Annotated in this window: 111 protein-coding genes, 1 tRNA gene and 28 pseudogenes (2 of these 140 running past the window's edge); 108 read left to right on the forward strand and 32 right to left on the reverse strand. The window is 67.5% G+C overall.

From position 1 onward, the window contains the following. From valS to ACHMWU_RS01130, 3 genes and pseudogenes are all read right to left on the reverse strand, one after another. Window positions 1-1,113 (reverse strand): annotated as a pseudogene (valS, locus tag ACHMWU_RS01120) (valine--tRNA ligase); it reaches 1,509 nt to the left of the window's first position. A gap of 11 nt (window positions 1,114-1,124) precedes the next feature. After that, a complete protein-coding gene (locus tag ACHMWU_RS01125; protein ID WP_396041815.1) occupies window positions 1,125-2,126 on the reverse strand; it encodes an MMPL family transporter in 1,002 nt (333 codons plus the stop codon). An 81-nt stretch (window positions 2,127-2,207) separates the two neighbouring features. Continuing rightward, a pseudogene (locus tag ACHMWU_RS01130) lies at window positions 2,208-3,172 on the reverse strand (MMPL family transporter); the annotation flags it as partial. 522 nt (window positions 3,173-3,694) lie between these two features. Between ACHMWU_RS01130 and ACHMWU_RS01135 the strand changes: the two are divergent. The 5 genes and pseudogenes from ACHMWU_RS01135 to ACHMWU_RS01155 all read left to right on the forward strand — a co-directional run. After that, on the forward strand, window positions 3,695-5,032 hold the full coding sequence (locus ACHMWU_RS01135; RefSeq protein WP_396041291.1) for a bifunctional folylpolyglutamate synthase/dihydrofolate synthase: 1,338 nt from the start codon (window positions 3,695-3,697) through the stop codon (window positions 5,030-5,032). 22 nt (window positions 5,033-5,054) lie between these two features. After that, window positions 5,055-5,390 (forward strand): DUF4233 domain-containing protein, encoded by a 336-nt coding sequence (locus tag ACHMWU_RS01140; RefSeq protein ID WP_396041816.1) that lies wholly within the window; start codon window positions 5,055-5,057, stop codon window positions 5,388-5,390. A gap of 41 nt (window positions 5,391-5,431) precedes the next feature. After that, window positions 5,432-5,845 carry a hypothetical protein gene (locus tag ACHMWU_RS01145; RefSeq protein ID WP_396041292.1) on the forward strand — a complete coding sequence of 138 codons (414 nt, stop codon included), beginning with the start codon at window positions 5,432-5,434 and terminating at the stop codon, window positions 5,843-5,845. After that, complete coding sequence (locus ACHMWU_RS01150; protein WP_396041294.1) at window positions 5,835-6,080, forward strand: hypothetical protein; 246 nt, start codon at window positions 5,835-5,837, stop codon at window positions 6,078-6,080. The genes ACHMWU_RS01145 and ACHMWU_RS01150 overlap by 11 nt, the downstream gene beginning before the upstream one ends. After that, window positions 6,020-6,205, forward strand: a pseudogene (locus ACHMWU_RS01155) (hypothetical protein); the annotation flags it as partial. The gene ACHMWU_RS01150 and the pseudogene ACHMWU_RS01155, both read left to right, overlap by 61 nt. Before the next feature lie 112 nt (window positions 6,206-6,317). On the opposite strand, the gene ACHMWU_RS01160 reads toward ACHMWU_RS01155, so the two are convergent. The 3 genes from ACHMWU_RS01160 to ACHMWU_RS01170 form a co-directional block, all read right to left on the reverse strand. Beyond that, entirely contained in the window at window positions 6,318-6,875 is a 558-nt protein-coding gene (locus ACHMWU_RS01160) for a hypothetical protein (protein ID WP_396041861.1), read from the reverse strand. An 82-nt stretch (window positions 6,876-6,957) separates the two neighbouring features. Then, window positions 6,958-7,464, reverse strand: coding sequence for a hypothetical protein (locus ACHMWU_RS01165; protein ID WP_396041295.1), 507 nt, complete (start codon window positions 7,462-7,464; stop codon window positions 6,958-6,960). A 35-nt stretch (window positions 7,465-7,499) separates the two neighbouring features. Further along, a complete protein-coding gene (locus ACHMWU_RS01170; protein ID WP_396041297.1) occupies window positions 7,500-8,129 on the reverse strand; it encodes a glycosyltransferase family 2 protein in 630 nt (209 codons plus the stop codon). On the opposite strand from ACHMWU_RS01170, the pseudogene ndk reads away from it, so the two are divergent. The 3 genes and pseudogenes from ndk to ACHMWU_RS01185 all read left to right on the forward strand — a co-directional run bounded on the left by ndk (window position 8,121) and on the right by ACHMWU_RS01185 (window position 11,237). Continuing rightward, window positions 8,121-8,529 (forward strand): annotated as a pseudogene (ndk, locus tag ACHMWU_RS01175) (nucleoside-diphosphate kinase). The gene ACHMWU_RS01170 and the pseudogene ndk sit on opposite strands and share 9 nt — an antisense overlap. Before the next feature lie 716 nt (window positions 8,530-9,245). Beyond that, complete coding sequence (locus ACHMWU_RS01180) at window positions 9,246-10,502, forward strand: DUF6077 domain-containing protein (RefSeq protein ID WP_396041299.1); 1,257 nt, start codon at window positions 9,246-9,248, stop codon at window positions 10,500-10,502. Window positions 10,503-10,676: 174 nt separating this feature from the next. Beyond that, entirely contained in the window at window positions 10,677-11,237 is a 561-nt protein-coding gene (locus tag ACHMWU_RS01185) for a hypothetical protein (protein WP_396041301.1), read from the forward strand. A 72-nt stretch (window positions 11,238-11,309) separates the two neighbouring features. On the opposite strand, the gene ACHMWU_RS01190 is transcribed toward ACHMWU_RS01185, so the two are convergent. After that, entirely contained in the window at window positions 11,310-11,516 is a 207-nt protein-coding gene (locus ACHMWU_RS01190) for a hypothetical protein (RefSeq protein ID WP_396041862.1), read from the reverse strand. Between ACHMWU_RS01190 and ACHMWU_RS01195 the strand changes: the two genes are divergently transcribed. The 11 genes and pseudogenes from ACHMWU_RS01195 (at window position 11,451) to ACHMWU_RS01245 (ending at window position 21,273) form a co-directional block, all read left to right on the forward strand. Continuing rightward, the gene (locus tag ACHMWU_RS01195; protein ID WP_396041303.1) at window positions 11,451-11,726 is read left to right on the forward strand and encodes a hypothetical protein; all 276 of its coding nucleotides are present in this window, start codon (window positions 11,451-11,453) and stop codon (window positions 11,724-11,726) included. The genes ACHMWU_RS01190 and ACHMWU_RS01195 overlap by 66 nt on opposite strands. A gap of 312 nt (window positions 11,727-12,038) precedes the next feature. Further along, complete coding sequence (locus tag ACHMWU_RS01200; RefSeq protein WP_396041304.1) at window positions 12,039-12,401, forward strand: DUF2304 domain-containing protein; 363 nt, start codon at window positions 12,039-12,041, stop codon at window positions 12,399-12,401. 14 nt (window positions 12,402-12,415) lie between these two features. Continuing rightward, the gene (locus ACHMWU_RS01205; RefSeq protein ID WP_396041306.1) at window positions 12,416-12,577 is read left to right on the forward strand and encodes a hypothetical protein; all 162 of its coding nucleotides are present in this window, start codon (window positions 12,416-12,418) and stop codon (window positions 12,575-12,577) included. Beyond that, window positions 12,574-12,807 carry a GtrA family protein gene (locus ACHMWU_RS01210; protein ID WP_396041307.1) on the forward strand — a complete coding sequence of 78 codons (234 nt, stop codon included), beginning with the start codon at window positions 12,574-12,576 and terminating at the stop codon, window positions 12,805-12,807. Before ACHMWU_RS01205 ends, ACHMWU_RS01210 begins: the two co-directional genes overlap by 4 nt. 92 nt (window positions 12,808-12,899) lie before the next feature. Then, a complete protein-coding gene (locus ACHMWU_RS01215; protein WP_396041309.1) occupies window positions 12,900-13,628 on the forward strand; it encodes a class I SAM-dependent methyltransferase in 729 nt (242 codons plus the stop codon). Window positions 13,629-14,081: 453 nt separating this feature from the next. Further along, the gene (locus ACHMWU_RS01220; RefSeq protein WP_396041311.1) at window positions 14,082-14,699 is read left to right on the forward strand and encodes a hypothetical protein; all 618 of its coding nucleotides are present in this window, start codon (window positions 14,082-14,084) and stop codon (window positions 14,697-14,699) included. Beyond that, window positions 14,665-15,369, forward strand: a pseudogene (locus ACHMWU_RS01225) (rhamnan synthesis F family protein); the annotation flags it as partial. The gene ACHMWU_RS01220 and the pseudogene ACHMWU_RS01225, both read left to right, overlap by 35 nt. Before the next feature lie 134 nt (window positions 15,370-15,503). Continuing rightward, window positions 15,504-16,739: a CDP-glycerol glycerophosphotransferase family protein gene (locus tag ACHMWU_RS01230; RefSeq protein ID WP_396041817.1), complete on the forward strand. Its 1,236-nt coding sequence runs from the start codon at window positions 15,504-15,506 to the stop codon at window positions 16,737-16,739. A 283-nt stretch (window positions 16,740-17,022) separates the two neighbouring features. Further along, entirely contained in the window at window positions 17,023-18,546 is a 1,524-nt protein-coding gene (locus ACHMWU_RS01235; protein WP_396041313.1) for a rhamnan synthesis F family protein, read from the forward strand. 346 nt (window positions 18,547-18,892) lie between these two features. Next, window positions 18,893-19,308 (forward strand): annotated as a pseudogene (locus ACHMWU_RS01240) (CDP-glycerol glycerophosphotransferase family protein). A gap of 36 nt (window positions 19,309-19,344) precedes the next feature. After that, window positions 19,345-21,273, forward strand: a pseudogene (locus ACHMWU_RS01245) (TIGR03960 family B12-binding radical SAM protein). Between the two features lie 402 nt (window positions 21,274-21,675). On the opposite strand, the gene ACHMWU_RS01250 reads toward ACHMWU_RS01245, so the two are convergent. Then, entirely contained in the window at window positions 21,676-22,761 is a 1,086-nt protein-coding gene (locus ACHMWU_RS01250; protein ID WP_396041315.1) for a CynX/NimT family MFS transporter, read from the reverse strand. Window positions 22,762-22,812: 51 nt separating this feature from the next. Here ACHMWU_RS01250 and ACHMWU_RS01255 point away from each other — a divergent pair, with 51 nt between their 5' ends. From ACHMWU_RS01255 to ACHMWU_RS01360, 22 genes and pseudogenes are all read left to right on the forward strand, one after another. After that, the gene (locus ACHMWU_RS01255) at window positions 22,813-23,568 is read left to right on the forward strand and encodes a TIGR03936 family radical SAM-associated protein (protein ID WP_396041317.1); all 756 of its coding nucleotides are present in this window, start codon (window positions 22,813-22,815) and stop codon (window positions 23,566-23,568) included. Between the two features lie 167 nt (window positions 23,569-23,735). Next, window positions 23,736-26,325, forward strand: a pseudogene (locus tag ACHMWU_RS01260) (Rne/Rng family ribonuclease). Between the two features lie 93 nt (window positions 26,326-26,418). Then, window positions 26,419-26,724 carry a 50S ribosomal protein L21 gene (rplU, locus tag ACHMWU_RS01265; protein WP_396041319.1) on the forward strand — a complete coding sequence of 102 codons (306 nt, stop codon included), beginning with the start codon at window positions 26,419-26,421 and terminating at the stop codon, window positions 26,722-26,724. Window positions 26,725-26,736: 12 nt separating this feature from the next. After that, window positions 26,737-26,998: pseudogene (gene rpmA / locus ACHMWU_RS01270) on the forward strand (50S ribosomal protein L27). 149 nt (window positions 26,999-27,147) lie between these two features. Continuing rightward, window positions 27,148-28,426 (forward strand): annotated as a pseudogene (gene obgE, locus ACHMWU_RS01275) (GTPase ObgE). A 10-nt stretch (window positions 28,427-28,436) separates the two neighbouring features. Beyond that, the gene (locus tag ACHMWU_RS01280; protein WP_396041321.1) at window positions 28,437-28,697 is read left to right on the forward strand and encodes a hypothetical protein; all 261 of its coding nucleotides are present in this window, start codon (window positions 28,437-28,439) and stop codon (window positions 28,695-28,697) included. Next, window positions 28,694-29,783 (forward strand): annotated as a pseudogene (gene proB / locus ACHMWU_RS01285) (glutamate 5-kinase). The gene ACHMWU_RS01280 and the pseudogene proB overlap by 4 nt, the downstream one beginning before the upstream one ends. 42 nt (window positions 29,784-29,825) lie before the next feature. Continuing rightward, window positions 29,826-31,436, forward strand: a complete 1,611-nt coding sequence (locus ACHMWU_RS01290) for a LuxR C-terminal-related transcriptional regulator (protein ID WP_396041323.1) — start codon at window positions 29,826-29,828, stop codon at window positions 31,434-31,436. A 24-nt stretch (window positions 31,437-31,460) separates the two neighbouring features. After that, window positions 31,461-32,709: pseudogene (locus ACHMWU_RS01295) on the forward strand (glutamate-5-semialdehyde dehydrogenase). Window positions 32,710-32,732: 23 nt separating this feature from the next. Further along, window positions 32,733-32,885 (forward strand): hypothetical protein, encoded by a 153-nt coding sequence (locus tag ACHMWU_RS01300; RefSeq protein ID WP_396041325.1) that lies wholly within the window; start codon window positions 32,733-32,735, stop codon window positions 32,883-32,885. A 5-nt stretch (window positions 32,886-32,890) separates the two neighbouring features. After that, window positions 32,891-33,552: pseudogene (nadD, locus tag ACHMWU_RS01305) on the forward strand (nicotinate-nucleotide adenylyltransferase). Beyond that, window positions 33,539-33,893 (forward strand): annotated as a pseudogene (rsfS, locus tag ACHMWU_RS01310) (ribosome silencing factor). Before nadD ends, rsfS begins: the two co-directional pseudogenes overlap by 14 nt. Continuing rightward, window positions 33,890-34,492, forward strand: coding sequence for a histidine phosphatase family protein (locus ACHMWU_RS01315; protein ID WP_396041327.1), 603 nt, complete (start codon window positions 33,890-33,892; stop codon window positions 34,490-34,492). The pseudogene rsfS and the gene ACHMWU_RS01315 overlap by 4 nt, the downstream one beginning before the upstream one ends. A 116-nt stretch (window positions 34,493-34,608) precedes the next feature. Beyond that, window positions 34,609-34,684, forward strand: a tRNA-Ala gene (locus tag ACHMWU_RS01320). 269 nt (window positions 34,685-34,953) lie between these two features. After that, entirely contained in the window at window positions 34,954-35,586 is a 633-nt protein-coding gene (locus tag ACHMWU_RS01325) for a DUF5819 family protein (protein ID WP_396041329.1), read from the forward strand. Beyond that, complete coding sequence (locus ACHMWU_RS01330; protein WP_396041331.1) at window positions 35,583-36,509, forward strand: HTTM domain-containing protein; 927 nt, start codon at window positions 35,583-35,585, stop codon at window positions 36,507-36,509. Before ACHMWU_RS01325 ends, ACHMWU_RS01330 begins: the two co-directional genes overlap by 4 nt. A gap of 277 nt (window positions 36,510-36,786) precedes the next feature. After that, window positions 36,787-37,506, forward strand: coding sequence for a choice-of-anchor G family protein (locus ACHMWU_RS01335; protein ID WP_396041333.1), 720 nt, complete (start codon window positions 36,787-36,789; stop codon window positions 37,504-37,506). 40 nt (window positions 37,507-37,546) lie between these two features. Continuing rightward, complete coding sequence (locus ACHMWU_RS01340; RefSeq protein ID WP_396041335.1) at window positions 37,547-38,062, forward strand: hypothetical protein; 516 nt, start codon at window positions 37,547-37,549, stop codon at window positions 38,060-38,062. Window positions 38,063-38,096: 34 nt separating this feature from the next. After that, entirely contained in the window at window positions 38,097-38,402 is a 306-nt protein-coding gene (locus ACHMWU_RS01345) for a hypothetical protein (protein ID WP_396041337.1), read from the forward strand. A 77-nt stretch (window positions 38,403-38,479) separates the two neighbouring features. Beyond that, window positions 38,480-39,103 (forward strand): DUF5819 family protein, encoded by a 624-nt coding sequence (locus tag ACHMWU_RS01350; protein WP_396041339.1) that lies wholly within the window; start codon window positions 38,480-38,482, stop codon window positions 39,101-39,103. A 148-nt stretch (window positions 39,104-39,251) separates the two neighbouring features. After that, window positions 39,252-40,373, forward strand: coding sequence for an HTTM domain-containing protein (locus tag ACHMWU_RS01355; RefSeq protein WP_396041341.1), 1,122 nt, complete (start codon window positions 39,252-39,254; stop codon window positions 40,371-40,373). A gap of 2 nt (window positions 40,374-40,375) precedes the next feature. Further along, window positions 40,376-40,750: a hypothetical protein gene (locus ACHMWU_RS01360; protein ID WP_396041343.1), complete on the forward strand. Its 375-nt coding sequence runs from the start codon at window positions 40,376-40,378 to the stop codon at window positions 40,748-40,750. 226 nt (window positions 40,751-40,976) lie between these two features. On the opposite strand, the gene ACHMWU_RS01365 is transcribed toward ACHMWU_RS01360, so the two are convergent. The 3 genes and pseudogenes from ACHMWU_RS01365 to ACHMWU_RS01375 form a co-directional block, all read right to left on the reverse strand. Then, entirely contained in the window at window positions 40,977-41,177 is a 201-nt protein-coding gene (locus ACHMWU_RS01365) for a hypothetical protein (RefSeq protein ID WP_396041345.1), read from the reverse strand. Window positions 41,178-41,392: 215 nt separating this feature from the next. Beyond that, entirely contained in the window at window positions 41,393-41,992 is a 600-nt protein-coding gene (locus tag ACHMWU_RS01370; protein ID WP_396041347.1) for a hypothetical protein, read from the reverse strand. Window positions 41,993-42,153: 161 nt separating this feature from the next. After that, window positions 42,154-44,075, reverse strand: a pseudogene (locus ACHMWU_RS01375) (M13 family metallopeptidase). Between the two features lie 49 nt (window positions 44,076-44,124). Here ACHMWU_RS01375 and ACHMWU_RS01380 point away from each other — a divergent pair. The 5 genes and pseudogenes from ACHMWU_RS01380 to ACHMWU_RS01400 form a co-directional block, all read left to right on the forward strand. Beyond that, window positions 44,125-44,775: pseudogene (locus ACHMWU_RS01380) on the forward strand (siderophore-interacting protein); the annotation flags it as partial. A 46-nt stretch (window positions 44,776-44,821) separates the two neighbouring features. Further along, the gene (locus tag ACHMWU_RS01385; protein WP_396041818.1) at window positions 44,822-44,968 is read left to right on the forward strand and encodes a hypothetical protein; all 147 of its coding nucleotides are present in this window, start codon (window positions 44,822-44,824) and stop codon (window positions 44,966-44,968) included. Window positions 44,969-44,994: 26 nt separating this feature from the next. Further along, on the forward strand, window positions 44,995-45,732 hold the full coding sequence (locus ACHMWU_RS01390; RefSeq protein WP_396041349.1) for a 2-C-methyl-D-erythritol 4-phosphate cytidylyltransferase: 738 nt from the start codon (window positions 44,995-44,997) through the stop codon (window positions 45,730-45,732). 38 nt (window positions 45,733-45,770) lie between these two features. Further along, window positions 45,771-45,923 carry a hypothetical protein gene (locus ACHMWU_RS01395; protein ID WP_396041351.1) on the forward strand — a complete coding sequence of 51 codons (153 nt, stop codon included), beginning with the start codon at window positions 45,771-45,773 and terminating at the stop codon, window positions 45,921-45,923. A 171-nt stretch (window positions 45,924-46,094) separates the two neighbouring features. Then, window positions 46,095-46,415 carry an SDR family oxidoreductase gene (locus tag ACHMWU_RS01400; protein ID WP_396041819.1) on the forward strand — a complete coding sequence of 107 codons (321 nt, stop codon included), beginning with the start codon at window positions 46,095-46,097 and terminating at the stop codon, window positions 46,413-46,415. 75 nt (window positions 46,416-46,490) lie between these two features. Here the strand turns inward: ACHMWU_RS01400 and ACHMWU_RS01405 are convergent, their stop codons facing one another. The 10 genes and pseudogenes from ACHMWU_RS01405 to ACHMWU_RS01450 form a co-directional block, all read right to left on the reverse strand. After that, the gene (locus ACHMWU_RS01405) at window positions 46,491-47,543 is read right to left on the reverse strand and encodes a hypothetical protein (protein ID WP_396041353.1); all 1,053 of its coding nucleotides are present in this window, start codon (window positions 47,541-47,543) and stop codon (window positions 46,491-46,493) included. A 219-nt stretch (window positions 47,544-47,762) separates the two neighbouring features. Further along, window positions 47,763-48,317 carry a phosphatase PAP2 family protein gene (locus tag ACHMWU_RS01410; protein ID WP_396041355.1) on the reverse strand — a complete coding sequence of 185 codons (555 nt, stop codon included), beginning with the start codon at window positions 48,315-48,317 and terminating at the stop codon, window positions 47,763-47,765. Then, the gene (locus ACHMWU_RS01415; protein WP_396041356.1) at window positions 48,275-48,730 is read right to left on the reverse strand and encodes a hypothetical protein; all 456 of its coding nucleotides are present in this window, start codon (window positions 48,728-48,730) and stop codon (window positions 48,275-48,277) included. Before ACHMWU_RS01415 ends, ACHMWU_RS01410 begins: the two co-directional genes overlap by 43 nt. Further along, a complete protein-coding gene (locus ACHMWU_RS01420; RefSeq protein WP_396041357.1) occupies window positions 48,727-49,143 on the reverse strand; it encodes a hypothetical protein in 417 nt (138 codons plus the stop codon). Before ACHMWU_RS01420 ends, ACHMWU_RS01415 begins: the two co-directional genes overlap by 4 nt. After that, window positions 49,103-49,963, reverse strand: a complete 861-nt coding sequence (locus ACHMWU_RS01425) for a hypothetical protein (RefSeq protein WP_396041358.1) — start codon at window positions 49,961-49,963, stop codon at window positions 49,103-49,105. Before ACHMWU_RS01425 ends, ACHMWU_RS01420 begins: the two co-directional genes overlap by 41 nt. 246 nt (window positions 49,964-50,209) lie before the next feature. Then, window positions 50,210-51,418, reverse strand: a complete 1,209-nt coding sequence (locus ACHMWU_RS01430) for a CDP-glycerol glycerophosphotransferase family protein (RefSeq protein ID WP_396041359.1) — start codon at window positions 51,416-51,418, stop codon at window positions 50,210-50,212. Continuing rightward, window positions 51,408-52,584 (reverse strand): annotated as a pseudogene (glf, locus tag ACHMWU_RS01435) (UDP-galactopyranose mutase). The gene ACHMWU_RS01430 and the pseudogene glf overlap by 11 nt, the downstream one beginning before the upstream one ends. Continuing rightward, window positions 52,581-52,733, reverse strand: a complete 153-nt coding sequence (locus tag ACHMWU_RS01440; protein ID WP_396041360.1) for a hypothetical protein — start codon at window positions 52,731-52,733, stop codon at window positions 52,581-52,583. Before ACHMWU_RS01440 ends, glf begins: the two are co-directional and overlap by 4 nt. A 14-nt stretch (window positions 52,734-52,747) precedes the next feature. Further along, window positions 52,748-52,969 (reverse strand): hypothetical protein, encoded by a 222-nt coding sequence (locus tag ACHMWU_RS01445; RefSeq protein ID WP_396041361.1) that lies wholly within the window; start codon window positions 52,967-52,969, stop codon window positions 52,748-52,750. Beyond that, the gene (locus ACHMWU_RS01450) at window positions 52,912-53,469 is read right to left on the reverse strand and encodes a glycosyltransferase (RefSeq protein WP_396041362.1); all 558 of its coding nucleotides are present in this window, start codon (window positions 53,467-53,469) and stop codon (window positions 52,912-52,914) included. The genes ACHMWU_RS01445 and ACHMWU_RS01450 overlap by 58 nt, the downstream gene beginning before the upstream one ends. 253 nt (window positions 53,470-53,722) lie before the next feature. Here ACHMWU_RS01450 and ACHMWU_RS01455 point away from each other — a divergent pair, with 253 nt between their 5' ends. Next, entirely contained in the window at window positions 53,723-54,136 is a 414-nt protein-coding gene (locus ACHMWU_RS01455; RefSeq protein ID WP_396041363.1) for a hypothetical protein, read from the forward strand. On the opposite strand, the gene ACHMWU_RS01460 is transcribed toward ACHMWU_RS01455, so the two are convergent. After that, complete coding sequence (locus tag ACHMWU_RS01460; protein WP_396041364.1) at window positions 54,123-55,931, reverse strand: CDP-glycerol glycerophosphotransferase family protein; 1,809 nt, start codon at window positions 55,929-55,931, stop codon at window positions 54,123-54,125. The two genes, ACHMWU_RS01455 and ACHMWU_RS01460, sit on opposite strands and share 14 nt — an antisense overlap. A 53-nt stretch (window positions 55,932-55,984) precedes the next feature. On the opposite strand from ACHMWU_RS01460, the gene ACHMWU_RS01465 reads away from it, so the two are divergent. From ACHMWU_RS01465 to ACHMWU_RS01510, 10 genes are all read left to right on the forward strand, one after another. Next, window positions 55,985-57,340 (forward strand): TrkH family potassium uptake protein, encoded by a 1,356-nt coding sequence (locus ACHMWU_RS01465; RefSeq protein ID WP_396041365.1) that lies wholly within the window; start codon window positions 55,985-55,987, stop codon window positions 57,338-57,340. After that, the gene (locus ACHMWU_RS01470) at window positions 57,333-58,007 is read left to right on the forward strand and encodes a potassium channel family protein (protein ID WP_396041366.1); all 675 of its coding nucleotides are present in this window, start codon (window positions 57,333-57,335) and stop codon (window positions 58,005-58,007) included. The genes ACHMWU_RS01465 and ACHMWU_RS01470 overlap by 8 nt, the downstream gene beginning before the upstream one ends. Before the next feature lie 106 nt (window positions 58,008-58,113). After that, complete coding sequence (locus tag ACHMWU_RS01475) at window positions 58,114-58,605, forward strand: Dps family protein (protein WP_396041367.1); 492 nt, start codon at window positions 58,114-58,116, stop codon at window positions 58,603-58,605. Between the two features lie 58 nt (window positions 58,606-58,663). Beyond that, window positions 58,664-59,023: an SIP domain-containing protein gene (locus tag ACHMWU_RS01480; protein ID WP_396041368.1), complete on the forward strand. Its 360-nt coding sequence runs from the start codon at window positions 58,664-58,666 to the stop codon at window positions 59,021-59,023. A gap of 118 nt (window positions 59,024-59,141) precedes the next feature. Continuing rightward, the gene (locus ACHMWU_RS01485) at window positions 59,142-60,839 is read left to right on the forward strand and encodes a sodium:solute symporter family protein (RefSeq protein ID WP_396041369.1); all 1,698 of its coding nucleotides are present in this window, start codon (window positions 59,142-59,144) and stop codon (window positions 60,837-60,839) included. A 59-nt stretch (window positions 60,840-60,898) separates the two neighbouring features. Then, window positions 60,899-61,126 carry a hypothetical protein gene (locus tag ACHMWU_RS01490; RefSeq protein WP_396041370.1) on the forward strand — a complete coding sequence of 76 codons (228 nt, stop codon included), beginning with the start codon at window positions 60,899-60,901 and terminating at the stop codon, window positions 61,124-61,126. After that, complete coding sequence (locus ACHMWU_RS01495) at window positions 61,123-62,148, forward strand: class I tRNA ligase family protein (protein WP_396041371.1); 1,026 nt, start codon at window positions 61,123-61,125, stop codon at window positions 62,146-62,148. The genes ACHMWU_RS01490 and ACHMWU_RS01495 overlap by 4 nt, the downstream gene beginning before the upstream one ends. Further along, window positions 62,040-62,921: a hypothetical protein gene (locus ACHMWU_RS01500; protein ID WP_396041372.1), complete on the forward strand. Its 882-nt coding sequence runs from the start codon at window positions 62,040-62,042 to the stop codon at window positions 62,919-62,921. The genes ACHMWU_RS01495 and ACHMWU_RS01500 overlap by 109 nt, the downstream gene beginning before the upstream one ends. Before the next feature lie 132 nt (window positions 62,922-63,053). After that, window positions 63,054-63,542 (forward strand): hypothetical protein, encoded by a 489-nt coding sequence (locus ACHMWU_RS01505; RefSeq protein ID WP_396041373.1) that lies wholly within the window; start codon window positions 63,054-63,056, stop codon window positions 63,540-63,542. Continuing rightward, a complete protein-coding gene (locus tag ACHMWU_RS01510) occupies window positions 63,539-63,709 on the forward strand; it encodes a hypothetical protein (protein ID WP_396041374.1) in 171 nt (56 codons plus the stop codon). Before ACHMWU_RS01505 ends, ACHMWU_RS01510 begins: the two co-directional genes overlap by 4 nt. Here the strand turns inward: ACHMWU_RS01510 and ACHMWU_RS01515 are convergent. Further along, window positions 63,704-63,961: a hypothetical protein gene (locus ACHMWU_RS01515; RefSeq protein WP_396041375.1), complete on the reverse strand. Its 258-nt coding sequence runs from the start codon at window positions 63,959-63,961 to the stop codon at window positions 63,704-63,706. The two genes, ACHMWU_RS01510 and ACHMWU_RS01515, sit on opposite strands and share 6 nt — an antisense overlap. 35 nt (window positions 63,962-63,996) lie before the next feature. On the opposite strand from ACHMWU_RS01515, the pseudogene ACHMWU_RS01520 reads away from it, so the two are divergent. The 12 genes and pseudogenes from ACHMWU_RS01520 to ACHMWU_RS01575 form a co-directional block, all read left to right on the forward strand. Beyond that, window positions 63,997-64,197: pseudogene (locus ACHMWU_RS01520) on the forward strand (DegV family protein); the annotation flags it as partial. 76 nt (window positions 64,198-64,273) lie between these two features. Beyond that, window positions 64,274-64,912, forward strand: coding sequence for a DegV family protein (locus ACHMWU_RS01525; protein WP_396041376.1), 639 nt, complete (start codon window positions 64,274-64,276; stop codon window positions 64,910-64,912). A gap of 31 nt (window positions 64,913-64,943) precedes the next feature. After that, window positions 64,944-65,693, forward strand: coding sequence for a helix-hairpin-helix domain-containing protein (locus ACHMWU_RS01530; RefSeq protein ID WP_396041377.1), 750 nt, complete (start codon window positions 64,944-64,946; stop codon window positions 65,691-65,693). 14 nt (window positions 65,694-65,707) lie between these two features. Further along, on the forward strand, window positions 65,708-66,244 hold the full coding sequence (locus tag ACHMWU_RS01535; protein WP_396041378.1) for a hypothetical protein: 537 nt from the start codon (window positions 65,708-65,710) through the stop codon (window positions 66,242-66,244). A 16-nt stretch (window positions 66,245-66,260) separates the two neighbouring features. Next, window positions 66,261-67,841: a ComEC/Rec2 family competence protein gene (locus ACHMWU_RS01540; protein WP_396041379.1), complete on the forward strand. Its 1,581-nt coding sequence runs from the start codon at window positions 66,261-66,263 to the stop codon at window positions 67,839-67,841. 105 nt (window positions 67,842-67,946) lie between these two features. Then, window positions 67,947-68,396 carry an exonuclease SbcCD subunit D gene (locus ACHMWU_RS01545; RefSeq protein WP_396041380.1) on the forward strand — a complete coding sequence of 150 codons (450 nt, stop codon included), beginning with the start codon at window positions 67,947-67,949 and terminating at the stop codon, window positions 68,394-68,396. After that, window positions 68,299-69,114 carry an exonuclease SbcCD subunit D gene (locus ACHMWU_RS01550; protein ID WP_396041381.1) on the forward strand — a complete coding sequence of 272 codons (816 nt, stop codon included), beginning with the start codon at window positions 68,299-68,301 and terminating at the stop codon, window positions 69,112-69,114. The genes ACHMWU_RS01545 and ACHMWU_RS01550 overlap by 98 nt, the downstream gene beginning before the upstream one ends. Then, window positions 69,111-69,686 (forward strand): AAA family ATPase, encoded by a 576-nt coding sequence (locus ACHMWU_RS01555; protein ID WP_396041382.1) that lies wholly within the window; start codon window positions 69,111-69,113, stop codon window positions 69,684-69,686. The genes ACHMWU_RS01550 and ACHMWU_RS01555 overlap by 4 nt, the downstream gene beginning before the upstream one ends. After that, entirely contained in the window at window positions 69,584-71,860 is a 2,277-nt protein-coding gene (locus ACHMWU_RS01560; protein WP_396041383.1) for a hypothetical protein, read from the forward strand. The genes ACHMWU_RS01555 and ACHMWU_RS01560 overlap by 103 nt, the downstream gene beginning before the upstream one ends. Continuing rightward, window positions 71,748-72,083 (forward strand): SbcC/MukB-like Walker B domain-containing protein, encoded by a 336-nt coding sequence (locus ACHMWU_RS01565; RefSeq protein ID WP_396041384.1) that lies wholly within the window; start codon window positions 71,748-71,750, stop codon window positions 72,081-72,083. Before ACHMWU_RS01560 ends, ACHMWU_RS01565 begins: the two co-directional genes overlap by 113 nt. A 9-nt stretch (window positions 72,084-72,092) precedes the next feature. After that, window positions 72,093-73,064 (forward strand): DNA polymerase III subunit delta, encoded by a 972-nt coding sequence (holA, locus tag ACHMWU_RS01570; RefSeq protein ID WP_396041385.1) that lies wholly within the window; start codon window positions 72,093-72,095, stop codon window positions 73,062-73,064. Continuing rightward, on the forward strand, window positions 73,064-74,209 hold the full coding sequence (locus ACHMWU_RS01575; RefSeq protein ID WP_396041386.1) for a heparan-alpha-glucosaminide N-acetyltransferase domain-containing protein: 1,146 nt from the start codon (window positions 73,064-73,066) through the stop codon (window positions 74,207-74,209). The genes holA and ACHMWU_RS01575 overlap by 1 nt, the downstream gene beginning before the upstream one ends. A 48-nt stretch (window positions 74,210-74,257) precedes the next feature. Here the strand turns inward: ACHMWU_RS01575 and rpsT are convergent, their stop codons facing one another. After that, window positions 74,258-74,518: a 30S ribosomal protein S20 gene (gene rpsT / locus ACHMWU_RS01580; RefSeq protein ID WP_396041387.1), complete on the reverse strand. Its 261-nt coding sequence runs from the start codon at window positions 74,516-74,518 to the stop codon at window positions 74,258-74,260. A 215-nt stretch (window positions 74,519-74,733) separates the two neighbouring features. On the opposite strand from rpsT, the gene ACHMWU_RS01585 reads away from it, so the two are divergent. The 11 genes and pseudogenes from ACHMWU_RS01585 (at window position 74,734) to hemW (ending at window position 86,005) form a co-directional block, all read left to right on the forward strand. After that, entirely contained in the window at window positions 74,734-76,170 is a 1,437-nt protein-coding gene (locus tag ACHMWU_RS01585) for an integrin alpha (RefSeq protein WP_396041388.1), read from the forward strand. Then, window positions 76,100-77,500, forward strand: a complete 1,401-nt coding sequence (locus ACHMWU_RS01590) for an Ig-like domain repeat protein (protein ID WP_396041389.1) — start codon at window positions 76,100-76,102, stop codon at window positions 77,498-77,500. The genes ACHMWU_RS01585 and ACHMWU_RS01590 overlap by 71 nt, the downstream gene beginning before the upstream one ends. Next, window positions 77,497-78,225 (forward strand): hypothetical protein, encoded by a 729-nt coding sequence (locus ACHMWU_RS01595; RefSeq protein WP_396041390.1) that lies wholly within the window; start codon window positions 77,497-77,499, stop codon window positions 78,223-78,225. Before ACHMWU_RS01590 ends, ACHMWU_RS01595 begins: the two co-directional genes overlap by 4 nt. A gap of 1 nt (window position 78,226) precedes the next feature. Then, window positions 78,227-79,042, forward strand: coding sequence for a hypothetical protein (locus tag ACHMWU_RS01600; RefSeq protein WP_396041391.1), 816 nt, complete (start codon window positions 78,227-78,229; stop codon window positions 79,040-79,042). A gap of 184 nt (window positions 79,043-79,226) precedes the next feature. Next, window positions 79,227-81,074: pseudogene (lepA, locus tag ACHMWU_RS01605) on the forward strand (translation elongation factor 4). 147 nt (window positions 81,075-81,221) lie between these two features. After that, on the forward strand, window positions 81,222-82,238 hold the full coding sequence (locus ACHMWU_RS01610; protein ID WP_396041392.1) for a hypothetical protein: 1,017 nt from the start codon (window positions 81,222-81,224) through the stop codon (window positions 82,236-82,238). A 108-nt stretch (window positions 82,239-82,346) separates the two neighbouring features. Next, a complete protein-coding gene (locus ACHMWU_RS01615) occupies window positions 82,347-82,748 on the forward strand; it encodes an MOSC domain-containing protein (protein WP_396041393.1) in 402 nt (133 codons plus the stop codon). 411 nt (window positions 82,749-83,159) lie between these two features. Beyond that, window positions 83,160-84,107 (forward strand): AMP-binding protein, encoded by a 948-nt coding sequence (locus ACHMWU_RS01620; protein ID WP_396041394.1) that lies wholly within the window; start codon window positions 83,160-83,162, stop codon window positions 84,105-84,107. Beyond that, a complete protein-coding gene (locus ACHMWU_RS01625) occupies window positions 84,032-84,235 on the forward strand; it encodes an AMP-binding protein (protein WP_396041395.1) in 204 nt (67 codons plus the stop codon). The genes ACHMWU_RS01620 and ACHMWU_RS01625 overlap by 76 nt, the downstream gene beginning before the upstream one ends. Then, window positions 84,192-84,794 (forward strand): hypothetical protein, encoded by a 603-nt coding sequence (locus ACHMWU_RS01630; RefSeq protein ID WP_396041396.1) that lies wholly within the window; start codon window positions 84,192-84,194, stop codon window positions 84,792-84,794. The genes ACHMWU_RS01625 and ACHMWU_RS01630 overlap by 44 nt, the downstream gene beginning before the upstream one ends. Before the next feature lie 242 nt (window positions 84,795-85,036). Next, window positions 85,037-86,005 (forward strand): radical SAM family heme chaperone HemW, encoded by a 969-nt coding sequence (hemW, locus tag ACHMWU_RS01635; protein ID WP_396041820.1) that lies wholly within the window; start codon window positions 85,037-85,039, stop codon window positions 86,003-86,005. 112 nt (window positions 86,006-86,117) lie between these two features. Here the strand turns inward: hemW and ACHMWU_RS01640 are convergent, their stop codons facing one another. Together ACHMWU_RS01640 and ACHMWU_RS01645 are read right to left on the reverse strand one after the other, a co-directional pair. Further along, window positions 86,118-86,963: a DUF3097 domain-containing protein gene (locus ACHMWU_RS01640; protein WP_396041397.1), complete on the reverse strand. Its 846-nt coding sequence runs from the start codon at window positions 86,961-86,963 to the stop codon at window positions 86,118-86,120. A gap of 11 nt (window positions 86,964-86,974) precedes the next feature. Beyond that, the gene (locus tag ACHMWU_RS01645; RefSeq protein WP_396041398.1) at window positions 86,975-87,418 is read right to left on the reverse strand and encodes a hypothetical protein; all 444 of its coding nucleotides are present in this window, start codon (window positions 87,416-87,418) and stop codon (window positions 86,975-86,977) included. A gap of 75 nt (window positions 87,419-87,493) precedes the next feature. Here ACHMWU_RS01645 and hrcA point away from each other — a divergent pair. The 3 genes and pseudogenes from hrcA to ACHMWU_RS01660 all read left to right on the forward strand — a co-directional run bounded on the left by hrcA (window position 87,494) and on the right by ACHMWU_RS01660 (window position 90,021). Continuing rightward, window positions 87,494-88,512, forward strand: a pseudogene (gene hrcA, locus ACHMWU_RS01650) (heat-inducible transcriptional repressor HrcA). A 17-nt stretch (window positions 88,513-88,529) separates the two neighbouring features. Next, a pseudogene (dnaJ, locus tag ACHMWU_RS01655) lies at window positions 88,530-89,675 on the forward strand (molecular chaperone DnaJ). Window positions 89,676-89,694: 19 nt separating this feature from the next. After that, window positions 89,695-90,021, forward strand: a complete 327-nt coding sequence (locus ACHMWU_RS01660) for an HIT domain-containing protein (RefSeq protein WP_396041399.1) — start codon at window positions 89,695-89,697, stop codon at window positions 90,019-90,021. Window positions 90,022-90,030: 9 nt separating this feature from the next. Here ACHMWU_RS01660 and ACHMWU_RS01665 read toward each other — a convergent pair whose 3' ends face one another. After that, a complete protein-coding gene (locus ACHMWU_RS01665; RefSeq protein WP_396041400.1) occupies window positions 90,031-90,489 on the reverse strand; it encodes a hypothetical protein in 459 nt (152 codons plus the stop codon). Between the two features lie 467 nt (window positions 90,490-90,956). On the opposite strand from ACHMWU_RS01665, the gene ACHMWU_RS01670 reads away from it, so the two are divergent. The 10 genes and pseudogenes from ACHMWU_RS01670 (at window position 90,957) to ACHMWU_RS01715 (ending at window position 96,523) form a co-directional block, all read left to right on the forward strand. Continuing rightward, window positions 90,957-91,325 carry an RrF2 family transcriptional regulator gene (locus ACHMWU_RS01670; protein ID WP_396041401.1) on the forward strand — a complete coding sequence of 123 codons (369 nt, stop codon included), beginning with the start codon at window positions 90,957-90,959 and terminating at the stop codon, window positions 91,323-91,325. 55 nt (window positions 91,326-91,380) lie between these two features. Continuing rightward, a pseudogene (locus ACHMWU_RS01675) lies at window positions 91,381-92,357 on the forward strand (PhoH family protein); the annotation flags it as partial. A 49-nt stretch (window positions 92,358-92,406) separates the two neighbouring features. Then, window positions 92,407-92,848, forward strand: a pseudogene (ybeY, locus tag ACHMWU_RS01680) (rRNA maturation RNase YbeY); the annotation flags it as partial. Window positions 92,849-93,184: 336 nt separating this feature from the next. Next, a pseudogene (locus ACHMWU_RS01685) lies at window positions 93,185-93,385 on the forward strand (CNNM domain-containing protein); the annotation flags it as partial. A 113-nt stretch (window positions 93,386-93,498) separates the two neighbouring features. Beyond that, window positions 93,499-93,600: pseudogene (locus ACHMWU_RS01690) on the forward strand (hypothetical protein); the annotation flags it as partial. A gap of 162 nt (window positions 93,601-93,762) precedes the next feature. Beyond that, window positions 93,763-94,191, forward strand: a complete 429-nt coding sequence (locus ACHMWU_RS01695; RefSeq protein WP_396041821.1) for a transporter associated domain-containing protein — start codon at window positions 93,763-93,765, stop codon at window positions 94,189-94,191. A gap of 68 nt (window positions 94,192-94,259) precedes the next feature. Further along, window positions 94,260-94,514, forward strand: coding sequence for a cytidine deaminase (locus tag ACHMWU_RS01700; RefSeq protein ID WP_396041402.1), 255 nt, complete (start codon window positions 94,260-94,262; stop codon window positions 94,512-94,514). Continuing rightward, window positions 94,511-95,456: pseudogene (gene era / locus ACHMWU_RS01705) on the forward strand (GTPase Era). Before ACHMWU_RS01700 ends, era begins: the two are co-directional and overlap by 4 nt. A gap of 45 nt (window positions 95,457-95,501) precedes the next feature. Then, window positions 95,502-95,738: a hypothetical protein gene (locus ACHMWU_RS01710; protein WP_396041403.1), complete on the forward strand. Its 237-nt coding sequence runs from the start codon at window positions 95,502-95,504 to the stop codon at window positions 95,736-95,738. Next, a complete protein-coding gene (locus tag ACHMWU_RS01715) occupies window positions 95,717-96,523 on the forward strand; it encodes a PHP domain-containing protein (protein WP_396041404.1) in 807 nt (268 codons plus the stop codon). The genes ACHMWU_RS01710 and ACHMWU_RS01715 overlap by 22 nt, the downstream gene beginning before the upstream one ends. Before the next feature lie 81 nt (window positions 96,524-96,604). Here ACHMWU_RS01715 and ACHMWU_RS01720 read toward each other — a convergent pair whose 3' ends face one another. From ACHMWU_RS01720 to ACHMWU_RS01735, 4 genes are read right to left on the reverse strand one after another with little or no spacing between them, the layout of a single operon-like run. Continuing rightward, entirely contained in the window at window positions 96,605-97,033 is a 429-nt protein-coding gene (locus ACHMWU_RS01720) for a hypothetical protein (protein ID WP_396041405.1), read from the reverse strand. Beyond that, window positions 96,975-97,319, reverse strand: a complete 345-nt coding sequence (locus tag ACHMWU_RS01725) for a hypothetical protein (RefSeq protein ID WP_396041406.1) — start codon at window positions 97,317-97,319, stop codon at window positions 96,975-96,977. The genes ACHMWU_RS01720 and ACHMWU_RS01725 overlap by 59 nt, the downstream gene beginning before the upstream one ends. A gap of 41 nt (window positions 97,320-97,360) precedes the next feature. After that, complete coding sequence (locus ACHMWU_RS01730) at window positions 97,361-97,792, reverse strand: hypothetical protein (RefSeq protein WP_396041407.1); 432 nt, start codon at window positions 97,790-97,792, stop codon at window positions 97,361-97,363. An 18-nt stretch (window positions 97,793-97,810) separates the two neighbouring features. Then, window positions 97,811-98,296 carry a flavodoxin family protein gene (locus tag ACHMWU_RS01735; protein WP_396041408.1) on the reverse strand — a complete coding sequence of 162 codons (486 nt, stop codon included), beginning with the start codon at window positions 98,294-98,296 and terminating at the stop codon, window positions 97,811-97,813. 117 nt (window positions 98,297-98,413) lie between these two features. On the opposite strand from ACHMWU_RS01735, the gene ACHMWU_RS01740 reads away from it, so the two are divergent. The 5 genes from ACHMWU_RS01740 to ACHMWU_RS01760 are packed head-to-tail and all read left to right on the forward strand — an operon-like array spanning window position 98,414 to window position 102,819. Beyond that, window positions 98,414-99,352 (forward strand): AAA family ATPase, encoded by a 939-nt coding sequence (locus ACHMWU_RS01740; protein ID WP_396041409.1) that lies wholly within the window; start codon window positions 98,414-98,416, stop codon window positions 99,350-99,352. A 1-nt stretch (window position 99,353) separates the two neighbouring features. Beyond that, window positions 99,354-100,061 carry a hypothetical protein gene (locus tag ACHMWU_RS01745; protein WP_396041863.1) on the forward strand — a complete coding sequence of 236 codons (708 nt, stop codon included), beginning with the start codon at window positions 99,354-99,356 and terminating at the stop codon, window positions 100,059-100,061. Further along, window positions 100,025-100,606, forward strand: coding sequence for a DUF58 domain-containing protein (locus tag ACHMWU_RS01750; RefSeq protein WP_396041822.1), 582 nt, complete (start codon window positions 100,025-100,027; stop codon window positions 100,604-100,606). Before ACHMWU_RS01745 ends, ACHMWU_RS01750 begins: the two co-directional genes overlap by 37 nt. Then, the gene (locus ACHMWU_RS01755) at window positions 100,593-101,870 is read left to right on the forward strand and encodes a DUF3488 domain-containing protein (RefSeq protein WP_396041410.1); all 1,278 of its coding nucleotides are present in this window, start codon (window positions 100,593-100,595) and stop codon (window positions 101,868-101,870) included. The genes ACHMWU_RS01750 and ACHMWU_RS01755 overlap by 14 nt, the downstream gene beginning before the upstream one ends. Window positions 101,871-101,883: 13 nt before the next feature. Continuing rightward, the gene (locus tag ACHMWU_RS01760) at window positions 101,884-102,819 is read left to right on the forward strand and encodes a DUF4129 domain-containing transglutaminase family protein (protein WP_396041823.1); all 936 of its coding nucleotides are present in this window, start codon (window positions 101,884-101,886) and stop codon (window positions 102,817-102,819) included. A gap of 11 nt (window positions 102,820-102,830) precedes the next feature. On the opposite strand, the gene ACHMWU_RS01765 is transcribed toward ACHMWU_RS01760, so the two are convergent. Beyond that, the gene (locus tag ACHMWU_RS01765; protein WP_396041411.1) at window positions 102,831-103,784 is read right to left on the reverse strand and encodes a glutathione S-transferase family protein; all 954 of its coding nucleotides are present in this window, start codon (window positions 103,782-103,784) and stop codon (window positions 102,831-102,833) included. Window positions 103,785-103,935: 151 nt separating this feature from the next. Between ACHMWU_RS01765 and leuA the strand changes: the two are divergent. The 10 genes and pseudogenes from leuA to ACHMWU_RS01815 all read left to right on the forward strand — a co-directional run. Continuing rightward, window positions 103,936-105,676: pseudogene (leuA, locus tag ACHMWU_RS01770) on the forward strand (2-isopropylmalate synthase). Window positions 105,677-105,846: 170 nt separating this feature from the next. Next, window positions 105,847-106,266, forward strand: coding sequence for a hypothetical protein (locus ACHMWU_RS01775; protein ID WP_396041412.1), 420 nt, complete (start codon window positions 105,847-105,849; stop codon window positions 106,264-106,266). Continuing rightward, window positions 106,235-106,384: a hypothetical protein gene (locus ACHMWU_RS01780; RefSeq protein WP_396041413.1), complete on the forward strand. Its 150-nt coding sequence runs from the start codon at window positions 106,235-106,237 to the stop codon at window positions 106,382-106,384. Before ACHMWU_RS01775 ends, ACHMWU_RS01780 begins: the two co-directional genes overlap by 32 nt. Next, window positions 106,377-107,588, forward strand: a complete 1,212-nt coding sequence (locus tag ACHMWU_RS01785; protein ID WP_396041414.1) for a carboxypeptidase regulatory-like domain-containing protein — start codon at window positions 106,377-106,379, stop codon at window positions 107,586-107,588. The genes ACHMWU_RS01780 and ACHMWU_RS01785 overlap by 8 nt, the downstream gene beginning before the upstream one ends. Window positions 107,589-107,906: 318 nt before the next feature. Then, window positions 107,907-108,530, forward strand: a complete 624-nt coding sequence (locus ACHMWU_RS01790) for a saccharopine dehydrogenase family protein (protein WP_396041415.1) — start codon at window positions 107,907-107,909, stop codon at window positions 108,528-108,530. Beyond that, entirely contained in the window at window positions 108,527-108,670 is a 144-nt protein-coding gene (locus ACHMWU_RS01795) for a hypothetical protein (RefSeq protein WP_396041416.1), read from the forward strand. Before ACHMWU_RS01790 ends, ACHMWU_RS01795 begins: the two co-directional genes overlap by 4 nt. Before the next feature lie 14 nt (window positions 108,671-108,684). Next, a complete protein-coding gene (locus tag ACHMWU_RS01800; protein ID WP_396041417.1) occupies window positions 108,685-108,990 on the forward strand; it encodes a hypothetical protein in 306 nt (101 codons plus the stop codon). Further along, window positions 108,990-109,325 (forward strand): aldehyde dehydrogenase family protein, encoded by a 336-nt coding sequence (locus ACHMWU_RS01805; protein WP_396041418.1) that lies wholly within the window; start codon window positions 108,990-108,992, stop codon window positions 109,323-109,325. The genes ACHMWU_RS01800 and ACHMWU_RS01805 overlap by 1 nt, the downstream gene beginning before the upstream one ends. After that, window positions 109,232-110,497: an aldehyde dehydrogenase family protein gene (locus ACHMWU_RS01810; RefSeq protein WP_396041419.1), complete on the forward strand. Its 1,266-nt coding sequence runs from the start codon at window positions 109,232-109,234 to the stop codon at window positions 110,495-110,497. Before ACHMWU_RS01805 ends, ACHMWU_RS01810 begins: the two co-directional genes overlap by 94 nt. Next, window positions 110,494-111,480 (forward strand): annotated as a pseudogene (locus ACHMWU_RS01815) (VOC family protein) (it continues 146 nt past the right edge of the window). Before ACHMWU_RS01810 ends, ACHMWU_RS01815 begins: the two are co-directional and overlap by 4 nt.

Genomic DNA, 111,480 nt, shown 5'->3' on the forward strand with positions numbered 1-111,480 from the left:
GCCCTCGACGACCAGCTCGCGGGCCGAGAACGTGGTCTTGCCGGCCAACGAGGTGTAGAGCTCGCGGCCCTCGTCGCTCGTGATCCACTCGGGGACGTCGGGCAGGATACGTCCGTCGCGGCCGATGATGGTGCGGTTGGGCAGCTGCAGCTCACGCCACCAGATGACGTCGGTCAGGTCGCCGAACGTGCAGCACATCACGATGCCTGATCCCTTGTCGGGCTCGGCAGCGGTGTGCGCGACGACCGGCACCTCGACGCCGAACAGCGGTGAGGTCACGGTCGTGCCGAACAGCGGCTGGTACCGCTCGTCGTCGGGATGCGCGATCAGCGCGACACAGGCGCCGATCAGCGGGGCGGGTCGTCTCGATATAGACGGGGGAGCCTTCGGCTCCGGGGGTTTCAAGGGTTGGGGTGAAGGCCACCCGGTGGTAGGCGCCGGGGTACTCGCGCGCCTCGAGCTCGGCCTGGGCGACTGCTGTCTGGAAGGTGACGTCCCACAGGGTCGGAGCATCTTGCTGGTACGCCTCACCACGAGCGAGGTTGCGCAGGAAGGCGCGCTGCGAGACAGCACGCGAGCTGTCGCCGATCGTGGTGTAGGTCTGGCTCCAGTCCACGCTGAGGCCCAGCGTGCGCCACAGCTGTTCGAAGACCTTCTCGTCCTCCTGGACGAGGCGTTGCACAGCTCGATGAAGTTCTGGCGGCTGATCGGGATCTGCCGCTTGGGGTCGGGCTTCTCGGGCGGCGTGAAGTCGGCGTCGTACGGAAGCGAGGGATCGCACCGGACGCCGAAGTAGTTCTGCACCCGGCGCTCGGTCGGCAGGCCGTTGTCGTCCCACCCCATGGGGTAGAAGACTTCTTTGCCCTGCATGCGCTGGTAGCGCGCGATCAGGTCGGTGTGGGTGTAGGAGAACACGTGGCCCACGTGCAGCGAGCCCGAGACGGTCGGCGGCGGGGTGTCGATCGAGAACACCTGGTCGCGGGTCTTGCTGCGGTCGAAGCTGTAGGTGCCCTGCTGGGCCCACTCCTTCGACCAGGTGGCCTCGAGTCCTTCGAGAACGGGCTTCTCGGGAACGCCGGCCGTACCGCTGGTCTTGTCGAGTTCGCTAGTCACGACAGGCAAGTCTAGGTGTCGCTGGAGTACGTCAGGCTCTTGGCCCGCGCTGGCGTCTCGTCATCGGGCACGTCGTGCTTCTGAGCCAGCTGGCTGGGCCACCAGATGTGGCGGCCGATGTCGAGGTTGAGCGCCGTCACGAGGACCGATCGCACGATGATCGTGTCGAGCAGCACCCCCAGAGCCACGGCGAAGCCGAGCTCGGCCAGGAACACGATCGGCAGGGTCGCGAGGGCCGTGAACGTGCCGGCCAGGACGAAGCCGGCGGACGTGATGACGCCACCGGTCGCGGCCAGGCCGATCAGGGCACCACGGCGGGTGCCGAACCGGATGGACTCTTCGCGGACCCGGGTCATCAAGAAGATGTTGTAGTCGATGCCGAGCGCGACGAGGAACACGAAGGCGAACAACGGGAACGACGAGTCGGCGCCCTCGAAGCCGAACACGTGGCGGAACACCAGGGCGCTGATGCCGATCGCCGCTGCGAACGAGACCACCACGGTGATCAGGAGGATCACGGGCGCCGCGATCGACCGCAGCAGCAGGGCCAGGACGAGCAGGACCACGACCAGGATGATCGGGATGATCAGCTGGTTGTCGGCGCTGGAAGCGGCTTGGACGTCTTTGTTGACCGCAGTGTTGCCGCCGACAAGCGCATCGGCACCATCGACCGCGTGGACCGCGTCGCGGACGCGGTCGATCGTGGCGAAGGCGTCCTTGGAGTCAGGGGCCGACGTCAATGTGCCTTCGAGATAGGCGACAGGACTGGCGGCCGGGCTCTTGACCTCGACGGTGTCGGCGTCGATGCCGTCGGTGCCGGCGAAGGCGGTCTTGACCGCCTCGGCCGAGGGGCCGTTGGCGACGACGATGACGGGGGAGCCGGCACCGCCGGGGAAGTGCTCGGCGAGCTTTTGCTCGGCCAGGACGGACGGCTGCTCCTTGGTGAAGCTCTGCTCGTTGGTGAGCCCGTCGGCGTCGAGCTGGACGATGCCGAACGAGAACGCGATCAGCACCAGGGTCGTGACGATCCAGACGGCCCTCGGTGCCTTCTTGATGCGTCGGCCGACCTTGGCCCAGAATCCGGTCTCGGTGCGCAAGGGGTCGCCGAACCGGGGGATGAAGGGCCAGAAGATCCACCGGCCGACGATGACCAGCAGGGCCGGCAGCATCACGAGCATGACCAGTAAGGCGCAGGCGATGCCGGCGGCACCGACCGGACCGAGGCTGCTGGTGGAGTTCATCTGCGCGAACAGCAGGCACAGCAGGCCGATGATGACCGTGGCACCGCTGGCGAGGACGGCTGGTGCCGCACGGTGCAGAGCGTGCGCCATGGCCTCGTGCCGGTCTTCGTAGTTGTGCAGCCTTCGCGGTAGCGGGCCACGATCAGCAGGGCGTAGTCGACGCCTGCCCCCAGCACCAGGACGCTCAGGATGCCTGCGCTCTGACCGTTGACGGTCAGGTCGGCGTGCTTGGCGAGCAGGTAGACGACGCCCTGGGCGATGCCGACCGCCCCGACCCCGCAGAACAGGAACAGCAGGGCGAGCTGCAGGCTGCGATACGTGATCAGCAGGATGACGAACACGATCGCCACGGCGGCGAGCAGCAGGATGCCGTCGATACCGGCGAAGGCCTCGGCCTGGTCGGCTCCGAGCGCCGCCGGACCCGCCAGGCTCACGGTCAGACCGTTGGCGTCCTTGTCGGCGATGGCCCGGATGTCGTCGACCCGGTCGGGAAGGGCTTCCCAGCCGTCGTCGCTCATCCGGATCGTCGCGATGGTCTGCAGAGCCTTGCCGTCCTCGGACGGGATGGGGCCTGCGACATTGCCGTTGACGGTCTCGACCTGGCCGATCGCGGCGGTGTCGGCCTTGGCCTTGGCGAGGTCGGCTGGCGTGATGCCGCTCTCGCGGGTGTAGAGCACGACGGCGGCGATGTCGTCGGGATTGGTGAACTGCTCAGCCAGGTTGATGACCTTGGTCGACTCGGCGTCGCTGGGCAGCCACGAGGCGATGTCGTTGTCCTGCACGCTCGTGAGCTTGGAGCCGAACGAGCCCATGATCATGATGGCGAGCAGCGAGACCGCGAGCACGACCCACTTGACCCCAGTGATGGGTGATCCAACCAGCGATGCTGCGGTTCATGGGGGCCTCCTCGTGACGCGCCCGTGGCAAAAGGTGCCAGCCGTCCCATCATGGCGGAAGATCCCGACAATTTGAACGGTCATTGCAGCCTGATCGTGGGCAGGGCATCAGGACAGGCCGCCGGTATCGGGCAGTACGCCATCGTCGCAGCTCCGACTCCGCGGTGCCGGGGTCGTTCTTGCCGGCACCGTCTCGCTGCTGTCTCCTTCGTGGTCTGGATCTGTACCCGACTCGGGTCCCGGCTGGCGTGCAGCACGAGGTCGCTCACGTCGAGCCGATGAACTGGCAGGACGTGCCGCATCAGCGGTGCAGCCACGAACGCCGTGAGCAATCGAATGATGACTGCGTCTCGACACGCGGCTGACTCAAGCATGGACGACCCTCTCGTACGGGGGCGCAGGCACACGTGCCCGCCGTGTGGACGTGCTGCGATACTTGACGCAATGAACCCCAGCTACGCCGAGGTCGAGCAGCTGCTGCTCGGCCGGTGGCCTGAAACCCGCCTCGACCCGTCGCTCGACCGGATCGCCGCGATCTGCCGTCTGCTGGGCGATCCCCAGAAGGCCTACCCGGTCGTGCACCTGACCGGCACGAACGGCAAGACCTCGACGAGCAGGATGATCGACACCTTGCTGCGGGCGCTCGACCTGCGGACCGGGCGGTTCACGAGCCCGCACCTGCAGTCGATGACCGAGCGCATCTGTATCGATGGCGCGCCGCTCAGCGAACCGCTGTTCGTCGAGGCGTTCGCCGACGTCGCGGCCTACGCGCAGATCGTCGACGACTCGTCCGAGCATCCACTGTCGTACTTCGAGATGATCGTCGCGATGGCTTTCGCGGCCTTCGCCGACGCCCCGATCGACGTCGCCGTCGTCGAGGTCGGCATGGGCGGCTCCTGGGACGCGACGAACGTCGCCGACGGCCAGGTCGCCGTGATCACCCCGATCGGCGTCGACCACGCGGCCTATCTCGGCGACCGCCCCGAGATCATCGCGGTCGAGAAGGCCGGCATCATCAAGCCCGGCTCGCACGTGATCATCGCCGACCAGTCGCCCGAGGTCATGGACGTGCTGATCCAGCGGGCGCTCGAGGTGGGGTCGATCGCGCTGCGCGAGGGCGTCGACTTCGGCGTCAACGACCGGGTCACTGCGCTCGGCGGCCAGCAGGTCAGCCTGCAGGGCCTGGCCGGCGCCTACGACGAGATATTCCTGCCGCTGCACGGGGCACACCAGGCCCACAACGCCGCCTACGCGCTGGCTGCGGTCGAGGCCTTCACAGGTGGCAGCAAGCCGACCCCCGACCTGGTCAGGAGCGCGTTCTCGCAGGTCACGTCGCCCGGACGGCTCGAAGTCGTCCGCCGCAGCCCGACGGTCCTGCTCGACGCGGCGCACAACCCGCACGGGGCTGAAGCCACGATCCAGGCTGTGCAGGACGCGTTCTCCTTCAGCCCACTGATCGGTGTCGTCGGCGCGATGGCCGACAAGGACGTCGAGGAGATGTTGCGCGTCTTCGAGCCCGTCATGGCCGAGATCGTCTGCACCCAGAACAGCACGCCTCGCTCGATGCCCGCCGCCGAGCTGGCAGAGCTGGCGCGAGACATCTTCGGCGACGAACGGGTCAGCGTGGCCGACCGTCTTGACGATGCGCTCGAACGCGCTGTCGCGATGGCCGACGGCGGCGAGGGCGGCGACGACTCGATCGGCAGCGGCGGCGTGCTCGTGACCGGATCGGTCGTCACGGTCGGTGAGGCTCGCACCCTGCTCGGTGGTGCCGTCACATGAGAGGACTCGTCCTGTGAGAGGAATGTGCGCGGCCATGCTGACGCTCGAGGCCATCGTGCTCGGGTTGTCTGCTCCGGTCATGATCTCGGTCGAAGACGTCGACAAGGTCGCCGCGTTGACGATCGGGCTGGGCCTCGCGGTGCTGTGCATCCTGGTCGCCGGGTCGTTGCGTCGTCCGCAGGCCTATCTCGTGGGCCATGCGATCCAGGTCGCGGCGATCGCGATGGGATTCTTGGTGCCGATCATGTTCTTCGTGGGCGCGATGTTCGCGGCCCTGTGGTTCGGGGCGTTCTACCTGGGTCGCAAGATCGAGGACGACAAGGCCCGTTGGGCGCGCGAAGCAGCCGAGGGTCAGTGACGGCCGGGCCGGGGGCCGTCGATCGTCGCAAGCGGCAGGTCGTGGTCTATCCCGCGTGGTCGGAGAATCCGTACCTCACGCTCATCTACCTGGCCACTATCGCGCGAGGACATCCCTTCCGCGGAACCGTGGGTCTCGACAAGCTGATCGATCACCTGGGCACCTGCGGCCCGGACGACGTGCTGCACCTGCACTGGACTGCGCCGGTCTGCCAGGCCGTGGCCGACGCGGCAGAGGCGCGGCGACGTCTGGATCGGTTCGTGGCGGCCGTCGAGGAGTTCCGTGCCGCGGGCGGTCGCCTGCTGTGGACGATCCACAACCGCCTGCCGCACGATGTGCACCACCCCGAGCTGGAGGTCGAGCTGCAGGGTTTCCTCGCCCGAGCAGCCGACCGGGTCCACGTGATGTCTCCGAGCACCGTCGGCCGTGAGCGATGCTCGCACCGTGGACCCTGACCAGGTCGTCATGGTGCCGCACCCGAGCTATCAGGGTCTGTACGCCGACCGGCTGGGCGATCGCGAGCGCGCCAGGGAGGCACTTGGCGTCCCTCCCGATCGCCGGGCCGTGCTGTTCTTCGGCCAGCTGCGCCTTACAAGGGGCTGCAGCACCTGTTCGACGCGCTGGCCTCCATGGTCGAGGACGATCAGGAGGTTCCCGTGCTGCTGCTGGCTGGCCGGCCAGTCGGGATGAGCCTCGACGAGATCACAGCGGCGCTCCCGACAGGGATCGAGGTCGTGCGCGATCACCGGCACATCCCCGACTCCGAGGTGGCCAGCTGGTTCTCCGCAGCCGATCTCGCCGTGTTCCCCTACACGGCGATCCTCAACTCCGGCAGCATCCACCTCGCGGCGACGATGGGCGTGCCGGTGGTGGCGCCAGGAGAGACCACCTGCGGGAACAGTTCGTGGGCGAGGAGTGGATCCGGTTCTACGAGCCGACCAGGCCAGCAGAGGGGATCGCGGCGATCTTGCGGGACCCGGCATCGTATGACGCGCCGAAGGTCCAGATGCGAAGGTTCTCCGACCGGCTCGCTCCGTGGCGGGTGTCGCGCCAGATGGCCGATCTCATCGACTCCCTGTCACTCTTTTCTGCTTCCACGCCGGTCTTCAGGGCGATGATCATCTCGCCCCCGGACTGGTCACGTCCGATCAGCACGAGAGCGGCACGTCCGCCTGTCAACGCACGTGATGGGACACGCGCCTTCCACGGTCGTGTGGTGCCACCAGCGGCGGCTCGTCCGCTGGTGAGCCGGGCCCGGCCGACCTTGCGCAGACCGAGGTGATCGGTCACGGTCGCGATGGAGTCGATCGTGACCGGCTCGGGGGAATCGACAGTGCCCGACAGGTGCTCGTAGAACCTGGAGGCCTTCTGGTCGTCGAGGGTTGCCCTGGTGTGACGATGGCGTTGGAGACGGTCCGCTGCGGCCCTGTCTCCATCGTGCAGGGAGGTGAGGGCGAGTCCGAGCCTCAGGTTCAGTGATGCCATGGGCCCGGACGTCGTGAGGGTGCTGCGGGGGAGCTCGTCCAGCAGGCGAGCCAGGTCGTCGGTCGGCAGCCAGGCGCGCGGGCTACGCGCCAGGAGGGACTTGCGCAGCCCGCGTCGTATCCAGATGTCGGCGATCTCCTGATGAGAGATCAGGCGGTGGCCCTCGTCGGGACGGCCGCAGCACGTCGCTCCATGACGCGAGCCAGCTGCGGTCCGGCCTGGGTGGGGTCGGGGCTGTCAGCTGCAGTGCTCGTGCTGCCAAGGGCACCTCGCCCAGCTCGCACAGCGCAAGGATGAGGCGGCGTCGGCGACTGTTGATCGCGGGTATGTCGGACGAGTCGATCAGCGTGACCAGGGTGCGCAGCCGATCGGCGACCTCGGGATCGTCGGGTCCGTGCTCGAGATGCTCCTCAACCTGCTCCCAGGCAGGAGCGTCCGTGATCATCAGGGCATGGCGACGCCGAACCGCCTGGGTGCTGAAGCGCTCGAGCGCCTCAGCGCTCACGATCTCTTGCCCGAGATGATGTAGAAGTCGGGCTGTCGTGGAGGCCTGCGGAAGCTCCCTGTGCAGGTGGACGATGTCCGGCACGAGACGTATGTCGTGGGCAAGTCCGAACGCCCGTGTCATCGGCACCAGGTCGCTGGCGACGGACGCCTCCGGGAAGACCAAGCGATGCTGGTGCCAGAAGGCGGTCCGGAAGGCCTTGCCCCAGGTCGTTCGCAGCTGCAGGAGCGCCACGGTGCCTGACAGCGTGGTCGCACCGCTGGTCGTGCTGAACAGCGGCGATCCGGCATGCGGGTGGCGCGTACCTCCCGGCTGAACGTCAGGAAGTCGCCCACGACGATGTCGGGGAGTCTGTTGTGGCAGCCATCAGGGCGTCGAACCCGATGTTCGGCGACGAGGTCGGAGCCGTCGCAGAACACGAGGTAGCGGCCGCGTGCGACGGACACCCCGACGTCGCGGGCGCGTGAGCCGCTCATGCGCTTCGCGAGGACGACTCGAACACGCAGATCTGCGTCGGCGAGCTCGGCCACGATCTCGGGGGTCTCGTCCTGCGAGTCCGCGTCGACGACGACCAGCTCGAAGTCGGTGTGGCTCTGCGCCAAGACCGACTCCAAGGTCTCGCGGATCCATGGACCGGCGTCACGGCTCGTCACGATGACGCTGGCTGTGGGAGAACCGGGCGTGACAGCACGCCAGAAGGCTACTGTCCGGCGCGCAGCCTGCCCAGATAGGGTCGCACCATGGCACAACGCTCTTTGGTCCTGATCAAGCCCGATGCAGTACGACGTGGACTCGTGGGGCAGGTGCTGTCCCGGTTCGAGTCGAAGGGACTGACGCTCGTCGCGCTGGAGCAGCGGACGATCGACGCGGGTCAGGCTGATGCCCACTACGCCGAGCACGTCGAGCAGCCGTGGTACCCGCCGTTGCGCGAGTTCGCGATCTCCGGGCCGTTGGTGGCCCTGGTGCTCGAAGGTGACGAAGCGATCTCGGTCGTCCGCCTGCTGATCGGTTCGACCGATGGACGGCAGGCCGCGCCCGGCACGATCCGCGGAGACCTGTCGTTGTCCAACCGCGAGAACCTCGTCCACGCGTCCGATTCTGAAGAAGTCCGCCGCCCGCGAGATGGCCCTGTGGTTCCCGAACCTCTGAGTTCTCAGGCGTAGGTCGGCATGCGCAGGTGATGGACGACATCGTGGAAGAGCCGCGTACGTCCTCTGGAAGCCAGATCACCTGATTGGACATCGAGGCCATGTCGACGTCCTCCTGCATCGTCACCGCGTCGAGCACCTGGCGGGGGCGGCCCGGACGGGCGTCCTCCAGCTCGACCAGCGAGATGCGCATCGTGACGCCGAAGGGATTGGGATTGACCAGCCCGATTCCCCAGAAGTCGGCCGGTTCAGCAGTCGCCTTCTGGTCCATGTCGATCATGACCGACTTGACGTCCTGCTCGAGCGCGGGATGGTCGACCTCCTCGACGGCGGAGAGCTCGACGGCGACGCCCTGCACCTGATCGGCCCCTTGGCCGTCGAACCTCAAGACGTCACGCAACGTGCCGCCAGCGGGTAGAAGTGCCGAACCCACGTGCGAACCGCAGACTCCTCGAGTCGTGACGTGCGGCAGCACGCTGCCGTAGGCGTTGTAGGTCGTGAACCGAAGGGTCGGCTGCACCGAGACCTCGGTGTTGTTGGTGATCGTCAAGGTCTGGTCCAGGCTGCCGTCAGGCGCCACCGGTACGTACTTCACGGTGAACGGCTGACTCTTGCGTTGGCGTCGTCTCACAGCACGAGCCTAGCGCTGGGGGTCACAGTGCGATCGTCGGCCGAACGGCGGTGGCGGGACCTCTCTCGCGCTAGGGTGATGGCGATATGAAGTCCTCCGCCAGGCCAGGTTGGCCGACCTTCCTGGACGGTGCATTCGACGGTGCCGTGCTGGCCTTCGCTGCCTGGACGGTGTTCTACCAGTTCGCCTTGGCGTATCAGTTCTCGATGCTCTGGGCTGCGTGGCCGTGGATGATCCTGGCCGCCTGCTCAGTCGTCGCCGGTGGGGCGCATGCGCTTCGCAGAGCCCAGCCCGACGTCGAGGCCGGGAGGTCGACCGTCGGCAGCCTCCACCGGGCAGAGAGCTTCATTGGGTCCCTTGCGATCGGTGCTCTCGCTTTACTGGTCCTCCTGGTGGCCGGGCGGGAGCGGTGGGGAGTGTGGCCGGTCGCCATCACGGCGATCGGGCTGCTGGTGCTACAGCTGGTGCCGTGGATCAAGGAGCGGTTGACCGATCGTGCGGACAGAACGGCTCCGTCTGCCGGGTCGACGAGTCGGCCGGACGCCGTAGGCCAGGGTGCCCACGTCATAGCTCTGGGTGCGAGCCTCGGCTTCGGCGTGCTGGGGATGTTCCTGCTGCGACCTGATGCTGATGACACCTTCTACGTCAACCGGGCCACCTGGGTGGCCGAGCACGGAACGGCTGCGACGAACGACACCATGTTCGGGCCCAACAACCTGCCCCCCTCGTACAGCGGCGGGCTGCTGACCCCGTCGATCGAGTCGCTGCAGGGTGTTGTAGCGCATGCGCTTCACATCCAGGCCGCGAGCCTCTGCTACCTGCTTGCGGTCCCAGTGCTCGGCACGATGGCTGGGTGGACCACCTGGCGACTGGTCCGTGCCTGGGCCACCCGACGCCACGTGTGGGTCATGGTGGCCGCCATGGCCTTCCTCGTCGCGAGTGGAGACAGCGTCGTCGGTGGGTACTCGCTCGGCCGGATCTGGCAGGGCAAGGCGACGGCCTACGTGATCCTGATACCGCTGGTCTGGCTGCTGCTCAGCCGAACCGTCGATCGCGCGCGACGGACAGAGCTCCGTCATGCTCGCCGCGGCGGGGGTAGCCTTCGTCGGTCTCACGACCACGTCGGCGCTGCTGGCTCCCGTCATCACCGGAGCTGCACTGGTCGCAGCGGCCATCCTGCGCTCGCGGTCCTTGGCGCTCGCGCGCGCTGGTCTTCCTGGCCGGCCCGCTGGCCAACGGCCTGGCCCAGGCCTTCGGTCCGGCCGCCATCGGCGGAGGAGGCGACAACACGATCAGCGATCCGCAGGGCGCCTTCGCCATCGCGTTCGGCGTCAGTGCCGTGATGATCCTGTTCGCAGTCGTGTCCATGGTCGTCGTGCCGAGGTCGGTACCCGGGCCGTCAGGAGTGCTGCTCGCCTGCGGCGCGGTAGCCACGATGGTGGCGCTCCTGCCCGGAGTCTTCGCTGGCAGATGCCGTCACGGGTGCTGGGGCGGTGGCGTGGCGTCTCGTGATTTCCATGCCGCTGTGGGTTCTGGTCGGGCTCGTCGTGACCTTGCCACCACCCGCGGCGGCAGACGCGGCGAGTCAGCGCCACAGATCAGCCCTGCCGGGAGCAGCTGCCGGCGCCGTGACGGCGGCTGTGATCATCGTTCCCTTGGTCTTCGGAACTCTGCTGTGGAACGCCACGGGAGCCTCGCTGACGTCGCGTCCCACCTGGAAGGTCAACCAAGAGGCATTGGCAGACGTCCGGGCTGCGCAGGATGTCGACGTGCCTCCGGGGCTCTGGTTGCTGCCGCCCCCGCACATGGAAGTTCTCGCGATCTCGACCGTGGGACCCTTCGCGGTCGTCCCACGGCACTACTACCTGCCCGGGCTGGTGGCGTCCGATCAGGAGCGCGCAGACCGCACGGTGCTGTTCAACCTGGTGTCGGGCCTGGAGCCGGTGGAGGTGCGGGAGGTCGCAGATGCGCTCGACCGACTGCGACGTGTCGTTGGCGTGCGTCTCCGACGCTGCCGAGGTGGGACCTCGCGTCCTGCGGCGAGCCACGGGCAGAGCTGCGGCCAGTGGCTCACCTGAACTGCAGCGTGCGGTGAAGGAGCCTCACGCCTCTCGGGTCTCCCGTAGACTGCCGCGCATGCCCACACCAGATCAGCCGATTCGGGTCCTCGTGGTCGTGCCAGCCTGGAACGAGCAGGAGACCGTCGCAGCGACGATCTCTGGCTGATCAAGACGCAGCCGGACGTCGATGTCCTGGTCGTCGACGACGGCTCTGGTGATCGCACGGCCGAGGTGGCGCGTGGCGCCGGCGCCCTGGTGTGCCAGCTTGCCGTACAACCTCGGTGTGGGCGGGGCCATGCGAGCTGGATACCGCTACGGCCTGCGCGGTGGATACACATCGTCGTGCAGCTGAATGCCGATGGTCAGCACGATCCGAGCTACCTTCCCGAGCTGGTGGCAGGACTCGAGCACGCCGACGTCGTGGTCGGCGCCCGTTTCGCGGGCGTCGGCGACTACCAGGTTGGTCTGTTCCGGGACTTGCGATGCGTCTACTGGCCACGACCCTGAGCCGGCTGGCGGGCACACGTCTGACGGACGTCACGAGCGGGTTCCGCGCTGTCAACCGGCGAGCTCTGGGGGTCTTCGCGGCTCACTATCCAGCTGAGTACCTGGGGGACACGGTCGAGTCACTGGTCATCGCGTTGCGAAGCGGCTGCAGGGTCGCCCAGGTGCCGGTGGCCATGCGTGAACGCGCCGGTGGAACCGCGAGCCAGACGGCTTGCGCGCGATGCTCTATCTCGCCCGGGCCGTCGTCGCCCTCGGACTCGCGCTGGTACGTCGTTGGCCGTCGACGCTCGAGACCCATGTGAAGGAACAACGATGAACGCTCCTGTAGTCCTGGGCCTGCTCGGGTCGATCGGGACGTTGATCTTCCTGTTCGAGCTGTTGCGACGCCGTCATCTGCGCGAGAAGTATGCGGTGCTGTGGATCACCGTCTCCGTCACGGCTCTCGTCCTGGCGGCGGTCCCCGGCCTGTTGAAGGGGCTGTCGGATCTTCTGGGCGTGGAGGTTCCCTCGAACCTGGTGTTCTTCCTCGCACTGCTGCTCCTGCTGCTGGCGACCATCCAGCACAGCTTCGAGGTGGGGCGGCTGGAGGAGAGGACGCGCACGCTCGCAGAGGAGATCGCCTTGCTGAGACTTGATCTCGAGCAGCGCACGAACACCCGCCAGCCGCCCGAGTGAGACTCTGGGAATCCGTGCAGCGACGGGTACAGGCGATGCCGTCGGCCGTGAAGTACCTGGTCGTGGGGGCAGCCAGCTATGCGGTCGACCTGTGCGTGCTGATGATCGCCTGGAAGGTGCTCGGTCTGCCGCTGTGGGTCGCCACCGCTGTGGCTTCTGGTCCAGCTTCTCAGTGAACTTCCTGCTGAGCCGGTACTGGACGTTCGAGGTGGCACACGTCTCGTCAGGTGCGCAGCTGAGACGCTACGGTCTGCTCGTCGCCGTGAACTACGTCGTCACGGTCGGTGCGGTGACCGGTCTGCACCACGTGGGCCTCGACGTCTTCCAGGCCCGGACCTTGACGCTGGTCGCGCTGACAGCTTCGACCTACTTCCTCTACCGAAACTGGGTCTTCGCGTCTCGTTGAAGCTCCCGAGTCGGTCTTGCGATCGGCTTCGTCGCCCCCTGGCCCACTAGAATCCAGCAGGTATCTGCACCCCGACGCTGAGGACCTTTCTTGTGGATGATCTCGAAGGTGATTTCGAGAACCGCGAAGACGTGCTGCGGCTGTGGTACGACCGGTACTACTCGACCACGTCTGCGACTGCGAACGGCTCGATGTTCGAGAAGTACATGCACCGAGCCATGGAAGCACGGTTGGGCCCGGGGGACACCTTCGATCGGGTCCTCGAGGTCGGGGGAAACAGGGGCGAGCACGTCCCATACGTCCGACATGCGTTCACGCAGTACGTCTTGTCAGACCTGTTCATGCCCGATGTCCCCGACTCGATCGATCCAAGGGTCACCGCCGAAGCAGCTGACGTGCAGGACCTGCCGTACGAGGACGGCGAGTTCGATCGTCTGGTCGCGACCTGTCTGCTGCATCATGTGCCCGATCCATTTGCCGCCCTGAGGGAGATGCGACGTGTGGTCAGGCCCGGCGGAAACATCACGATCCTGCTTCCCACCGATCCGGGGCTGGGCTACCGCACGGCGCAGAGGGTCACATCGGGGCGCTCGGCGCGCAACAAGGGGATAGGTGACTTCTTCAAGCTGGTCCACGCCGTGGACCACCTGAACCACTTCGACTCGATCAGCCGGCAGATCGACTACGTCTTCAAGCTGCGACGGAGTCGACACCGATTGGCGGCCACTGCGTCTGCCGTCGTGGAACGTCAACCTGTTCACCGTGAAGCAGATTCGCCGGAGCGGCGGAGAGCTCGAGCGCGCGACAAGGCGACAGCGTAAGCGGGACGGCATGTCTTGATCTGGCGGTCCACTTCTGGTGGATGTGTGCTGGCCCTGTAAGGTTCATCCGTCCGGAACCGGACGTTCTCCATGTTCTCGAGGTCATGGCGAATCAGGAAGGCTTTGAAGAATGGCGGATGTGCCGGCGGAGATCGCCAAGCCAAGGAACAGCTGTCGCTGTACCAGCGTGAGCGCCCCAGGTTCGGCGACAGCAGGAGGAGTCGGCCGCCACCGCCAACACCAACACCCAGGCGGCCGCGAAGCTTCCGTCGGCTGGCCACTGCGCTCGACAAGCGGCTGACAGCTGGTGAAGCTGTGTCGGGCCGCCGTGGATGGATCAAACGACGTCTGATCTCCACGATGCCCAAGCCGGAGGAGGACGCTGCGCTCGAAGTGCTTCGATCGTCCAAGCCATGAACGGCGCGTGGTACTTGACCCCGATATCCCGAGGTCGTGTCGACCGGGCTGAGCCCGGCACTGCACTACCTGCGCGTGGGGGCGGCAGACGCGAAGGATCCCGGCCCGGCATTCAGCACGCGCAAGTACCTCGGACCAGAACCCTGGTCTTCCAGCAGGGACCAACCCGCTGGTCCACTTCCACGCGAGTCATCCCGGTACCGTGTCGTGACGAACGGTCCTGACCCTCAGAGCATCCTCGACGAGCTGGCACTCCTCTCGGACGAGCAGCGGCTGCGCCGAGAGATCGACCTCGTGGCCGATCTGGTCGACCTGCCGTACTACGCCGTCACCGTGCCCGACGTCCTGGAAGATGATCTCGACCCGGTCGAGCACTTCTGTCGTGAAGGATGGCGAGAGCTTCGCAAGCCGCGGCAGGACTTCGATGTCTGGTGGTACTGGACCAATCACATGGATCCGTCCGACGACACGATCAACCCCTTGGTGCACTATGCGCTGATCGGTCAGGCGCAAGGGCTGTCGACCCGACCTCTCTCCACCGACGCGCGACCTGGGCACCGGCTCCCCGCTGATCGGCCCATCCGGCGAGCCTGCTTGTTCGCGGGTTACGACGTCGACGGTGTCGTCGATCCTTCGGTCATCGAGCGTTGGTGACAAGCTGAGTCGCCACAGCGAGGTCTTCTACCTGTTCGACGGCTACCTGCCTGCCAGCGAGCTGGCCAAGCTGGACGGCATCACCCAAGGCGCATGGGCCATCCGGCACGCGGCCTACGACTTCGGCTCCTACTCGATGCTCGCCAGCCACCTGGTCGGCTGGGATCGGCTTGCCCAGTACGACGAAGTCGTCTTCGTCAACGACAGCTGCTTCCTGGTTCGTCCGCTCGACGAGGTCTTCGCCACGATGAACCAGCGTGAGTGCGACTGGTGGGGCATGCAGGCGACCAACGGGATGGCCGATGCAGTCAGTCGACTCGACAGCCGTCTCGATTCTCCGGTCCCGATCGAGCAGATTCGCGCCGAGATGCTTGAGTCATTCGAGCTCGAGTCGACCTACACCTTCCACGTCGGCTCGTACTTCCTGGCGTTCCGTCGCCCGGTCATCGAGAGCCAAGACTTTCGCCGGCTCATCGACTCCGTGGTGCAGCAACCCAGCAAGCGCCTCGTCGTCCTGAAGTACGAGGTGGGACTCACCCACCAGCTGATCGGTCATGGGTTCGGCTTCGACACCTACATGGACATGCTGTACCCGTTCCACCCGATGTTCTCGCAGTGGTACTTCACGATGCTCGAGCGCGGGTTCCCCCTGCTGAAGCGTTACTTGATCTACCGGAACCACTACGACGTGCCCGGCCTGGCGCACTGGCAGGAACGCGTCCTGGAGTCAGCGCCAGACGCGAATGTCAAGCAGTTCGAGCAGACGCTGCTCCGGTCGGCCCCACATCACGGCTGCAGCGGAGCATGGCGATCACCCAGGCGGACGACGGCACGGTCGACGTGCCCGAGATCGTGCAAGGAGCCGACTTCAAGCGGCTCAACCGACGATCCAAGAAGCGGCCAGACTGGTGGGTCTTCGCGGTCGATCGACAGACGCATCTGCTCCCCGACAACAGCCGTGCGATCTTCGAAGCAGTCAAGGATGATCCTGAGATCACCAAGATCGTGCTCACGCGTTCGCGCCGGATCGAGCTCGCCGGCACCAACGTGGTCACGGAGTCGCTGCTCAGCCCGGCCGGACAACAGCGTCTCGTCCAGTCAGGCACGGTCTTCGTCGAGTCCAATCCGCGACGTACCCTGGCCGCGCCGATCGTGGCGAAGCGTCAACGCGTCGTGCTGGTTCGCAAAGGTCTGCAGCTCGAGAAGACAGGTCGTGCCATGAACGACCCGGTCGTTCCTGAGGGGCCGTCCGAGCCTGACGACCTCGCGCCGCGGATCCACCGCGTGCCCGCCCCGGCGGTCACGGGCCTCCTGGCTGCCTCTGACGTCGACCAGCTCGCAGTCCTGGCCACCCACTGGCCGGCCACCTACGAGAATGTCTGGCGCACAGGAATACCTGCGCACGACTTCCTCACCGGAGACGAGCAGACGCTGCCAGTCGACCTGCGAGCGCAGCTGGAAGCCCTGCGGCGCGAGCTCGGTGGGCGACGGCTTCTGTTGTTCTCGCCTGCCTTGCGCCGGACCGGGACTGATCCGGCGCCTTATGAGTTCTCCGAGTCAGAGCTGGGGGCGTTGACAGCGTGGTGCGATGAGCACGACTACGTGCTCGGACTCCGCGAGCACACCAACGACCTCCGACGTGCCTATGCCGCGCGTCTGGAGTCAGCGACCATCGACCTGTCCCACCGTCGGTTCCCGTCGCTGCACGTCGTGATGAGGGCGGCGGACGGGATGCTGACGGACTACTCCGGTGACGCGCTCGACTTCGCCTGCACGGGCAAGCCGGTCGTGAGCTTTGCGCACGATCTCGATCACTGGCGTGATCGCTTGCTGTACGACCTCGATCACTTCTTCCCCGGACGGGTGTGTGCCGCATTCGACGAGCTCGAGTCGGCACTCGACGTGTTCGTCGGCGGCACCTCGGTCCCGCACGCGGAGCGAGTACGAGACATGCTGGTCGACCACCGTGACGGCCGTAACACTGAGCGTGTCCTAGCCAGGCTCATGGCACCGGCTGAAGTCGCGGGGGAGCGGAGATGACACTCGAAGAGTTCTGGACGTCCTGGACGGCATTCGTCGATCGATGGAGCCGGGTCGAGGCCGGCGACGAGGCGCTCCTGCGAGAGGCGTTGGATCACGGACTCCCCACGCCGGTCGCGGACGACGCTCCCGCCGACGTCGCCGAGACCGACCTGCTGGCCTGCGAGATCGCACTGGTGCGCCTGGCTGACGTGCTGGACGAGGACCTGTACCGATCCTCCACCCAGGGTCCAGGCAGCCAGAGGATCCTGTTGAGGACTTCTGCCGTGAGGGCTGGCGAAATGTGCGCAATCCTCATCGCGCCTTCGACGTCTGGTGGTACTGGAACGAGTACCTCGATCCGTCCGACGAACGGCTCAACCCGTTCGTGCACTACTTGCTCGAAGGACGGCGGCGCGGTCTGGCTGGGCTGCCTGAGAAGACTCATGCCGAGCCTCCCATCGAGCCACGCAGGTCTCGCAACCGCGTCGAGCCTGCCTGTTTGCTGGCTATGACATCGACGGGATCATTGATCCTTACGTCGTTGCGTACGTGCGGGAGCTGGCAGCCGGTTCGCCGACGTCTTCTACCTCGCAGCGTGCCGTATGGGCGAAGGCGGCTCGCCAAGCTTGAGGGCATCGTCGCAGGTGCCTGGGCCGTCCCGCACGATCGATACGATTTCGGCTCCTACTCGATGCTGGCCGAGGAGCTGGTCGGGTGGGAGGCACTCGAGCAGTACGACGAAGTCCTGCTGGTCAATGACAGCAGCTACCTCCTTCGACCGCTCGACGACGTCTTTGCTGCCATGGCGCAAAGGCCCTGCGACTGGTGGGGGCTGCAGATCACGTCTCGTTGGTTCGACGGAGACGGTCCAGATCGTCGCCCGAGGCCGATCGAGCAGGTGAGGCATGAGTTCCCGGCCACCGTGATGCACCCCGACGAGTCGCCGCACATAGGCTCGTACTTCCTGGCGCTGCGCAAGCCAGTGATCGATGATGCTGGTTTCCGCAAGCGTCTGGATGCGGTGACGAGCCAGAGAACCAAGATCCGCATCATCTACAAGTACGAGACAGGGACGACCCAGTACCTCACTGGCCAGGGGTTCGGCTTCGACACCTATCTCGATGGGCTGTATCCATATCACCCGATGTACAGCGCTGACACCTTTGACCGGATCAGCGAAGGGTTCCCACTCCTGAAACGACAGCTGCTGTCAGAGAACCCGTACGACGTGCCGGATCTTCGGAACTGGAAGACGCGCATCGTGGAGTCCGTGCCCGACGCAGACGTCGACATGATGGAGCACAACCTGCTCCGCGTGGTCCCCGACAACAGGCTCGCACGCAGCTTTGCGATCGTGACTCGGCCTGACGGCACGATCGACCGACCCGAGAGGTTGAATCGGAAGCGCTTCAGGATCGCCGACCGCAAGACGCCCAAGTTCGACCACTGGTGGGCGTTCCCGGTCTGCGCCTACGACCACACCTTTGCCGGGAACGAGCGTGCCGTCTTCGAGGAGGTGCGAGACGATCCGTCGATCAAGAAGATCATCCTGACGCGCTCACGCCGGGTCGAGGTGACGGGCGAGAACGTCGTCATCGTGCCGATCGACAGCCCAGAAGGTGACTTCCACCTGCTTCGCTCGGGCCAGGTCTTCGTCAAGCACGGGCCGAGCGTGAACTTGTCGCGACGGATCGACCCCAAGACGCACAACGTCGTCAACCTGTGGCACGGAATTCCTCTCAAGCGCTTCGGTCTGGCCTCCGCGCACTTCGAGTCCACCAACCGCGATGCCATGATCCGCAACCACGGCGGATCCGTGCCGTGATCACGTCGAGCCGCATGGACCGGCTCGCCATGTCGGCGGCCTTCTTCCGGCCTCTTTTCCTGACATGTGGCCCACCGGATTGCCGCGCAACGACTTCATCCTGCGCGACGAGGGACCAGCTACCCTCCGATCTGCGCGCGTCGATCGAGCAGCTTCGTGACGAGCTGGACGGGCGTCGACTCGTCATGTTCCTGCCGACATTCCGTGATGGACAGGGCGAGTCGCAGTACCAGTTCAGTGAGACCGAGCTGCAGTGGCTGGCCGACTGGGGCGGCAGCGTCATGGCGCGGTCCTCGGGGTGCGCGAACACATGGCCGACAAGGCGCGGACCTACTCCAAGGCGTTGATGCCGCTGGGTGCCATCGACTTGTCGTCGCGTCGCTTCCCCGACCTGGAGATCCTGTACCGGCTCGCTGACGCATTGGTCAGCGACTACTCCAGCTGTCTCGTCGACTTCCTCATGACCGGCAAGCCGGTAGTGAGCTCGGCCTACGACTACGAGCGCTACAGCGGTGAGGAGCGGGGCCTGTTCTAAGGCTGGACCGAGTTCTCCCCGGACCTGTGTGCCGGTCGTTCGAGCGGCTGGCGTCCGCGTTGGACGTCGTGTTCGATCCCAGGACTCCGGAGCAGGACGAGGAGTACGACTGGAAACGCCGCATCTTCTTCGACCACCTGGACGATCAGGCTTCGTGGCGGGTCGTCCAACGCGTTGAAGGGCCTGTATCTCGACGCGGAGTGACGACCGGCCTCAGGGTGCGCTGATTTCGACTTCATCCGGGGGACGCCTACCCTTGACCTATGCCCGTCGAGTCTGTCTTCCCACGCCTTGAGCCACTCCTGCCCTCGATCGGGAAGCCGATCCAGTACGTCGGCGGCGAGCTGGACGCCACGAGCAAGGAATGGGACACAGCCGAGGTTCGGTGGGCCTTGATGTATCCCGACGCCTACGAGGTCGGTCTGCCCAACCAGGGCGTCCGCGGTCCGTACGAGGTGCTCAACGAGCGAGACTGGATCCTGGCTGAGCGCACGTATGCGGTGTTCAGGCGACATGGAGAAGGTCATGCGCGCTCATGACATCCACAGTTCACGGTCGATGCGCACCGTCCCGTCAAGGCCTTCGACCTGCTCGGCATGTCCTTCTCGACCGAGCTGGGCTACACCAACTTCCTCAACGCTCTCGACCTGGCCGGTATCGCGTTGCATGCGGTCGACCGCGGCGACGACGGCCCGATCGTGCTCGCCGGCGGACGCTCCGCATTCAACCCTGAACCGATCGCCGACTTCCTCGATGCGGCCGTCCTCGGCGACGGTGAAGAGATCGTGCTTGCGATCAGCGAGGTCGTCCGTGAGTGGAAGGCCGAGGGCCGACCGGGTGGCCGCGACGGGGTGCTGCTGCGGGCTGGCCAAGTCTGGTGGCGTCTACGTCCCGAAGTTCTATGACGTGACCTACCTGCCCGATGGTCGGATCCAACGCGTCGTGCCCAACCGCCCTGGCGTCCATGGCGCATCGCCAGCGCACCCTGATGGACCTCGACTCGTGGCCGTACCCCAAGAATCCTCTGGTGCCGCTGGCTGAGACGGTCCATGAACGGTTCAGCGTCAGATCTTCCGTGGCTGCACGCGGGGATGCCGGTTCTGCCAGGCCGGCATGATCGCTCGCCGGTGCGCGAGCGATGATCGAGGGCATCGGGCAGATGGTGCAGAACGGGCTGGAGAAGACCGGCTTCCAAGAGGTCGGTCTGCTCAGCCTGTCGAGTGCCGACCACACGGAGATCGGTGAAGTCGCCAAGCAGCTGGGCGACCGCTATGAGGGCACCAACACCTCGCTGTCGCTGCCGTCGACGCGGGTCGACGCCTTCAACATCACGCTGGCCAACGAGTTCAGCCGCAACGGCCGTCGTTCGGGGCTGACGTTCGCTCCTGAGGGCGGCAGCGACCGGATGCGCAAGGTCATCAACAAGATGGTCAGCGAGGACGACCTGATCCAGACCGTTGCAGCGGCCTACTGGCACGGCTGGCGTCGGGTGAAGCTCTACTTCATGTGCGGCCTGCCGACCGAGACCGACGAAGACGTCATGCAGATGGGCGAGCTGGCCAAGCGCGTCATCCAGACCGGACGCGAGGCATCAGGTCGCAACGACATCCGCTGCACCGTGTCGATCGGCGGGTTCGTGCCCAAGCCGCACACCCCGTTCCAGTGGGCCTGGCGAGCCGACCACGAGACGACCGACAAGCAGCTGCGAAGCTGCGCGACGCGGTCAGGCCGGCACAAGCGCTACGGGCAAGGCGATCGGCTTTCGCTATCACGACGGCAAGCCGGCATCATCGAAGGACTCCTGTCGCGCGGCGACCGGCGGGTGGGCCGCATCATCGAGGCGGTCTGGCGCGACGGCGGACAGTTCGACGGCTGGAGCGAGCACTTCTCGTTCGACAGGTGGACCCAGATGGCCGAGCAGGCCTTCGGCCGATGAACCGGTCAACGTCGACTGGTACACGGTCCACGAGCGGGAGTATGCCGAGGTGCTCCAGTGGGATCGCCTCGACGCCGGGCTCGATCGCGACTGGTTGTGGGAGGACTGGCAGGACTCGCTGAACCCCGACGGGGCCCTCGAGGTCGAGGACTGCCGCTGGACGCCGTGCTTCGACTGCGGTGTGTGCCCCAGATGGACCTGGAGATCCAGATCGGCCCGACCGGGAAGAACGCTGCTTCCGCTGACTGTCGTCTGAGGTAGCCGTCGGCAGAATCGGGCGTTGGCCCGATGTGCGACGGCTACCTCAGGGGACGAACGTGAGTGATGTCGATAGGAGGACGTCGTGATAACGACTTCGCCATCCAGGTCGAGAACCAACAGCACGAGCGCCGAGCTCGCCGCCCGTGCTTGAGCACCGTCGAGAAGCGGCCGAGCGTGAGGTGCAGGAGAGCAGTGGGAGCCGCCTGGCCGTCATGGCTCGGCGGGCCCGTCAGGCTCGCGCACGCCGCGTCACCAGTGGGCTGCAGGCCAGCTGCTGACGGTCAGTCGCGGCGCCTGAGCGGTCCTCGAGCATCACGGGCCGCGACGATAGTGCCGAACACCGCGATGAGGCCTGCCAGGACGATCAGCGCGATCAACGGCGCGTCCCACGATCCGGTCAGGTCGTGCAGCGCGCCGACACCGAATGGGCCGATCCCGGCCAGCAGGTAGCCGATGCCCTGAGCCGCGATCGACGGGTCGCGGTGCCGGCGGTCGTGCGGGTGCGGCGGGCAATCATCGTCAGCGTCCAGGTGAAGGCGCCGCCTCCAGGCCGAGCAGACCTGCCCACAGCCATGGCACGGTCGGGGGCCAGCAGGACGCCGAACCAGCCGCCGGCTGTCACCGCAGCGAATCCCCACGGCAGGTATGGCGTGTATCGCCGGCTGCGCGGATCAGCCAGGGCGGTGCCAGGGTCAACGGGATTCCCACACCGCTGATCAAGCCCAGCAACGCGCCGGCATAGCCCTCGCTGATGCCGGCGTCGTCGGGGTCTCGGGGAACCAGCCGAACTGGGCGTACGCGCAGCCGACTGCGTGCCGAACAGCAGCAGCATGGCCCACGCGACCCGGGAGCGCATGACGTCGCGCAGCGGCAGACGGTCGTGCTCGACGGGTGCGGCGTGGACGTCGCCGCGCAGCGTCGGCGACCACGGGACGAGGGCGATCGCGGCGAGCGCGGCCCACGCGGCAAGTCCGCCACGCCAGCCACCCAAGGCGTGGGACAGCGGGACCGTCGCGATCGAGGACAGCGAGGCGCCGGCCATCAGGAGACTCGCCGTACGGCGAGCTGACGAGCGGGATGCGATGGGGAAGTGGGCCTTGACCAGAGGCGGCAGGATCACGTTGCCGACGGCGGCGCCCGCGAGCGCGATCGTGCTGCACAGCAGGAACAGGACCTGGTTGTCGACCAACGACCTCGAGACGAGGCCGATCGCGATCATCGCCAGCAGGAGCGCTGCCGAGAGGTGCAGCCCCAGTCGTCCGCACGACCCCTGCGGAGCCCACCCGAAGACGGCGAAGCAGACGACGGGCAAGGTCGTCAGGACGCCGCCCACCGTGGCGGTCATCGCGAGGTCGTCGCGCACCGACTCCAGGACTACGCCGATGCTGCCGACGGCCACACGGAGATTGGCGGCGAGCAGGACGATGGCGACGGCGACGAGCCACCTGCCGCCGCGGGTGGGAGCAGGGGCTGAGGGAGTCACCGGTTCATTGTTCACCCTGGCTCCACGGGTAACCTCGACAGGTGACGACTCTTGAGGGGAACACCCAATCCCGAAGCCCCGAACCCGCAGCTCCCGATCGTGCAGAAGCTGCGCATCCGGTATGCCAAGCGCGGGCGGCTCCGGTTCACGAGCCACCGCGACTTCGCCCGCGCGTTCGAACGCGCGGTGCGTCGCGCGGCGATTCCGATCGCCTTCTCCTCGGGATTCACCCCGCACCCCAAGATCTCGTACGCCAACGCCTCGCCCACGGGCGCCGCGAGCGAGGCCGAGTACCTCGAGATCGGGCTGGTCCGGCCCCAGGACCCCGCCGTCGTCAAGGAGCTGCTCGATTCTGCGCTGCCGCCAGGTATCGACATCGTCGACGTCGTCGTGGCCAAGCCAGGAGCCCTGGCCGACCGGCTCGAGGCCAGCTCCTGGGAGATCGCGCTGCCCGGTGTGACCGTCGAGCATGCGCAGTCAGCCGTCGAAGGATTCCTGTCGGCCGACGAGGTCCTGATCGAACGGATGATGAAGCGCGGGTTGCGCACGCTCGACTGCCGGGCGGCTGTCTTGGCGCTCTCCGCGCGTTCCGACGAGACCTCGGTGGGTCCGTGTGCGATACTGGCCGTGGTGGTACGACACGACACACCGTCGATACGACCAGACGACGTTCTTGCCGGACTCCGTTCCAGCGGGGGCCTCACGACCGAGCAGACGCCTATCGCGACTCGCTTGGCCCAGGGTCCTCTCGACACGGAAGATGGCACGGTAGGCGATCCACTTGCCTTCGACCGCGACGCATCCTGATCGGATGTCGACCGCGGCGGTGGGTGCGGGAGCTGATGTGACAAACCGAAGGTCGCCGTCACCCCCCGGCGCGTGGCGCAGGGGTTGACCGAAGCTTCAGGTCCGCAGTGCCGGACCGTATACGTGCCCAGCACCCGATCTGATCGGAGCCGGGCGAAGGAGAGCGCATGCTCGACGACAACGAGACACCCACAGAAGTTGACACCCCGGCCCCGGCAACCCGGCGCCGAGCCGCTGGTCGGCCGGCAGGCCCGCCCGCGGCGGTGAGCTTCTCGGCTCCCGTGGCCCCGGCGGCTCCTGTGACGCCCAAGAAGGTCGAGCCGCAGCAGGCCGAGCCAGTGGCCGAGACCTCCGACGAGGTCGTCGCCGACGAGCCGCAGATCCGCAAGGCGCCTGCCCGCAAGTCGCGGCGTGCTCCGGCCAAGAAGGCCGTCAAGGTCGACGACGACGCGCTGGAGGCCGAGGACGACGAAGAGGTCGCCGAGTCGACCGACGAGTCGAGCGAGACCCCAGCCGGCCCGGCACTCGCCCCGGCCTTCACCGCCGCAGCGATGTTCCAGGCTCCCGAGCCGGTCCTGGCGCCGCCGCGTCCGCAGGTGATCGAGCCCGAGGACGAGGTCGACAGCGCCGCTGACTCCGATGACTCCGACGACGAGGACGACGATCCCAACGCGCCTCGCCGCCGTCGTCGCAGCCGCGGTGGTCGCCGCCGGCGCAAGGGCGACACCGACGCCGACGAGTCGGCCGAGCCCGACGAGGCGGGCGACGTCGAGGACGACGGCCAGGGTGGCACCCGTCGCCGTCGCCGACGGGCCCGTGCCGGCGAAGGTGCCGACGTCCAGCCTGACGATCCCGAGAACACTGTGGTGCGGGTCCGCAACGGACGCACCGCCGAGGACGAGATCACCGGCGTGGCCGGGTCGACCCGTCTCGAGGCCAAGAAGCAGCGCCGCCGCGAGGGCCGCGAAGCCGGACGCCGCCGCGCCCCGATCGTCTCGGAGGCCGAGTTCCTCGCTCGCCGCGAGTCGGTCAAGCGCGAGATGGTCGTCCGCCAGCGCGACGACTACACGCAGATCGCGGTCATCGAGGACAACGTGCTGGTCGAGCACTACGTCGCGCGCGAGTCGCAGACATCCATCATCGGCAACGTCTACCTCGGCAAGGTGCAGAACGTCCTGCCCAGCATGGAAGCTGCCTTCGTCGACATCGGCGCCGGACGCAACGCCGTCCTGTACGCCGGCGAGGTCGACTGGACGACACTGGGCAACGGCAAGCAGCGCAAGATCGAGGACGCCCTCACACCCGGACAGACGATCCTGGTGCAGGTCTCCAAGGATCCGATCGGCCAGAAGGGTGCTCGCCTGACGAGCCAGATCAGCCTCCCGGGCCGGTTCCTCGTGCTGGTGCCCGGAGGGCAGACCAGCGGCATCTCGCGCAAGCTGCCCGAGAACGAGCGGGCCCGACTCAAGAGCCTGCTCAAGGAGGTCCTGCCCGAGAACACCGGCGTCATCGTCCGCACGGCCGCCGAGGGGGCGACCGAGGAGCAGCTGACCCGCGACGTCACGGCACTGTCGGCTCGCTGGGAGGTCATCGAGGGCAAGGTGGCAGCAGGCCATGCGCCGAGCTGCTCTACTCCGAGCCCGACCTGATGATCAAGGTCGTCCGCGACCTGTTCAACGAAGACTTCAACAACCTCGTCGTCGAAGGTGACGACGCCTGGGACATGATCAAGGGCTACATCGATCACGTCGCTCCCGACCTGACCGAACGGGTCACCCGGTGGGACAACTCCGAGGTCGACGCGTTCACGTCCTACCGTCTCGACGAGCAGATCCACAAGGCGCTGGAGCGCAAGGTGTTCCTGCCGTCGGGTGGTTCGCTGGTCATCGACCGCACCGAGGCCATGACGGTCGTCGACGTCAACACCGGCAAGTACACCGGTTCGGGCGGAAACCTCGAAGAGACCGTCACCAAGAACAACCTCGAGGCGGCCGAAGAGGTCGTGCGTCAGCTGCGGCTGCGTGACATCGGCGGCATCATCGTCGTCGACTTCATCGACATGGTCCTCGAGAGCAACCGTGGCTTGTGCTGCGCCGCCTGGTCGAGTGCCTGGGCCGCGACCGTACGCGTCACCAGGTTGCCGAGGTCACGTCGCTGGGCCTGGTGCAGATGACGCGCAAGCGCATCGGCACGGGGCTGCTGGAGTCGTTCAGCGTCGACTGCGACCACTGCAACGGTCGTGGTGTCGTGATCCAGGACGCCCCGGTCGAGCCCAAGAAGGAAGAGCCGCGTCGTGGTGGTCGTGGTGGCCGCGGAGGCTCCAACAACCGCGGTGGCAACCAGAACAACGGTGGCAACCAGAACAACGGTGGCAACCAGAACAACGGTGGCAACCAGAACAACGGTGGCAACGAGAACAACGGTGGCCACCAGAACAACGGTGGCAACCGGGGATCGGCCAAGCCGGCCGAGCCCGAGGAAGCCCCCGCCGAGGTGGCGCCGGTCGAGGCCGCTCCGGCACCCGTCCCGACCCCGGTCGAGGCGCCTGCCCCGGTCGAGGCCGTGGTCGAACCAGCAGCAGCCGTTGAAGCCCCGGCACCTGTCGTGGCAGCAGCACCGGCGAAGAGGACGAGCCGCAAGCGCGGGTCGGCATCCAAGCCAGCCGGACCTCCCACACCGCCTGCTGAGGCCCCGTCCTCAGCGGAAAATGGTGGGGGAGAGACCCCCGTTTTGACCAGCGAGGGTCTTGCTCCGTAAACTAGTCCTTCGGTGCGCTCTGCGCCCCGTTTTTTGCGCGTCTTGCGTCCACGTGGGCCGCGCCCCAGATTTGAAATGAGTGAGGATTCCGTGGTGTACGCAATCGTGCGCAGTGGCGGCAACCAGCAGAAGGTTGCTGTCGGTGACGTCATCCAGATCGACAAGACCACCCAGGCCGAGGGCGAGACGCTTTCGCTTCCCGCGGTGCTCTTCGTCGATGGCGACAAGGTGACGGCTGATGCCGCCGCGCTGGCCAAGATCACGGTCACGGCCGAGGTCGTGGGCGACGCCAAGGGCCCCAAGATCGTCATCCAGAAGTACAAGAACAAGACCGGCTACAAGAAGCGTCAGGGTCACCGTCAGAAGTACACCCAGGTGAAGATCACCGGGATCAAGTGAGGGACTGAGCACATGGCACACAAAAAGGGCGCAGCCTCTACCAAGAACGGCCGCGATTCAAATGCACAGCGCCTCGGCGTGAAGCGCTTCGGCGGACAGCGTCAACGCTGGTGAGATCATCGTCCGCCAGCGCGGCACGCACTTCCACCCGGGCACCAACGTCGGACGCGGCGGAGACGACACGCTGTTCGCGCTGTCGGCTGGCGCAGTCGAGTTCGGACGTCGTCGCGGCCGCAAGGTCGTCAACATCGTTCCGGGCCTCCCGGTCGAGTAACAGCGAACACCCGCTGTCTCTGCATTCGTCAGAGACACGAAGGGGCAGTCCGCCACTGCGGGCTGCCCCTTGTTTGATTTATCAGTGGTCCATTTCCGCCCCCTCGCACGCAGAACGCGACTGGGGGCACTGCACGAAAGGTGCGACCGATGGCTGTACCCAGCTTCGTCGACAAAGTGACCCTCCACGTCGCGGGCGGGTCCGGTGGCGACGGTGTGGCCTCGGTGCACCGCGAGAAGTTCAAGCCCCTGGGCGGTCCTGACGGCGGCAACGGCGGCAACGGCGGCGACGTCATCCTTGCGGTCGGGGCTGATGTCACGACACTCATCGACTTCCACCACGAGCCTCACCGCCGCGGCACCAACGGTGCTCCTGGCGCCGGCAACAACCGCAGCGGCAGCAACGGTGAGAGCCTGACCTTGCGCGTCCCCGACGGCACGGTCGTCCGCGACAGCCGGTGAGGTGCTGGCCGACCTGATCGGCCCCGGAACCGAGCTCGTGATCGCAGCCGGTGGCCGAGGCGGCCTCGGCAACGCGGCGCTGGCCTCGTCCAAGCGCAAGGCACCCGGCTTCGCACTCAAGGGTGAGCCCGGCGACGAACGCACCATCACGCTCGAGCTCAAGGTCGTCGCCGACGTCGGCCTGGTCGGCTTCCCGAGCGCCGGCAAGTCGAGTCTGATCGCCTCGTTGTCCCGCGCCAGGCCCAAGATCGCCGACTACCCGTTCACGACGCTGGTGCCCAACCTGGGTGTCGTCACGGCAGGATCGACGACCTTCACCGTCGCTGACGTGCCGGGCCTCATCGAGGGCGCCAGCGAAGGCCGCGGCCTCGGCCACGACTTCTTGCGTCACATCGAGCGCTGCGCCGCGCTGGTCCACGTGATCGACTGCGCGACCGTCGACCCTGGCCGCGATCCGATCAGCGACCTCGACGTCATCGAGGCCGAGCTGAAGGCCTACTCCGATGCCACCGGCAGCGACCTGAGCGATCGACCCCGGTTGGTGGCGCTCAACAAGACCGATGTGCCCGATGCCCTCGAGATCGCCGGTTTCGTGCGAGACGAGTCGTCGAGCGCGGCTACGACGTCTTCGACGTGTCGGCAGCCAGCCATGCGGGTCTGCGCGCGCTGTCGTTCGCGATGGCCGAGGTCGTCGCCTCGCGTCGGGCGGCCGCGCCGGGTCGCCGAGGTGACTCGCATCGTCCTGCGACCCAAGCCCGAGGCAGGGGTGGGCAGGGAGTTCGCGATCACGCAGGTCAACGGCCAGTGGATCGTCAAGGGTGAGAAGCCCAAGCGCTGGGTCCGCCAGACCGACTTCTCCAACGACGAGGCCGTCGGCTTCCTGGCCGACCGGTTCAACCGGTTGGGCATCGAGGACGGCTGTCGGAGCCGGCGCGAGGGCGGGCGACGACGTCGTCATCGGCGATGACGACAACGCGGTGGTCTTCGACTTCGATCCGCAGATCCCGGCTGGGGCCGAGGTGCTCGGACGTCGTGGCGAGGACCTGCGCATCGACCAGTCCGACCGACGCACCAATGTTCAGCGTCGCGACGAGCTCGCAGCCCGCCGCGCCTACGAGGCCGAGAAGCGGGAAGCCCGTGCCGAGGGCCGTGAGCCCGACTGGGCGTTCCCCGAGCGCGACCCGGCCGCCGACGACTGGGCACTGGACGGTGATAGCGGAGACGAGGACCCGGCATGAGCCGGATCGTCGTCAAGGTCGGCTCGTCCTCGCTGAGCACTGCGCAGGGCGGGCTCGACGGTGCTCGCGTCGATGCGCTGGTCGACGCCCTGGCCGCAGCGCGGGAACGGGGCGACGAGGTCGTCCTGGTCAGCTCGGGTGCCATCGCAGCAGGACTGGCCCCGCTGGGGCTGGCGCGGCGTCCCCGCGACCTGGCGACCCAGCAGGCTGCGGCCAGCGTGGGGCAGGGCGCATTGATCGCGCGGTACGCCGAACGCTTCACAGCCCACGACCTCGTCGTCGGCCAGGTGCTGCTGACCGCTGACGACGTGACTCGTCGCAGCCACTACCGCAATGCCTACCAGACCTTCGCGAGACTGCTGGAGCTCGGCGTCGTGCCGATCGTCAACGAGAACGACACCGTCGCCACGAGCGAGATCCGCTTCGGCGACAACGATCGGCTGGCGGCTCTGGTCTCGCACCTGGTCCGCGCAGACCGACTCGTGCTGCTGTCCGACGTCGACGGCCTGTACGACGGCGATCCCCGTCGTGAGGGCACCAGCCTGGTGACCGACGTCCACGGCGAGGACGATCTGCGCGCCCTCGACATCGCGCGTCCCAGTGCCTCGGCGATCGGGACAGGCGGCATGGTCACCAAGGTCGAGGCGGCACGGATCGCCACGGGTGCCGGCATCCCGGTGACCCTCACGTCGGCGGCACTGGCCGGTGAGGCGCTCCGGGGAGGCGGCGTCGGCACTACGTTCCATCCGACGGGCAGACGGCGTTCAGTGCGGCTGCTCTGGCTCGCGCACGCCAGCGATGCCAAGGGAGCGATCCTGATCGATGCGGGCGCAGTGAAGGCGCTGACCCTGCGCAAGGCCTCCTTGCTGCCGGCCGGCATCACGGGGGTCAGTGGCGCGTTCTCGGCAGGTGATCCGGTCGACCTGGTCGGCCCCGACTCCGTCGTGGTCGCCCGCGGCATCGTCAACTTCGACGTCGAGGAGCTTCCCGGCACTCATGGGACGCTCGACGCACGAGCTCGCCGCTGAGCTCGGCGCCGAGTACGAACGTGAAGTCGTGCACCGCGACGACCTGATGTTGGTCTGATTTCGGCTCGCAGACCGGCGTCAGTGCCGTAGCCTGCCGAACATGGAAACTGCCGAGCTCGTGGACCTGGTGTCCTCCGGCTTGACCCATGACGCCGACAGCGCCCTGACTCGCCTCGTCCGGGCCGGGATCGATGACAGCTCTTCGCTTGCGGCAGCAGCGTTCCTGCGGGTGCTGACGTGCCGCTTCGACGATGCGCTCGACACGGCGCACGTCCTCGAGGCCCGAGCTGACCTGCCGGCGGTGGCGGTGGCGGCGAGGGCACTGGCGGTCGCGGTCTGCGCCGGGGTCGTGGCAGCAGACCTGGGGGAGCGCGAGACTGACGGGGTCTTCGGCGACCTGACCGCGATGCTCGAGGCCGAGGCCGCCATGTCGTCGGGATGGATCGCTCTCGCGGCCGACATCGCCGAACGCATCGTGGGGGACGACCCCATCGCCACGCCTACTGCGGCGTGGAGCACGATCGCCCTGGCGCGGGCTCGCTCGTTCGAAGGACGGTTCGACGACGCCGACCGGCTGGTGCGCCGTGTCCTCACCTCGCCCGGGATCGGGGGGTGGCCCCAGCTGCTGCTGCTCGCCAGCGGTGCCCGGATCTTCGTCGATGCCCACCTCGGGCGTCTCGAGGACGTCGACCGCGGCGTGCGCGAGCTGCGCGCGGTCGGTGCCGAGCCGACCGATCACGACTACATCCGGGCCGGCTCCTGGGTCATGGCGGCGTTCGGGGCGCACGCCGCGGGCCGACTGGCCGACGCCGCCGAGCTGACGCTGACGGGCGGCGGCGGCGAGTACCTGCCGCGGCTGCAGATCGTCGACCGGTTGTACGGCTACGAGATCCTCGTCGAGGAGGCACTGTCGCGCGACGACGTGCTGCAGGCTCGCACCTGGACCGAGCACGCCGCCGGACTGCCGGTCGAGGACCACCTGATGGCCACCGCGACCTTGGGCCGCATTCGAGCTCGGGTGGCGGTGGCCGCCCACGACACGACAGCGGGCATCCGGGCGTCCGCCGACTCGGGTGCACTCGCGGCGATCGTCGGCAGCGACCTCGAGGTCGTCCGCGCCCGCATCATCGAGTCGTCAGCGCGCGCGGCCTCGGGCGATCGGATCCGCGGCATCGACGAGCTCGAAGAGGTGGCCCGACGAGCCGGCGCATCGGGCGCAGCGGCGATCAAGGACTGGGCCGAACGCGAGCTGCGGACGCACGGGCGCAGGCTCCGCAACGTTCCAGGGCTCGGCTGGGACGTGCTCTCGACGTCGCAGCAACGCATCGCCAGGCTGGCCGCAGCCGGACTGCGCAACCGCGAGATCGCGGCAGCGCTGTGGATCTCCGAGAAGACCGTCGAGAGCCATGTCGCCGCGATCCTGAGCGCGCTCGGCACGACCAACCGGGTCGGGATCGGCCGCGAGATCGACACCGGGCACGCGGGACCTGATCTCGGGCACGTCCTGACCATGCGCCAGCGCGAGGTCGCCGACCTCGTCGCCCAGGGCCGGACCAATGCCGAGATCTCGGGACAGCTCGGCATCAGCGAGAAGACCGTCGAGAAGCATGTAGCGGGGCTGTTCAGCCGTCTCGGGGTGGGCACCCGGGCCGCGATCGCCGCGCGCGTCCGAGGAGCCGTGCCCGGTGTCGAGGCCGCGCACCAGGGCTGAGCCGGCCGTCCTAGGATCGATCACATGATCGAGCAGGTACATGACGCCGCCCGCCGTGCCCGCGTGGCAGCCGCCGAGCTCGCCTCGGCGACCCGCGCCGACAAGGACGCGGCGCTGCACACCATCGCCGACGCGCTGATCGCCGGCACCGCGACGATCGTCGAGGCCAACGGGCTCGACGTCGACGCCGCCAGGGCTGCCGGGACGCCCGAGAACGTCATCGACCGGCTCCGGCTCGACGACGAACGGGTTGCCGCGTTTGCCGAAGGAGTGCGCTCCGTGGCAGCGCTGCCTGATCCGGTGGGCGAGGTCGTCCGTGGCACCACGCTGCCCAATGGTCTGCGGATGCAGCAGATCAGGGTTCCGATGGGCGTCATCGGGATGATCTACGAGGGGCGGCCCAACGTCACGGCTGATGCCGCAGCGATCTGCCTGAAGTCGGGCAGTGCGGTGCTGCTGCGCGGCTCGTCCTCGGCTGCTCGGTCGAACACCGCGATCATCGAGATCATGCGCGAGGCGCTGGAGAAGGCGGGTCTCCCCGCTGACGCGATCACCCAGATCTCCGCCGACGACCGGTCCACCGTGACGCACCTGATCACGGCCCGCGGCCTGGTCGACCTGGTGATCCCTCGCGGGGGGAGCCGGCCTCATCAAGACCGTCGTCGAGCAGTCGACGGTCCCGGTGATCGAGACGGGCGTCGGCAACTGTCACGTGTACGTCGACGCAGCGGCCGACCTCGACATGGCCGAGTCGATCGTGCTCAACTCCAAGACGCATCGCACGAGCGTCTGCAACTCTGCGGAGTCGCTGCTGGTGCATCGAGACGTCGCCGACGAGTTCGTGCCCAGGATCGTCGCGGCGCTGCAGGCCGCAGGCGTCACGATCCATGGCGACGAGACGTTCGAGGCCTCCGGGCCCGGCGTGCTCGCCGTGACCGACGACGACTACGCCGCCGAGTTCTTGTCACTCGACATCTCGGCCCGGGTCGTCGACTCGATCGACGATGCCATCGCGCACATCCGGACGTTCTCGTCAGGTCATACCGAGGCCATCGTGACGTCCTCGCTGCCGGCGTCGTCGCGGTTCACGACCGGCGTCGACTCGGCTGCTGTCATGGTCAACGCCTCGACCCGGTTCACCGACGGCGGAGAGTTCGGCTTCGGTGCCGAGATCGGCATCTCGACCCAGAAGCTGCACGCCCGCGGACCCATGGGACTGACCGAGATGACGACTACCAAGTACGTCGTCACGGGCGATGGTCATGTCCGGTAGGGCACTGGGATAGATTCGGCCTCATGCATTCGTTCCTTGCTGCTGCCGCTGAGGCCGAGCACACCACGCGCGACATCGGAATCAGCCCCTACGCTGTCGGCGCCATCGCCCTGGGCATCCTGCTCCTGCTGCTGATGGGCCTGTTGGCGTTCGGCAAGGGCCGCGAGCACTCCTGACCCGCATGGCAACCGCCCGTGACGATGCAGGACGCATCGACAACGGGCGTCGGCGCGTCGGGGTCATGGGCGGGACGTTCGATCCCATCCATCACGGCCACCTGGTGGCCGCCAGTGAGGTGCAGTCGTGGTTCGACCTCGACGAGGTGCTCTTCGTCCCGACTGGCCAGCCGTGGCAGAAGGCCGATCGCGACGTGTCGCCGGCCGAGGACCGCTATCTGATGACGGTCATCGCGACGGCCGCCGAACCCCCGCTTCAAGGTCAGCCGGGTCGACATCGATCGCGACGGCCCGACCTACACGATCGACACCCTGCGGGACCTTGCCGCGCTGCATCCCGACGCAGACCTGTACTTCATCACCGGCGCAGACGCCATGGCAGCGCTGCTGACGTGGCGCAACCACGAAGAGCTTCGAGCTGGCGCACTTCGTCGGCTGTACCCGTCCGGGCCACGACATGGACGAGTCGACCCTCGAGGGACTGCCCAAGAACCGGATCACGCTGGTCGAGATCCCCGCACTGGCGATCTCGTCGACCGACTGCCGCGGTCGGGTCGAGCGCGACGAACCGGTCTGGTACCTCGTGCCTGACGGCGTCGTGCAGTACATCGGCAAGCACGGCTCTACCGCGCACCATCAACCGAAAGAACCCCATGACCGCCACTGACCGCGCCGTCGAGCTGACTCGCGCTGCCGCCCTCGCCGCCGACGACAAGCTGGCGAAGGACATCGTCGCCTTCGACGTCTCGCAGCAGATCGCCCTGACCGATGTCTTCCTGCTGTGCTCCGCCGCCAACGAGCCCCAGGTCAAGGCGATCCAGGACGCCGTCGAGCCGGCGGATGATCGAGCTCGGCGTCAAGGCCGTGCGCCGCGAGGGCGAGCGTGAAGGCCGCTGGGTCCTGCTCGACTTCCAAGACATCGTGGTGCACGTGCAGCACCAGGAGGAGCGGGTCTTCTACGCCCTCGACCGGCTGTGGAGCGACTGCCCGCCGGTTCCGCTGTCGTGACGGACGGCACGACCCGCCAGGTGATCCTGTGGCGTCACGGTCGGACGTCGTGGAACCTGGCCGGACGGGTCCAGGGGCAGAGCGACACCGACCTCGACGACGTCGGACGCGCCCAGGCACGGTCGGCAGCCTCCCGGCTGGCGGCCCTGGCGCCCGACCGGATCGTCAGCTCTGACCTGAAACGCGCCCGCGACACGGCCCAGGCGCTGTCCGACATCACAGGACAGCCTCTGACGCTCGATCCGCGACTGCGCGAGATGAACTTCGGGCAGCGCGAGGGGATGACCTGGCGCGAGGCCTGGGACGCGTTCCCCGAGGGGATGCGCGCCTGGGTCAACGGCGACGAGACCAAGATTCCCGGCAGCGAGACGCACCGCCAGGCTGGTGAGCGGTTCGCCGCTGGACTGCGCGACGCCTTGCTCGATCTTCCGGCAGGGGGCGCGTTGGTGGTCGTCGCGCACGGCGCAGTGCTGCGCACCGGGGCTTGCGTGTTCCTCGATTTCCCCGAGTCGCACTGGAGCACGCTGGGTGGTCTCGGCAACTGCTCGTGGTCGGTTCTGAGGAGAACACCCACAAATCCTGGTCCAAATGGCGTCTGACCGAGTGGAATGCGGGCACCCTTCCGGAGCCGGTCATGTCAGATGACGAGGACCCGGTTTGAGCGGTCCACGACCCATCCGCTAGGCTGGGCGAGGCCCTTCTGAGGGGCCGAAGCGGGGCATTGGCGCAGTTGGTAGCGCGCTTCCATGGCATGGAAGAGGTCAGGAGTTCGAATCTCCTATGCTCCACCAGAATCATCGAAAGGGTCGCCCACCGGGCGGCCCTTTCGGCGTTTGTGCTGCGGGTTCTGTCGAGCGCGGAGGTCAGGGAGTCCCACGACGTGCTGGGGCGGCCGCGTCACAGCGGCTCTGACGGGATCCTGAGCCCGGTTGGTACCGTGTCCGGCGTGGACCGGCCGTCAGCGCGATCAGGGTGTGTCGCGGCCCTGTGCGTCCTTGCTGCGGTGCATCTGATTGCGGTGACTTTCACGGCCCTCCCGCCCAATCGCTACAGCGAGTCCGTGACGCCGCACGCGGGATATCTCCAGCCCTACTTCGCCCAGAACTGGCGGTTGTTCGCTCCGTCGCCGGTCGCACAGGACCGCGAGGTGTTGTTCCAGGCTTCCTTCGCGGCAGACGATGGCAGTGCGCAGCGGTCGCCGTGGGTCAACTGGACAGAGGTCGAGCTCGACCTGATCCACCATCGGCTCATCGGCGGACGGGCCGGCTATGTCACCAACAAGCTCTACACACCACTGAGCCAGCGCTACCGCAGTCTGGGGACGGTGCAGAAGGGTGTCGCCGACGCCACGGACGAGACCGCGCCGCCGGACTGGCCCGCGTTGCGCGCTGCGATGGAGGGCGGGGGAGCAGATCCGGCCCGGGTCGCGGCCTTCCTGACGTACGAGCAGGCGACGGCCCGGTTGGCGACCGGGGTCGTGGCGGGTCGCTGGCCGGACCGGCGCCTGATCGCCGTGCGCTACAAGCTGCGGTCGCATCCGGTCGTGCCCTATGCCCAGCGATCGGGCTCGTCGGCCGAGCGTGCCGCGGCCCGCCCCCTCGCGACGGAGCGCACCAGCGGCTGGCGGTCGCCGACACCAGGCGGCGACGACGAGCGCCGGGCCATCGCCGCGTTCGACCGGAGGCACCGATGATCCGACGTGCCGCTGAGTGGCTGAGCGAGGACAAGCACTCGACCTACGGCCTGGCCGTGACCCGCATGATCCTGGGCTTCATCGTGGCGAGCCAGCTCGTGGTCAACTGGTTCGATCGCAGCTACACGTGGGGAGAAGGGGCCCGTTGGACTGAGCCCGTCGCCAGCTCGAAGTCCTGGCCGTCGTTCCTGGGACTGTACGAGCAGCTGGGGCCGGTCGGCTTCGATGTCGCGTACCTGCTGACGATCGTGTTCGCCACGCTGATGATGATGGGGTACCGGACGAGAGCGTCGATGGTCCTGACGCTCGTGCTGTGGATGAGCCTGTACGTCGCGAACCCGTTCGTCGGATCGGGCGGAGATGCCGTGCTGCGGATGGTCCTGCTGTACCTGTGCTTCACCGATTCCGGCCAGCGGTGGTCGGTGGATGCTCGGCTGCGCCGTCGACGTGGCGAGATCCGCCCGCTGGTGCCGTCCTGGCTCAGTGCCACGGTGCACAACCTGGCCATGATCCTGATCATCCACCAGGTCGTCATGGTCTACGTCGCCTCGGCGTTCTGGAAGCTGCAGAGCCCGGTCTGGAAGGACGGCAGTGCGGTCTACTACCCGCTGCAGACCGACGCCTACTCGCCGTGGCACGACTGGCTGCAGCCGATCTACGCCAACGGGGTGGTCATCTCGGGTGCGACCTACCTCGCGATCGTCGTCCAGCTTGTTCTTCCCCGTCCTGCTGATCTACCGCCCGACCCGGTTCGTGGCGCTGATCCTGATCACCGGGATGCACCTGGGCATCGGCATCTTCATGGGGATCTTGTACTTCTCGCTCGTCATGATCGCGGTCGACATGATTCTGGTCAGCGATGCCTCGTGGGTGCGTGCCGGAGCATGGGTCCGGGACAGTTGGTCCCGGCGCAAACCGGTTAGGCCTGCCCAATTGTGAAGTAGAACACGTGACGTTCGGCGTCATAGCCGGGACCTAGGTCCTGTGTGACCCCCGTTTTGTGGTTAAACTGGCGCGCAGCAGACTCCCATCTGCGACAGCCGTCACATACGCACTCCCATGCGTCCACAAAATGAATCAAGGAGTCACCCTCCATGAAGAACAAGCTCGCCAAGAACTCCCTGGCGGTCGGACTGGCGACCATGATCGTCACAGCCGGCCTCTCGTTCTCGGCCAACGGCGCGTCCACCACGCGTTGACGTGGCCCACTCGGAGGCCCGATTCCTCGCCGGAACGTCGGGTATCGCCGAGCTCACCAACGCTATCTCGAACGCGATCGAGGGTGAGTCCGCCGACTGCTCGACCGCCGACGTCAAGGCGGCCGACTGCAACGTCGTGGCCGAGAACAGCGATATCTCGCTGCCGCTCGGAGGACTCGCCTCGCTGAGCCTCGGAGCCGTCGACAACTACGCCGGGGCCCAGGGCACCGGCGCCTCCCGCGCATCCAGCGGCGTCATCGGCGACAACGGCTTCATCGACACCGACTACGACGGGCCCGACGGCTCGGTCACGGTGGGACTCAGCAACGGCTCCCTGACCGGGCCGATCGGCGACGCGCTCGCCGACGTCACAGCCCGGATCGGTGCGGTCAGTGGCCAGGCTGACGCCGACAAGAACGCGGTGACGACCGACTACAACATCGCCGGTGCCACGGTCGAGGCTGACCTGAAGATCCTCGAGACCATCAACACCCAGCTGGAGTCGGCACTGAGCGGCTACAACCTGCTCGGCACGCTCTCGGGAACTAACGAGATCACGTTGAGCGAGCTGTCGGAGCTGTTTCCCGACCGAGCTCGCTCCGCTGCTCGACGGACTGGGAGAGCTCACCTCGCTGATCGCCGACCTGACGATCACGTTCCCGAGCATCAACGACCTGACCTCTGCGCTGGCCGACTTCTCGGGTGGCGGCGTCACGATTGACGTCTCGACCGGCAAGGTCACCGTCGATCTCGAGGCGCTGTTGACCGACAAGGGTCTCGACATCAACAGCCTGCCGGCCAACACCGACCTGCTGGAGTACGTCCTGCCGGCCATCGCGACCGGCCTCGACGACATCGTCAGCGACCTGTTCGACACGATCATCGACGAGATCGTCAGCAAGACCAGCGTGACGGTCTCGCTGCTGAGCGGACTGGTCCCGCCCGTGACGCTGCAGGCGAGCACGCTCGGCGCTCTGCTCGACCCGCTGCGTGCGGGACTCACCGAGTTGCTCGGCACCCTGGGTGACGATGTCCTCGACCCGGTCCTGACCGCGCTGACGGCTGACAATGCCCTGGCCCAGGTCGCCCAGATCAAGGTCAACAACCCCGATCTGTACGGCGAAGACCTCGTGGCCGGCGATACCGCAGCCTCGGGCGAAGGCCCGGCGAAGTCGATCACGGCTCTGCGGGTCGAGCTGCTCGGTGGCGACCTCGCCGACATCCGACTGGGCAATGCGGTCGTCGTCCCCGACGACAACGCGGTCGTCTCCCGATGACGCCGATGCCGATGCTCAGGCCGATTCGACTGACGTGGACGCCGACGCCGATGCGGTGTCCGACGCTGACACGGATGCCGATGTGGACGCCGACGCTGACGCCGACACGGCGGCTGACGCGGTCGCCGACGCTGATGCCGATGCGAACGCTGATGCCGTCGCCGACGCAGACGCCCAGTCCGACGCCGACGTGACGCAGGCGCTGCCGGATGCAGGTGCGGGCCGCAACCTGCTGCCGTTCATGTTGCTGGGGCCTGGCCCTGGCGCTGTTCGGCGGAGGTGTCCTGCTCAACGAGAAGCGCCGGATCATGCAGTCGTGATCTCGCGTCACGAGTTCTGAACCAACTGCGCTGAACCGCTGCTGCCGGTGACCTCAGGTCATCGGCAGCGGCGCGTCCGGCACCTAGGATGGACGCGATGTCAGATGCGATGAGCGAGCCGCCGGTCACCCGGAGGTGGCAGCGCGGGCTCCTCCTGGCGCTGTCGCTCGTCGCGGTCGTCCACTCCGCTGTCCTGATGTTCTGGCTGGCGCCCTCGAGCCCCGTGCGCGACTCGATCGGCGAGAGCCGGTTGGAGACCTACGTCAATCCCTACTTCGGCCAGTCCTGGGGTGCGTTGGCGCCCAATGCGCAGTTCGTCGACGAGGCGTTCAGGTTCCGGGCGCACGTCGAGGACGACGAGACCGGCAAGAAGCGGGTGACCGAGTGGGTCGATGTCACGGACGAGGACTCGGCGGCCTTGCGGCACAGCCTCGATCCGGCACGGGTGCACACGATGGCTGGCGGAGCTCGCGACCAACCTGAACGGCGCGATGTACGGGCTCAGCGCCGAGCAGCGCAAGCCCGTCAAGACCAACTACATCTCGACACCCGTGAGCACGTTGGAGGGTCAGCCGCAGCGCAGGGCAACTATCCGGCGGTGCGCGCCTACCTGGCCTACGACCAGATGGCGACCCGATTCGCCTCGATGTACGCCAAGGCGCGATTCGGCGGAAAAGATCCTCGAGGTGCAGTACCTTGTCGGACGGCGCGCAGTGCCTGAACGTGGAGGGCGCGATGCCGTCACGGTGCAAGACGTGGACTACTCGTGGTTCGCCTTCGGCTACCGGCGGGCGTTCCAGGCGCCCTATGACGCTCAGGCAGCCTTCGACGCCTACGTGGAGAAGTGACGATGAGGGAGGGTGAGCCTGGTGCGTGACCTCGGACCTCGCCTGGTCGATGCCTGGTGCCGCCTGCTCGACCTGGTGCGCCGCTGGCTCGCCGGCGCCGAGAGCTGGCTGCTCTCCGAGCCACGAGCGCTGTACGGCGTGGCGGCCTGCCGCATTGGCATGGCCACGGCGGTGCTGGGCCTGCTTGTGACCAACTTCTCCACCCGTCAGGTCTGGGCCGGGCAGGCCTCGATCTGGGCCGAGCCCGCCAGGGCCATCAGCCAGTTCCCCGAGATCGCGCTCCTCGACGGCGTCAGCGGCGACGTCCTGACGTTGTTCTACCTCGTCACGATGCTCGCCGCGGTGCTGCTCCTGGTGGGCTGGCACGCCAAGGCCGCCAATGTCGTGACCCTGATCGGCTTCATCGCGATCGTCGCGCAGAATCCTGTCGTCGCCGACGAGAGCGACAACCTGATTCGGATCACCCTGCTGTGGTTGCTGCTGATGCAGTCGTCAGAACGCTGGTCGCTCGATGCCTGGCGTCGTGAGCGCCGCGGCAACGGCTCCGGTGGCGCGGCACGTGCTGCGCGCAGCAGCGAGGAGGTGCTGCCGGAGTGGCTCTCGCGGGGGCTGCACCACGTCGGACTGCTCGGGCTCGCGACCCCAGACGATCCTGCTGTTCATGGCGGGGGGCTCGACAAGGTGTCCCAGAAGGTCTGGCAGCAGGGCACGGCGTTGTACTCCACGATGCAGCTGCCCGAGTTCAGGCCGTTCCCGGGTCTGTCCGACCGGCTGTCGGGCAGCACGGTGCTGCTGGCACTGCTGACGTACGCGGTGCTGCTGACTCAGCTGTTCTTCGCACCGTTGCTGCTCAACCCGATCAGCCGGCGCATCGTCATCACGGCCACGATCGTGGTCAACGTGCTGGTCGCGGTGCTGCTGGCGCTGCCGTGGAGCTCGTTGGCGTGCCTGGCGCTGGTCGCGTTGTTCGTCTCGACCGAGAGCTACGCCCGCTTCGACGAGTGGCTGCGGGGGCTGTTCGCCCCGGTAGGCGACTGGTTCGCGCTGCGCGGCTACGACGTGCAGGACGCCTGGTTCGCGGTGGCCGACCGGACGGTCTACCCCGTCGGCGACTGGGTGCGATCCACGATCTTGAGGCGATGAGGATGAAGAAGAAGCTGATCGACCTGCTGCTGTTGCTGCTGGTCGCCGGCGGCGTCGTCGCCCTGGCGCTGGGCGTGATGATGTGGGGTGACGATCCGGCGGCCGAGGAGAAGGCACCGGCGGTGCCGAAGGTCGTCTACATGTCCACCGATGGCGTGGTGGCCAACATCGAGCGGCGGCTCGAGGGGCAGACCGGTTACGGGCTCAAGGCCAGGTGCCCCAAGAAGGTCGACGAAGCCGTGGGCACGACGTTCCGGTGCAGCGTGCGTCGTGACGGCCAGGATGACAAGATCGCGATCGCGACCGTCGAGATCAACGGCAAGGGCGGTCAGTTCACCTGGACCTCGGAGCCCTATCCGAAGCCTGCGGCGGGCTGACGGGTCCTCTCGACGGCTCAGACGCTCTGCGCGGCCACCCGGCGCCCTGACAGCACCAGGGCGACCACGGGATCGTCAGCACCGCGGCAGCGGCGTTGAGCGTCCCGAAGCCGCTGGTTGCCACGATGAGGCCGGCCAGCAGCCCGCCGAGGGCGCCGGCGAGGTTCATCACCAGGTCGGGACAGGCCTTGCACGACGGGACGGGCTGAGACCTGGAGCGAGGTGGTCAGCTGGCCGCGCCGGCGATGACGGAGGCGGACCAGCCGATGCCGAGCAGTGTCAGGCCGACCGTGATCTGTACCTCCGAGCTGCCGGACGTACCGGCGACGAAGACCGCGAGCAGCAGGATCGACTGACCCAGGAGGATCGTCCGGTCGGGGCCCCACCGGTCGCTGAGCCAGCCCATCACGGGGGACAGGGCGAACATGCCGGCGATGTGCAGGCTGATCGTCAGGCCGATGACCTCGAGTGCGGCACCGTGGCTCCTCCATGTGGACCGGCGTCAGTGCCATGACGGCGACCATGACGGCATGCGAGGACGCGATCGACCACATCGCCGTGAGGGTACGTCCATGGACGTGCGGCAGGGCTGCGCGGAGCCCGCGAGGTGCCGGCGCTGCATCCTTGTCGTGCACCAGCGGATCAGGTCGCAGCAGTGCGAGGGTCAACAGTCCGGCGATGGCGAAGGCGGCAGCCGAGAAGACCATGGGGCCGGCCAGGTCGGGGATGTTGATCGTCTGGGCGAAGGAGGCACCTGGTCCGGTGAGATTGGGACCGATCACGGCACCGATCGTGGTCGACCACACGACGATCGACAGGGATCGGCCGGTCTGTGCGGGTGCGGCACGGTCGACGGCGGCGAACCGTGATTGGAGGTTGGCGGCGGTGCTGCCGCCCGAACAGCACGAGTCCGAGCAGGGTGAGAGGCAGGGACTCGGCCTCGGCCCCGATGACCGTCACGAAAGCACCGAGCGCACCGGCCATCCAGCCCAACGTCAGGGCGGGGCGACGTCCGTGCCGGGCTGCGATCGATGACAGCGGCACGGTGAAGGCGGCCGCGCCGAGCGTCAGCATCACGACTGCCATGCCGGACCAGCCGGAGGAGCCGGTGATGTCCTTGATCAGCAGTGCACCGACAGCCAGGCCGGCTCCGTTGCCGATCCCGCCGACGACCTGCACCAGCACCAGGACCGAGACGATCCGCCGCTGAACAGGATCGACGACACCAGCAGGCTCACTCACCCCAGCAACCTACCGCCCATCAACCAAACCCAACCCCAAGGAACAAACTGAGACGGCTCTTTTATCTCAACCATGGGCCGAGCGAGCGAAGCGAGCGAAGGCCAAGCGGCCGGGCGCAGCCCGGAAAGCGGCGGAGCCGCGAGGCGGCGAAGCCGCCCCGCTTACCAAATACTCACTCGTTCCTCCGGATCCAGCCAGAGTCCGTCGTCGGCGGTCACGCCGAAGGCTTCGTAGAACGCGTCGATGTTGCGGACGACTTGGTTGCAGCGGAATTCTGGTGGTGAGTGCGGATCGACGGTGAGGCGGCGCAGGGTCTCGGCGGGACGGACCTTGGACTGCCAGGCCTGTGCCCAGGAGATGAAGAAGCGCTGGTCGGGGGTGAGCCCGTCGATGGGGTCGGCGGATGGCTGGGTGAGCCGGAAGGCCTGGTGGGCGATGCCGAGTCCGCCGAGGTCGCCGATGTTCTCGCCGATCGTGAGGGAGCCGTTGACGGTCTTGTCGTCGGCGCCGGCGGGGACAGGCCGTCGTACTGGGCGACGAGTGCGGAGGTGAGCTTTTCGAAGGACGCGCGATCGTCGTCGGTCCACCAGTTGCTGAGTGCGCCGGTGCCGTCGTAGTGGGAGCCCTGGTCGTCGAAGCCGTGGCCGATCTCGTGGCCGATGACTGCGCCGATGGCGCCGTAGTTGACGGCGTCGTCGGCGTCGGTGTGGAAGAACGGGGGCTGCAGGATCGCGGCCGGGAAGACGATCTCGTTCATCGTGGGGTTGTAGTAGGCGTTGACGGTCTGGGGCGTCATGTACCACTCGTCGCGGTCGATGGGGGACCCGATCTTGGCGAGTCGCGGTCGGTCGCGACGGCGATGGCGCGGCGCACGTTGCCGAGCAAGTCGTCGGGTGCGGTCTCGAGGGCGCTGTAGTCGCGGAACTCGTCGGGGTGACCGATCTTGGGGTTGAACGGAGCGGTCGGCTCTCGTGGGCGCGCTTCTGGTCTCCTGGCCATCCAGGGCAGGCCGGCGATGCTCTGCCGGTAGGCCTCGAGGAGGTTCTCGATCAGCTCGGTCATCCGCTCCTTGGAGGCGGGCGGGAACTCGGTGCGCACGTAGATCTTGCCGACGGCTTCGCCCATCGCTCCTTCGACGAAGCTGACGCCGCGCTTCCAGCGGGGCGGCCGGCGTCAGTCTGAGGGTGCGTCCGGTAGAGACACTCGAAGTTGGCGTTGACGAAGTCGCTCGACAGGTAGGGCGAGGCGCTGTGCACGACCTGCCAGCGCAGCCAGTCCTTCCAGGCGTCGAGCTCGGCGGGCACCAGGAGAGTCTCGAGGCCTTCGACGAACGAGGGCTGCGACACGACGACCTCGGCGAGCACCTGCGGGGCGACATGGGCGCCTTCGGACCAGGACGTCCAGCCGAAGGACGGCGCGAGAGTCTGCAGCCCGTCGCGGTCGAGCAGGTTGTAGGTCTTCTGGGCGTCGCGGCAGGCGACCCGGTCCCAGTGGAAGGACGCGAGGCGGGTTTCCAGGTCCATGATGCGGGCGGCGCGGCCAGCGGCGTCGTCGAGCCCGGCGAGTCCGAGGAGTGTCGTCAGGTGGGCGACGTACGCGGTGCGGATGTCGGCGGACTCGTCGTCGCGGTAGTACGACTCGTCGGGCAGGCCGATGCCGCCCTGGCTGAGGTGGTGATGTACCGGTCGGGGTTGCCGCGATCGGGTGCGATGTACATGCCGAAGCACCTGCCCACGCCCTGGCGGTCGAGGAGGCCGAGCACCTCGATGAAGGACGCGATGTCGTTGATGGAGTCGACCTGGTCGAGCTCGGCCTGCAGGGGTGCGGCGCCGAGCGCCTCGATGCGCTCCTCGGCCATGAAGCTGGCGTACAGGTCGCCGATCTTGCGCTGCTCGTCGTCCTGGGGCGCGTTGCTGGCGGCGGTGATGATCTCGAGGACCTTGGCCTCGGCCTCGTCGACGAGTGCGACGAACGAGCCGGCTGTGGCCCGGTCGGGCTTGATCTCGGCCGTGTCGAGCCAGGGCCCGTTCACGTGTCGGAACAAGTCGTCCTGCACGCGGACGTCGGGGGCGAACTGATTCATGTCGATGCCGTGGGTCACGCCAGTAGGCTACACAGGTGAGGCTAGACATATGAGCAAGAACATCCCGGTCCGACTGACCGTTGTCCGCACTGAGCAGATCGCGCCTTCCTTGCGCCGTGTCGTGCTGGGCGGGACCGGATTCGCCGACTTCGAGCGCAACCGGGCGGCCCTTCCGCAGACCTACACCGATCTCTACGCGAAGCTCGTGTTTCTCGCCGACGGATTCGACTATCCGCAGCCCCTCGACCTGGCCGAGGTCAAGGACACGATGCCGTCAGAGGCCTGGCCCGTGCTCCGCACCTACACGATCCGCTGGGTCGACGAGGCTGCCGAAGAGCTCGCGATCGACTTCGTCGTGCACGGAGATGAGGGCATCGCCGGCCCCTGGGCGGCACGCGCCCAGGCGGGGGACGAGATCCACCTGCGAGGTCCCAATGGCGGCTATGCCCCCGACCCGACGGCCGACTGGCACCTGTTCGTGGGCGACGAGTCGAGCATCCCGGCGATCAGCGCCTCGCTCGAGGCGCTGGGACCCGATGACCGGGCGGTCGCCTTCATCGAGGTGCACGGTCCCGACGACGAGCTGGAGCTGACGACTGCCGCTGACCTCGACCTGCACTGGTTGCACCGGGGCGACGCTGCCGCTGGTACGACGACGCTGCTCGACGACGCGGTGCGGGCCTGGCCGTGGCCAGCGGGTCGGGCGCAGGCCTTTCGTCCACGGCGAGTCCGCGCTGCTCAAGAGCGTGCGACCGTACGTCCTGAAAGATCAGGCCGTGGCCAGGGCCGACGTCTCGGTTTCGGCCTACTGGCGTCGGGGTGCGACCGAAGAAGGTTTCCGGGTCTGGAAGTCGCAGCAAACCGAGGCCGTCATGCGACCGGGCACGTCCTGACAGTCGGTGGACGGTAACCTCGTCGGGTGACTGAACTGCGCAACGTGGCCGTCATCCTTGCAGGTGGCACCGGAACACGGGTCGGACTGTCGATCCCCAAACAGCTCATCAAGATTGCCGGCAAGACGATCATCGAGCACACGATCGCCGCCTTCGAGGCATCGCCGTTGATCGACGAGATCGTCATCTTGATGACGCCGGGACACCTCGATCCGGTGCGTGCGATCGTCCAGAACGGCGGCTACGGCAAGGTCACCCAGATCGTCGAGGGCGGTCAGACCCGCAACGAGTCGACGAGTCGTGCGCTCGAGGCACTCGGCACCGACGAGTGCAACGTGCTGTTCCACGACGCCGTGCGCCCCCTGGTCTCGCAGACCATCATCGGCGACGTCGTCGCTGCACTGGCGACGCACCAGGCGGTCGACACCGCGATCCCGTCGGCCGACACGATCGTGCAGGTGCACGACGACCCGCACGCCGAGTCCGAGACGATCGAGGACGTCCTGCAGCGCCATCTGCTGCGCCGCGGCCAGACGCCCCAGGCGTTCCGGCTGTCGGTCATCCGCGAGGCGTACGCGCTGGCCTGGCAGGACCCCGACTTCACTGCCACCGACGACTGCACCGTCGTGCTGCGCTACCTGCCGCAGGTGCCGATCGCGGTGGTCATGGGGCATGAGCGCAACATGAAGGTCACCGAGCCGATCGACGTCTACATCGCCGACAAGCTTTCCAGCTGCAGTCGGCCGACACGCCTGACCAGCTGACCGACGAGCAGTACCGCGAGGCGCTGGCCGGCAAGACCATGGTCGTGTTCGGCGGTTCGTACGGCATCGGTGGCGACATCGCCGAGCTGGCTCGCGGCTTCGGCGCGAATGTCGGACGTTCTCGCGGTCGTCGACCAACACGCACGTCGACCGCCGCGAAGACATCGCCGCCGCTGCGCAGGCCGTGCTGAAGGACTGCGACTCGATCGACTTCGTCGTCAACACCGCGGGCGTCTTGGTCATCGAGGACCTGGCCGACACGACGGAGGAGACGATCTTCGCGGCCACCGAGATCAAGCTACCTCGCGCCGATCTTCATCGCGCAGGAGTTCTACCCGCACCTGGCCGCGTCAGGTGGATCGCTGCTGCTGTTCACGTCGTCGTCCTACACGCGTGGGCGTGGCGGCTACTCGTTGTACTCCTCGGCCAAGGCGGCTGTCGTCAACCTGACTCAGGCGCTCGCCGACGAGTGGGCTGGCGAGGTACGGGTCAACTGCGTCAACCCCGAGCGGACCGGCACGCCGATGCGCACCAAGGCCTTCGGCGAGGAGCCGGAGGGCACGTTGCTGAGCTCGATGGAGGTCGCCCGGCAGTCGCTCGACGTGCTGCTGGCCAACCAGACCGGGCACATCATCGACATCCGACGTGAGGACGGCCCCGCTGCGATCGGCGGCGGCAGCTGACGCTCGCCTCCTTCAGCAAGACGCCGCTGGGCCTGACGTTCGATGCGAACGTCAGGCCCAGCGGCGTTTGGTGCCTCAGTAGCAGCTGGAGGCGTAGTACTTCGAGACTTCCATCGACGCGTCGGTGTAGTCCTTCATCTTGTCGCTGAAGTCCTCGGCACCGGCGGCGGAGGGATCCTTCATCATGTCGAGGTATGAGCTCATGACCTCGACGTCATCCTTGAGGTCGGACGGTGCAGCGTCCTTGATCTTCGCGTAGGCCTTCTGCATGTCGGCGGCCATGTCCTTGATGTCATCGAGATCAGGCGTGCCGTCGGTGCTCGACAGCGAGTCCATGCTGATGTCCTGGAGGTTCTTCATCGCATCGCAGAACTCGCCGCCCTTGCCACCGACATCGGGCAGGTCGGACGCATCGGGCGTCGGGATCGTCGGGACGTCGTCCAGATCGCCGTCGTCGGTGCTGTCGCTGTCGCTGTCGCTGTCGTCGGAGTCGGTCGTCTTCGCCGCAACCGGTGTGTCGTCCTTGTCGTCGTCTCCACCGAACACCTTCGTCGCGCCGAACGCGACGCCGCCGATGAGCACGAGGACGACCGCGACCATGCCGGCCAGGACCCAGAAGTTGCGCTTGCTGGGCTCGGTGCCGGTTGGTGCAGCCGCACCGTAGGTCTGCGTGGCGTCGGTGGCCGGAGCGGGTGCCCAGCTCGGTGCCGCCGGCTGCTGCTGGGTGGCGTCGGAGACCGGAGCGGGCGCCCAGCTCGGCGCTGCGGGCTGCTGCTGGGTGGCGTCGGACGTCGGGATCGGCTGGGTCGGCTCGGCCGGCTGCTCGAGCGGGGTGAACGGCGCGACGACAGTCGGCTCGGGCTGCGCTGGTTGCTCGGCGACGGGCGGGGTCACCTGCGTCTCAGCCTCGTCGGCGGGTACCACGGGCTCAGCGGGGGTGACCGGCTCGGCTGGCTCGACGGGTGCCGGCTCGACGGGTGCTGCTTCGACGACCGGCTCGGCGGGAGTAACGGGCTGGGCGGGAGCGACGGGCTCGGCGGGAGCAACCGGGGCGGGCGGTGCCGGCGGCTGGACGGGCGGCTGGACCGCGGCCGCGGCCTGGGCGGCGGCGCGGGTCGACAGCGCCACGTTGGTGGCGGCGTCGCCGCGCTCGCTGAGCCACTGCAGCAGGCCGTCGTAGGCCGCCGGGTGAGCAGCAACCGAAGGCCAGGTGGCACGGTCGGCCTGGACGGCTCAGCGAGCCGTGCCGCGCTCGTGCGAGGGTCCTGTGCTTCGCGTATCAGATCTTCGGTTGCCATGGTGTTTCCTTCCCCGGGGAACCTCGTCTGCTGACGAGACGGAACCAGATTAGTGGGCCACGGCCGGGGCGGCTCGCTCGGTGCAGATTTTGCTCGGTCGGCGCGCCGTCGCTCCCACCAGCTGCAGCCGACCATGACGGCTGCGGCCAGGGCCCAGCCCGCCAGGATGTCGATGACGTAGTGCTCTGCGTAGTACACGAGCGCGAAGTGCCATGAGCAGCGGATAGATCATCAGCAGCCAGCGCCAGGAGCCCCGCAGACGTGCGACGGCGTACATCGCGATCAGCATCGCGAGCCCGGCGTGCAGCGATGGCATCGCCGCGACCGGGTTGCCGACCTTGGCCAGGACGAAGTGGAAGCTGCCGAGCCCGAGATCGTCCCAGCCGCGTCCGGTCAGCCGGGCGAGCGGCTCGGCGACGTAGCCTTCCTTGGAGGCCAGCCACGGCGGAGCCATGGGGTACAGGACGTAGATGACGAGCGCGGCGAAGTTGATCGCGACGTACCGGGTCATCCACGGCACCCACAGGGCACGGTCGCGCAGCCACAGCACGACGGCGATCGTCAGACCGGCGACGAAGTGCGTGTAGTAGACCGTCGTGAGCACCAGGTCGTACCAGCGCGGCGGCGACGGCTGGTGCACGGGTCGGCGCACAAGGCCTCCTGCAACCGGGTGGTCGGCAGCTGGCCGCCGCCGATCCACTCGTCGAAGCGGATCGGCATGGTCCAGTGCACCGGCAGCTTGATCAGCTCGTCCGACAGGCCACGGCTGTACAGGTAGAGGACCAGCAGGGCGAAGGCCGGCCACCAGTCGCGCAGAAACGTCAGGTGCGAACGCCACGGCGCGCGGATGTTGAAGGCGATCGTCGCCAACCAGAGCCAGGCAAACAGCCGGTAGGGGTCTTTCGGGATGCCGAAGTTGATGAAGAACACCACGAACACCGCCGCGTAGACCGCGAGGGCGGGGCCCCGCCACGCCCATGGAGTCGTGGGAGCCTTCGGCTGGGTCTGCACGGTCATGGGCAGTCCTTCACGTCCGCGAGGGTGCGGGTCTCGTCGCGGACCAGCCAGATCGTCCGTCCGCAGATCTCGGCCACCTCGCGGTAGTGCTGGTCGAGGGCCTCATGGGTGCGGGCCGGGTCGGAGATGCCCCACGAGTCGATGCCGGACCAGTCGACGAACCAGGTCGGTCGATCCGGTCCGGTCAGCACGCCCTCCATGGTCGACAGGTCGGGGTCGAGAGTGCGCACGGGAAGACTCCACAGGTAGGGGTAGGGGCTCGCCATCTCGGCATTGCCCAGGACGTTGGGCTGCCCGTAGGCGACGACGGCGGTGTCACCAGGGTGGCCGGACTGCTTCAGCCAGGTGCCGACGATCTTCGCATCAGACCCGTCACGCGGAGGGGAGATGACGGTGAAGGCCAGGTTGGCCACCGTGGCAGCCAAGGTCAGGCCGGCGACGGCGTACCGCACCCGGGGATGGGTGACCGGTGCCAGCAGACCGGCCGCGAGTGCTGAGGCCGGGACCAGCTGGGTCAGGTAGTCGGGCCCAGTAGCTGCCACCGAGGATCGCGGCCCCGGAGACGAAGGCGATGACGCCGAGCGTCGCCAGCACAGCGGGATCGCGACGGCGCAGGCCGTGCCACACCGTCAGGACGGCGATCGCAGCCAGCCCGCTGACGGCCCAGGTGCCGAGCAGGATCCAGAGCCGGTCGGTCGTCGCGCTGCTCGCCGAGGAACGGATGACCTCGCCGGCGTCGGCCCGGAACGTCACGAGCGCGTCGAACAGGTCGCCGGGCGTCGTGCCCCTGGCCGATGCGGCCAGCAGTGCTGCTCCGATGCCGGCGGCAAGGCCCGTGAGTCCGGCGGCCAGCACCAGCAGACAGTGACGACGTCGTTCGGGTCGCTGCCATGCGACGACCGCTGCCAGCACGACAGCGAAGACGAGGCCGTCCACGATCGTCTGCTTGATCAGCACGGCGCCAGCGGCCAGCACGCCAGCGGTCATGGCGTAGAGCCACGACCGGCGATCTGGTCTGAGCAGCGCCTGCGCGGCCAGCGCGATGCCCCACGCGACGAAGGGCGATGCCAGCATCTCGCCATTGGTGCGGGGCACGCCGAACCAGTGCGCGGTGCTGAAGAGTGCTGCAGCGCTGGCGGCCCACATCGCGGCGCGAGAACCACTGATGACGAAGGCGGCGCGGGTCACACCGAGCACCATCAGGACCGAGGCGAGCAGGCCGATCAGCCGCAAGGCGGTGAGATTGCCAGCGAAGCTCCATGATCCAGATCAGCAGGGGCGGTCGGTCGACCCAGTACTCGCCGTACAGCCACGGCCCGTGGTCCCAGGAGTCGCCGACGATCAGGAAGCCGGCCTCGTCCCGGCCGGCCGGTTGGCCCAGGTACAGCAGCCGGACGGCCACCATGAGGACGAGCACGCCGAGGACGCATGGCACCAGCCGTGGCCTGAAACGTCCCTCGGGAGTCGCCGACATTGGCTCTACGGACCTGTGGCGCCGGCGGCCTGCCGTTCGGCCCAGGCGGTGTCGCGCAGCGCGATGGCGTCCTCGCAGGCCGCGATGAACCGTGCCGTCGCGACGCCGGGCGTCGGATCACCGAGGTAGTGCTCAACCAGGGCCGCTCGGGCGGCGGCAGTGGGGTCGGACGTCAGCTGCTCGGCCACGACGGCCTTGAAGTCGTCGTGCGGTGCGAGCAGCGGGACAGTGTCCATCAAGGCGCTGGGCGGATACGGAACGGCCGGGGTAGTGACCAGCAGCGGCTTGCCGGTCGGCAGCCAGTTGAGGGTCACGGCGGAGACGTCGGTCACCAGCACGTCGGCGTCGGCGAACGACTGCTCGAGAGGGACGTCGGTGTCGACCCGATCGGCGAGCTCGCGGACCCGGGCGTCTGCCGCAGCGTACGACGGTCGGATGACGCCGTTGAGCGGATGTGGGCGGTAGACGACCCGGTAGGTGCCCGACAGCGCCTGGACGAGCGCTGCGCCATGGGTCTCGAGCGAGCCGTACGAGACGGACGGCTGCGAGGCCTCCCACGTCGGGGCGTAGAGCACGGTGCTGCGGGTCGGATCTGGCGACGGGCTGACAGGGGCGGTCCCGTCGGCTTGCGGCTGGCCGATCAGGACGCTGCGGGCAGCTGCGTCGTACAACATGACGGCCGATGCGGTGCGCTCGAGCGCGGCCCGCCCGGCCAGGAAGCACAGGTCATATGCCTTGACCTGGTTGGAGACCGAGACGCCCTTGTCGCTGTCGCCGTGGCCGAGGTAGACGTGCACCATCGACGTGAAGCGCAGGCTCTCGAAGTTGATCGGGTCGTGGTTGACGTACAGCACGAGCTTGACGTCAGACAGGGCGAGGATCTCGTCGAGCTGGCCGTAGCGGGCCAACGTCACGCAGTCGAGCCCGGTCTCGTCGCGCACGATCTGGGCGGTGCGGGAGTCTTTGAACACCACGACGATGCGATGGCTGGCGTCGAGCGCCGTGAGCGCGTGGTACCAGGGGCGCAGCTGGTAGAGGCTGTCGAGCGTCGTCGGGAAGTACAGCATGATCTGCTGCTCGAAGGGACGGCCGAGGCGGGCCTCGTCGGTCAGCTTGTCGGGCATCCCGGACGGCAGGAAGCGGGAGCGTCGTAGCCGGGCGATGGCCCACAGCCGGGCGCGGTGGACGAGCCCGACGCGCGCGTCAGAGGCCATGATCGTCCAGGGGCCTTCCCTCGCGGAAGTGCGGTGCGAGCTTGTTGTCGAACATGCTGAGCGCCGAACCGATCGCCATGTGCATGTCGAGGTACTGGTAGGTGCCCAGCCGGCCGCCGAACAGCACGTTCTTCTCGCCCTTCGCGAGCTCGCGGTAGGCCAGCAGCCGTTCGCGGTCCTGGGGCGTGTTGATCGGGTAGTACGGCTCGTCAGCGTGCTCAGCGGCGCGGGAGTACTCGCGCATGATGACGGTCTTGTCGGTCGGGTAGTCGCGTTCGGGGTGGAAATGCCGGAACTCGTGGACCCGCGTGTGCCGGATGTCGGTGTCGGCGTAGTTCATGACCGTCGTGCCCTGGAAGTCGCCGATCGGTAGCACTTCGGTCTCGAAGTCGAGCGTGCGCCACGACAGGTCACCGTGCGCGAAGTCGAAGTAGCGGTCGACGGGGCCGGTGTACACGATCGGTGTCGTGCCGACCGTCGCCTGCTTGTTGAACGGCTGCGACTCGTCGAAGAAGTCGGACTCCAACGTCACCGTGATGTGCGGATGATCGGCCATCCGCTCCAGCCACGCGGTGTACCCGTCGGTCGGCAGACCCTCGTAGGTGTCGGAGAAGTAGCGGTTGTCGTACGTGTAGCGGACCGGCAGCCGGCTGATGATGTCGGCGCCGAGCTCGCGCGGGTCGGTCTGCCACTGCTTGGCGGTGTAGCCCTTGATGAATGCCTCGTACAGGGGCTGGCCGACCAGGGAGATCGCCTTCTCCTCGAGGTTGGTCGGTGCGTGGGTCAGCAGCGCTGCCTGCTCGGTGACCCAGGCGCGGGCCTCGGCGGGGGAGTACGCCGCCCGCTGGAACTGGTTGATCGTGCCCAGGTTGATCGGCATCGGGAACACTTCGCCGCGATACGTCGTGTAGACCCGGTGCTGGTAGGGCGTGAACGTCGTGAACTGGTTGACGTACTCCCACACCCGTTGGTTCGACGTGTGGAACAGGTGGGCGCCGTAGCGATGCACCTCGATGCCGGTCTCGGGCTCGGCCTCGCTGTAGGCGTTGCCGCCGATGTGGGGCCGGCGGTCGATGATCTGGACCTTGAGGCCCAGCGCGGGCGCAGCGGTCGGCGATCGTCAGGCCGAAGAAGCCGGAGCCGACGATCAGCAGGTCGGCCGTCATGCGGCGTCACCGCTCTTGCGGGCCGGCACGTCGGCCGGGTCCATGGGACGCCACGACGTGTCGCGCCACAGTGCCCGGTTGGCCCGGAAGCCGCGAACCAGGTCGCCGACGCCCTTGAGCGTGTGCTGCACGACGACGAGGCGGAACACCTCTTTGCCCAGGGTCAGAGCGGTGCCGAGACCGAAGCCGATGCGGTTGAGCTGCCGTACTCGGCGAAGTACTTGCCGACGTAGGCGCGGTTGCGGATCACGTGGAAGCGGAACAGCGGGCTGCCGTCGTTGAGGTGCCGGATGCCGAGGTTGACCTGCTTCTGCTCGCGCTTGCGCTTCAGGACGAATGCGTCGACGTAGACGACGTCGGTGTGCTGGGGCGGCGAGCCAGGCATAGGCGGCATCGTCCCACGAGATGAAGAAGCGGGGATCGGGCAGGCCGATCGTGCGCACGATGTCGGCGCTGATCAGCATTCCCTCGAACGTCCCGGAGTTGGTGACCGCATAGCCCTCGCGGCCGAACTGCTTGCCGCTGTAGGGCAGGGGCACGCCGAGGAACTCGTTGAACTTGGCCTGCCAGTAGAACGGTGAGCCGTCGAAGTCGTAGCGGCGTCCGTGGATGACCTTTGAACCGCTGCATCCACGGCGCGAACTGCTCGATCGCGTCGGGCAGGATCTCGACGTCGTCGTCCATGAGCCAGACCCAGTCGGCGCCGTGCTCGAGGGCGACCTTGGTGCCTTCGCTGAAGCCGCCGGAACCACCCGTGTTGGTGTCGAGCCGGTGGTTGACCAGGACACCCTCGGGGAAGAGGGCCGTCGCCTTCGCAATGACGTCCTGCGTGTCGTCGGTGCTGGCGTTGTCGACCACGACGATCCGAAACGGCGGAGTGTCCATCGTGGCGGCGCTTGCGAGCAGCTTCTTCGAGGAACGTCGATCGGTTGTACGTCACGATCGCGATCGCGATCTTCCCGGGAGCCGAAGTCACTTCGCGATCTTACCGTGCGGCGCACGGCTCGTCCCTCACCGCTCCAGCGGCTCGTCCCTCGCCGCTGCCGGGCTGCGCCCGGGCGCCAGGCCTTCGCTGCGCTCGGCCCCATGGCTGGGTCCGGGCTACCGCCGTGACCCCGGGAACGTCCAGACTGGTCGGGTGACCGCGATCTTCGACCTGACCTTTCTCCTGGTCGTCCTGTTCCCCGGCACGATCGCGGTCGTGGCAGGCATGGCGGCCGTGACCCGTCTCAGCACTCTTCGAGCCCCTCGACGCAATCGGGACCTCTTGCGGGTCGCTGCCTACGGCTCGGCCGGAACCTGCGCTGTGGCCAGCCTGGTGACGTTCTCGATCTGGTTCTGGTCGTTCGACGCCGCCGACACCCCGGCCGGGGTGTCGCTGGCGGTCGAACGGGCGATCAACCTGGGACAGGCGATCACCGGCGGAACCTTCGTTGCCGCCATGGTGGTTGCTGTGGCCAGCGTGGTGATCGAGCGGCGCGCCGCAGCGTCATCCAGATCGAGGTCTGGAGCCCACGATCTCGATGACGCAAAGGGCGTCACGCGTCGGTGACGGGGATCTCGCTGGTGGAGTGTCCGTCGCGGTAGTCGGCCCGATCGGCCTCAGAGCGGGCGATCATGGCGTCGATCGAGGCGCTGAACGATGCAAGCGTGCGGGCCTCCTGGGGCCCGAGCAGGTAGGTCGCCAGCGCTGCCCGAGCGGGCGCCTGCTGATCGGGCACCGCTCGGGTCACCAGGTCGATGAACTCGGCGATGCCGCGGCCGTCGCGCCCGATCGTCGTGCCGGCCCCCGTCGACGGGTACTCGGCGCGGAACGTCTCGTCGTCGAGGTCGGTGTGGTTGAACACCGCGTAGGGCTTCTCGCTGGCCAGGAAGTCGCTGACGACGCTGGAGATGTCGGTGACGAGCGCAGCCGAGCGGTTGAACCACTCGTTGATGGGTCCGCCCTTGACGACGCGATGGTCGATGCCGGTGGATGCGGACGCGTCGTCGAGGAGGTTCGCGATCTGGCGCAGCACCGCGCGGTACTTGGCATCGCGCTGTCCCGTGAACGGGTGGGCCTTGAACACGACCCTGATGGGCGGCTGCGCTGCGAGCAGCGCCTTGACGACCTTGACCCCCACCGCTGAGACGGACGAGTACTCCTGGTCGAGGTTGACGCCCTCCCAGGTCGGCGCGTAGAGGACGGTGGGCACGCCCTCGTCGGCCAGCAGGGGAGTCCGGGCGATGGCGTGCACCTGCGGACGACCGACGAAACGGTACTGGTCCTCGTGGATGCCGAGTCCGGAACGCCGGTAGCGGTCGGCGCCGGCCTCGCCGGCGACCCACAGCTCGTCGTAGGCCCGGGAGAACGGGTTGTTGGAGGCGCTCTTGTCGCTGTCGCCGTGGCCGATGAACGCGCTCATCAGGGTCGGCAGCCGCAGCAGGTGGATGTTGTTGCCGGTGTTGGACGGGTACAGCGCGATGCCGGCCGACGAGAAGTCGAGCATCAGCAGCTCGCCGGGATCCTTGAGCGCGAGGATCGGGATCGGGGTCGACGCGACCTTGCTGAACAGCGGCTGGTCGCGCAGCACGATGAAGACCCGACGGTCGAGGGCTTCGAGGCTCTCGAGCCAGGTGTTGATCTGGTAGCTGGCCGCCTCGGGCCCGCTCAGGTGCACGACGACCTCAGGCTGGTAGCTGTCGAGGAAGTCCTGGATCTGACGCAATGGCCCCGTGAACCCGGTCGCCCGCTTCTGCTGACGCATGCGCCACGACGCCTGCGCGTCAGGGATCGTGACGCTCGCGAGCACTGCGATGCCCACGAGGCTCGTCAGCAGGACGGCGATCCACGGCGAGCCGAGCAGCGCCGGCACGAGCACGATCAGCTGGGTGGCCCACAGCTCGACGGTGCGGCGCGGCGGGGCGTCGTCGATGCGCGGCGAGCCGGGGATGTTGCGGGTCTCCATGGGCTTCAGGGGACCGACGAGACGGTACTCCTCGTGCAGGGCGCGTCCGCACAGCACGAGGGTGTAGATCACGGCCATGGCAGCGAACACCCCCCACGCGGCCCGGCTGTCGACCTGCTCGGTGGCGACCAGGCCGACGATGACTCGCAGCGCGAACCGCATCGGCACGCCGAAGGAGGCCTGGTTCAGCAGGAGGGAGGCGCTGGACGGTCGGCGCTCAACGACGAGCTCGCCGCACACCGAGATCGCGAGCAGCACCAGCGCGCCGATCTCGAGCTCGAGGACGGCGCAGACCAGCGCAAGGAACAGGGTCCCGACAGACAGGACGAAGCCGCGAAGCTCCTGCGTCTTGCCCAGCCGGGACAGGGCAGCAGCAGCTGCGCGAGCGGGCGAGACCATAGGCGCGAAATTATCACGCCACGCTTCGGCCGTCCCTGCGGTAGCGTCGTGGCGTGCATCGCTCTGGACGCCTGCGGATCCCCGCCTCGATCGCGCACCCGGTTCGGTTGCTGCCGCTGACGTTCCTATCCCTGATCCTGATCGGCACGCTGCTGCTGCTGTTGCCGTTCGCCCGCTCCGGTGCCCACAACCCCGAGTTCATGCCGGCGTTCTTCACCTCGGCGTCGGCCGTCACCGTGACGGGGCTCGCGACGGTCGACACCGCGACGTACTGGACGCCCGCCGGCCAGGGCATCATGCTGGCGCTCGTCGAGATCGGCGGCCTCGGCATCATCGCCCTCGCGACGGTCCTCGGCCTGTTCATCGGTGGCCGGCTCGGCCTCCGGACGCGCATGGTCGCCCAGGCCGACATGCACATCGTCAACATCGGCGAGGTTCGTCCGCTGTTCAAACGTGTCGCGGTGACGATGCTGTTCTTCCAGAGCGTCACGGCGCTGATCCTGACGATCCGCTACCGGACCCACTACTTCGACGACCTGCCGACGGCGCTGTGGCACGGAGTCTTCGACGCCGTCATGGCGTTCAACAACGCGGGCTTCTCGCTCAACAGCGACAGCATCGGCAAGTATGCGGGAGACGGGCTGATCATCCTGCCGATCTCGTTCGCGGTGTTCGTCGGTGCAGTGGGCTTCCCGGTGCTCGCCGAGCTGTTCTCCGGATGGCGCACGCCGTCGCGGTGGACGATCCACACCCGGTTGACGGTGTGGGGATCGATCGGGCTGCTGGTCGTCGGCGCCCTGGCCTTCCTGCTGCTGGAGTGGAGCAACCCGGCGACCCTCGGCGGCTCGGGGTTCTGGCACAAGATCGTGACGGGAATCGAGGGCGGCATCATGCCCCGGTCGGGAGGACTCAACTCCTTCGACTGGGGAGAGGTCCGTCCCGAGACGCTCAACATGGGCATCATCTTGATGTTCATCGGCGGTGGCAGCGCGAGCACCGCCGGCGGTATCAAGATCACGACGTTCCTGCTGCTGGCCTACGTCATCTGGGCCGAGCTGCGCGGCGACCCCGAGATCGCGGTCGGCGCACGGTCGATCAGCTCCCGGGTCGCCCGCACGGCAATCACGATCGCCCTGCTCGCGGTGATGCTCGTGACCACGACGACGTTCATCGTGATGCTGATGACCGACTTCGACTTCGAGCAGGTGCTGTTCGAGTGCACGTCGGCATTCGCGACGGTCGGACTCAGCACCGGGATCACCCCCGACCTGCCGCCGGACGCGCAGGTCGTCATCATCGTCCTGATGTTCCTGGGGCGTGTCGGCACCATCGCAGTCGCAGGTGCACTGGTGCTGCGGCGTAGGATGCCGCGGTACCACCTTCCCGAGGAGCAACCGATCATTGGCTAAGGACCGCAACACCTCTCCGACCCCACCGGTCATCGTGCTCGGTCTGGGGCGTTTCGGCACGGCCGTGGCCCGTTCGCTCGTGCAGCTGGGACATGAAGTCCTGGCCGTCGACGAACGTGCCGACATCGTGCAGAAGTACGCCAGCGACTTCACGCACGTCGTCGCCGCCGACACGACCGACACCGAGGCCCTGCGCCAGATCGGTGCCGAGCAGTTCGGCATCGCGGTCGTCGGCATCGGCACCGACATCGAGGCCAGTGTCCTGACGGTGCTGGGTCTGCTCGACCTCGGCGTCAAGGAGGTCTGGGCCAAGGCGATCAGCGGCAAGCACGCGGCGATCCTCGAGCGGGTCGGCGCGACTCAGGTCATCCGGCCGGAGTCGCAGATGGGCAAGCGCGTCGCGCACATGGTGACGGGCACCATGACCGACTTCATCGAGTTCGACGAAGGCTTCGCGATCGCCCGCACCAAGGCGCCCTCGCGGGCCGTCGGCAAGACGCTGCAGGAAGCCAAGCTGCGCGCCGACTACGGGGTCACGATCGTGGCGATCAAGTCGCGCGGCTCAGACTTCACGTACGCGCAGGCGACGACGTCGGTCTATGCCGGCGACGAGGTCATCGTCTCGGGTCCCACGACCAAGGTCGAGGCCTTCTGCGCGCTGTCCTGAAGAAGGCTGAGCTGCCTGTGAGCGGTGGTCCCAAGGCTAGGCTCACCACCGTGAGGTCAGCCTCCTCTTCGTTGTGACCGCCCTGAAAATTGGGCATGGTGGAGTCATGACTTCCGTTCACGCACAGACCCCGTCCGCCCTCGCCACGACGTCTGAGATCGCCGCCGGCGTGGCCCAGTTCCTGAGCCCTGTCGTCCGTGACCTAGAGGCGCTCGTCGTCAACGGCAAGCAGGCGCACTGGCACGTCCGCGGCGGCAGCTTCGTCGGTGTCCACGAGACGCTCGACCAGGTCGTCGCCCATGCGCAGGACTACGCCGACACGGCTGCCGAGCGTGTCGTCGCGCTGGGCCTGCCGGTCGACGCGCGCCTCCAGACGGTGGCCGCGCAGGCGACCCTTCCGGCGCTGCCCGACGGCTTCCAGTCCTGGCAGGACACCGCAGCGGCCGTCGTCGGCCAGATCGACGCGGCCCTGGTCACGGTCCGCGCTGCCATCACCGGTCTCGATGACATCGACCTGAGCAGCCAGGACGTCGCGATCGAGATCGAGCGCGGTCTCACCAAGGACCGCTGGTTCCTGCAGGCACACATCGCCGCCTGAGTGCGCCATGTCGCGCCCCGCACTTGAGTAAGGTAAGGCAACCCTCTACTCTTGGCGGGTGAGATCCCACCGTCGCCGCCAGCCCACCGAGCACGCGTTCATCGCCGGCGACGTGGCTGATCTGCCCGGCATCGTGACGGCGCTGGCGTGGCTGCCGCCCGACGCGTACGGGCAGGTGCTGATCGAGGTCGGCACCGACGAGCAGCTGCCCGTGCTCGCCGCGCCGCCACGCGTGACGGTCCACCGCCTCGAGCGGTCGCCCCAGGGCCGTGGCATCGCCGTCGGCCGAGCCGCGGCGGCCTGGGTCGAGGAGTGGATTCCCGACGAACCGGACGAGCGCCGTTCCGTCTCCATCTGGGTCGGCCAGGGCGTCGACCTGAGCTGCTCCGCGATCATCGGGCTGGCCGAAAGGCTCTGACCCGGTCGGAGTGCCGAGCTCGTGCACTCGCCCGACATGCGGAGGGGGCTGGGCGGGAGTAACGTCCCTCGATGGAGCCGGCCGGGGGGCCGAAACTCCTGCGAATGGGGGGATCTCGGTGCTCCAGGCGGCTGACAACACGTTCCGGCTCGACGCGGACGTCTTCGACTACACGATCATCGCGCTGTACTTCGTGGTGGTGCTCGGCATCGGGGTGCTGGCCCGCAGGCAGGTGTCGTCGAGCATCGACTTCTTCTTGTCCGGCCGCTCACTCCCGGCCTGGGTGACCGGGCTGGCATTCATCTCGGCGAATCTCGGTGCCGTCGAGATCATGGGCATGTCGGCCAACGGCGCCGAGTTCGGCGTTGCGACGTTCCACTACTTCTGGATCGGTGCCGTTCCGGCGATGCTGTTCCTCGGCATCGTGATGATGCCGTTCTACTACGGCTCCGGCGTGCGCAGCGTGCCCGAGTTCATGCGGCGGCGCTTCGGCACCGGCGCCCACCTGGTCAACGCGATCAGCTTCTCGGTCGCCCAGCTGCTGATCGCTGGCATCAACCTGTACCTGCTCGCCACGATCGTCAACCGGCTGCTCGGCTGGCCGCTGTGGGTCTCGCTGATCGTGGCCGCGGCGATCGTCCTCAGCTACATCACCCTGGGCGGGCTGTCGGCCGCGATCTACAACGAGGTGCTGCAGTTCTTCATCATCGTGGCAGCGCTGACCCCGCTGACGGTCGTGGCACTGCACAAGGTCGGCGGGTGGCAGGGCATCACCGACAAGATCCAGCCAGGACCTGAGCAGCTGTCGTCATGGCCGGGCACCGATCTGACCGGCATCTCCGATCCGCTGATGTCGACGATCGGCATCGTCTTCGGACTCGGCTTCGTGCTCTCGTTCGGCTACTGGACCACCAACTTCGTCGAGGTGCAGCGAGCGATGGCCTCGGACTCGCTGTCATCGGCCAGACGGGCCCCGATCCTTGGCGCGTTCCCCAAGATGTTCATCCCGTTCATCGTCATCATCCCCGGCATGATCGCGGCGATCATCATCCCCGAGATCACGAGCCTGAAGTCTGGCGACGGAGACACCGGGGGAGCGACCTACAACGACGCGATCCTGCTGCTGATGCGCGACCTGCTGCCCAACGGCATGCTCGGCATCGCGATCGCGGGCCTGCTCGCCTCGTTCATGGCCGGCATGGCGGCCAACATCTCGGCGTTCAACACAGTGTTCTCGTACGACCTGTGGCAGCAGTACGTCAAGAAGGACAAGCCCGACGGCTACTACACGCTGGTCGGTCGGATCGCGACCGTGGCCGCGACCGTCATCGCGATCGGCACGGCGTACTTCGCGTCGAACTACGACAACCTGATGAACTACCTGCAGACCCTCTTCGGCTTCTTCAACGCGCCGCTTTTCGCGACATTCATCCTCGGCATGTTCTGGAAGCGGATGACGGCGACTGCCGGCTGGACCGGGCTCGTCGCCGGCACCGCTGCGGCGGTCGCGGTGGCCTTCCTCAGCGAGGACGCCTTCGGCAGTGCGAGTCTCGGCTGGCTCGATCTCAAGGGGCAGGGCGCGAGCTTCGCGGCGGCCGGAGCCGCCTTCGTCGTCGACATCGTGGTCAGCGTCGCCGTGAGCCTGATGACCCGGCCCAAGCCCGACAAGGAGCTGGCAGGCCTCGTGTACTCCCTGACGCCCAAGGAGGACCGCACCGACCCAGAGCAGGCGACGCTGCCCTGGTACCAGTCGCCGACGCGGCTCGCCGGGATCGCCCTGGTCATGGTCCTCGCCCTCAACCTGCTGTTCCGATAGGAGTCCGTCATGCCCAGTCCGCACCCCGCAAGAAGGCCGGCCTGTTCGACATCCGCTTCGTGATCGCTGGGCTGCTCGCGGCCTACGGTGTGATCTTGGTCCTGCTCGGCGTGTTCAACGCCAGCGACGAAGAGCTTGCCCGCGGGGACGGTCTCAACATCAACCTGTGGGGTGGCGCGGGGATGCTGAGCAGTGGCCGTCGCGTTCGCGGTGTGGGCCCGGTGGCGACCGGTTGTCGTTCCGGTGGAGACCGACGAGGGACCCGACCGGTAATATTTCGCCAGTGAGCACGCCTGATGCAACGACTGCCTCCTACCGTTACACCAGCGACCTCGCGGGGGAGATCGAGCGCCGGTGGCAGGACCGCTGGGACGCCGAAGGAACCTTCGAGGCGCCGAACCCGGTAGGTGACCTCGCCGATGCCTCGCCAGACGGTCCAGGTCTCGGCGAGAAGTTCTTCATCATGGACATGTTCCCGTACCCGTCCGGCGCCGGGCTGCACGTCGGTCACCCCCTGGGCTACATCGCCACCGACGTCGTCGGCCGCTACCGCCGCATGCAGGGCGACAACGTGCTGCACGCGCTGGGCTACGACGCGTTCGGCCTGCCCGCCGAGATCCACGCGGTGCAGACCGGCGAGCACCCCCGCACCAACACGCTGGCCAACATCGCCAACATGCGCCGCCAGCTGCGACGTCTCGGCCTCGCGCACGACTCGCGGCGCAGCTTCGCCACGATCGATCCCGACTACGTCAAGTGGACCCAGTGGATCTTCGTGCAGATCTTCGAGTCCTGGTACGACGAGGAGCAGGGCAAGGCGCGTCCCATCAGCGAGCTGCGCGCGGAGTACGAGGCCGGCCAGCGCACCGCCCCCGACGGCGCAGCCTGGTCTGAGCTGGGGCCGATCGAGCGTCGCATCCTGATCGACTCGGTCCGCCTGGCGTACGTCGACGAGTCGCCGGTCAACTGGTGCCCCGGACTCGGCACCGTGCTGGCCAATGAAGAGGTCACGGCCGAAGGCCGCAGCGAACGCGGCAACTTCCCGGTCTTCACCCGCAACCTGCGCCAGTGGAAGATGCGGATCACGGCCTACTCCGACCGGCTGATCGACGACCTCGAGCGCGTCGACTGGCCGAGTCGGTCAAGAACATGCAGCGCAACTGGATCGGCCGCTCGCACGGTGCGCGCGTCGTGTTCCAGGTGCCGTCGGCCTCGACGTCGTTCGAGGTCTTCACGACCCGTCCCGACACGCTGTTCGGTGCCACCTACGCAGTCCTGGCGCCTGAGCACGAGCTGGTCGACACGCTGACCGCGGCAGAGTGGCCCGAGGGCACGTCGCGGGCCTGGACCAACGGTGCACAGAGCCCGGCCGAGGCCGTGTCGGCCTACCGGGCCATGGCAGCGGCCAAGACCGACCTCGAACGTCAGGAGAACCGCGACAAGACCGGCGTCTTCACCGGCACGTACGCGACCAACCCGGTCAACGGCGAGCAGGTCCCGGTCTTCATCGCCGACTACGTCCTGACGGGCTACGGCACCGGCGCGATCATGGCCGTCCCCGGCGGCGACCAGCGCGACTGGGACTTCGCCGAGGCATACGGTCTGCCGATCATCCGCACCGTCGAGCCGCCGGCCGGTGCCGAGGGCGCCTATCCCGGTGAGGGGCCGGCGATCAACTCCGCGCACGGCGACCTCGACATCAACGGCCTGGGCATCAGCGACGCCAAGGCCGCCGTCATCACGTGGCTGCAGCAGCACGGCGCCGGCGAGGGCACCACGACGTACCGTCTGCGCGACTGGCTGTTCAGCCGCCAGCGCTACTGGGGCGAGCCGTTCCCGATCGTCTACGACGAGCTCGACCAGCCCATCGCGATCCCCGAGTCGATGCTCCCCGTCGACCTGCCCGACGTCCCCGACTACTCGCCCAAGACGTACGAGCCCGACGACGTGCACAGCGAGCCCGAGCCGCCGCTGGCCCGCGCCGACGAGTGGGTGCACGTGACCCTCGACCTCGGCGACGGTCCCAAGAAGTACCGGCGCGAGACCAACACGATGCCCAACTGGGCCGGATCGTCGTGGTAACGGCTGCGCTACACCGATCCGCACAACGCCGACGTCATCACCGACCCCGAGAACGAGAAGTACTGGCTCGGCCCGAAGAAGCCCGGCGAGACCGGTGGCGTCGACCTGTACGTCGGTGGCGTCGAGCACGCTGTGCTGCACCTGCTGTACGCGCGCTTCTGGCACAAGGTCATGTTCGACCTCGGGCACGTCTCGAGCGAGGAGCCGTTCCACCGGCTGTTCAACCAGGGCTACATCCAGGCCTATGCCTACACCGATGACCGGGGCACCTACGTCCCGGCCGACGAAGTCGTCGAGCGCGACGGCGAGTACTTCCTGGGCGACCAGGTCGTCAACCGTGAGTACGGCAAGATGGGCAAGAGCCTGAAGAACATCGTCACCCCCGACGAGATGTACGACGCCTACGGCGCCGACACGTTCCGGGTCTACGAGATGTCGATGGGACCGCTCGACGTGTCCCGCCCTTGGGAGACACGTGCCGTCGTCGGTTCGCAGCGCTTCCTGCAGCGGGTGTGGCGTCTGCTGGTCGACGAGGAGTCTGGAGACCTGCTGGTCGACGAGTCCGCTCGACGCGGCGACCCTGCACGTCCTGCACACCACGATCGAGGGCGTGCGCGGTGACATGGAGCATCTGCGCTTCAACACCGCGATCGCCAAGCCTCATCGAGCCGACCAACCACCTGACCAAGGCCGGCGTCAGCAGCCGCGCGGCGGTCGAGCCGCTCGTCCCGATGCTCGCACCGGTTGCTCCGCACATCGCCGAAGCTGTGGGGACGCCTGGGTCATGAGGGCTCGCTGATCCGCGAAGGATTCCCGGTCGCCGATCCGGCGCACCTGGCGGCATCCTCGGTCACGTGCGTCGTGCAGGTGCTGGGCAAGGTGCGCGGCGAGCTCGAGGTCAGCCCCGACATCTCCGACGACGAGCTGACGGCGCTCGCGCTGGCCGAGCCCAACGTCGTCAAGTCGATCGACGGTCGCGACATCCGCAAGGTCATCGTGAAGGCGCCGAGCTGGTCAGCATCGTCGTCTGAGTTTCGCACCGCCCAACAGGGGCCAGAGCCGATAGCATCGCTGCATGCCTCGGATCGCGATCGTGACGGACTCGACGTCGTCGTTGGATCCTGCCGACGCCGAGCGCGAGGACATCACGGTCGTTCCCCTGCAGGTCATCGTCGGGGCCGACGTGTTCACCGAGGGTGTCGACATCAGCGCCGACCAGATCGCCGCGGCGCTGGGCACGTTCACGCCGGTCAGCACGTCTCGCCCGACGCCTGAAGACTTCTTGGCCGTCTACGAGCGGCTGGCCGCCGAGGGCGCCGACGAGATCGTCTCGGTCCACCCTGAGCGCCAAGATGTCCGGCACCCTCGACTCGGCCTTGCTGGCCGCCAAGCAGTCGCCGGTTCCGGTGACCTGCGTCGACTCGACCCAGGTCGGCATCGCCACGGGCTTCGCTGCCGGCCGGGCGGCGCAGGCCCGCGATGCCGGGCACGACGTCGCGGACGCGGCTGATGCGGCGCGCCGTGCAGGTGAGGCGTCGACGGTGCTGATCTACGTCGACACGCTCGAGTACCTCAAGCGCGGTGGACGGGTCGGCTCGGCCGCGGCCCTGATCGGCTCGGCGCTCGCGGTCAAGCCGATCCTGACGATCACCGACGGCATCGTCGCGCCGCTCGACCGCGTCCGCACCAAGGCCAAGGCGCTCGCCCGTCTGGAGGCGCTGACGCTCGAGGCCGCCCTCGACTGCCCGGACGGCTACGACATCGGCGTGCAGCATCTCGCGAGCCTCGACACCGCGACGCAGGTCGCCGAGCGCCTGGCAACGGCTCTTGGCCGCGACAGCATCCCGGTCGACGAGGTCGGTGCCGCGATCGGCGCCCATGTCGGCCCGGGCACGATCTCGGTGGCGATCACGCCCGCGCTGCTGATGACTGGTTGTCCACCGGTCCACGGCCCCGGTGGTTTGTCCACAGGGAAGCATCAGGTGGCCTGACGTTCGCAGGCAGCGCGCCTACCGTCGAGGGATGAAGGCCGCAGAACCCGACGAGACTCGTGCCGACGTCGCTCGCCGTCGGCTCGCCCAGCTGGCGGCGTCCTTCGACAGCCAGCTGCCCGAGGCTGACGATGACGAGCCGGCCCCGCCACGACACAAGTCCGAGATCCCGTACGTGCGAGCCGTCGCCGCGGTAGCGGTGGCGGCCTGCGTGTTGCTGGTCTGGTGGCTGCTGTCGGCACGACCTCAGTCCAGCGAGGCCGGGGCGCCGCTCGTGCTCGATCCGACGGCCAGCGTGTCACCCGCGACGTCGCCCACGACGACCTCGCCCACCGATGCCGCGGTCGAGCTCGTCGTCGACGTCACCGGCAAGGTCAGGCGCCCCGGCATCGTGACCCTCCCGAAGGGCTCGCGGGTCTATCAGGCGATCGAGGCAGCCGGTGGCCTCAGGGGAAAGGTCGACACGACATCGATCAACCTGGCTCGCGAGGTCACCGACGGCGAGCAGATCCTCGTCGGCATCGCGCCCGTCGAGGGTCACGACCAGGCCGCTGGCGGAGGGCAGGCATCCGGAGGGACCAGCGCCCCTGCGAAGGTCAACCTCAACACCGCGACGGCCGAGCAGCTCGACGGGCTGCCCGGAGTGGGACCCGTCACGGCGCAGGCGATCCTGGCCTGGCGTGACGACAACGGCAGGTTCGCCACGGTCGACGACCTGCTCGACGTCAAGGGCATCGGCGAGGCGACCCTCGCCGAGCTGCGCGATCTCGTCATCGTGTGAACCACGACCTGCGGATGGTCCCCGCCGCCGTGCTGGTCTGGGCGGCGACGGCAGGGCTCGTCACGGGCAGCGGACGTCTGGCCGTGGCGGTGGGTCTGGTGGCAGCCGTGACCGCCGCTGCCCTGTTGCGGTGGCGGGTCGCCAGACCGGTGGCCCTCGCCGCGGTGTGCCTGGCTGCTGTCGCCACGTCCTGCGGCTGGCGACTCACGATGGTGGAGCACTCACCGCTGTCCGCGCTCGCTGCCCAGCACCGGCTCGTGACGATGGACGTCGAGGTGCTGCGCGACGCGCGGACGTTCGTGAGCTTTCGGTCGGCAGAGCGTCATCGTCGAGCTGCGGGTCCGACGACTCACGGCCTCGGGCACAGACGTCCGGCTGCACGATCGGGCCACGGCGTTCATCCCGGGCGAGGCGGACGGCCTGGTCGTCGGACGCCGGCTCGTCGTCAAGGGCCGCATCGCGCCGTCGGACCGACCCGGCGAGGCGGCCGTGGTCCACGTCCAGCGTCGCGGGCCCGCCGAGCGTGCGGCCTGGTGGTGGGAGGGCTCTGAACGGGTGCGTCACGGCGTGAGAGAGGCAGTCGGGCACCTGGACGACGAGCCTCGCGCCTTGGTCCCGGCGCTCGTCGACGGCGACGACTCGCGCATCAGCGAGTCCGTCGAGGAAGACTTCCGGCGCAGCGGCCTGACGCACCTGATGGCGGTCTCCGGCACGAACCTGACGATCGTGCTGGGCGTCGTGCTGGCGCTGGCCCGCGCGGCCGGCCTCGGTCGGCGGTGGCTCGTGCTGGCGGGTGCCGTGTCGATCGTGGCCTTCGTCCTGCTGGCCCGTCCCGATCCGAGCGTCGTGCGCGCGGCCGCGATGGGGGCCGTCGGCGTCGCTGCCCTCGGCTTCGGGTCACGCGGGGGAGTGAGGGCGCTGGCCTGGGCCGTCATCGGCCTGCTGTTCGTCGACCCCTGGTTGTCGCGGATGCCGGGCTTCATCCTGTCCGCGGCCGCGACCGGCGGGATCCTGCTGCTGGCGCCGGTCGTGGCGGGGCGGCTGCAGGAGTGGTTGCCGCGGTGGGCCGCGCTCGCGATCGCAGTTCCTCTGGCCGCACAGCTGGTCTGCACTCCCGTCATCGCTGCTCTGTCGGGAGAGGTGTCGCTGGTCGCGGTGCTCGCGAACCTGCTGGCCGCTCCTGCGGTCGCCCCGGCGACGATCGCTGGTCTGGCCGGAGGTCTCGTCGCGCTCGTGTGGGTGCCTGCGGCACAGCTGTTCGGCACGGTCGCCGGAGTCAGCACGAGCTGGATCTTGACGGTGGGGCACCGGGCGGCCGGGCTCGACGGCGCCTCGCTCCAGTGGCACGCGCCGTGGCAGGTGCTCCTGGTCGTGGTGCCGCTGCTCACCTGGCTCGTCGTCCGGCTGTCGTCGCATCCGGTCGTGTTCACGGGACTCGTGCTGGGGCTCGTCGTGGGCATCTGGCGGCCACCTCAGGTGGGCTGGCCGCCGGCCGGCTGGGTCATGGTCGCGTGCGATGTGGGGCAGGGCGACTCAACGGTCCTGAACGCGGGTGACGGGACGGCCGTGGTCGTGGATGCCGGCCCGGATGGCGCGGCGGTCGACCGGTGTCTCGACCGACTGGGCGTCGACCGCGTGCGGCTCATGGTGTTCACCCATGCGCACGCCGATCACGTCGACGGCTGGCCAGGAGTACGCAGCGGTCGCAGGGTGGACCAGGTCGCCGTCGGTGCGTCAGGCGGTCCAGCTCCGCCCGGCGCTCCCCGGCACGTCGTCAGCGCGGGGGAGTCGTTCACTGTCGGAGCCGTCGCAGCACGGGTCCTGTGGCCACCGGCCGACCAGCCACCGGCGGGGGCCAACGATGCGAGCGTCGTGCTGCTGGTCGAGGTGCGTGGCCTGCGAATGCTCCTGACCGGCGACATCGAGCCGGACGCGCAGGACGCCTTGCTGCGTTCGGGGGTCGATCTGCGGGCCGAACGTGCTGAAGATGCCGCACCACGGCAGCGGACAGCAGTCCGAGCGCTTCTTCGAGGCGGTCGACGCGCAGATCGCGACGATCAGCGCAGGGCGAGACAACGACTACGGCCATCCTGCCGCTGCCGCGCTCAGCCTGCTGCGCGCGCAGCAGGTGCGGTGGTGGCGCACTGACACCGACGGCGACATCGCCCTCGTCGAGCGTGAGTCTCGACTGATCGTCGTGACACGCTGACCGGTGACCCGATCCTGTCGGTGCCGGGCCATACGGTTGAAGAGATGAAGATTCTGCACACCTCCGACTGGCACCTGGGCCGCACGCTGCACGGCGTCGACATGCACGAGCACCAGCGCGCCTTCGTCGACCACCTGGTCGCCGAGGTCTCGGCGCGGGCGATCGACGCGGTGCTGATCAGTGGCGACGTGTACGACCGGGCCATCCCCGCCGTCGACACCGTGCGAGTCTTCGACGACGCCTTGGCGCGACTCAGCGCGCTCACGACCGTCATCATCACACCGGGCAATCACGACTCGGCGGTGCGGCTCGGCTTCGGCGCCGGGCTCATGCGCGACAGCATCCGCATCCTGGCCTCGATCGCTGACCTGCACGATCCGGTCCTGCTCGACGACGGTGACACCACGGTCGCGGTCGTACGGCATCCCCTACCTCGACCCCGAGACCGCCCGGGCCGCGCTGGCCGACGATCCCGAGTCGTGGCCCGCACGTAGCCACGAAGGTGTGCTGACCGCAGCGATGCAGCGCATCCGCGCCGATCTCGACCAGCGTGACGGCGTGCGGGCGGTCGTCATGGCCCATGCCTTCGTCGTCGGTGGGCTGCCGTCCGACAGCGAACGCGATCTGAGCGTCGGGGGAGTCGACTCGGTGCCTTCCGGGGTCTTCGACGGCGTCGACTATGTCGCTCTCGGGCACCTGCATGGCCCGCAGCAGGTCAGCGTTCCAGGTTCGACCACCGTCGCGCGCTACTGCGGCTCGCCCCTGGCCTACTCGTTCTCCGAGAAGTCGCACCGCAAGTCGACGGTGCTGGTCGAGCTCACAGTCGATGAGCCACCGGTCACGACGTTGATCGAGGCGCCGGTGCCACGGCGGCTGACCGAGATCCGCGGAGAGCTCGCGCACGTCCTGTCAGCCGAGACCGACCAGCACCTCGACGACTGGCTCAAGATCATCGTGACCGATCCGTCCTACCCGGCCGAGATGCACGCCAGGGTGCGCGAACGGTTCGAGCACGTGCTTCAGCTGACGCACGAGCCACTCGACGTCGTGCGGGTCGGTGCGGCCCCTGTCGTGACCGAGGCGATGGCCCCGACCGATGTGGCGACGCAGTTCGTCGACTTCGTCACCGCGACGCCTGCCACCGAGGCAGAGGTCGACGTCATCCAGCAGGCCTATGACGCCGTGCAGGCGAAGGCGCAGGCCGCGCGATGAAGCTCTACACGCTGTCGTTGCAGGCCATCGGACCTTTCGCCGGCGCGCACACAATTGACTTGGCCGCGTTGGGACAGTCAGGGCTGTTCTTGCTCGAAGGCCCCACGGGTGCGGGCAAGTCGACGATCATCGACGCGATCGTGTTCGCGCTCTACGGCGATCTGGCGGGCGAGTCGGCCAGCAAGGAGCGCCTGCACTCCCACCATGCCGAGCGGGGTGTCGAGCCGTTCGTCGACCTGGTCTTCGAGGTCGACTCCGGCGTGTACCGGGTACGGCGTTCGCCAGCACACCAACGTCCGAAGCGCCGTGGTGAGGGCACCACGACCCAGAACGAAGCGGTGACTCTCAGCCGCGTGACCGACGTCGACGCGCCCGACGCCGGTGTGCCCATCTCCACCTCGACCCAAGAGGTCGGCCACGAGATCGTCGAGTCGTCGGACTGCGCAAGGACCAGTTCCTGCAGACGGTCGTGCTGCCGCAAGGCGAGTTCGCCAGATTCCTGCGCTCCAACGGCGAAGACCGCAAAGCCCTGCTGCAGACGATCTTCCGCACCGAGATCTACGAGCAGATGACCAAGACGCTCGTCGAGCTGCGACGCGACGCGAATGCCCGCACGGAGACTGCGCGTCACGAAGTTCGTCAGGCCGTCGCAGTGCTCGCCAGTGCCGCCGATGTCGAGACCGACGGCCTGCTGACGCTCGACGGGCTGGTCGACGACGAGCTGGTCGGTGAGATCCTCGCGGCGGCCCAGATCGAGGCCGCGACGGCGGCCCAGGCAGCGCAGCAGACCTCCGCCGAGCGGAGCGAAGCCGAGAAGTTGCTGGCCGAGGCCGAAAAGCTCGATCGTGCCCTGCAGCGCCGCACGGCTCTCCTGACACAGCACAGCGAGCTGGCCGAGCAGCAGGCAGAGGTCCTGGCCGCCGCTGAAGAGCTGAAGGGTGGCCAGCGCGCTGCCGTCGTGACCGGCTCCGTGAGGGCGCACGACGTGGCAGCCGTTGCGGCAGAACGCGCGACGACGGCGCACGACGAAGCCAGATCGGCGCTCGGCCTCACGCTGTCGGCGTCCGAGTGCACCGAACGGGACGAGGCCTTGGGCAGCAGGCTCGCGCATCTCGACTCCTTCCAGACCATGGAGGCAGGCTTCGCCCCCCGTGATCGACAGATCGATCGGCTTGACGAGAAGGTCGCGTCGATCGAGGTGCAGATCGAGGAGATCGACAAGCGGATCACCGAGCGCCCGATGCTGCGTGAGGCCTTGCAGGACGCGCGCACCGAACAGCTCAGCCTCGTCGCAGGTCTCGGTGCTGCCCAGACCGCCGTCGACAGCCGGCTCTCGCTCTCAAGAACGCGATCGTCGCCGCCGACAAGCAGGTCCATCTCGCGACAGCCAGCGCGACCCTGGTCGAGCTCAGCGGCATCGCGCAGGGGGCCGTCGAAACGCACACCGGGACCACTTCGCCGCCTGCAAGGGATGGCCGGCGAGCTGGCCAGCGATCTCGTCGACGGATCGCCCTGCACCGTGTGCGGCGCGACAGAGCACCCGAGGCCCGCCGAGCGCGCCGAAGATCACCCTGACGACGAGTCGATCGAAGCCGCAGACGTGGCAGCCAAGAAAGCTGAGGCCGACGTGGTGGCGGCTCGTTCGGTCGTCGATCGACTTGACGCCGAAGTGGCGGCGGCGCGTGAAGTCGCCGGAGGGCTGTCGGTCGACGGCGCCCAAGAGGTGCACGATGATGCACTCGCAGTCCTCGGCAGCATCAAGCTGGCAGCAGATCGGGTCGATGAGCTCGACAAAGAGCTCACGAAGCTCGAGGCGGCCGAGCTCGATGACGAGCGCCAACGGGGTCGGGCCACGGCCGATCTGTCGCAGGCCACGGCGCAGCTGACCCTGCTGACGACGGCCTTGGCCAATGATCGTGCGCACCTTGCGGCGCAGCTCGGCGACGAGGCCGAGACCTTGGCCCAGCTCGTCGAGCAGCTCGGCGCCGAGCGCCGACGGGTTCAACGGTATGCCTCGACGATGCGTGATCAGCAGGATGCTGCCGAACGGCTCGAAGCAGCCGCCGAAGAGCTCGACCGCCAGCTGGCCGAGCACGACTTCGCGTCCGTAGACGAGGTTCGCGCGGCAACGCTTCCGACCGATCGGGCCGATCATCTGCAACGGCTCGTGTCACAGCACCAGCAGCAGGTCGCGGTGGTCGAAGCCGGCCTCGCCTCGACCGAGATCGTCGCGCTGACAGGCGAAGAAGATCCAGGTCTCGACGAGGCTCGCGAAGCCGCAGTCCAGGCGCAGGCAGCCGATCGGCTCGCTGCGGCCACAGCGGGCACCGCGCAGGCCCGAGCCGTCAAGGTCGATCAACGACGCGAGGCCCTGTCTGCGGCTCAGCAGGCGCTCGACAGCGTGAGTGCCGATGCTACGGCGGTGATCCGAATGGCTGAGATCGCCGACGGCACGTCCAGAGCCAATCTCAAGAGTCTGACCCTCGGCACCTACGTGCTGATGCGCCGCTTCGAAGACGTGGTGGCCGCGGCCAACGCGCGACTGGGTCCGATGTCCGACGGCCGTTGCCAGGCGCGCGACCGACGAGAAGGAGCGCGGTGCCCGCGGACGACGCACCGGCCTCGCGCTCGCGGTGCTCGACACCGAGACCGGACAAGAGCGCGAACCCCGCACTCTGTCAGGTGGCGAGACGTTCTACGTCTCGTTGTGCTTGGCGCTCGGCCTGGCCGACGTCGTCACGGGTGAGGCCGGTGGCATCGAGATCGGCACACTGTTCGTCGACGAGGGATTTGGCTCCCTCGACCCGCAGACCCTCGACGACGTGATGTCAGAGCTCACAGCGTTGGCCCGCGGTGGCCGGGTCATCGGCATCGTGAGCCACGTCGAAGACCTCAAGCTGAGGGTCGTCGATCGCATCGAGGTCCGCCGCCAGGACGACGGCTCCTCGACGCTCACGGTCAAGGTCTAGGCTGAGCCTGTGGCCTCGGCATTCGGCAAGATCCTTCTCATCACCGGCAATGCCGAGTTCCTGGCCGACCGTACGCGGCTCAAGGCCATCAAGGTCGTGACGGCCGAGCAGCCCGAGGTCGAGATCGCCACGTCGACCTCCTCGGGGCTGCAGCCTGGCGAGCTGGCGGGATTGACCAGCCCGTCGCTGTTCAGCGATGCCAGCGCACTGGTGCTGACCGAGCTGCAAGACCTGCCCGATGCCGCCCAGAGCGAGCTGCTGGCCTATGTCGCCGAGCCGTCGCCTGATGTCGCGGTCATCCTGGTGCACAGCGGAGGGCAGAAGGGCAAGGGCCTGCTCGACAAGCTGCGCAAGACCCCCTCGGTCACCGAGGTCAAGGTCGAGCAGCCCAAGTATGAACGTGACTTCGCGCAGTGGGTCTACAACGAGGTGCGCAGCCTAGGTGCTGGCATCGACGAAGACGCTGCCTCGTTGCTGGTCGCCGCCGTCGGCCAAGATCTTCGCGCTCTGGCAGGGGCAGCTGACCAGCTGGTTGCCAATCTCGAGAAGGGCACGACGATCTCGGCCTCGCTCGTGCGCCAGTACTTCGGGGGACGAGCTGATGTCCGCGGCTACGAGATCGCCGATGCCACGATCGACGGTCGCATCAACGTGGCGCTCGAGCAGGCGCGCTGGGCCGAGACCGCCAAGGTCGCACCGGTGCTGATCACCAGCGCCCTGGCGACGGGTCTACGCTCCTTGGCCAAGCTGTCCAGCGCCCCCGGCAGCATGCGTGACAACGAGCTCGCCGGGCACATCGGGGTCCCGCCGTTCAAGATCCGTACCCTGCGTGCGCAGCTCAGAGGATGGGAGCCTGCAGGTCTGGCCGCTGCCATCGCGGCCGTCGCTCAAGCCGATCTCGACGTCAAGGGCGGGGCCGCCGATCCGGCGTTCGCAGTCGAGCGCATGGTGCTGCAGGTAGCTGCTCAACGACGGCGCTGATGACGTCCGGCGCCACGTCACGCATCGACGCGGTCGATCTGGCGCGCGGTGTCGCGCTGATCGGCATGATGCTGGTCCACCTCGGGCCAGTGTGGACCGGGGGCCATCCTCCGTGGGGTGATGTCGTTGCCGGTGGGCGTGCCGCTCCGCTGTTTGCGATGCTGGCCGGTGTGGCGCTGTCGCTGGTGCACCGTCGAGACCCCCGCGGCGCTGGGTCGGTGCGTGCGACGTGCATCCGGGCGGCCGTCCTGATCGTCCTGGGTCTCGTGCTCGGCTCGCTCGACGACATGCCGGTGTACGTCATCCTGGCGTTCTACGGCCTGATGATCGTCGTGGCGTTGCCCTTCCGGGGGCTGCCCACGTGGGTACTCGGGACGCTTGGTGTGGTCTGGGCCGTCATCGCGCCGCTTGCCCTGCTGTGGTTGCAGATCCACCACGGGCCGGTTATCTCTGAGCAGGCCTCGACGGCTGACCTGCTGCCGCCGTGGTCGCTGGTTGCTCGGCTCGTCGTGTGGGGTGCCTACCCGGCACTGGTCTGGTTCGCCTACGTCTTGGTCGGGCTGGCTGTCGGGCGGCTCGACCTGACTGCGCTGCGGACGTCCGTGTCGCTTGTTGCCGCCGGTGCCGTGATGCTCGTGGCGTCGTTGGGCATCGGCTGGATCGCGATCGCCCAGGGAGTGTTCGACGACTGGGCTGCCAGCGGGGGAGCGCAGAGCGGCTGGCCGCTGCTGGTCACGCGCACGCCCTATCCATACGACTCGGCGTCGTGGCGCGAGCTCTGGCTCGTGGGGGAGCACACCTCGCGACCGCTCAACGTCCTCAGCGCGATCGGCTCGGCGCTGGTCGTGATCGGTCTGTGTGCGCTCGTGCTGCGGTTGACCTCGGTCAGCCGGCTGCTCGCGCCGCTTCGTGCGGCGGGTGCCATGACGCTGACGTTGTACACGGTGCACGTGCTGTGGACCTGGCGTCTCGATCTCGAGATGGCCGAGATGGGCTACGGGAGCTGGCTCACGCAGGTCGTGGTGCTGTGCGGGTTCGCGTTGCTGTGGCAGCGTCTGGTCGGGCGCGGCCCGCTGGAGTCGGCCGTGCGTTGGCTCAGTGTGACGGCGTGGTCGACGCGTGCTCGTGACCGCATCAACACATGAAAAAACGTCCCGTATGGAGCCCGGGACGTTCTTTTCAGCCAGCTGACGTCAGAGCGCAGCGGCCTTCTTGGCAATAGCCGACTTGCGGTTGGCTGCCTGGTTCTTGTGGATGACCTTCTTGGTCGCAGCCTTGTCGAGCTTGCGGTTGGCCTCGGACGCGAGGGCCTTGGCCTCGTCGGTGTTGCCAGCCTCAGCAGCCTCGTCGAAACGACGGATAGCCGTCTTCAGTGCCGAACGAACGGACTTGTTGCGCTCGCGGGCGAGCTCGTTCTGACGGTTGCGCTTGATCTGCGACTTGATATTCGCCACGGGGCAAACCTGTTTCTCTCGAGTGGAACTTGGGTGATGAAAAGTCAATGGACGTGCCGGGGACATGCCGGGGCACGCGACGACCAACTCTATCAGCCTCCTGCCCGTCGCCTCAAATCGGCAGACGGAGGGGGAGGGTGAGCGTCCGCGATGATGTGACCTAAGGTAAACCTTGCCTTATTAAGGCAACCCTCAGTATCGAGAAGGATTCCCCCGTGAAACGGTCACCACTGTTCCTGTCACTGGCGCTCGCGCTCAGTGTGACAGCCCTGCCCGCCCAAGCCGTGTCCAGCCCCGAGACAGGAGGACCGGCCGAGCTGCTGCGCTTCACCGGAGACCCCTCGAGTGCAACGGGCAGCGCGATCAGCAACGGCGTCTGCGACGTCAACGGCGATGGAGCAGATGACGCCGTCGTGGGTGCCTGGTTCTGGGACAAGGGCGCGACGGCCAATGTCGGTGCCGCCTACGTGCTGCTCGGGGGAGCGGACGCGCGTGGAGGTGACCTCGCCGACCCCACCTCCGCTGGCGCCGTGCGAATCGACGGCTACAAGGCCAATGACTCAGTCGCCATCTCTGTCGGTTGCCTCGGTGACGTCAACGGCGACGGGCTCGACGACATCGGCATCGGCGACTACGTCAACAACCGTGCGTTCGTGATCTTCGGCGCCGAGCAGTTCACGGGATTGAGCCTGGACGCGATCGGCGACCGCGGCTTCATCGTCAAGGAGGACTTCACGTCGAGCACCGACCGCGGGAACCTGGGCTACTCCATGGGCGCTGTCGGTGACATCAACAACGACGGCCTCGACGACTTCGCCTTGTCGGCCATCGTCGCTGACACCCGCGGCCGCAACAACAACGGCAAGGTGTGGGTCATCGCCGGACGCGATGACATCTCCGACGTCAACGTCAGCACCCCGGCCGCCGGCGAGGTGCTGCTGTCGCTCGACGGTGCTCTGGCCGACGAGCGGGTCGGTTCGGTCGCGAAGGCCGGTGACGTCAACGGCGACGGCATCGACGACTTCGTGCTCGGCTCGTACACCTCGACCCCGTGGGGATCGTCGCTGGCGGTGCCCGGAGCGGCCTACGTCGTGTTCGGTGGCACCACCGGAAACATCGACCTGCTCACGCTGGACGAGAAAGGCTTCAAGGTCTTCGGGCCCCAACGTCAGCGTGACCGCATCGGCATCTCGGTGTCGGCGGCCGGAGACGTCAACGGCGACGGACTGGCCGATCTGCTGATCGGTGCCGACGGCGTGGCCAACGCGGCCACCGGAACCCGCAACGGCGGGGCCGCCGTGGTTCTCGGATCGGCGTCGACTGCCACGGTCTACACCGACCCGCTCGCCGCCAACGGGCAGGCAGTCTTCACCTGCCCAACCGGCGAGCCTGCCGGCACCTGCCCGACTCCGACCCGTCGTGGCTACTGGATCAACGGCGCCGTCGCAGCCGACGCGACCGGCTACTCCGTCGCCGGCATCGGCGACGTCAACGACGACGGCGTGCCCGACTTCGCGATCGGCGCCTACGGCTACGACCCGGTCAACCCGGCCAACACCGCGACGACGATGAGTGGCGCGGGTGCGACGTACGTCGTGCACGGCCGGACCACCGGGGCGGTCCAGGAGCTTCTCGGCGCTGACCGAGGCTGACGGCTACCGCATCGACGGGCAGAAGGCCGGCGACCGATTCGGTCGTCAGGTCGGACTCATCGGCGACTTCGACGGCAATGGTGCGCGTGACCTGGTGGTCGGCGCCGACATGGCGGCGCGGGGCACCACCTCGCAGAACGGCGAGCTCACGATCGCCCTGCTGGGCAAGCTCGTCACCACGACGACGGTCGCCGGCCCGGCATCGGTCGCCCCGACCCAGGATGCGACGTTCACCGCGAACGTGACCAAGCAGATCGGCGACCAGACTCCGCTCGCCGAGGGCACGGTGTCGTTCACGCTGGCGGGTACCGCGATCGACGGATGCTCCGCACTACCGCTCGTCGCTGGCTCAGCGAGCTGCACAGCTGCCTTCGCCGACGAGGTCAGCGGTCAGGTCGTCGCGCAGTACGACGGCTCGTCCAGGCTCCAGTCGTCTGACGCCGAAGCCGGCTTCGCCGTCGTCAAGACGGCGACCACGACGGCTCTGCAGTCGTCGCTCAACGATCCCAAGCCCGGCCAGCTGGTCCAGCTGCGTGCCTCGGTCTCCGACGCTGGCGCTGCGGCTGTGGACGCCGGCACGGTCAAGTTCCTGAGCGACGGGGAGGCGATCACGGGATGCAAGGCCGTCGCGCTGAGTGGTGGCGACGCGGTCTGCACCACGACCTGGTCCTCGCGGTCGGAGCCTGAGGTGACGGCCGAGTACAGCGGCACGGCGGTGCTCGCAGGGTCGACCTCCGGCGCGCAGACTCTCGTCGTCGGATCAAATGCGGTCATCAAGCCGTCGGCCACCCCGCGACTGACCTACGGCACTGCCGGGGGCGCCTTCGCTGGTGAGATCCGTGGCGGCGACGACACCGCCACCGGCACGGTCGAAGTCCGCAGGGGCAGCATCGTGCTGGGTCGGTCGTCGCTCCAGTACGGCGAGTACGACATCCGGCTGGGCGCTACGGCGCTCGCACCGGGATCGCACACGCTGACGCTCGCCTACAGCGGCGACTCGAAGAACCGCGGCGCCGAGCGCAACATCTCGGTCGTCGTGGCCAAGGCCTCGGGCAAGGTCAGCTTCACCCGGTCGCGCAGCACGCTCAAGCGCAACCAGCGCCTGACGGTGGCCGTCAAGGTCGCCGCGAAGGGTGTCGTCCCGACCGGGAAGGTCCAGGTCAAGGTCGGGTCCAAGGTCGTCAAGACGTTGACCCTGAAGGGCGGCAAGGCGCGCTACAGGCTCTCGAAGTTCAGCTCGAAGGGCACCAAGAAGATCTCGGTGGTCTACATCGGCTCGGGAACTGTGGCCAAGGCCGTCTCGAAGACTCGCAAGGTGGTGCAGAAGTGATCCGCGGTCTGCTCACGGGGGGCCTCGTGCTGGGGATGCTGGCCGTCCCCGGCACGGCGCAGGCCAAGGCGAACCCGGCACTGAAGCTCTCGGCCAGCAGCATCACGGTCTCCGAGAAGCGGATCGCCAAGGTCGCCGTGCGTTGCATCTCTTCCAAGACGTGCCGGGGCACGCTGCAGCTGAGGGTCGCCGGCAAGAGCTCGGCGAAGAAGACCTACGCCGTGGCGTCCAAGAAGTCCAAGACGTACTCCGTGACGCTGACGGCGGCGCAGTTCTCGGCGATCCCACGGGGTGGCAAGAAGGCGTCGACGGTGCGGATCGCGGAAAAGGCGCCGAAGAAGATCTCGACCCGTTCGGTCGGGCTGACGCTGAAGCGCTCGGCCGCGCCCAAGCCGACTCCGACGGTGCCGACGCCGACCGTCCCGACGACCCCGCCGGGACCGGCGCTGTCGAAGGCCTACACAGATCGCAACTGGACACCGACCGCCTTCGACACCTGCCCGGCGTCGCTGCACCGCACGTACAGCGTCGTCGGGCCGGACGGCAAGCTCTACCCCGACCTGGCATCCGGCAACCGACATCGATCCCGCCACGGGCAAGTCGTGCACGTACGGTCACGAGCACGGCGACGATCCGGCGACGTCGGACATCTACGACTGGGTCACCGACTTCATCGACGAGGACTCCAGCAAGAGCCGAGGTGTCCCGTTCGGGTACGTGTCTGAGGTGCTCGACGCCTACTCGGCGGCACAGAGCAGCCTGGTGACCCGTCACGAGGACAACGCCGGGCACAAGATCATCGTCGCCAACAACGTCAGCGTCATCGGTGCCAACCCGCGCACCACGGTCAAGGACGATGCTGGCAACCCGATCAAGTGCGACTACCTGATCAAGTTCCACCAGGGATCGCACAGCAGCGATGCGACGAAGAACAACGCCCACGAGACGCTGTACGGGCTCAAGTGCACCGACGGGACCGAGGTCATCTCGTCGACGTTCACGAGATATGGCAACGCCAATGAGTTCGACCGGACCTGCGACCAGCAGAAGGTCGTCACGAGCGGCAGCATCCTGCCCGACGGCTTCGGTGGTCGCCGGCTGATCCCCGACACGTACTGCGTCAACAAGGACGTCCTCGTGCCCGGCAACCAGCAGAGCAACATCTGGTCGCTGTACGAGGTGTGGGAGTCGGCCAACCGCATCCAGAAGGCCGACGGGACCGAGCTTGCGGCTTCGACCCGTGGTTCGGCGTCCGCAACCCCTCGCGGGTGTACTCCGCCGGAGTCGTCGGCGAGATCATGGCGCTGGTCGACACCCTCTTCCTGGTCGACGAAAGTGACGGCGGCACCGCCAAGGGGCATCCGTGGAGCGAGCACTCGGGCGAGCACATCGCGAAGGCCGATCCGACGTCACCGTTCGACGGAGCGCAGCGCGACTACTACCTGCAGGGCACGACGGTCGCGAACGCGTCCGGCCCGAACGTGTGGTGGACCGATCCGTACGGCGACAACGCCGCCACCGAGGCGTCGACCGGGTCGGTGAGGCAATGGGTCTCCAGCACCGACAACACCGACTGGCCCGAGCTGGAACGGCGCACCTTCGACATGGAGAAGGACTTCGGCAAGGACAACGGGGTGCACGCCCCCAACTGACCTGACCGAGGTGACACAGGCGGTGGTGAGCCGTGGGCTGGGGAGTGGGACGATAGGAGCACTATGACCTCCCCGTGCCGTACCCGCAGCCCGGGGCCACCGACCCGAAGATCCTGCGCAACTTCTGCATCATCGCGCACATCGACCACGGCAAGTCGACGCTGGCCGACCGCATGCTGCAGCACACCGGCGTCGTCGACGGCCGTGACATGAAGGCCCAGTACCTCGACCGCATGGACATCGAGCGTGAGCGCGGCATCACGATCAAGAGCCAGGCCGTGCGCATGCCGTTCACCAAGTCCAGCGGCGACGACGCGGGCACGGTCTACGTCCTCAACATGATCGACACCCCCGGCCACGTCGACTTCACCTACGAGGTGAGCCGCAGCCTCGAGGCCTGCGAGGGAGCCGTCCTGCTGGTCGACGCCGCTCAGGGCATCGAGGCGCAGACGCTCGCCAACCTGTACCTGGCGATCGACGCCGATCTCGACATCATCCCGGTGCTCAACAAGATCGACCTGCCCGGCGCCCAGCCCGAGAAGTACGCCGAGGAGATCGCCGGCATCATCGGCGGCAACCCCGACGACGTGCTGCGGGTCTCGGCCAAGACCGGTCAGGGCGTCGAAGAGCTGCTCAACCTGATCGTCGACGAGATCCCGCCGCCGAAGGGCGATCCCGATGCGCCGCCGCGGGCGCTGATCTTCGACTCGGTCTACGACACCTACCGCGGCGTCGTCACCTACGTCCGGGTCGTCGACGGCAAGCTCAGCCACCGCGACAAGATCAAGATGATGTCGACCGGTGCGGTGCACGAGATGCTCGAGGTCGGGGTCATCTCGCCCGAGCCCGCTCAAGGCTGCCGACCTGGGGGTCGGCGAGGTCGGCTACCTGATCACCGGAGTGAAGGAAGTGCGCCAGTCGCGAGTCGGCGACACCGTCACCTCGCACATCCGCGGCGCCACCGAGCCGCTCGGCGGCTACAAGAATCCCAATCCGATGGTGTTCGCCGGCCTCTACCCGATGGACGGCGACGACTACCCGACATTGCGGGATGCGCTCGAGAAGCTGCAACTCAACGACGCCGCACTCGTGTACGAGCCGGAGTCGTCCGGCGCGCTGGGCTTCGGCTTCCGCATCGGCTTCCTGGGGCTGCTGCACCTCGAGATCGTGCGTGAGCGGCTCGAGCGCGAGTTCAACCTCGAGCTGATCTCGACTGCCCCCAACGTCGTCTACCGCGTCGAGATGGAGGACGGCAAGGAGATCACGGTCACCAACCCGTCCGAGTACCCGTCCGACGGCAAGATCGACAAGGTCTACGAGCCGGTCGTCCGCGCCACGGTGCTGAGCCCGTCCGACTACATCGGCGTCATCATGGAGCTGTGCCAGGCGCGCCGCGGCCAGCTCATCGGCATGGACTACCTGTCCGAGGACCGGGTCGAGATCAAGTACACGCTGCCTATGGGCGAGATCATGTTCGACTTCTTCGACGCGCTCAAGAGCCGCACCAAGGGTTATGCCTCGCTCGACTACGAGCCCACGGGTGAGCAGGCGTCCGACCTGGTCAAGGTCGACGTGCTGCTGCAGGGCGAGGTCGTCGACGCGTTCAGCGCGATCGTGCACCGCGACAACGCCTACGCCTACGGCGTCTCGCTGGCCGGCAAGCTGGAGAGCTCATCCCGCGTCAGCAGTTCGAGGTGCCGATCCAGGCTGCCATCGGAGCACGGGTCATTGCCCGCGAGAACATCCGCGCGATCCGCAAGGACGTGCTCGCCAAGTGCTACGGCGGCGACATCAGCCGCAAGCGCAAGCTGCTCGAGAAGCAGAAGGAGGGCAAGAAGCGGATGAAGATGGTCGGCCGCGTCGAGGTCCCTCAAGAGGCGTTCATCGCCGCGCTCTCGACTGGTGACGTCGAGAAGAAGTAGCCACGGCGAGGCGGTGACTGAGCGACGTATCCGTGGCTGGGATAGGTCGCCCTGTCACCGCGCCGTGATGCGTGAGCCTGTCACGAAGTAGTCTGCGCGGATGTCGAAGACCTTCTGACCGTCGCTGTCCCCGGCGACGCCACTACCGTGGCGGAGCTGACGTCGAAGCTCGAAGACCTCGGCTGTGTCGGCTGGATCATCGACGGCGCGCGCGTGGACTACCCCGGCTGGGTCCTGGCGCGTCTCGTCCTGACTGACGAGCAGGACGCCTCCGCGCTACGAGCTCAGCTGGCAGTGACCTGGCCCGAGGTGCGGATCGACGAGGTCGAGGTCTCCAGCGTTCCCACCATTGCTCCGTCACGGGTGCCATCCTCTGCTCCCTTGCACGAGGTGGCGGTGGCCCGTACCAAGGGACTTGGGCTGGATTTCGAGGCGGAGTTCGAGAAGGTGTGCTTGGCCGAGGCGAGGGTGGCTGAGAAGTCTGTGTTCGCGCGGGTGCAGCCCGTCGCTGCGGGGGAGCAGTTGTTGGAAGTGTTCACCTCGGCCAAGGGCGGATCAGTTGTGCTTTGGCGCCGGGGGCGCCGCCTCGTGCTGGCGTTGTTGCGCCGAAGCAAGGTTGTCGGATTTCATGTCTGGGAGCCGCAATGGTCGCCCCTAGGCGGTGATCGGTCCGGGGAGATACGCACAGCCATGCTCGGGCCGACGGTCGATGCAGCCCAGGTTGTGGACGTGCTCGAGCCAGCGCCCCAACTAGCTGACTCGCTGTGCGCGCTGATGCACCGGGAGAGCCCGCCGTTCGATGAGTTGTGTGCTCTGTTGGAGCTGCCGACCGAAGCGATGAGCGTCATCAGTGGCGAGTGTTCGGTTGAGGGTCTGCCCGGCGCGGTGATTCACACACCGGAAGGCATGCGGTCTCCAGACGGTGAGCTGGTCGAGTTGTCCGACGATGATCCGAAGTGGATCAGCTTGCTTGAAGAAGGAGCGCGCGAGCTCAAGTGGTGGTACCTGGCCTGGAACGTCGTGATTTTCGTCGTCTTTGTTGGGCTGATCATGCGATGGGTCGACGGCGGATCCGGGTTCTGGGGGCTGTTGGGGGCGAGCGGCGTGGTCCTGACGGCAAAGAACCTGTTCGACCTGTGGGCCGCGAGGCGCCGCGCCTTATGACCTCCCCGTCTACCCTCGACGCATGGCCATCCTCGAGTCGATCAACATCGGTCCCGCCGTCGACGTCCCCTGGGGCAAGCTGAAGCGCAGCGCGATCGACAAACAACCGTGGTCGGGGCCGTCCAGGTCCACCGGCTCGGGGTCGGGGACGACGAGATCGCCGATCAGAAGTTCCACGGAGGGCCCGACCAGGCGGTGTACGCGTACGCCCGTGAAGACCTTGACATGTGGGAACGGGAGATCGGCCGACCCATCAGGGCGGGGGAGTTCGGCGAGAACCTGACGACTCGCGGCGTCGACGTCCAGAACGCCCGACTCGGGGACCGTTGGCAGATCGGGTCGGCGCTGCTCGAGGTCGCCGGGGTGCGCATCCCGTGCTCGGTCTTTCAGGGCTTCGTGGACGAGCGCGGCTGGGTCAAGCGCTTCACCGAGAAGGGCGTACCGGGTGCGTACCTGCGCGTCATCGAGGAGGGGCAGATCCGGGGCGGGGGACGACGTCGAGATCGCTGAGCGACGAGAGCACGACCTCACAGTCGGCTTCACCTTCCGCGCCATGACGACCGAACGGCACCTGCTTCCGCTGCTCGCGAAAGAAGACCGTGTGTCACGAAGCATCCGTGCCAAGGTCGATGAGTTCTGCAACCAAGCCGCTATGTGACCGGCAAGTAGGTTAGGGTGATCGACACCACATTCCGCTAGTACGCTACGTGTGAAGGATCACCGCATGCCTGCTCCAGTTGTCACGCCCGAACAGCTTGCCATCATCGAGAACCGTGCCCCCAGCGTGTCGGCGCTGTTCTACGACCGGGTCAAGAAGAGCGGACCTCGCGAGGCTTATCGCTATCCCGACGAGAACGAGGTATGGCAGTCGCTGACCTGGACGCAGACCGGTGACAAGGTCACCAAGCCGCGGCCGGCCTCGTGGCGCTGGGCATCCAACCCGAAGAACGTGTCGCGATTGCCTCGGGCACCCGGGTCGAGTGGATCCTCGCCGACCTGGCCGTCATGGCCGCAGGTGGCGCCACCACGACGGTCTACCCGACGACGATGGCCGAAGACGTCGCCTACATCCTGGCCGACTCCGACAGCAAGGTCGTGTTCGCCGAGGACGACGAGCAGGTTGCCAAGCTGCGCGAGAAGCACTCCGAGCTGCCCTCGATCGCCAAGGTGGTCGTCTTCGACGGCACCACCGACGGCGACTGGGTCATCAGCTTCGACGAGCTGGAGGCGCTGGGCGCCAAGTACCTGGCCGACCACCCGACCGCCGTCGACGAGCGCGTCGCCGCGACGACCAAGGACTCGCTCGCGACCCTCATCTACACGTCGGGCACGACCGGCCGTCCCAAGGGCGTGCGCCTGGCGCACGACGGCTGGGTCTACGAGGGCTCGGTCATGGTCGCCGCCGGCATCCTGAGCGAGGACGACCTGCAGTTCCTGTGGCTGCCGATGGCGCACTCGTTCGGCAAGGTGCTGCTGTCGACGCAGCTCGCGATCGGTTTCGCCACCGCGATCGACGGCCGGGTGCCCCGCATCGTCGACAACCTGGCCGTGGTGCGCCCGACGTTCATGGGTGCGGCCCCGCGCATCTTCGAGAAGGCCTACGGCCGCATCGTCGGCATGACGGAGGCCGAAGGCGGCGTCAGCTCAAGATCTTCAAGTGGGCCGAGAAGGTCGGTATCGCGTACTCGCGGGCGGTCCGCTCCGGCAAGCCCGTCTCGCCGGTGCTCAAGGCGCAGCACGCCGTCGCCGACAAGCTCGTGTTCTCCAAGGTGCGCGACCGTTTCGGCGGCCGGGTGCGCTTCTTCATCTGGGGTGCTGCCGCCCTGTCGCCCGACATCGCCGAGTGGTTCCATGCGGCCGGCGTCCTGATCCTCGAGGGCTACGGTCTGACCGAGAACTCCGCCGGAGCGTTCGTCAACCAGCCCGACAACTTCAGAGCTCGGCTCGGTCGGCATGGCCTTCCCCGGCAGCGAGGCCAAGATCGCCGAGGACGGTGAGGTCCTGATCAAGGGCCCGCACGTCATGCGCGGCTATCACAACCTCGACGTCGAGAGCGCGTCCACGCTCACCGACGAAGGCTGGCTGCACACCGGTGACGAGGGGCGTCTCGACGAGGACGGCTTCTTGTTCATCACGGGCCGCAAGAAGGAGCTGTTCAAGACCTCGGGCGGCAAGTACGTCGCTCCGCCGCACATCGAAGGCATGTTCAAGGGCATCAGCGCCCTGACGAGCCAGATCGTGGTGCACGGTAACGAGCGCAACTTCTGCTCCGCCCTGATCACGCTCGACCCGGACGGCATCGCCAGTGGGCCGCGGCTAACGGGATGGCCGGCAAGTCGTACACCGAGGTCGTCAACTCGCCCGAGATCCACCGCTCGTGCAGAGCCAGATCGACGGCTGAACTCCAAGATCAACCGCTGGGAGACGATCAAGAAGTTCGCGATCCTCGACCACGACCTGTCGATCGAGTCCGGTGAGATCACGCCCAGCATGAAGGTCAAGCGCAATGTCGTCGAAGCCAACAACAAGGCGATTCTGGACTCCTTCTACGCTTAGTCGGTGAACCTGAAACGAAAGCCCGCTCCCCGCCCACGGTGAGCGGGCTTTCGCCACCGATGCGGTCCGACCGTTCGGCGTCACTCGTCCTTTCGGAATTTACGTGCACGTGCCGTTCTGCACGGTGCGGTGCGGCTACTGCGACTTCAACACCTACACGGCCGACGAGCTGGGCGAGGGGGGCGACGCGAGCCTCGTACGCCGACACCGCGATCAGTGAGATCCGGCAGCGCGCCCAGCAGCTGGGACGCCGCGAGGTCGAGACGGTGTTCTTCGGCGGCGGCACACCGACCCAGCTGCCGGCCGCCGACCTGGTCCGGATCCTGGCGGCGATCGACGAGTCGTTCGGACTGGCCGACGGCGTCGAGGTGACGACCGAGGCCAATCCCGACTCGGTGACGTTGGAGTCGTTGCAGACGCTGCACGCAGGCGGATTCACCCGCATCTCGTTCGGGGTGCAGTCGGCCGTCCCGCACGTGCTCGCGACGTTGGAGCGGACTCACGATCCGGCCGGCGTGCCCCAGGCGATCAGCTGGGCGCGCCAGGCCGGGTTCGAGCAGCTCAGCGTCGACCTGATCTACGGCACGCCGGGGGAGTCGATGGACGACTGGCGCGCGAGCATCACCCAGGCCATCGCCCTGGCGCCCGATCACATCAGCGCGTACGCGCTGATCGTCGAGCAAGGCACGGCCTTCGCCCGCAAGGTGCGGCGCGGCGAGGTCGTGATGCCCGACGACGACGAGACGGCCGACAAGTACGTCCTGGCCGACGAGCTGTTCGCCGCAGCCGGTCTCGACTGGTACGAGCTGTCCAACTGGGCTCGTGACGATGCGGCCCAGTGCCGGCACAACGTCCTGTACTGGCACAGCGACGACTGGTTGGGCATCGGCCCCGGCGCCCACTCCCACGTAGCCGGTGAGCGGTGGTGGAACGTCAAGCATCCAGCGGCATACGCGCAACGGCTGGCAGCCGACGAGCTGCCGCGCCAGGACGGCGAGACGATCGACGCCGCGACAGCCCGCGTCGAGCAGATCATGCTGGAGACCCGGCTGCGGTCAGGTCTCGACCTGGGGGTGCTGAGTGCCGAGGCCCAGACAGCCGTCCCGTCCTTGCTCGAGCGGGGGATGGTGACGCAGCACGAGAACCACCTGGTCCTGACCCAGCAGGGACGGCTGCTCGCCGACGCCGTGGTGCGCGAGCTCGTCGACTAGTCGCGCTCTTGCTGGTTGAGGTGCGGAGCGAAGCGGAGCCTCGAAACCTGGTGGGCCAGCAGGCTTGGGTGGCCCCTGCTGGTTTTCGAGACGGGCTCGTGCCTCGCCCTCCTCAACCTGCAGGGGCCGGAGCTGTCACGAAGTCGATGAGCTCTTCGACGCGTCCGAGGAACTCCGGCTCCAGATCGGCATAGGTGTCGACCTTGCCGAGGATGTGCTTCCAGGCGCGAGCGATGTCCTTCTGGTCGGAGTGCGGCCAGCCCATCGCCTTGCAGATGCCGTACTTCCAGTCCTGCCCGCGAGGGATCACCGGCCAGGCGTCGATGTCGAGACGACCGGGCTTCACCGACTGCCAGACGTCGATGTAGGGGTGGCCGACGACCAGGACATGTGGACGACCGGACACCTGCTCGGCGATGCGGGTCTCCTTCGAGCCGGGCACCAGGTGGTCGACCAGGACCCCGAGGACGCGACCGGGCCCCGGGTCGAACTCGTCGACGATCGCGCTCAGGTCGTCGATGCCGCCGAGGTACTCGACCGCGACGCCCTCGACACGCAGGTCGTCGCCCCACACCTTCTCGACGAGCTCGGCGTCGTGGCGGCCTTCGACGTAGATCCGGCTGGGCAGCGCGACCCGGGCCTTGGCGCCCTGGACGGCGCGCGATCCCGATGCCGTGCGGGTGGCGGTGACCTTGGTCGCCGCGGAGGGGGGACGGGCGATGATCGGCTTGCCGTCGAGCAGGTAGCCGGGGCCCAGCGGGAACGAGCGCCGCTTCAGACGACGGTCTTCGAGGATCATCATGCCGAGATCCTTCTCGACGACCATGACCTCACCACAGAATCCGGTGGTCGCGTCCTCGATGACCATGCCGCGCTCGATCACGACCTCGACCGACCGTCCACGCTTGGGCTTGTTCCAGTCGCCTGACAGGACATCGCTGCCGTAGCGGTCAACCATGCTGCGTTCCGTCAACCATGCAGTGCTCCCAGGAGTCGTTGGTGCAGTGTCTCGACGTCGTCCTTCGTGATGTCGGCACCCAACAGTTCTACCTCGCCGTCGAGCAGGCCGAGAGCGAGGTCCACCGCGACCGGCCAGCTCGCTGGCACCTCGGCTGGCAGCTCGTCGGCCCACAGGTCGCCGAGCGCGACATAGCGACGGGTCTCGTCGACCCCGATCCAGGTGACGGTCATGACGAGCTCGCCTCCGACCGGACCAGCACCCAGGTGGGCGACCTCGGCGAAGAACCCGCCACCGAGATCGACAGCCCACACCGCGGACATCTCACCGCCTTGTGACTCGTGAGCGACGCGCGTGCCGTCGTCCAGAGTCACGAGCCGAGCCGTGTACGTCAGGCTGTGCTCGCGACCATTCACGACGACTTTGCCGTCGGGCGTCTCGCTGATTCCCTCCACGTCGTTAGACTGGCACTTGGCACCTGAGAGTGCCGATCCGACGCGCTGGACGAGACCGACTGAAAGGGGACCGGGATGTCTGACGACCGCAGGCTCGACGTGCTGCGAGCCATCGTCGAAGACTATGTCGCGACCCGAAGAACCCGTCGGGTCGCGCTCGTTGCTCGATCGCCACCAGCTGGGCGTCTCTCCGGCGACGGTGCGCAACGACATGGCGGCGCTCGAGGACGAGGGCTACCCGACCCAGCCGCACACGAGTGCCGGGCGCATCCCGACCGACAAGGGCTACCGGTTGTTCGTCGACCGGCTCTCGACGGTCAAGGCGCTGTCGCCGCCTGAGCGGCGGGCGATCGAGACGTTCCTGACCGGTGCGGTCGACGTCGACGACGTCGTGCAGCGCAGCGTCAAGGTGCTGGCCCAGCTGACCAACCAGGTCGCGATCTCGTGCAGTACCCGTCGCTGACGCGGTCGACGGTCCGGCACATCGAGCTCGTGGCGCTCGAAGGTTCACGGGTCCTGCTCGTGGTCATCACGAGCAGTGGTCGGGTCGAGCAGCGGATCGTCGAGCTCGTCGCGACACCGTCCGACGACCTGTTGGCCGACATGCGTTCGCGCATCACGCGCGTGACGGTCGGCGAACGACTGCCCGAGGCATCGCTGAAGCTCGCCGACCTGATCGGCACCTTCCGCTGCACGACCGGCCGATCGTGACCTCGATCGTGACGACGTTGACCCACACGTTCTCCAACGAACGCTCCGACGAGCGCATCGCGGTCGGCGGCACCGCCAACCTCGCCCGGTTCGGCAGCGACTTCGACACCTCGATCAAGCCCGTCCTCGAGGCGATCGAGGAACAGGTCGTGCTGCTCAAGCTGCTCGGCGAGGCCACCCGCGACCTCTCGGTCCGCATCGGTTCGGAGACCGGGCACGAGAGCTTGTCGACGACGGCGGTCATCTCGACAGCCTACGGCTCCGACGACCTGGCGTTGGCGACGCTCGGCACCGTCGGGCCCACCCGCATGGACTATCCCGCAACGATGGCAGCTGTTGGTGCCGTCGCCCGTTACGTCGGCCACATGCTGGCCGACAACTAGAAACAGATCTAGGACTCATGGCTCAGGACTACTACGCAACTCTCGGCGTCAACCGCGACGCGACCCCAGAAGCGAGAAGGCGTACCGCAAGCTCGCACGTCAGTTTCACCCCGACGTCAACGACGCCCCCGATGCCTCCGACAAGTTCAAGGAGGTGACGATCGCCTACGAGGTGCTGTCCGATCCGGCCAAGCGGTCCACCTTCGACCGTGGCGGCGACCCCATGAGCAGTGGTGGCGGCGGATTCGGCGGCGGCCAAGGATTCAACTTCGACGACATCATGGGCGCGTTCTTCGGCCAGAACGCCCAGCGCGGGCCCAAGCCTCGTCAGCAGCGCGGCCAGGACGCCTTGCTGCGCCTCAACCTCGACCTCGCGGAGGCCGTCTTCGGCGTCACGCACGACATCAAGGTCGACACAGCGGTCACCTGCACGACGTGCGAGGGCAGTGGTGCGGCCAATGGCTCGCAGCCCGAGACCTGCCGCACCTGCCACGGGCACGGCGACGTGCAGCACGTCCAGCGTTCGCTGCTGGGTGACATCCGCACGTCCCGCCCGTGCCCCACTTGCCACGGCTACGGCACCGTCATCCCCGATCCGTGCGCCGAGTGCGCCGGTGAGGGGACGGGTGCGGGTCGCGTCGTTCGATCTCGGTGACGATTCCGCCGGGTGTCGATCAGGGCAACCGCATCCAGCCGCGGGCGAGGGCGAAGTCGGCCCCGGGTGGGGGACCGGCCGGTGACCTGTACCTCGAGGTCAACGTCGCACGCCATCCGGTCTTCCAGCGCAAGGGCGATCAGCTGTTCTGCCAGATCACCGTGCCGATGACGGCCGCAGCGCTGGGCATGCACATGGATCTCGAGACGCTCGACGCCGAGGCGCCCGAGGCAGAAGATCCGCGCTGACCGTCGGCTTCGACGTCGCGTCGGGCACGCAGTCGGGCGACACCATCACGGTCCGCGGCTACGGTGCACCGCGTCTGCGCGGCTCGGGGCGAGGAGATCTCAAGGTGCAGGTCGTCGTCGAGACGCCCACGCGCATCGACGAAGAACAGCGCGCGCTGCTGCAGCAGCTCGCCAAGCTGCGCGACGAGGAGCATCCCGAGGCCCAGGTCGACAGCAACCACAAGGGCGTCTTCGGGAAGATCAAGGATGCATTCAAGTGAGTTGCCTGACCCGAACTGCTTGTTCTGCAAGATCGTCGCAGGTGAGATCCCGGCTGAGATCGTCGCAGAGACGCCGCACACCGTGGCGTTCCGCGACATCAACCCGCAGGCCCCGACGCACGTCCTGGTGATCCCGCGCGTCCACGAGCCCGATGTGGCGAGCCTGGCAGCCGCTGCGCCCGAGGCCGCAGCCGCGTTGCTGTCAGAGACGCGACGCATCGCCGGGCTCGAGGGCCACGAGTCGTACCGGCTCGTCTTCAACACGGGTGCGGAGGCCGGCCAGACCGTGTTCCACGCGCACGGTCATGTCCTGGCGGGGCGCGGCCTGACCTGGCCTCCTGGCTGACGGCTGATGTCAGTCCTGGTCTGACAGCCAGGTCGCGAAGTCGGGGCCGGCGATGACGGCGCCCGGGCCGGGCAGGCAGGCGCCGTCGGCCATGGCCTGGCTCTGGACCGTGGTGTTGATCGTGACGTCGATACCGCGATGTGCGGCGACCTGACCGACCAGGTCCGCGAGGTCTTCGGCTGCGGGTCCGGCGAGCCCGAGCCGCTCTCGCTGTTCTGAGCCGTCGGCCAAGGCCAGGAGCAGGTGGGCGATCTCGTCGACTGCCACCGGCTGGGTCTTCATGACGGGTAGGTTGACGGCGTCGCCGTCGCGGTTCCAGTCGAGCATCTGACCGGGGAACTGCAGGAACTGGGCGGCGCGCAGGATCCGCGGTCCTGGTGCCTCTGCGGCCACGGTCTTCTCCTGGGCCAGCTTCGCGGCGTAGTACCCGTAGTCGCCCATCTGGTCGACTCCGATGATCGAGAGCACGACACTGCGAGCCCCCCGCGGCGGTGGCCGCCGAGGCCAGGTTCCCGGCGACGGTGGTGAAGAACGCGGTGGCCTCGGCCTCGTCGAGGGTGGGGCTCTGGGTCACGTCGATCACGGCGTCCGCTCCCGCGAGCAGCCGGTCAGACCGGCGGATGACGTCAGGTCGATCCCGTGCTCTCGTGCGGAGCTCGATGACCTGGTGGCCGGCGGCAGTGGCCGCTTGGGCGACGTGACGGCCGACAAGGCCGGTGGATCCGGCAATGGCGATACGCATGATGATCTCCTCGGTTCAATACTCGGACAACATATGTCCGAGTATTGAGGATCATACTCAGACAATTACTGTCCGGGTAGGGTGGGAGGTGTGAAGATGTCAGCCGGGGTCGAGTGGGCGCTGCACTGCTGCGCCGTGCTGAGGCGTTGCTCCCGATCCGGTCCCGGCCGCGGCCCTGGCCGAGCTTCACGGCGTGTCGAAGTCGTACCTCGCCAAGCAGATGCAGCTGCTGTCGCGCTCCGGGCTCGTGAGAGCCGTCGAAGGGCGCGACGGGGGATACTTGCTGCCCGCCCCGGGGCCGAGGTCTCGGTCTACGACGTGGTCCGTGCGGTCGATGGGCCGGAACCGGCGTTCCCGATGCACCGAGATCCGCCAGCAAGGCCCGTTGCCAGCGAGCAGCGAGGCGTGCAAGGTGCCATGCGGTATCGCGAAGGTCATGGCAACCGCTGAGCGCGCGTGGCGCGACTCGCTACGGCAGGTGAGCCTGGCTGATCTGGCCGCCTCCGTCGACGACGCGAGTCCGGGCGCCTGGACTGCCGTACGCGGCTGGCTGTCGGCATGACCGATGTGCCTCGGAGTGGCACGTAGTCGACGCCATTGCGTACGATTGTCACCACATGACTGACGAGACCTACCCCGACGCGCCGCCCACTCACACGTTCACGATTCCGTCGAGCGTTGCAGCAGTTGCTCTGCTCGGTCCTGCCGACGAGTTCCTGCGTCTGATCGAGGACTCGTTCGAGGCCAAGATCCACGCCCGCGGCAACACCATCACCGTGACGGGTGCGCCGTCCCGAGGCGGCACTGATCGAGCGGCTGCTCGACGAGCTCGTCACGATCCTGCGCACGGGTCAGCACCTGACCCGCGAGACCGTCGAGCGCAGTGTCTCGATGCTGCGCACCGAGACACGTGAGAAGCCGGCCGAGGTGCTGAGTCTCAACATCTTGTCGAACCGTGGCCGCACGATCCGGCCCAAGACGGTCAACCAGAAGCGTTACGTCGACGCGATCGACAAGCACACGATCGTGTTCGGCATCGGCCCGGCCGGCACCGGCAAGACGTATCTCGCGGTAGCCAAGGCCGTGCAGGCGTTGCAGTCCAAGCAGGTCAACCGCATCATCTTGACCCGCCCGGCCGTCGAGGCTGGCGAACGACTCGGATTTCTGCCGGGCTCGTTGAGCGAGAAGATCGATCCCTACCTGCGCCCGCTGTACGACGCGCTGCACGACATGATCGACCCGAGACGATCCCCAAGCTCCTGACGTCGGGAGTCATCGAGGTCGCCCCGCTGGCCTACATGCGCGGTCGCTCGCTCAACGACGCGTTCATCATCCTCGACGAGGCGCAGAACACGACGCCCGAGCAGATGAAGATGTTCCTGACCCGGCTCGGCTTCGGCTCCAAGATGGTCGTCACTGGCGACGTCACCCAGGTCGACCTGCCCGGTGGTACCAAGAGCGGGCTCCGCGTCGTCGAAGAGATCCTCGACGGCGTGCACGACATCCACTTCGCACACCTCGCAGCCGCCGATGTCGTCCGGCACAAGCCGTCGGACGCATCGTCGCAGCCTATGGCGAGTTCGAGGCTGTCGAGAGTCGATCCATCCACGCCAACTCGGCACATGAAGCAGGTGCAGAAGCCCATGAACGTCGACGTACTCGATCAGTCCGGGACCGACGTCGATGTCGTCGGTCTGACCAAGCTGTGCCGGTTCGCGATGCGTCGCATGAGGCTGCATCCGGCCACCGAGCTTGACGGTGCGCCTCGTCGACCCCGACACCATCACGGTGCTCAACGAGCAGTGGATGGGCAAGAAGGGGCCGACCGACGTGCTGTCGTTCCCCATGGACGAGCTCACCCCCGGCACCGATGACGCCGAGAGCCCCGAGGGCTACCTCGGCGACATCGCGCTGTGCCCGCAGGTGGCAGCCCAGCAGGCACCGGCGGCCGGTCACACGACCCAGGACGAGATCGACCTGCTGACGGTGCACGGCATCTTGCACCTGCTCGGCTACGACCACGCCGAGCCAGAGGAGCACAAGGAGATGTTCGGCATCCAGGGGCGCCTGTTGCTCGAGTGGCAGCAGGTCGCCGCCGGCGTCGACCCGAACAACCGTGACGCGCCGATGAACTGGTTACCTGTCGTCCTGTCGATCCTCCTCGCGGTCGTGGCAGGAACGCTGGCCAGCGTCGATGCAGCTATCTCGGCGTTCTCCAAGGCGCGCGCCGAAGAGCTGCGAGGACGAGGGACGGACCGGTGCCAGGCGGCTCGCGCAGATCCTGAGCGATCCGGCCGCCTACCTCAGCTCAGTGCTGCTGATGCGCATCGTCGCCGAGACCGCGAGCATCGTGCTGGTTGCGCTGGTCGTCGCCGACGGCTCGACGGCCTCTGGCCACGGTTCGGTGTGGCTACCGCGATCATGGTCGTCGTCAGCTTCGTGGCAATCGGCGTCGGACCGCGCACGTTGGGCCGTCAGCACGCCGAGTCGATCGCGCTGGCCTCAGCAGTGCCGGTCATCGGGATCACCTGGCTGCTCGGCCCCATCCCGAAGGTGCTGATCCTGCTCGGCAATGCGCTCACGCCAGGTCGCGGCTTTCGGGAAGGTCCGTTCGCCTCGGAGGTCGAGGTGCGCGAGCTCGTCGACCTGGCCGCCGCCTCGTCGGTCATCGAGACCGACGAGGGCAAGATGCTGCAGTCGGTGTTGAGCTCGGCGACACGATCGTGCGCGAGGTCATGGTGCCGCGCACCGACCTGGTGTTCGTCGAGCAGAGCAAGACCCTGCGGCAGGCGATGTCATTGGCCCTGCGCAGCGGCTATTCGCGCATGCCGGTCGTCGGCGACAACCTCGATGACATCGTCGGCATGGCCTACCTCAAAGACATCACCAAGCGGGTGTTCGACAACCACGTCGCCGAGACGACCGAGCGCATCGACTCGATCGCCCGACCCTGCCTGTTCGTCCCCGACACCAAGCCGGCCGGCGACCTGCTCCGCGAGATGCAGGCCCAGCGCACGCACGTCGCGATCGTCGTCGACGAGTTCGGTGGAACGTCCGGCATGATCACGATCGAGGACATCCTCGAAGAGATCGTCGGCGAGATCACCGACGAGTACGACACCGAGCCCGACGACCTCGAGCAACTCGCCGACGGCACCTGGCGAGTCAGCTCCCGTTTCGAGGTCGACGATCTCGAGGACCTGTTCGACATCCCGATCGAGGACGAGGACGTCGACTCCGTCGGCGGGCTGATGGCCAAGCATCTGGGCAAGGTGCCGATCCGGGGGAGTGTCGTCGAGGTCGAGGGACTACGTTTCGAGGCGGAGGGCCCGTCCGGGCGCCGCAACCGCATCGGTCACGTCCTCGTGAGCCGCATGACACCTCTGCCCCATGACGCGAAAGGTACTGACCATGGATCTCAGTCCTGAGGACAGCAGCTTGGTGACGCTCGCTCGCGCAGCGCGCGCACGCACCGGCGCCAGGCACGGAGCTTGCGGTGCGCGATCAAGACGGTCGTACGTACGCGGCGTCGACGGTCTCGCTGCCGTCGGTGCACGTCGACGCTCTCGACCTGGCCGTCGCGATGGCGGTGTCGTCGGGTGCCAAAGGCATCGAGGCGGCGGCGTTCGTCGCCGAGCGCAATCCCGAGCCGATCGTCGGAGGCACAGCGGTGCGCGACCTGTCAGGTCACGGCATCAACATCTACATCGCCGATCCGACCGGCGAGGTCGTCCGAGTGGGCACGACATGAGCACCGAGGCGCAGAAGCCGCACCGTTCGGGGTTCGCCTGCTTCGTCGGACGTCCCGATGCGGGCAAGTCGACACTGACCAACGCCCTGGTCGGCGGCAAGATCGCGATCACGTCGTCCAAGCCGCAGACCACCCGCCACGCGATCCGTGGCCTGGTCAATCGCGATGACGCCCAGCTGATCCTGATCGACACGCCTGGGCTGCACAAGCCCACACGCTGCTCGGCGAGCGGCTCAACGCCCTCGTGCGGTCGACGTGGTCCGAGGTCGACACGATCGGCATGTGCCTGCCCGCCAACGAGTCAGTCGGGGAGGGCGACAAGTTCCTGATCCGCGGCTGGCTCAGCTGCAGAAGGGCAAGGGGACGTCGCAAGCCGATCTTCGCGATCGCGACCAAGACCGACCTGGTCAAGCCCGACAAGCCGCCAGACCACCTGCTGTCGATCCAGCAGGCCGGCGCAGATGCGGGGCTGCAGTGGCAGGAGATCATCCCCGTCTCGGCAGTCGCCGACGAGCAGATCGACCTGCTCGCAGACCTGCTGGTCGAGACGTTGCCGAACGGCCCGGCGCTGTACCCGGAGGGTCAGCTCACCGACGAGCCCGAAGAGACCCTGATCGCCGAGATCATCCGCGAGTCGGCGTTGGAGGGTGTGCGCGACGACTGCCGCACTCGATCGCCGTCGTCGTCGAAGAGATGGTTCCGCGCGAGGACCGCCCTGAGGGCAAGCCGCTGATCGACGTCCGCGTCAACGTGTACGTCGAGCGCGACAGCCAGAAGGGCATCATCATCGGCAAGCAGGGCGCGCGCCTGCGCCAGATCGGCAGCGACTCCCGGTCGCAGATCGAGAAGATCCTCGGCACGCCGGTGTTCCTCGACCTGCACGTCAAGGTCGCCAAGGAGTGGCAGCGGGGACCCCAAGCAGCTTCGCAAGTCGGGTTCTGATCGACAGTTCTGATCGACCTGACCAGATCGGGGTAAGACTCGATCATGGACGCCGTCGGAAGCTCTAAGGAGATCGCCTTCTGGCTGGAGCGGGCGCAGGCCAAGACCTACCGGGTCGAGGCGTTCCGCAACGCTGCTGCCCGCGATCGGCGACCTCAGCACCGACGAGGTCGCCAAACGTGCGGCGGACGGACGGCTCAGGCGGATCAAGGGCATCGGCGACCGGACGTTCGGGGTCATCGTGCAGGCTGTCGCCGGAGATGTGCCCGACTACCTGGCTGATCTGCGTTCAGAGGGCACCACTCCGCTCGCCGAAGGAGGATCAGAAGCTTCGAGCACAGCTGCGGGGTGACCTGCACAGCCACTCGGACTGGTCGGACGGTGGCTCACCGATCGAGGAGATGGCCAGAGCCGCGCATTGGCGGGGCCGCGAGTACCAGGTGCTGACCGATCATTCGCCCCGTCTCACGGTCGCCAACGGGCTGAGCGCAGAACGTCTCGCCGAGCAGCTCGACGTCGTGGCCGCCGTCGACGAGCTGTACGACGGCTTCAGGCTGTTGAGCGGCATCGAGGTCGACATCCTGGACGACGGAGCCCTCGACCAGAGCGACGAGATGCTGGAGCGGCTCGATGTCGTCGTCGCGAGCGTCCACTCCAAGCTGCGGATGGACCGGCGTGCCATGACACGGCGGATGATTACGGCGGTCGCCGATCCGCACACCAACGTCCTCGGTCACTGCACGGGACGGCTGGTTGCCGGGGGACGGGGGACGCGGCCGCAGTCAGAGTTCGACGCGGCGGCGGTGTTCCGTGCGTGCGTCGAGTTCGATGTCGCGGTCGAGATCAACTCGCGCCCTGAACGGCAGGACCCGCCGGACGACCTCATCGCCGGGGCTCTGGACGCCGGGTGCTTGTTCGCGATCAACACTGATGCCCATGCGCCTGGTCAGCTGGACTTTCTCGACTACGGAGCAGCCCGCGCCGAAGCGGCCGGCGTGCCAGCCGACCGGATCATCACGACGTGGCCGGTCGAGCGCCTGCTCGACTGGTCACACGCGAAGCGTTGAGCGGTGACACAGCGAGCTGTCCGACGCACGGAAACGTCGCAGTGTCACCGCCCACGGGTCGGGGATGTCCGACGTGTCAGCTCAGGCTGTCGGCCAGCTCTCGTACCTCGTCGGCACTGAGAGCTGTGGCGGTTCGGCCGGTGACGGCGTCGTAGACGTCGATGGCTGTCCGAGGTCTTTGACCATGCGCCTGGCACGGGCCGGATCGCTGCCGCAGTCGGCGCGGCACTCGCCCGACGCCGCGACCTTGTGCGCGATGACCAACGCGCAGAGCGCATGGGCCTCGGCGGCATCGAGCTGCGGCGACAGCGCGAACGGGAACATCCGAGCCATTCGCGCATGGAACTCGACGTGGGCGGGGTCGAGGTCGCCGGCGACGAGCGGAAACTGCATCGCCTCGGTGAACGCAGCACGGACGTCGTCCTCGGTGCCCTCACGACCGATCCACGACTCAGCGCGTTCGATCGCTGCGGCGACCCGTGCCCGCCCGACAGGTTCCTGCAGAGCCACGACCTGGCGGGCCTGGGGTGATCCGCAGCCGAGCTCGCAGCGCGGGGGAGTCGTCGGTCGTCCCGAACAGGCGACCGATCAGCGGGACCAGCCTCGATCGGTCGCTGTCACGCAGCAGGTCGTTGACCGTCCGGGCCTCGTGCGCGAGGAGCTCGTGCGTGCACTCGGGGCGGTCGCTCCACTCCTCGCCGGCCAGCAACGAGACATATTCCATGACGCAGGCTTCGCCGTGCTCGGCGTCGTGTGAACCGGCAGACAGCGTCGGCAGGAAGTCAGGAGCACTCATGGCTCCAGTATCTCCCGCAGAGTCAACTGGCGCTGCTGTGATCAGCCTGCCTGCGAGTAGAAGACCTCGGTGCTCTGGCAGGTCTTCGGCACCTGGTCGTAGAAGTAGCTCGTCGAGGCGAGCTGCTCGGCAAAACCTCCGCCGAGCTTCACCGTGTCGCCCAGCTCATAGGTCTTGCCGTCGAATCGGATGCGCAGCGGGTCCGGTGTCTGGACCGTCGTGCCGTGCGGCCAGACGACCACGACCGATCGGCCGTCGGTGTTGAGTCCGAGGCAGCCTCCGACGTCGGTCAGGACGCCCTCGCCCATGGCCGTGGCTCCTTCGTCGGACTCCTTGCCCACCAGCACCAAGGTGTCACCGCCAGCGTTGATGACCTTCTCGGCACCACTGCGGTTGACGACGATCGCGACAAGAGCCGCGACCAGGACGGCGGCGAGTGCGCCGCCGATGAGAGTTTTCCGACGATCTGCCATGTCGGCATTGTTTCAGGATCAGTCAGCCAGCAGCGCGGCGACCGTCGCACCCAGCTCGTACGCTGAGTCAGTGGCAGCGGCATCGACGTCGCCCATGACCTCGAGCACCTGTGCAGCCTGGACCCACGGCAGAGCGCCGACGATCGACTGCACCGATCGCACGGCGCCTGTCGTGTCGTACCGGCCGTGCACCCAGAGGCCGTAGGGCTTCTTGCCGCCAGCTGAGCCGGACGCCGAGCCGTCATCGGACAGTGCACCTCCGAGGTCGAGGAAGAACGAGTCGAAGAAGTGCTTCAACGCCCCACTCATGTACCCGAAGTTGGCGCTCGTGCCGAGCACGAATCCGTCTGTGGCAGCGACGTCGTCCAGCGACGTCGAGAGTGCCGCCCGCACGACGACGTCCACACCGCTGATCGCATCGTCCTGGGCGCCCGCTACCACGGCATCGAGAAGACGCTGGGTGCTCGGCGTAGGAGAGTGGTGCACGATCAGCAGACGGGCCATGGCGCGACGCTATCAAGCACTGGCCGAGGACCACGGGCACCCGCCATGGCGCCCTGATCAGATGAACATTCATCTTTTACACGCTGCGCGTTTGGGTATCTGTGACTACCATCACCTATGGAGTTCGCGACGGTAGCGCAGGCGATTCTCGGCAACATCGAGAAGATCATCGACGGCAAGCCAGAGGCCGCAGAAGCCGCCTTGGTGGTGCTGCTCGCCGAGGGGCATCTGCTGATCGAAGATGTTCCCGGCGTCGGCAAGACCGCCCTGGCCAAGGCGCTGGGACGCTCGGTGAGCTGCTCGGTGCGACGCATCCAGTTCACCCCTGACCTGCTGCCGTCCGACATCACAGGTGTGTCGGTGTACAACCAGAACGAGCGCGAGTTCGAGTTCAAGCCCGGCGCGGTGTTCGCCAACATCGTGATCGGCGACGAGATCAACCGCGCCTCGCCCAAGACCCAGTCGGCCCTGCTCGAGGCGATGGAAGAACGCCAGGTCACCGTCGACGGCACGACCTACGTCCTGGCCAGCCCGTTCACCGTCGTCGCGACCCAGAACCCGTTCGAGATGGAAGGCACGTACGCGCTTCCCGAGGCGCAGCGCGACCGGTTCATGGCCCGCATCTCGATGGGCTACCCCGATCCGGCTGCTGAGCTGGCCATGCTCCGCGGCCGTGACGCCGACAACCCCTTCGACGGGCTGGAGGCGGTCGCCTCGATCGAGGACGTGCAGCAGATGATCCACACGGCCCGTCAGGTGCATGTCTCGTCGGCGGTCGAGCAGTACACCGTCAACATTGTGCAGGCCACCCGGGTCGACACCGAGCTACGCCTCGGTGCCAGCCCTCGAGCGACCCTGCAGCTGGTGCGAGCAGCCAAGGCCCGGGCGGCGGTCCACGGCCGCGACTTCGTCCTGCCCGACGACATCGACGTGCTGACACCGTTCGTGCTGCCGCACCGGTTGATCCCGATGCGGGGTGTCGCCTCCGTGGCAGCCGTCGTCGACCGCATCGTCGCCGAGACGCCGGTTCCTGCGGGCGCCGTCCAGCCGAGCTGACATGGCCGCCGACGGTCGCTGGCGCAGCGCCGCAAGCTCCCTGGTCGTGACCCGCCGCGGAGCCGGTTTCCTCGTCGCGGCGCTGGTCACCCTGGTGCTCGCCCCGGTGATGTCGCTGCCCGCGATGCTCTACGTGACGGGCCTGTTGCTGGCGCTCGTGCTGATCAACGCGTGCTTCGTCTTCGTCGGCCACTCACGGGTGCGGATAGAGCGCGCATTCTCGCCCCAGATCGTTCCGCCCGGCACGCTGTCTCACGCGACGATCCGCATCACCAACATGTCGGTCCTGCCCTGCCTCGAGGCCAGCTGGGAAGACCGCTTGCCGCACGGCATGACGGGCGACGCCTCTGGCCGACTCCCGGCGCTGGGTGGCAGCCACAGCACGAGCTCGCAGGTGGCGTTCTCGTACGACCTGCAGGGTCTACGCCGTGGCCGACACGACATCGGCCCGGTCCAGGTCGACGTCCAAGATCCCTTCGGCCTGGTCTATCGGCGCCACACGTTCGGCACGACCGAGGCGCTGACGGTGCTGCCGCGCATCGTCGACCTGCCGGCGATCAGGCCGCGCGGATCGAGCGAGGACGGAGCGACCAGGCCAGCACCCAGCACGTCGGGGTCGGCGACGACGACGTCATCGCCCGGACCTACCTACCAGGAGATGCGCTCAAGCGGATCCACTGGAAGGCCACGGCACACCGCGCCGAGCTGATGGTCCGCCAGGAGGAGCAGCAGGTCACTCCACGAGCCGCAGTGTGGCTCGATGCCGAACCCAGCAGCCAGGGCACGGCGCGCGACCGGTCCGATGCGTGGGAGTACTCGCCGTCGTTCGAGTGGTCGATCGTCGCGGTTGCCTCGATCTCGTCCCACCTGGTGCGAGCCGGGTACGTGGTCACGGTGCAGTCGAATGGCCACGCGGTCGACCGGTTCGTGGCCGACGGCCAGGACACGCTCGAGGACGCGATGGCCGACCTGGCCGTGCTGACCCCAGAGGAGCACGATCACGAGGGTGCAGCCGTGGCAGAACGGACGACGTTCGTCGTGCTTGGGCGGCTCGACGTCGAGCGAGCGCGGCACTGGGTCTCGACGCTCTCCGCATCGCGGGCGATCATGGCGTTCGTCGCGCACGGCACCAGGGACGACGTGCTCGACCTGCTGCACGGTGCGCGCTGGAACGTCGTGACCTACACGCCCAAGGACGACCTGGCCGAGTGCTGGTCCCGCTTCGATCAGGCGTTCAGCCATGTTGCGTCCTGACCCCCGCCCCGCCGCTGCCTCCAGGGCGGCGACCGAGACGTGGCTCGATCACGGCCTCGTCCTGATCGCCCTGCTGGTGCTGATGACTGGCTTCAGCACCGTCGTCGAAGGTTCTGACTGGCGGATCACGACGACGCTCATCGCGGTGATGGTCGCGACGACGTGCGCCGTGCTGCGGGCGATCGGTCTGCGCATCGTCACGCCGGTTGCGCTCGTGGTGGAGTTCCTCGCCATCACCTGGGTCTTCGTGCCGGAGACCCTCATGGTCATCCTGCCGACCAAGCAGACCTTCGTGCGGTTGGCCGAGCTGGTCGGCAATGCGCAGGACATCATCGTCGAGGAGCGTGCTCCCGTCGCCGCGGGCAAGCCCATCGTGCTGCTGCTCGCCGCGTCGTTCGGGCTCTTGGTGATCGTCGCTGACGTGATGCTGCAGCACCGGCGTGCTGCCGGGTTGGTGGGGGCTCTCCTCATCGCGGTGTTCGTGACCCCCGCGATGATCTCGGGGGACACCCCGCCGGTGTGGATCTTCGTGACCGCCGCGGCCCTGTGGCTCGTGCTGCTGCGATCTCGCACCGCGACGACGAGCCTGCTGGGTCGCAGCGCCGTGCCGGCGGCACTCGTCGGCGTCGCTGCGCTCGTGGCGTCGGTCGGATTCGTCGCGGTGTCACCCGACGTGAGCGCCGTAGCCTCGTCGTGGGGCAAGCCGCCGCCAGCCGTCTTCGGCCGAGGCATCAACCCCATGCTCGAGCTGGGTCAGAACCTGCGGCGCAACTCCACGGCGCAGGCACTGACCTACACGAGCTCGACCGACGAGGCCCAGTACCTCAAGGTGGCGACGTTGCGGGACTTCACGGGCAAGACGTGGCGTCCCGTGCAGAGCTCTCGTCTCGCCCCGTTGGAGGGTGAGCTGAGCGTGTTCGACGGGATCGAGTCCGAGCAGGTCAGGACCACGATCATGATCAAGCGGCTCCGCAGCCAGATGCTGCCGGTGCCGTACCCGGCGATGGGGACTGTCGAGGGACTCGAGGGACGGTGGACCTTCGAACGGCCCGGGATGACCCTGATGTCGAGCGAGGACGACTCACGCGGCCAGAGCTTACACCGTCACCAGCCTCGACGTCCAGCCGACCGCCGAGCAGATGCGCGCACTCAGCACCTACGTCGGTCGCTCGCTCGACCCCTACGTCGCGCTGCCCGACGACCTGCCGCCGATCATCGCCGACACCGCCGCCGAGGTCACCGCCGACGAGGACAACGACTATGACCGGGTCCTGGCGTTGCAGAGCTGGTTCCGTTCGGGCGGCGGCTTCCGCTACTCCGAGTCTGCTCCGGTGGCCGATGACTACGACGGCAACGGCGTCGACGTCATCGCCAAGTTCCTCGAGAACCGCTCGGGGTACTGCGTCCACTTCTCGTCGGCGATGGCCGTGATGGCCCGCACGCTGGGCATACCCTCGCGCATCGCCGTCGGGTACGCGCCTGGGACGCGGATCGGGTTGAAGGGCGATCGCGTGGAGTTCGAGGCGACCTCGGACGATCTGCACGCCTGGACCGAGATCTACTTCCAAGGCGTGGGCTGGACCCGGTTCGACCCGACGACAAGCATCGGCGACGCGACTCGCTTCCAGGAGCCGGCGTCGGCTGCTGCTGGTGACACCCCCGACAGTGAGTCGGCGACGCCGAACCAGCGGGACCGTCGCCCGACGAGCCAGCTCGACAGCGGAGCACCGACGACGGTCGTCGAGACCGACACGTCGTCACGCACCCTGCTCGCGACACTGGCCGGGCTCCTGGTCCTGGCGGTCGCACCGGGCTTGGTGCGCGTCCTGAGGCGTCGTTGGCGGATGCGCCGTGGACGGCACGAGGTTGGCGCTCTGTGGCGTGAGCTCGAGGACGTGGCACGTGACTTCGGCGTGCCCACGTCGGCAGCCGACACCCCGCGGGGATTCGCGGGTCGTCTTCTGGACCGGCCAGGCATCGACGCCGAATCGCTCGAGGCGCTGCTGCAACGAGTCGAGATCGCCCGGTTCTCCCGCGACGCCACCCAGGACGGTGACGGCGTCGACGACCTGGTCGCGGTGCTGGACTCGGTCCGCGCCGGCTCGACCCGACGACAGCGCCTCGTCGCGACGCTGCTGCCGCGCTCCCTGGCAGGACGGCCGACCGTCCTGCGAGCCAAGCTCTTGCCGCACGAGGTGCCGGCCGCTCGTTGAGCGGCCGAGGCTCAGCTGGCGGTGAGCGACTCCCGGCCGTGCGGGGTCAGCCACACCTCAGGCTCGGGCCCCTTCGGCACGATCTGAGTCGGATTGATGTCGGTGTGGACGACGTAGTAGTGCTTCTTGATCTGATCGAAGTCGATCGTCTCGCCGAAGCCCGGCGTCTGGAACAGGTCACGGGCATACGCCCACAGGACCGGCATCTCGGTCAGCTTGTTGCGGTTGCACTTGAAGTGACCGTGATAGACCGCGTCGAAGCGGGCCAGCGTCGTGAACAGGCGCACGTCGGCCTCGGTGATGCTGTCGCCCATGAGGTAACGCTGCCCGGCCAGGCGTTCCTCCAGCCAGTCCATCGCGTCCCAGAGCCGGTCGTAGGCCGACTCGTACGCCTCCTGGGTGCCCGCGAAGCCACAGCGGTACACCCCGTTGTTGATCTCGGTGAAGATCCGCTTCATGACGACTTCCATCTCGTCACGTACGTCGGCCGGCCACAGGTCAGGCGCGCCCTCGCGGTGGAACTGCGTCCACTCGGTCGAGAAGTCGTGGGTGATCCACGGGAAGTCGTTCGTCACGACCTGTCCTGTCGGCACGTCGACGATCACCGGCACCGTGATGCCGCGCGGATAATCAGGGAAGCGCTTGAGGTAAGCCTCCTGGATGCGTTCGATTCCCAGCACTGGATCGCGTCCACCAGGATCGAGGTCAAAGGTCCAGCTGCGCTCGTCATGCGTCGGGCCGCAGTAGCCGATTGAGATGACGTCTTCGAGCCCGAGCAGCAGCCGCACGATGATCGCGCGATTGGCCCACGGGCAGGCGCGGGCGACGACGAGCCGGTAACGGTCGGGCTCGACCGGCCAGCCGTCGCGGCCGTCGCGGGTGATCCGGTCGGGGATGTAGTTCATGTCGCGGTCGAACTCCTTGTTCGGCTCGACGTACGATCCCATTTTCTGCTCAGAAGCCATGCTGATAACCTTAGGGCCATGCAGCAATTCCGCTCGCTCCTTCTTTGCCGCGTCGAGGTCCTCTAGGTCGGACCCCTCGGCGCGGAGTTTGTCACGTCCCGGCCGCTCGAACAGCCAGACAGACACACAGACAAACACCCCGAGGAGCACGATGAACTCGTACGTCAACACCCCCCAGCAGCCCAGCGGAATGGCCTTCGGTCGCTATGCGCCCTTCGTGCCGATCGAGCTGCCTGATCGCACGTGGCCCAGCAAGTCGATCACCGAGGCGCCGCGTTGGTGCGCGGTCGACCTGCGTGACGGCAACCAGGCCCTGATCGATCCGATGACCCCGGCCCGCAAGCTGGCGATGTTCCAGCTGCTGGTCCGGATGGGCTACAAGGAGATCGAGGTCGGTTTCCCCAGCGCGAGCCAGACCGACTTCGACTTCGTCCGTCAGCTGATCGAGGGCGACCTGATCCCCGACGACGTCGTCATCCAGGTGCTGACCCAGTGCCGCGAGCCGCTGATCGACCGGACCTTCGAGTCGCTGGTGGGCGCCAAGCAGGCGATCGTCCACTTCTACAACTCCACGTCGACGCTGCAGCGGCGGGTCGTGTTCGGACTCGACAAGGACGGCATCACGGACATCGCCACACAGGGCGCGCGGCTGTGCATGAAGTACGCCGAGATCCACACCCCCGACACCCAGATCTTCTACGAGTACTCGCCGGAGTCGTACACAGGCACCGAGCTCGACTACGCGCTGGAGGTCTGCAGCGCCGTCATCGACGTCATCAACCCGACGCCCGACTGGCCGCTGATCATCAACCTGCCGGCCACGGTCGAGATGGCGGTGCCGAACGTCTACGCCGACTCGATCGAGTGGATGCACCGCAACCTGCCGCGCCGCGACAGCATCGTCCTGTCGCTGCACCCGCACAACGACCGCGGCACGGGTGTGGCGGCGGCCGAGCTGGGCTACATGGCAGGCGCCGACCGCATCGAAGGCTGCCTGTTCGGCAACGGCGAGCGCACCGGCAACGTCTGCCTGGTCACGCTGGGCCTCAACATCTTCAGCCAGGGCATCGACCCCCAGATCGACTTCCGCGGCATCGACGAGATCCGACGCACGGTCGAGTACTGCGACGAGCTTGCCCGTCCCCGAGCGTCATCCCTATGGCGGCGACCTGGTCTACACCGCGTTCAGCGGCTCGCACCAGGACGCGATCAAGAAGGGCTTCGAGCACATGGCGATCGACGCGGCCGCGGCCGGCACGACCGTCGACGAGGCGCCGTGGGCCGTTCCGTACCTGCCGATCGACCCCAAGGACGTCGGACGTTCCTACGAGGCGGTCATCCGGGTCAACAGCCAGTCCGGCAAGGGCGGCGTCGCATACATCCTGAAGAACGACCACCAGCTCGACCTGCCGCGTCGTCTGCAGATCGAGTTCAGCCAGGTCGTCCAGGCGCTGACCGAGGGCGAGGCCGGCGAGATCGAGCCGGCCGAGATCTGGGCGGCCTTCGATCGCGAGTACCTGCAGCGTGAGGAGCCGTACGCGCTGCAGAGCTTCAGCTCGGTCACGTCACCCGACGGCAGCGACGAGCAGGTCGTCGAGATGCGGGTGCGTGGCGAGGTGCAGCACTTCAAGGGCGCTGGCAACGGGCCGGTCGCGGCGTTCGTCGACAGCTTGCGACAGGCCGGCGCCGACATCCGCCTGCTCGACTACTCCGAGCACGCCCTGGCACCCGGCACCGAGGGTGCCACGACTCGCGCCGCAGCGTACGTGGAGTGCGACGTGGCTGGTGAGACCGTGTGGGGAGTCGGCATCCACGAGAACATCGTGACCGCCTCGCTGCGCGCTGTCGTCTCGGCGGCCAACCGAGCCGCAGCGCAGACGATTCCGGCCTGACCTTTACGAGACCAACGGCCTGCTGCCTCGATGTCGAGGCAGCAGGCCGTTGGCATGTCCGGTTCCAGGGGAGTCCGTCGTGACGGCCCTGTGAGCCGTGTGCCTGCTAGATTCCCTGTTTGTCCCGTGGGGGGACGGGCTGACAGTCAACCTCTCACGAAAGGACTCAGATGAGATCCCCGCGCTTCATCGCCGCACTCGCGGCCCTGTCGCTTGCACTGGTCGTTCCAGGCATGTCGACTGCTGCGAACGCCGACCTGTCGACGGTCGAAGGCATCGGAAAGGTCCTTGACGATCACTCGTACGGCGGAGTGTCGTCCACGGTTCGCGCCTACAAGGCCGATCCGCGCACGTCCACCGTCGCGCCCGAGGCCGTTGAGGTGACCGCGGACGGCCAGTTCGAGTTCCCTGCTCTTGCCGCAGGTGCGACCTGGCTGAAGGTCACACCGGCTGGCACAGACACCATCGAGAAGGTCGTCGGCCCCTTCCAGGTCAAGGACTCGGCGTACTACTTCGGCGACGTCGTGCTGCAGGCTCGAGTGGGAACGCTCTCCGGAGATGTCGTCGATAGTCAGCAAGCTTGCCTATGACTGCGCCTATTTCGAGGTCTATTTCGCGCCTGGCAGCTACCACCACCTGCAGACCAGCAACTCGGGCAAGTTCTCGATGACCCTGAAGCCCGGGACCTACAAGCTTGCGGATGGCTAGCTACTGCGGAGACTTCAGCTCCTACTGGATCGGCGGCGTGGACTACCAAAGCGCTGCGGCGTACACGGTGACGGCAGACAAGGTGACTGCCGTACCGAGGATCACGATCAACTACGGCACCATGATCGCTGGCAAGGTGACCAGCGACGCGGAGGCCGGCGCGCCGTCCGTCCCGTTGCGGGACATCGATGTCACGGCACTGCAGTACGACACCGGTACTCAATCGTGGGTGAGCCGCGGCAGTGTCTCCACAGCCGCCGACGGCACGTACCGGCTGCGCAACCTGCAACCGGGCGAGTACATCCTGCGGTTCATCGACTACGACGGCGAGTTCGTCGAGGAGTTCTTCTCGAACTCGGCCACGATGGCTGGCGCGACGACCATCACGGTCGCCGAGGCAGGCGTGACCGGCAAGAACGTGTCTCTGGCGAGCCAGTCGGTCGACACTACCGGTGTGCTGCTCTCGGGAGTCGTCAAGAACAGGTACGGCTCGGGGATCGACGACATCGACGTCAGCTTGTACAACATCGGCCAGGACCGGTGGGTGGAGAATGCTGAGACCAATCGTCGGGGACGGTTCTCGTTCAAGGACATCGAGCCGGGCGACTATCGGATCTCCTTCTACGACGACCGTGAGCGTTACGTCACCGATGCCACTACGAGCCTGCGGGTCAAGGTCGGCACGACCAAGGGCGCTGACGTCTCTCGGTCTCTCGTGGCGTTCGGCAAGATCTCCGGCACGGTCGCGCTTCCTGCCAGCACCCGCACGGTGTGGAGCGAGGGGGAGGCTGTGTTGTTCAGCGAGTCTGGTGACTTGGTCGACTCGGACCGGTTCGATGCCGGCGAGGGGTACTCGTTCGGCTACCTGACGCCAGGTCGGTACAAGCTGCGTTTCAGCGGGTATCTGTACCGCAGCGAGTCGAGACTGCCACTGATCGGCCAGTGGTGGTCCAAGAAGTACTCGATGGACTCGGCGACGACGATCACGATCGGTGACGCGAGCGTCGTCAAGGGCGTCAACGTCGCACTGACCCAGCAGCTCGCCGCGATCGCGGCGCCGAAGGTCACCGGCACCGCCAAGCGGGGCAAGACGCTCCGTACGACGGTCGGCGACTGGAACGGTGTGGCAGGCAACAAGTACGCCTATGCCTGGTTCCGTAACGGCAAGGCCATCAAGGGTGCGACGAAGTCGAGGCCGAGCTGACGAAGGCTGATCGCCGCAAGCTGATCAAGGTCAGGGTCACGGCCTCAAATGCGGCCAGTGGCTGGAAGCCTGGCGCGACGTTCTCTGCCAGCAAGCGAGTGGCCAAGAAGTAGCACTGCTCAGAGGTCGATGGAGAGGGTCTGTGGCAGCCATGGCTGCCACAGACCCTCTCGTGTTTCCTGCTGATGACAATTTGGTGTACCGGCCAGACGGTATAGAAAACTCCTCGGTGGCACGTTAGGCTCGATGTGACGCCGATCACCCTTCGGCGTGATTCAGCTGTCCGGCGCAAGATCCGCCGGTTCACGAGGAGGATCGATGACACGCATCATCAATCAAGTCGCAGTCTTCGGCCTCGGCAAGGTCGGCGAGCTCGTCGCCGTGATGCTGGGGGAGTCCGGGTTCAAGGTCGTCGGATACGACGCATCGCCCCGCACCGACCTCGACTTCGAGGTCAAGCCGCTCGACGTGCAAGATGCCAGCGGGCTCCGTGAATCGTTGCGGGGCGTCGACGCCGTGGTCTCGTGCCTGCCCTATCACCTCAACATCGACGTCGCCGAGGCCGCGCACGCCGCCGGCACCCACTACTTCGACCTGACCGAGGACGTGCCGACGACCAACCGAGTCATCGAGCTGGCCGCCGACTCCCCACGCTCGGTGTTCGCCCCTCAGTGTGGGCTCGCACCCGGCCTGATCGGCATCATCGGCGCCTCGATCGCCAAGACCTTCGACGACATCCGCTCGATCGAGCTCAAGGTCGGCGCCCTGCCGCAGAACCCCACCGGGCTGTTGGGCTATGCCATCAACTGGTCGCCCGAAGGCGTCGTCAACGAGTACCTCAACGACTGTGAGGTGCTGCGTCAAGGACACCGCCAGATGGTGCCTGCGATGACCGAGAAGGAACGGGTCTTCATCGGCGGGATCGGCTCGAGGCCGCCTTGACCTCCGGTGGCCTGGGCACGATGTGCGAGACGTACGAGGGCAGCGTCCACCGGCTCGACTACAAGACCCTGCGCTACCCCGGACACTTCGACCAGATGCACTTCCTGTTCGACGAGCTGAACCTGCGCGAAACAACGTGAGCCTCGTCGGTCGCATGCTGGTCGATGCGAAGCCGCCGGTCAACGACGACGTCGTCTACATCCACGCCGCCGTCGAGGGCGTCAAGGCGGGCATGCCGTTCCGGCAGAACCACGTCCGGGCCTACAAGCCCATCGACATCTCCGGTCGAACCTGGCGAGCCATCTCGTGGACGACCGCGGCGTCGGCGGTCAGCGTCGTCGAGCTCGTGGCTGAAGGCAGCCTGCAAGACTCGGGATTCATCAAGCAGGAAGACATCACGCTGGATGCGTTGTTCTCGACGCAGGCCGGTCGACACTTCGAGAAGCAGGGGAAGGTCTGATGACGGACATCGCGACACGCACGCTGGAGATCTTCGACCGACTCGGTGCGGGTGATCCATTCGTCGCCGACGGCGATCTGGTCTGTCGGTCGCCGATCGACGGCAGCGAGCTGGGCCGGCTGCGGTCACACACCGCTGACGACGTCCACGACGTCATCGGCCAGGCGCAGACCGCCTTCGAGCAGTGGCGCACCGTTCCGGCGCCGGTGCGGGGCCAGTTCGTGCGCGAGCTCGGGCGAGCTTGCTGCGCGAGCACAAGGACGATCTCGGGGCGCTGGTGTCGATCGAGGCCGGCAAGATCGTCTCGGAGGGGCTCGGCGAGGTCCAGGAGATGATCGACATCTGCGACCTGGCGGTCGGCCTGTCGCGCCAGCTGCACGGTCTGACGATCGCCACCGAACGTCCCGGCCACCGGATGATGGAGCAGTGGCACCCCTTGGGCGTCGTCGGCGTCATCTCGGCGTTCAACTTCCCGGTCGCGGTGTGGTCGTGGAATGCGGCACTGGCCTTCGTGTGCGGCGACGCCGTCGTGTGGAAGCCATCGGAGAAGACCTTGCTGACTGCGCTGGCCTGCCAGGCGCTCGCGCTCGAGGCCGGGCGGCGCTGCGGGGTGCCCGAAGGGCTGTCGTCGGTGCTGGTCGGAGATCGCACGATCGGTGAGGTGATGGTCGACGACCCACGCGTGCCACTGGTGTCGGCGACGGGGTCGACCCGGATGGGCAAGGAGGTCGCGCCCCGCGTGGCCGCTCGCCTGGGGCGCACGCTGCTCGAGCTCGGCGGCAACAACGCGGCGATCGTCGCTCCGTCGGCCGATCTCGACCTGGCGGTGCGCGGCATCGTGTTCTCGGCGGTCGGCACGGCCGGGCAGCGGTGCACGTCGCTGCGGCGGATCATCGTGCACGAGTCGATCAAGGACGATCTGGTGACCAGGCTCAGCGCCGCGTACGAGACGCTCCCGATCGGCTCGCCGTTGGAGTCGTCGACCCTCGTCGGGCCACTGGTCGACGAGAGCGCCTTCGATGCCTTCGGCCAGGCCGTCGAGCAGGCGCAGGCCGATGGCGGCAAGCTCGTGACCGGCGGCGCGCGGGCCGAGGTCGACGGCAGCGGCTTCTACGTGCAACCGGCGATCGTCGACATGCCGGCGCAGAGCGACATCGTCAAGACCGAGACCTTCGCCCCGCTGCTGTACGTGCTGGCGTACTCCGACTTCTCCGATGCGGTGCGACTGCACAACGACGTCGCACAGGGATTGTCGTCGTCGATCTTCACGCTCGACGTGCGGGAGGCCGAGACGTTCGTCTCGGCGATCGGCTCCGACTGCGGTATCGCCAACGTCAACATCGGCCCGTCAGGCGCCGAGATCGGCGGCGCGTTCGGCGGGGAGAAGGAGACCGGCGGCGGCCGGGAGTCCGGATCCGATGCCTGGCGCGCCTACATGCGGCGTTCGACCAACACCGTGAACTACTCGACCGAGCTGCCCCTGGCCCAAGGGGTCGAATTCGGATGACCGACGAGGTGTCGGGGGCAGCAGTCTCGCCGACCTGGCTGCGCTCCCGGTTCGCTCGCAGCCTGTCCGAGCTGTACGGCTCGGAAGTTCCGGCGTACAACACGCTGGTCGAGGTGTCGGCGGCGGTCAACGCCGATGTCCTGGCCGCACGCGCCGACGCCGAACGGTTCGGGTCGATCGAGCGGGTCACGGCTGAGCGGCACGGCGCGATCCGGTGGGTACCCCGCAGGAGCTGGCGCAGGTCGCCCGCATCTTCGGTGCGTGCGGGATGTATCCGGTCGGGTTCTACGACCTGCGTGAGGCTACGCCGCCCATCCCCGTGGTCTCGACGGCCTTTCGTCCCCTCGCCAGGCCAGAGCTGGCCCACAACCCGTTCCGGGTCTTCACCTCGCTGCTCGTGGTGGACGACCGGCGGTTCTTCGACGCCGAGCTCGAGGCTGCGTTGCGCGAGTTCTTGGAGGCGCGGACGCTGTTCAGCGACGGCTGCTCACGCTGGCCGACCGGATGGAGGACCAGCACGAGCTTCTCGTTCGCCGAGGCCGATCGATTCATCGAGCTGGCGACAGCGGCGTTCGCGTTGTCACCTGAACCCGTCGATCGTGCGTGGTACACGCGTCTCGAGGCGGTCTCGAGCGTCGCCGCCGACATCGGCGGGGTCGCGTCGACCCACATCAACCACCTGACGCCGCGCGTCCTCGACATCGACGACCTGTACGCGAGGATGACCGGGCGGGGGATCGAGATGATCGACCGGATCCAGGGTCCGCCGCGCACCGACAAGGCCGACGTGCTGCTGCGGCAGACGTCGTTCCGGGCGCTGGGGGAGCCCCGTGCCTTTCGCGAGCCAGACGGGAGCGTGTCGACCGGGGAGCTGCGGGTCCGGTTCGGTGAGGTCGAGGCCAGGGGAGTGGCGCTGACTCCGAAGGGGCGCGAGCTCTACGACCGGAGCGGGATCGAGGCCTTTCCGGCGACGGATGCCGAGC

It is taken from the genome of Aeromicrobium sp. UC242_57, assembly GCF_044452305.1.
In the GTDB taxonomy this organism is placed as follows: Bacteria; Actinomycetota; Actinomycetes; order Propionibacteriales; family Nocardioidaceae; genus Aeromicrobium.

Excerpts from the sequence above, each read along its gene's own strand:
- ACHMWU_RS01785 (WP_396041414.1), top strand. The coding sequence starts at position 106,377 with ATGGCTAGCTACTGCGGAGACTTCAGCTCCTACTGGATCGGCGGCGTG.
- ACHMWU_RS01360 (WP_396041343.1), top strand. The coding sequence starts at position 40,376 with ATGAAGAAGAAGCTGATCGACCTGCTGCTGTTGCTGCTGGTCGCCGGC.
- ACHMWU_RS01765 (WP_396041411.1), bottom strand. The coding sequence starts at position 103,784 with ATGGCTTCTGAGCAGAAAATGGGATCGTACGTCGAGCCGAACAAGGAG.
- ACHMWU_RS01790 (WP_396041415.1), top strand. The coding sequence starts at position 107,907 with ATGACACGCATCATCAATCAAGTCGCAGTCTTCGGCCTCGGCAAGGTC.
- ACHMWU_RS01190 (WP_396041862.1), bottom strand. The coding sequence starts at position 11,516 with ATGGCCCCGCCCACACCGAGGTTGTACGGCAAGCTGGCACACCAGGGC.
- ACHMWU_RS01200 (WP_396041304.1), top strand. The coding sequence starts at position 12,039 with ATGAACGCTCCTGTAGTCCTGGGCCTGCTCGGGTCGATCGGGACGTTG.
- ACHMWU_RS01365 (WP_396041345.1), bottom strand. The coding sequence starts at position 41,177 with ATGTTCGCCCTGTCCCCCGTGATGGGCTGGCTCAGCGACCGGTGGGGC.
- ACHMWU_RS01545 (WP_396041380.1), top strand. The coding sequence starts at position 67,947 with ATGAAGATTCTGCACACCTCCGACTGGCACCTGGGCCGCACGCTGCAC.
- ACHMWU_RS01780 (WP_396041413.1), top strand. The coding sequence starts at position 106,235 with ATGTCGTCGATAGTCAGCAAGCTTGCCTATGACTGCGCCTATTTCGAG.
- ACHMWU_RS01135 (WP_396041291.1), top strand. The coding sequence starts at position 3,695 with ATGAACCCCAGCTACGCCGAGGTCGAGCAGCTGCTGCTCGGCCGGTGG.
- ACHMWU_RS01715 (WP_396041404.1), top strand. The coding sequence starts at position 95,717 with ATGTGCCCGACTACCTGGCTGATCTGCGTTCAGAGGGCACCACTCCGC.
- ACHMWU_RS01160 (WP_396041861.1), bottom strand. The coding sequence starts at position 6,875 with ATGGCATCACTGAACCTGAGGCTCGGACTCGCCCTCACCTCCCTGCAC.
- ACHMWU_RS01350 (WP_396041339.1), top strand. The coding sequence starts at position 38,480 with ATGTCAGATGCGATGAGCGAGCCGCCGGTCACCCGGAGGTGGCAGCGC.
- ACHMWU_RS01695 (WP_396041821.1), top strand. The coding sequence starts at position 93,763 with ATGCAGGCCCAGCGCACGCACGTCGCGATCGTCGTCGACGAGTTCGGT.
- ACHMWU_RS01800 (WP_396041417.1), top strand. The coding sequence starts at position 108,685 with ATGCTGGTCGATGCGAAGCCGCCGGTCAACGACGACGTCGTCTACATC.
- ACHMWU_RS01430 (WP_396041359.1), bottom strand. The coding sequence starts at position 51,418 with ATGGCCTCTGACGCGCGCGTCGGGCTCGTCCACCGCGCCCGGCTGTGG.
- ACHMWU_RS01450 (WP_396041362.1), bottom strand. The coding sequence starts at position 53,469 with ATGGACACTCCGCCGTTTCGGATCGTCGTGGTCGACAACGCCAGCACC.
- ACHMWU_RS01525 (WP_396041376.1), top strand. The coding sequence starts at position 64,274 with ATGTCCGGCACCCTCGACTCGGCCTTGCTGGCCGCCAAGCAGTCGCCG.
- ACHMWU_RS01755 (WP_396041410.1), top strand. The coding sequence starts at position 100,593 with ATGTTGCGTCCTGACCCCCGCCCCGCCGCTGCCTCCAGGGCGGCGACC.
- ACHMWU_RS01630 (WP_396041396.1), top strand. The coding sequence starts at position 84,192 with ATGGCCTTCCCCGGCAGCGAGGCCAAGATCGCCGAGGACGGTGAGGTC.
- ACHMWU_RS01735 (WP_396041408.1), bottom strand. The coding sequence starts at position 98,296 with ATGGCCCGTCTGCTGATCGTGCACCACTCTCCTACGCCGAGCACCCAG.
- ACHMWU_RS01575 (WP_396041386.1), top strand. The coding sequence starts at position 73,064 with ATGACGTCCGGCGCCACGTCACGCATCGACGCGGTCGATCTGGCGCGC.
- ACHMWU_RS01300 (WP_396041325.1), top strand. The coding sequence starts at position 32,733 with ATGCATTCGTTCCTTGCTGCTGCCGCTGAGGCCGAGCACACCACGCGC.
- ACHMWU_RS01730 (WP_396041407.1), bottom strand. The coding sequence starts at position 97,792 with ATGGCAGATCGTCGGAAAACTCTCATCGGCGGCGCACTCGCCGCCGTC.
- ACHMWU_RS01180 (WP_396041299.1), top strand. The coding sequence starts at position 9,246 with ATGAAGTCCTCCGCCAGGCCAGGTTGGCCGACCTTCCTGGACGGTGCA.
- ACHMWU_RS01460 (WP_396041364.1), bottom strand. The coding sequence starts at position 55,931 with ATGGTCTCGCCCGCTCGCGCAGCTGCTGCTGCCCTGTCCCGGCTGGGC.
- ACHMWU_RS01535 (WP_396041378.1), top strand. The coding sequence starts at position 65,708 with ATGGTCCCCGCCGCCGTGCTGGTCTGGGCGGCGACGGCAGGGCTCGTC.
- ACHMWU_RS01290 (WP_396041323.1), top strand. The coding sequence starts at position 29,826 with ATGGAAACTGCCGAGCTCGTGGACCTGGTGTCCTCCGGCTTGACCCAT.
- ACHMWU_RS01710 (WP_396041403.1), top strand. The coding sequence starts at position 95,502 with ATGGACGCCGTCGGAAGCTCTAAGGAGATCGCCTTCTGGCTGGAGCGG.
- ACHMWU_RS01775 (WP_396041412.1), top strand. The coding sequence starts at position 105,847 with ATGAGATCCCCGCGCTTCATCGCCGCACTCGCGGCCCTGTCGCTTGCA.
- ACHMWU_RS01140 (WP_396041816.1), top strand. The coding sequence starts at position 5,055 with ATGTGCGCGGCCATGCTGACGCTCGAGGCCATCGTGCTCGGGTTGTCT.
- ACHMWU_RS01330 (WP_396041331.1), top strand. The coding sequence starts at position 35,583 with ATGATCCGACGTGCCGCTGAGTGGCTGAGCGAGGACAAGCACTCGACC.
- ACHMWU_RS01640 (WP_396041397.1), bottom strand. The coding sequence starts at position 86,963 with ATGGTTGACCGCTACGGCAGCGATGTCCTGTCAGGCGACTGGAACAAG.
- ACHMWU_RS01395 (WP_396041351.1), top strand. The coding sequence starts at position 45,771 with ATGGTCGTGTTCGGCGGTTCGTACGGCATCGGTGGCGACATCGCCGAG.
- ACHMWU_RS01555 (WP_396041382.1), top strand. The coding sequence starts at position 69,111 with ATGAAGCTCTACACGCTGTCGTTGCAGGCCATCGGACCTTTCGCCGGC.
- ACHMWU_RS01475 (WP_396041367.1), top strand. The coding sequence starts at position 58,114 with ATGACTTCCGTTCACGCACAGACCCCGTCCGCCCTCGCCACGACGTCT.
- ACHMWU_RS01230 (WP_396041817.1), top strand. The coding sequence starts at position 15,504 with ATGGCGATCACCCAGGCGGACGACGGCACGGTCGACGTGCCCGAGATC.
- ACHMWU_RS01725 (WP_396041406.1), bottom strand. The coding sequence starts at position 97,319 with ATGAGTGCTCCTGACTTCCTGCCGACGCTGTCTGCCGGTTCACACGAC.
- ACHMWU_RS01415 (WP_396041356.1), bottom strand. The coding sequence starts at position 48,730 with ATGACCGTGCAGACCCAGCCGAAGGCTCCCACGACTCCATGGGCGTGG.
- ACHMWU_RS01745 (WP_396041863.1), top strand. The coding sequence starts at position 99,354 with ATGGCCGCCGACGGTCGCTGGCGCAGCGCCGCAAGCTCCCTGGTCGTG.
- ACHMWU_RS01445 (WP_396041361.1), bottom strand. The coding sequence starts at position 52,969 with ATGCCTGGCTCGCCGCCCCAGCACACCGACGTCGTCTACGTCGACGCA.
- ACHMWU_RS01530 (WP_396041377.1), top strand. The coding sequence starts at position 64,944 with ATGAAGGCCGCAGAACCCGACGAGACTCGTGCCGACGTCGCTCGCCGT.
- ACHMWU_RS01805 (WP_396041418.1), top strand. The coding sequence starts at position 108,990 with ATGACGGACATCGCGACACGCACGCTGGAGATCTTCGACCGACTCGGT.
- ACHMWU_RS01185 (WP_396041301.1), top strand. The coding sequence starts at position 10,677 with ATGCCGCTGTGGGTTCTGGTCGGGCTCGTCGTGACCTTGCCACCACCC.
- ACHMWU_RS01740 (WP_396041409.1), top strand. The coding sequence starts at position 98,414 with ATGGAGTTCGCGACGGTAGCGCAGGCGATTCTCGGCAACATCGAGAAG.